At 45.3% G+C, this 115,343-nt stretch carries 100 protein-coding genes, 1 tRNA gene and 1 other RNA gene (1 of these 102 running past the window's edge); 56 read left to right on the top strand and 46 right to left on the bottom strand.

The window, feature by feature from the left end; all coding sequences use genetic code 11:
- On the bottom strand, nt 1-661 hold the 5' portion of the coding sequence (ispB, locus tag DPF91_RS17795) for an octaprenyl diphosphate synthase (protein WP_117235793.1). It extends 311 nt beyond the left edge of the window; the window shows 661 of its 972 coding nt (coding positions 1-661); it begins with the start codon at nt 659-661; its stop codon lies beyond the left edge, outside the window.
- 271 nt (nt 662-932) lie between these two features.
- Between ispB and rplU the strand changes: the two genes are divergently transcribed.
- From rplU to folA, 6 genes are all read left to right on the top strand, one after another.
- A complete protein-coding gene (gene rplU, locus DPF91_RS17790; protein WP_117235792.1) occupies nt 933-1,244 on the top strand; it encodes a 50S ribosomal protein L21 in 312 nt (103 codons plus the stop codon).
- A gap of 19 nt (nt 1,245-1,263) precedes the next feature.
- A complete protein-coding gene (gene rpmA, locus DPF91_RS17785; RefSeq protein ID WP_004409945.1) occupies nt 1,264-1,521 on the top strand; it encodes a 50S ribosomal protein L27 in 258 nt (85 codons plus the stop codon).
- 224 nt (nt 1,522-1,745) lie between these two features.
- Entirely contained in the window at nt 1,746-2,912 is a 1,167-nt protein-coding gene (cgtA, locus tag DPF91_RS17780; RefSeq protein ID WP_117235791.1) for an Obg family GTPase CgtA, read from the top strand.
- A gap of 129 nt (nt 2,913-3,041) precedes the next feature.
- Complete coding sequence (locus tag DPF91_RS17775) at nt 3,042-3,809, top strand: threonine/serine exporter family protein (RefSeq protein WP_117235790.1); 768 nt, start codon at nt 3,042-3,044, stop codon at nt 3,807-3,809.
- The gene (locus tag DPF91_RS17770) at nt 3,809-4,282 is read left to right on the top strand and encodes a threonine/serine exporter family protein (RefSeq protein WP_164684230.1); all 474 of its coding nucleotides are present in this window, start codon (nt 3,809-3,811) and stop codon (nt 4,280-4,282) included. The genes DPF91_RS17775 and DPF91_RS17770 overlap by 1 nt, the downstream gene beginning before the upstream one ends.
- 31 nt (nt 4,283-4,313) lie before the next feature.
- Nucleotides 4,314-4,799: a type 3 dihydrofolate reductase gene (gene folA, locus DPF91_RS17765; RefSeq protein ID WP_117235788.1), complete on the top strand. Its 486-nt coding sequence runs from the start codon at nt 4,314-4,316 to the stop codon at nt 4,797-4,799.
- A gap of 35 nt (nt 4,800-4,834) precedes the next feature.
- Here folA and apaH read toward each other — a convergent pair whose 3' ends face one another.
- The 6 genes from apaH to lptD form a co-directional block, all read right to left on the bottom strand.
- Nucleotides 4,835-5,644, bottom strand: a complete 810-nt coding sequence (apaH, locus tag DPF91_RS17760) for a bis(5'-nucleosyl)-tetraphosphatase (symmetrical) ApaH (RefSeq protein WP_117235787.1) — start codon at nt 5,642-5,644, stop codon at nt 4,835-4,837.
- An 11-nt stretch (nt 5,645-5,655) separates the two neighbouring features.
- Entirely contained in the window at nt 5,656-6,033 is a 378-nt protein-coding gene (gene apaG, locus DPF91_RS17755) for a Co2+/Mg2+ efflux protein ApaG (protein WP_117235786.1), read from the bottom strand.
- A gap of 87 nt (nt 6,034-6,120) precedes the next feature.
- Nucleotides 6,121-6,927, bottom strand: a complete 807-nt coding sequence (gene rsmA / locus DPF91_RS17750) for a 16S rRNA (adenine(1518)-N(6)/adenine(1519)-N(6))-dimethyltransferase RsmA (protein WP_117235785.1) — start codon at nt 6,925-6,927, stop codon at nt 6,121-6,123.
- A 9-nt stretch (nt 6,928-6,936) separates the two neighbouring features.
- The gene (gene pdxA, locus DPF91_RS17745; protein ID WP_117235784.1) at nt 6,937-7,929 is read right to left on the bottom strand and encodes a 4-hydroxythreonine-4-phosphate dehydrogenase PdxA; all 993 of its coding nucleotides are present in this window, start codon (nt 7,927-7,929) and stop codon (nt 6,937-6,939) included.
- Complete coding sequence (gene surA / locus DPF91_RS17740; RefSeq protein ID WP_117235783.1) at nt 7,919-9,214, bottom strand: peptidylprolyl isomerase SurA; 1,296 nt, start codon at nt 9,212-9,214, stop codon at nt 7,919-7,921. Before surA ends, pdxA begins: the two co-directional genes overlap by 11 nt.
- A 58-nt stretch (nt 9,215-9,272) precedes the next feature.
- Nucleotides 9,273-11,633 (bottom strand): LPS assembly protein LptD, encoded by a 2,361-nt coding sequence (lptD, locus tag DPF91_RS17735; protein ID WP_117235782.1) that lies wholly within the window; start codon nt 11,631-11,633, stop codon nt 9,273-9,275.
- 156 nt (nt 11,634-11,789) lie between these two features.
- Here lptD and djlA point away from each other — a divergent pair, with 156 nt between their 5' ends.
- A complete protein-coding gene (gene djlA, locus DPF91_RS17730) occupies nt 11,790-12,650 on the top strand; it encodes a co-chaperone DjlA (RefSeq protein WP_117235826.1) in 861 nt (286 codons plus the stop codon).
- Nucleotides 12,651-12,743: 93 nt separating this feature from the next.
- Here djlA and DPF91_RS17725 read toward each other — a convergent pair whose 3' ends face one another.
- The 5 genes from DPF91_RS17725 to leuA all read right to left on the bottom strand — a co-directional run bounded on the left by DPF91_RS17725 (nt 12,744) and on the right by leuA (nt 18,649).
- The gene (locus DPF91_RS17725) at nt 12,744-13,523 is read right to left on the bottom strand and encodes a DUF547 domain-containing protein (protein ID WP_117235781.1); all 780 of its coding nucleotides are present in this window, start codon (nt 13,521-13,523) and stop codon (nt 12,744-12,746) included.
- A 161-nt stretch (nt 13,524-13,684) separates the two neighbouring features.
- A complete protein-coding gene (gene leuD, locus DPF91_RS17720) occupies nt 13,685-14,287 on the bottom strand; it encodes a 3-isopropylmalate dehydratase small subunit (RefSeq protein ID WP_117235780.1) in 603 nt (200 codons plus the stop codon).
- A gap of 11 nt (nt 14,288-14,298) precedes the next feature.
- The gene (gene leuC / locus DPF91_RS17715; protein WP_117235779.1) at nt 14,299-15,696 is read right to left on the bottom strand and encodes a 3-isopropylmalate dehydratase large subunit; all 1,398 of its coding nucleotides are present in this window, start codon (nt 15,694-15,696) and stop codon (nt 14,299-14,301) included.
- A gap of 200 nt (nt 15,697-15,896) precedes the next feature.
- Nucleotides 15,897-16,988, bottom strand: coding sequence for a 3-isopropylmalate dehydrogenase (gene leuB, locus DPF91_RS17710; RefSeq protein ID WP_117235778.1), 1,092 nt, complete (start codon nt 16,986-16,988; stop codon nt 15,897-15,899).
- Nucleotides 16,989-17,101: 113 nt separating this feature from the next.
- The gene (gene leuA / locus DPF91_RS17705; RefSeq protein WP_117235777.1) at nt 17,102-18,649 is read right to left on the bottom strand and encodes a 2-isopropylmalate synthase; all 1,548 of its coding nucleotides are present in this window, start codon (nt 18,647-18,649) and stop codon (nt 17,102-17,104) included.
- Nucleotides 18,650-19,092: 443 nt separating this feature from the next.
- Between leuA and DPF91_RS17700 the strand changes: the two genes are divergently transcribed.
- The 10 genes from DPF91_RS17700 to DPF91_RS17655 all read left to right on the top strand — a co-directional run bounded on the left by DPF91_RS17700 (nt 19,093) and on the right by DPF91_RS17655 (nt 33,783).
- Complete coding sequence (locus tag DPF91_RS17700; protein WP_117235776.1) at nt 19,093-19,749, top strand: TetR/AcrR family transcriptional regulator; 657 nt, start codon at nt 19,093-19,095, stop codon at nt 19,747-19,749.
- Nucleotides 19,739-21,058, top strand: a complete 1,320-nt coding sequence (locus DPF91_RS17695) for an efflux RND transporter periplasmic adaptor subunit (RefSeq protein WP_117235775.1) — start codon at nt 19,739-19,741, stop codon at nt 21,056-21,058. The genes DPF91_RS17700 and DPF91_RS17695 overlap by 11 nt, the downstream gene beginning before the upstream one ends.
- Nucleotides 21,055-24,159 carry an efflux RND transporter permease subunit gene (locus tag DPF91_RS17690; RefSeq protein ID WP_117235774.1) on the top strand — a complete coding sequence of 1,035 codons (3,105 nt, stop codon included), beginning with the start codon at nt 21,055-21,057 and terminating at the stop codon, nt 24,157-24,159. Before DPF91_RS17695 ends, DPF91_RS17690 begins: the two co-directional genes overlap by 4 nt.
- A 188-nt stretch (nt 24,160-24,347) precedes the next feature.
- The gene (locus DPF91_RS17685) at nt 24,348-24,881 is read left to right on the top strand and encodes a phosphatase PAP2 family protein (protein ID WP_117235773.1); all 534 of its coding nucleotides are present in this window, start codon (nt 24,348-24,350) and stop codon (nt 24,879-24,881) included.
- Nucleotides 24,878-25,936 (top strand): MJ1255/VC2487 family glycosyltransferase, encoded by a 1,059-nt coding sequence (locus DPF91_RS17680; protein WP_117235772.1) that lies wholly within the window; start codon nt 24,878-24,880, stop codon nt 25,934-25,936. Before DPF91_RS17685 ends, DPF91_RS17680 begins: the two co-directional genes overlap by 4 nt.
- Nucleotides 25,937-26,303: 367 nt before the next feature.
- A complete protein-coding gene (leuO, locus tag DPF91_RS17675) occupies nt 26,304-27,257 on the top strand; it encodes a transcriptional regulator LeuO (protein WP_117235771.1) in 954 nt (317 codons plus the stop codon).
- A 196-nt stretch (nt 27,258-27,453) separates the two neighbouring features.
- On the top strand, nt 27,454-29,262 hold the full coding sequence (locus DPF91_RS17670) for an AMP-dependent synthetase/ligase (protein ID WP_117235770.1): 1,809 nt from the start codon (nt 27,454-27,456) through the stop codon (nt 29,260-29,262).
- 303 nt (nt 29,263-29,565) lie between these two features.
- Entirely contained in the window at nt 29,566-31,287 is a 1,722-nt protein-coding gene (locus DPF91_RS17665; protein WP_117235769.1) for an acetolactate synthase 3 large subunit, read from the top strand.
- Nucleotide 31,288: 1 nt separating this feature from the next.
- Entirely contained in the window at nt 31,289-31,783 is a 495-nt protein-coding gene (gene ilvN, locus DPF91_RS17660) for an acetolactate synthase small subunit (protein WP_117235768.1), read from the top strand.
- Between the two features lie 119 nt (nt 31,784-31,902).
- The gene (locus tag DPF91_RS17655) at nt 31,903-33,783 is read left to right on the top strand and encodes a sensor domain-containing diguanylate cyclase (RefSeq protein WP_117235767.1); all 1,881 of its coding nucleotides are present in this window, start codon (nt 31,903-31,905) and stop codon (nt 33,781-33,783) included.
- A 403-nt stretch (nt 33,784-34,186) separates the two neighbouring features.
- Here DPF91_RS17655 and DPF91_RS17645 read toward each other — a convergent pair whose 3' ends face one another.
- Nucleotides 34,187-34,849 carry a GntR family transcriptional regulator gene (locus tag DPF91_RS17645; protein ID WP_117235765.1) on the bottom strand — a complete coding sequence of 221 codons (663 nt, stop codon included), beginning with the start codon at nt 34,847-34,849 and terminating at the stop codon, nt 34,187-34,189.
- 161 nt (nt 34,850-35,010) lie between these two features.
- A complete protein-coding gene (gene pykF, locus DPF91_RS17640; protein WP_117235764.1) occupies nt 35,011-36,423 on the bottom strand; it encodes a pyruvate kinase PykF in 1,413 nt (470 codons plus the stop codon).
- 704 nt (nt 36,424-37,127) lie between these two features.
- Between pykF and DPF91_RS17635 the strand changes: the two genes are divergently transcribed.
- Complete coding sequence (locus DPF91_RS17635) at nt 37,128-38,363, top strand: site-specific integrase (protein ID WP_117235763.1); 1,236 nt, start codon at nt 37,128-37,130, stop codon at nt 38,361-38,363.
- Between the two features lie 188 nt (nt 38,364-38,551).
- On the opposite strand, the gene DPF91_RS17630 is transcribed toward DPF91_RS17635, so the two are convergent.
- The 14 genes from DPF91_RS17630 to rpsU form a co-directional block, all read right to left on the bottom strand.
- A complete protein-coding gene (locus DPF91_RS17630) occupies nt 38,552-39,004 on the bottom strand; it encodes a hypothetical protein (protein ID WP_117235762.1) in 453 nt (150 codons plus the stop codon).
- A gap of 193 nt (nt 39,005-39,197) precedes the next feature.
- On the bottom strand, nt 39,198-40,226 hold the full coding sequence (locus DPF91_RS17625) for a hypothetical protein (RefSeq protein WP_117235761.1): 1,029 nt from the start codon (nt 40,224-40,226) through the stop codon (nt 39,198-39,200).
- Nucleotides 40,227-41,122: 896 nt separating this feature from the next.
- On the bottom strand, nt 41,123-41,776 hold the full coding sequence (locus DPF91_RS17620) for a hypothetical protein (protein WP_117235760.1): 654 nt from the start codon (nt 41,774-41,776) through the stop codon (nt 41,123-41,125).
- A 179-nt stretch (nt 41,777-41,955) separates the two neighbouring features.
- A complete protein-coding gene (locus DPF91_RS22420) occupies nt 41,956-42,051 on the bottom strand; it encodes a topoisomerase DNA-binding C4 zinc finger domain-containing protein (RefSeq protein ID WP_206355583.1) in 96 nt (31 codons plus the stop codon).
- A 37-nt stretch (nt 42,052-42,088) separates the two neighbouring features.
- Nucleotides 42,089-42,628 (bottom strand): nuclease-related domain-containing protein, encoded by a 540-nt coding sequence (locus DPF91_RS17610; RefSeq protein ID WP_117235759.1) that lies wholly within the window; start codon nt 42,626-42,628, stop codon nt 42,089-42,091.
- 136 nt (nt 42,629-42,764) lie between these two features.
- Nucleotides 42,765-44,327 (bottom strand): replication endonuclease, encoded by a 1,563-nt coding sequence (locus DPF91_RS17605; RefSeq protein WP_117235758.1) that lies wholly within the window; start codon nt 44,325-44,327, stop codon nt 42,765-42,767.
- The gene (locus DPF91_RS17600) at nt 44,324-44,575 is read right to left on the bottom strand and encodes a hypothetical protein (RefSeq protein ID WP_117235757.1); all 252 of its coding nucleotides are present in this window, start codon (nt 44,573-44,575) and stop codon (nt 44,324-44,326) included. The genes DPF91_RS17605 and DPF91_RS17600 overlap by 4 nt, the downstream gene beginning before the upstream one ends.
- Nucleotides 44,568-44,810 carry a helix-turn-helix transcriptional regulator gene (locus tag DPF91_RS17595; protein WP_117235756.1) on the bottom strand — a complete coding sequence of 81 codons (243 nt, stop codon included), beginning with the start codon at nt 44,808-44,810 and terminating at the stop codon, nt 44,568-44,570. The genes DPF91_RS17600 and DPF91_RS17595 overlap by 8 nt, the downstream gene beginning before the upstream one ends.
- 84 nt (nt 44,811-44,894) lie before the next feature.
- On the bottom strand, nt 44,895-45,482 hold the full coding sequence (locus DPF91_RS17590; RefSeq protein WP_123766770.1) for a hypothetical protein: 588 nt from the start codon (nt 45,480-45,482) through the stop codon (nt 44,895-44,897).
- A 666-nt stretch (nt 45,483-46,148) separates the two neighbouring features.
- Nucleotides 46,149-46,225 (bottom strand) — tRNA-Ile (locus DPF91_RS17580).
- 142 nt (nt 46,226-46,367) lie between these two features.
- On the bottom strand, nt 46,368-48,221 hold the full coding sequence (gene rpoD, locus DPF91_RS17575; protein WP_117235753.1) for an RNA polymerase sigma factor RpoD: 1,854 nt from the start codon (nt 48,219-48,221) through the stop codon (nt 46,368-46,370).
- Between the two features lie 99 nt (nt 48,222-48,320).
- Nucleotides 48,321-50,075: a DNA primase gene (dnaG, locus tag DPF91_RS17570; RefSeq protein ID WP_117235752.1), complete on the bottom strand. Its 1,755-nt coding sequence runs from the start codon at nt 50,073-50,075 to the stop codon at nt 48,321-48,323.
- 89 nt (nt 50,076-50,164) lie between these two features.
- Nucleotides 50,165-50,608 (bottom strand): GatB/YqeY domain-containing protein, encoded by a 444-nt coding sequence (locus DPF91_RS17565; RefSeq protein WP_117235751.1) that lies wholly within the window; start codon nt 50,606-50,608, stop codon nt 50,165-50,167.
- 27 nt (nt 50,609-50,635) lie between these two features.
- Nucleotides 50,636-50,851, bottom strand: a complete 216-nt coding sequence (gene rpsU, locus DPF91_RS17560; RefSeq protein WP_001145625.1) for a 30S ribosomal protein S21 — start codon at nt 50,849-50,851, stop codon at nt 50,636-50,638.
- Nucleotides 50,852-51,072: 221 nt separating this feature from the next.
- Here rpsU and tsaD point away from each other — a divergent pair, with 221 nt between their 5' ends.
- The gene (gene tsaD, locus DPF91_RS17555) at nt 51,073-52,089 is read left to right on the top strand and encodes a tRNA (adenosine(37)-N6)-threonylcarbamoyltransferase complex transferase subunit TsaD (RefSeq protein WP_117235750.1); all 1,017 of its coding nucleotides are present in this window, start codon (nt 51,073-51,075) and stop codon (nt 52,087-52,089) included.
- A gap of 47 nt (nt 52,090-52,136) precedes the next feature.
- On the opposite strand, the gene plsY is transcribed toward tsaD, so the two are convergent.
- Nucleotides 52,137-52,733, bottom strand: coding sequence for a glycerol-3-phosphate 1-O-acyltransferase PlsY (gene plsY / locus DPF91_RS17550; RefSeq protein WP_117235749.1), 597 nt, complete (start codon nt 52,731-52,733; stop codon nt 52,137-52,139).
- A 138-nt stretch (nt 52,734-52,871) separates the two neighbouring features.
- On the opposite strand from plsY, the gene folB reads away from it, so the two are divergent.
- The 3 genes from folB to DPF91_RS17535 are packed head-to-tail and all read left to right on the top strand — an operon-like array spanning nt 52,872 to nt 54,537.
- Entirely contained in the window at nt 52,872-53,231 is a 360-nt protein-coding gene (gene folB / locus DPF91_RS17545) for a bifunctional dihydroneopterin aldolase/7,8-dihydroneopterin epimerase (protein ID WP_117235748.1), read from the top strand.
- Complete coding sequence (gene folK / locus DPF91_RS17540; RefSeq protein ID WP_117235747.1) at nt 53,228-53,719, top strand: 2-amino-4-hydroxy-6-hydroxymethyldihydropteridine diphosphokinase; 492 nt, start codon at nt 53,228-53,230, stop codon at nt 53,717-53,719. Before folB ends, folK begins: the two co-directional genes overlap by 4 nt.
- Before the next feature lie 14 nt (nt 53,720-53,733).
- Nucleotides 53,734-54,537, top strand: coding sequence for an undecaprenyl-diphosphate phosphatase (locus DPF91_RS17535; RefSeq protein ID WP_117235746.1), 804 nt, complete (start codon nt 53,734-53,736; stop codon nt 54,535-54,537).
- A gap of 42 nt (nt 54,538-54,579) precedes the next feature.
- On the opposite strand, the gene DPF91_RS17530 is transcribed toward DPF91_RS17535, so the two are convergent.
- Entirely contained in the window at nt 54,580-55,821 is a 1,242-nt protein-coding gene (locus DPF91_RS17530) for a multifunctional CCA addition/repair protein (protein ID WP_117235745.1), read from the bottom strand.
- Nucleotides 55,822-55,917: 96 nt separating this feature from the next.
- Here DPF91_RS17530 and DPF91_RS17525 point away from each other — a divergent pair, with 96 nt between their 5' ends.
- Nucleotides 55,918-57,546, top strand: a complete 1,629-nt coding sequence (locus DPF91_RS17525) for an ExeA family protein (protein WP_117235744.1) — start codon at nt 55,918-55,920, stop codon at nt 57,544-57,546.
- Nucleotides 57,546-58,313, top strand: coding sequence for a general secretion pathway protein GspB (locus tag DPF91_RS17520; RefSeq protein WP_117235743.1), 768 nt, complete (start codon nt 57,546-57,548; stop codon nt 58,311-58,313). The genes DPF91_RS17525 and DPF91_RS17520 overlap by 1 nt, the downstream gene beginning before the upstream one ends.
- A gap of 115 nt (nt 58,314-58,428) precedes the next feature.
- Here DPF91_RS17520 and DPF91_RS17515 read toward each other — a convergent pair whose 3' ends face one another.
- From DPF91_RS17515 to DPF91_RS17505, 3 genes are all read right to left on the bottom strand, one after another.
- The gene (locus tag DPF91_RS17515; protein ID WP_117235742.1) at nt 58,429-59,040 is read right to left on the bottom strand and encodes a TIGR04211 family SH3 domain-containing protein; all 612 of its coding nucleotides are present in this window, start codon (nt 59,038-59,040) and stop codon (nt 58,429-58,431) included.
- A 194-nt stretch (nt 59,041-59,234) separates the two neighbouring features.
- Entirely contained in the window at nt 59,235-60,494 is a 1,260-nt protein-coding gene (locus DPF91_RS17510; protein WP_117235741.1) for an inorganic phosphate transporter, read from the bottom strand.
- Nucleotides 60,495-60,619: 125 nt separating this feature from the next.
- Nucleotides 60,620-61,300: a TIGR00153 family protein gene (locus tag DPF91_RS17505; RefSeq protein ID WP_117235740.1), complete on the bottom strand. Its 681-nt coding sequence runs from the start codon at nt 61,298-61,300 to the stop codon at nt 60,620-60,622.
- A 207-nt stretch (nt 61,301-61,507) separates the two neighbouring features.
- Between DPF91_RS17505 and DPF91_RS17500 the strand changes: the two genes are divergently transcribed.
- Complete coding sequence (locus DPF91_RS17500) at nt 61,508-63,022, top strand: CYTH and CHAD domain-containing protein (protein WP_117235739.1); 1,515 nt, start codon at nt 61,508-61,510, stop codon at nt 63,020-63,022.
- Nucleotides 63,023-63,055: 33 nt separating this feature from the next.
- Here the strand turns inward: DPF91_RS17500 and DPF91_RS17495 are convergent, their stop codons facing one another.
- Nucleotides 63,056-63,808, bottom strand: coding sequence for a potassium channel family protein (locus tag DPF91_RS17495; protein ID WP_117235738.1), 753 nt, complete (start codon nt 63,806-63,808; stop codon nt 63,056-63,058).
- A 125-nt stretch (nt 63,809-63,933) separates the two neighbouring features.
- Here DPF91_RS17495 and DPF91_RS17490 point away from each other — a divergent pair, with 125 nt between their 5' ends.
- The 3 genes from DPF91_RS17490 (at nt 63,934) to hldE (ending at nt 69,691) form a co-directional block, all read left to right on the top strand.
- Nucleotides 63,934-65,190 (top strand): methyl-accepting chemotaxis protein, encoded by a 1,257-nt coding sequence (locus tag DPF91_RS17490; RefSeq protein ID WP_117235737.1) that lies wholly within the window; start codon nt 63,934-63,936, stop codon nt 65,188-65,190.
- Nucleotides 65,191-65,310: 120 nt separating this feature from the next.
- Complete coding sequence (gene glnE / locus DPF91_RS17485) at nt 65,311-68,157, top strand: bifunctional [glutamate--ammonia ligase]-adenylyl-L-tyrosine phosphorylase/[glutamate--ammonia-ligase] adenylyltransferase (protein ID WP_117235736.1); 2,847 nt, start codon at nt 65,311-65,313, stop codon at nt 68,155-68,157.
- 103 nt (nt 68,158-68,260) lie between these two features.
- Nucleotides 68,261-69,691, top strand: a complete 1,431-nt coding sequence (gene hldE, locus DPF91_RS17480) for a bifunctional D-glycero-beta-D-manno-heptose-7-phosphate kinase/D-glycero-beta-D-manno-heptose 1-phosphate adenylyltransferase HldE (RefSeq protein WP_117235735.1) — start codon at nt 68,261-68,263, stop codon at nt 69,689-69,691.
- A gap of 104 nt (nt 69,692-69,795) precedes the next feature.
- Here the strand turns inward: hldE and tolC are convergent, their stop codons facing one another.
- A complete protein-coding gene (gene tolC, locus DPF91_RS17475; protein ID WP_117235734.1) occupies nt 69,796-71,121 on the bottom strand; it encodes an outer membrane channel protein TolC in 1,326 nt (441 codons plus the stop codon).
- A gap of 272 nt (nt 71,122-71,393) precedes the next feature.
- On the opposite strand from tolC, the gene nudF reads away from it, so the two are divergent.
- The 6 genes from nudF (at nt 71,394) to parC (ending at nt 78,286) form a co-directional block, all read left to right on the top strand.
- The gene (nudF, locus tag DPF91_RS17470) at nt 71,394-72,023 is read left to right on the top strand and encodes an ADP-ribose diphosphatase (protein WP_117235733.1); all 630 of its coding nucleotides are present in this window, start codon (nt 71,394-71,396) and stop codon (nt 72,021-72,023) included.
- Nucleotides 72,024-72,030: 7 nt separating this feature from the next.
- Nucleotides 72,031-72,474 (top strand): DUF1249 family protein, encoded by a 444-nt coding sequence (locus tag DPF91_RS17465; RefSeq protein WP_117235732.1) that lies wholly within the window; start codon nt 72,031-72,033, stop codon nt 72,472-72,474.
- A 32-nt stretch (nt 72,475-72,506) separates the two neighbouring features.
- The gene (cpdA, locus tag DPF91_RS17460; RefSeq protein ID WP_117235731.1) at nt 72,507-73,331 is read left to right on the top strand and encodes a 3',5'-cyclic-AMP phosphodiesterase; all 825 of its coding nucleotides are present in this window, start codon (nt 72,507-72,509) and stop codon (nt 73,329-73,331) included.
- Between the two features lie 15 nt (nt 73,332-73,346).
- Complete coding sequence (yqiA, locus tag DPF91_RS17455; protein WP_117235730.1) at nt 73,347-73,931, top strand: esterase YqiA; 585 nt, start codon at nt 73,347-73,349, stop codon at nt 73,929-73,931.
- 203 nt (nt 73,932-74,134) lie between these two features.
- Nucleotides 74,135-76,015, top strand: a complete 1,881-nt coding sequence (gene parE, locus DPF91_RS17450; protein WP_117235729.1) for a DNA topoisomerase IV subunit B — start codon at nt 74,135-74,137, stop codon at nt 76,013-76,015.
- Nucleotides 76,016-76,021: 6 nt separating this feature from the next.
- Complete coding sequence (parC, locus tag DPF91_RS17445) at nt 76,022-78,286, top strand: DNA topoisomerase IV subunit A (RefSeq protein ID WP_117235728.1); 2,265 nt, start codon at nt 76,022-76,024, stop codon at nt 78,284-78,286.
- A 112-nt stretch (nt 78,287-78,398) separates the two neighbouring features.
- Here the strand turns inward: parC and mutS are convergent, their stop codons facing one another.
- Nucleotides 78,399-80,960 (bottom strand): DNA mismatch repair protein MutS, encoded by a 2,562-nt coding sequence (gene mutS, locus DPF91_RS17440; protein ID WP_117235727.1) that lies wholly within the window; start codon nt 80,958-80,960, stop codon nt 78,399-78,401.
- Between the two features lie 73 nt (nt 80,961-81,033).
- Here mutS and DPF91_RS17435 point away from each other — a divergent pair, with 73 nt between their 5' ends.
- Nucleotides 81,034-81,525: a CinA family protein gene (locus DPF91_RS17435; RefSeq protein WP_117235726.1), complete on the top strand. Its 492-nt coding sequence runs from the start codon at nt 81,034-81,036 to the stop codon at nt 81,523-81,525.
- A gap of 203 nt (nt 81,526-81,728) precedes the next feature.
- Nucleotides 81,729-82,769: a recombinase RecA gene (gene recA / locus DPF91_RS17430; protein ID WP_117235725.1), complete on the top strand. Its 1,041-nt coding sequence runs from the start codon at nt 81,729-81,731 to the stop codon at nt 82,767-82,769.
- 150 nt (nt 82,770-82,919) lie between these two features.
- Here recA and serA read toward each other — a convergent pair whose 3' ends face one another.
- The 5 genes from serA to DPF91_RS17405 all read right to left on the bottom strand — a co-directional run bounded on the left by serA (nt 82,920) and on the right by DPF91_RS17405 (nt 86,269).
- On the bottom strand, nt 82,920-84,149 hold the full coding sequence (gene serA, locus DPF91_RS17425; RefSeq protein WP_117235724.1) for a phosphoglycerate dehydrogenase: 1,230 nt from the start codon (nt 84,147-84,149) through the stop codon (nt 82,920-82,922).
- 274 nt (nt 84,150-84,423) lie between these two features.
- On the bottom strand, nt 84,424-85,080 hold the full coding sequence (gene rpiA, locus DPF91_RS17420; RefSeq protein ID WP_117235723.1) for a ribose-5-phosphate isomerase RpiA: 657 nt from the start codon (nt 85,078-85,080) through the stop codon (nt 84,424-84,426).
- A gap of 67 nt (nt 85,081-85,147) precedes the next feature.
- On the bottom strand, nt 85,148-85,747 hold the full coding sequence (locus tag DPF91_RS17415; RefSeq protein WP_117235825.1) for a 5-formyltetrahydrofolate cyclo-ligase: 600 nt from the start codon (nt 85,745-85,747) through the stop codon (nt 85,148-85,150).
- 5 nt (nt 85,748-85,752) lie between these two features.
- A non-coding RNA gene (gene ssrS, locus DPF91_RS17410) (6S RNA) lies at nt 85,753-85,937 on the bottom strand.
- A 29-nt stretch (nt 85,938-85,966) separates the two neighbouring features.
- Entirely contained in the window at nt 85,967-86,269 is a 303-nt protein-coding gene (locus tag DPF91_RS17405) for a cell division protein ZapA (protein WP_117235722.1), read from the bottom strand.
- A gap of 286 nt (nt 86,270-86,555) precedes the next feature.
- Here DPF91_RS17405 and DPF91_RS17400 point away from each other — a divergent pair, with 286 nt between their 5' ends.
- The 3 genes from DPF91_RS17400 to DPF91_RS17390 are packed head-to-tail and all read left to right on the top strand — an operon-like array spanning nt 86,556 to nt 89,603.
- On the top strand, nt 86,556-87,125 hold the full coding sequence (locus DPF91_RS17400) for a YecA/YgfB family protein (protein ID WP_117235721.1): 570 nt from the start codon (nt 86,556-86,558) through the stop codon (nt 87,123-87,125).
- Between the two features lie 14 nt (nt 87,126-87,139).
- Nucleotides 87,140-88,333, top strand: a complete 1,194-nt coding sequence (gene ubiH / locus DPF91_RS17395) for a 2-octaprenyl-6-methoxyphenyl hydroxylase (protein WP_117235720.1) — start codon at nt 87,140-87,142, stop codon at nt 88,331-88,333.
- A 52-nt stretch (nt 88,334-88,385) separates the two neighbouring features.
- Nucleotides 88,386-89,603, top strand: coding sequence for an FAD-dependent 2-octaprenylphenol hydroxylase (locus DPF91_RS17390; protein ID WP_117235719.1), 1,218 nt, complete (start codon nt 88,386-88,388; stop codon nt 89,601-89,603).
- Between the two features lie 67 nt (nt 89,604-89,670).
- Here DPF91_RS17390 and DPF91_RS17385 read toward each other — a convergent pair whose 3' ends face one another.
- From DPF91_RS17385 to ygfZ, 3 genes are all read right to left on the bottom strand, one after another.
- Nucleotides 89,671-89,877, bottom strand: a complete 207-nt coding sequence (locus DPF91_RS17385) for a DUF1107 domain-containing protein (protein ID WP_117235718.1) — start codon at nt 89,875-89,877, stop codon at nt 89,671-89,673.
- A 582-nt stretch (nt 89,878-90,459) separates the two neighbouring features.
- Nucleotides 90,460-90,933 carry an aminoacyl-tRNA deacylase gene (locus DPF91_RS17380; protein WP_117235717.1) on the bottom strand — a complete coding sequence of 158 codons (474 nt, stop codon included), beginning with the start codon at nt 90,931-90,933 and terminating at the stop codon, nt 90,460-90,462.
- An 11-nt stretch (nt 90,934-90,944) separates the two neighbouring features.
- Nucleotides 90,945-91,922, bottom strand: a complete 978-nt coding sequence (ygfZ, locus tag DPF91_RS17375) for a tRNA-modifying protein YgfZ (protein WP_117235716.1) — start codon at nt 91,920-91,922, stop codon at nt 90,945-90,947.
- A 249-nt stretch (nt 91,923-92,171) separates the two neighbouring features.
- Here ygfZ and DPF91_RS17370 point away from each other — a divergent pair, with 249 nt between their 5' ends.
- Entirely contained in the window at nt 92,172-92,432 is a 261-nt protein-coding gene (locus tag DPF91_RS17370) for an FAD assembly factor SdhE (protein WP_117235715.1), read from the top strand.
- Between the two features lie 446 nt (nt 92,433-92,878).
- Here DPF91_RS17370 and nadB read toward each other — a convergent pair whose 3' ends face one another.
- Nucleotides 92,879-94,492: an L-aspartate oxidase gene (gene nadB / locus DPF91_RS17365; RefSeq protein WP_117235714.1), complete on the bottom strand. Its 1,614-nt coding sequence runs from the start codon at nt 94,490-94,492 to the stop codon at nt 92,879-92,881.
- Nucleotides 94,493-94,858: 366 nt separating this feature from the next.
- On the opposite strand from nadB, the gene rpoE reads away from it, so the two are divergent.
- The 11 genes from rpoE to acpS all read left to right on the top strand — a co-directional run bounded on the left by rpoE (nt 94,859) and on the right by acpS (nt 104,154).
- Nucleotides 94,859-95,431, top strand: coding sequence for an RNA polymerase sigma factor RpoE (gene rpoE / locus DPF91_RS17360; RefSeq protein WP_117235713.1), 573 nt, complete (start codon nt 94,859-94,861; stop codon nt 95,429-95,431).
- Nucleotides 95,432-95,559: 128 nt separating this feature from the next.
- The gene (locus DPF91_RS17355; protein ID WP_117235712.1) at nt 95,560-96,177 is read left to right on the top strand and encodes an RseA family anti-sigma factor; all 618 of its coding nucleotides are present in this window, start codon (nt 95,560-95,562) and stop codon (nt 96,175-96,177) included.
- On the top strand, nt 96,174-97,175 hold the full coding sequence (gene rseB, locus DPF91_RS17350; protein WP_117235711.1) for a sigma-E factor regulatory protein RseB: 1,002 nt from the start codon (nt 96,174-96,176) through the stop codon (nt 97,173-97,175). The genes DPF91_RS17355 and rseB overlap by 4 nt, the downstream gene beginning before the upstream one ends.
- A complete protein-coding gene (locus DPF91_RS17345) occupies nt 97,172-97,660 on the top strand; it encodes a SoxR reducing system RseC family protein (protein WP_117235710.1) in 489 nt (162 codons plus the stop codon). Before rseB ends, DPF91_RS17345 begins: the two co-directional genes overlap by 4 nt.
- A 114-nt stretch (nt 97,661-97,774) precedes the next feature.
- A complete protein-coding gene (lepA, locus tag DPF91_RS17340; protein ID WP_117235709.1) occupies nt 97,775-99,568 on the top strand; it encodes a translation elongation factor 4 in 1,794 nt (597 codons plus the stop codon).
- A gap of 89 nt (nt 99,569-99,657) precedes the next feature.
- Nucleotides 99,658-100,557, top strand: a complete 900-nt coding sequence (lepB, locus tag DPF91_RS17335) for a signal peptidase I (protein WP_117235708.1) — start codon at nt 99,658-99,660, stop codon at nt 100,555-100,557.
- A gap of 10 nt (nt 100,558-100,567) precedes the next feature.
- Nucleotides 100,568-101,245 (top strand): ribonuclease III, encoded by a 678-nt coding sequence (gene rnc, locus DPF91_RS17330; RefSeq protein ID WP_117235707.1) that lies wholly within the window; start codon nt 100,568-100,570, stop codon nt 101,243-101,245.
- On the top strand, nt 101,238-102,236 hold the full coding sequence (gene era / locus DPF91_RS17325) for a GTPase Era (protein WP_117235706.1): 999 nt from the start codon (nt 101,238-101,240) through the stop codon (nt 102,234-102,236). The genes rnc and era overlap by 8 nt, the downstream gene beginning before the upstream one ends.
- Before the next feature lie 70 nt (nt 102,237-102,306).
- Nucleotides 102,307-103,038 carry a DNA repair protein RecO gene (recO, locus tag DPF91_RS17320; protein ID WP_117235705.1) on the top strand — a complete coding sequence of 244 codons (732 nt, stop codon included), beginning with the start codon at nt 102,307-102,309 and terminating at the stop codon, nt 103,036-103,038.
- Nucleotides 103,035-103,766: a pyridoxine 5'-phosphate synthase gene (gene pdxJ / locus DPF91_RS17315; RefSeq protein ID WP_117235704.1), complete on the top strand. Its 732-nt coding sequence runs from the start codon at nt 103,035-103,037 to the stop codon at nt 103,764-103,766. Before recO ends, pdxJ begins: the two co-directional genes overlap by 4 nt.
- 4 nt (nt 103,767-103,770) lie before the next feature.
- Complete coding sequence (acpS, locus tag DPF91_RS17310) at nt 103,771-104,154, top strand: holo-ACP synthase (protein ID WP_117235703.1); 384 nt, start codon at nt 103,771-103,773, stop codon at nt 104,152-104,154.
- A gap of 66 nt (nt 104,155-104,220) precedes the next feature.
- On the opposite strand, the gene barA is transcribed toward acpS, so the two are convergent.
- Entirely contained in the window at nt 104,221-107,007 is a 2,787-nt protein-coding gene (gene barA / locus DPF91_RS17305) for a two-component sensor histidine kinase BarA (protein WP_117235702.1), read from the bottom strand.
- A 181-nt stretch (nt 107,008-107,188) separates the two neighbouring features.
- On the opposite strand from barA, the gene rlmD reads away from it, so the two are divergent.
- From rlmD to eno, 5 genes are all read left to right on the top strand, one after another.
- Nucleotides 107,189-108,523: a 23S rRNA (uracil(1939)-C(5))-methyltransferase RlmD gene (gene rlmD, locus DPF91_RS17300; RefSeq protein ID WP_117235701.1), complete on the top strand. Its 1,335-nt coding sequence runs from the start codon at nt 107,189-107,191 to the stop codon at nt 108,521-108,523.
- Nucleotides 108,524-108,666: 143 nt separating this feature from the next.
- The gene (gene relA / locus DPF91_RS17295; protein ID WP_117235700.1) at nt 108,667-110,886 is read left to right on the top strand and encodes a GTP diphosphokinase; all 2,220 of its coding nucleotides are present in this window, start codon (nt 108,667-108,669) and stop codon (nt 110,884-110,886) included.
- Between the two features lie 146 nt (nt 110,887-111,032).
- Nucleotides 111,033-111,839, top strand: coding sequence for a nucleoside triphosphate pyrophosphohydrolase (gene mazG / locus DPF91_RS17290; RefSeq protein WP_117235699.1), 807 nt, complete (start codon nt 111,033-111,035; stop codon nt 111,837-111,839).
- Nucleotides 111,840-111,998: 159 nt separating this feature from the next.
- The gene (locus DPF91_RS17285; RefSeq protein WP_117235698.1) at nt 111,999-113,639 is read left to right on the top strand and encodes a CTP synthase; all 1,641 of its coding nucleotides are present in this window, start codon (nt 111,999-112,001) and stop codon (nt 113,637-113,639) included.
- 78 nt (nt 113,640-113,717) lie between these two features.
- On the top strand, nt 113,718-115,019 hold the full coding sequence (gene eno, locus DPF91_RS17280; RefSeq protein ID WP_117235697.1) for a phosphopyruvate hydratase: 1,302 nt from the start codon (nt 113,718-113,720) through the stop codon (nt 115,017-115,019).
- The last annotated feature ends 324 nt before the right edge of the window (nt 115,020-115,343 follow it).

Below are 115,343 nucleotides of genomic sequence, written 5' to 3'. Positions count from 1 at the left end.
TACCATCGGCAGTGTAGTCCATCACATCATCGATAAGCTGGAAAGCTGTGCCTAGGTACTTACCGTAGTTCTGTAGAGCGGTTTCTACCTCTTGTGGGGCGTCATTGAGGATAGCACCAATTTGTGTGGCTGCTTCAAATAGGCGAGCTGTCTTTGAGTAGATCACCTGCATATAGCTTTCTTCAGTGGTATTCGGATCATTACAGTTCATTAACTGTAAAACCTCACCCTCTGCGATCACGTTCACCGCTTCACTCATTAGCTCAAGGATCTTTAATGATCCTAGCTGAGTCATCATTTGGAATGAGCGAGTGTAAATAAAGTCACCGACTAATACTGAAGCCGCATTGCCAAATGCTGCATTTGCTGTCGCCTTACCACGACGCATGTCTGACTCATCAACCACATCATCGTGCAGTAGAGTGGCTGTATGAATGAATTCAATGAAAGCAGCAGCGGTTGTATGAGCTTGCCCTTGGTAACCAAGAGCGCGTGCAGATAAGAGAGCTAAAAGAGGGCGTAGACGCTTGCCACCACCGCTGACGATATAAAAACCCAGTTGGTTAATTAAACTCACATCGGAATTGAGTTGAGCTTGAATTGTTTCGTTAACTTTTGCCATGTCATCGGCAGTAAGCGCTTGGATAGCTTTAAAATCCATTCTAAATCCGGCTGAAGTAAGGCCCAGTAAGGGTTATTGATATTATTTGTTGTGGGGATAATACACTAAAAAACATTGATTAATACATCACTTAAGGGCATGATTGGCGCACTTTTCTTTGGCGATTAGCTTTTCGCCAATTTTTTAAAAATATGGCTTGTCATAGGCGAATCTCTTCTGTAGAATCTGCGCCCTATTGATGATTAGTTTAGCGCACACCCACTTCGTTCAAATAAAGAACAATGGCTGTGCGGAAAAAGCGGAGTAAAATATGTACGCTGTTTTCCAATCTGGTGGTAAACAACACCGTGTAAGCGAAGGTCAAACTCTTCGTTTAGAGAAATTAGACGTTGAAACTGGTGCAACAGTTGAATTTGATAAAGTTCTTCTAGTTGCTAACGGTGAAGAAATCACTGTTGGTGCACCTCTTGTTGAAGGTGGTAAGGTTACTGCGGAAGTAGTACAACACGGTCGTGGCGATAAAGTTAAAATCGTTAAGTTCCGTCGTCGTAAGCACTCTCGTAAGCAACAAGGCCACCGTCAGTGGTTCACTGAAGTGAAAATCACTGGCATTAACGCTTAAGTTTTAGGAGAGTTTAACAATGGCACACAAAAAAGCTGGCGGTTCTACTCGTAACGGCCGCGATTCAGAAAGTAAACGTCTTGGTGTTAAGCGTTTCGGTGGTGAATCTGTACTAGCAGGTAACATCATCGTTCGTCAACGTGGTACTAAGTTCCACGCAGGCACTAACGTTGGTATCGGTAAAGACCACACTCTATTCGCTCTTACTGAAGGTAAAGTGAAGTTCGAAGTTAAAGGTCCTAAAAACCGTAAATTCGTTAGCATCGAAGCTGAGTAATTTCTCGCTGAGATAACGAATTAGCTTTCAAGCTGAATTCAAAAGCCCTGCCTATTTGGCAGGGTTTTTTATTTATGAAAAGACCTTGGATCTTAGGCCTTAGACCATAGGTTCCTGACGACAGGGATTTACGTTCTAATGTCTACTAGACTTAATTTGTGCTGACTCCAAGCTGAGAAGCTTCGAGCTCAGTAGGGTTCCCACGAGACAGAGTGGAGTAAAAGATGAAATTCGTTGATGAAGCAACGGTAAAAGTAGAAGCGGGCGACGGCGGTAATGGTGTTGTGAGCTTCTGGCGTGAAAAGTTCGTTGCTAAAGGTGGCCCAGATGGTGGCGACGGCGGTGACGGCGGTGACGTCTATATCCAGGCAGATGAAAACCTAAATACCCTGATCGATTACCGATTCCAGCGTTTCTACAATGCCGATCGTGGTGAGAACGGTCGTGGTGGTAACTGTACTGGTAAACGTGGTCAAGACAAGGTACTAAAAGTACCTGTTGGTACACGTGCAGTTGATATCCACACCAACGAGATCGTTGCCGAAGTTGCTGAACACGGCAAGAAGGTAATGGTGGCAAAAGGTGGTTGGCATGGTCTAGGTAACACGCGCTTTAAGTCTTCTGTAAATCGCGCTCCTCGTCAAAAGACCATGGGTACAAAGGGTGAGGTTCGTGAGCTGCGTTTAGAGCTTCTTCTACTTGCTGATGTAGGTATGCTTGGTCTGCCAAATGCAGGTAAATCAACCTTTATCCGTTCTGTATCTGCGGCAAAACCTCGTGTTGCAGACTACCCATTTACGACACTTATCCCTAGTCTAGGTGTGGTGAACGTGGTTCCTGAGAAGAGCTTCGTTGTTGCCGACATCCCAGGCTTGATCGAAGGTGCTGCAGATGGTGCAGGTCTAGGTATTCGCTTCCTAAAACACCTTGAGCGTTGTCGCGTACTTCTGCACATGATCGATATTATGCCGATCGATCAAAGCGATCCGGTAGAAAATGCACTCACGATTATTGATGAACTTGAGCAATATAGCGAAAAAGTTGCGCAGAAACCGCGCTGGTTGATTTTCAACAAAGTTGATTTGATGCCAGAAGAAGAAGCGGAAGAAGTCATCCAACGCGTGCTTGATGCATTAGGTTGGGAAGATGAGTACTTCAAGATCTCTGCGGTAAATAAGAAAGGCACCAAAGACCTTTGCTTTAAGCTGTATGAGTTTATGGAAAACCTACCTCGTGAAGAAGAAGAGACTTCTGAAGAAGAGAAAGTCGATTTCATGTGGGATGATTACCATAAAGACGCAATGAGTGGCAACGAAGTTGTGACCGATGATGATTGGGACGATTGGGATGACGAAGAAGATGACGGCCACGTTATCTACGTTCGTGACTAATTTCTCTCAAGCAGAGAAGAATTCTAAACCGCAACTCTATAGAGTTGCGGTTTTTTTATACCTAGATCATATTGGTTCGTTGAGAAACTAGGCAAAATACGACTTAGTTAGTTTTATAGGGAAATAAACATGTCTTCTCGACAAAGGAGTGTCTCGCGCTTAATTGCGCAGGCAGGGCAGATGCTGTTAGCTCACGGAGCTGAGAGTACATTGGTTGGCGATATTATGCGTCGTATTGGTCTTGCGGCAGGCATGAACGAAGTCGAGGTATCACTCTCGGCGAGCTCTTTGGTCGTAACCACTATCGATAAAGATCATTGTATGACTACGGCAAGGCGTTGTGCGGATCGTGGGATCAACATGCGAGTTGTCACTCAGGTCCAAAGGATCTGTATTATGATGGAGCGGGGGATCCTTGATTATCGCTTTGCTCAGATCAAGCTCGATCAAATTAGTCCTGAGCGTTATAACCGCTGGTTAGTGGTATTGATGATAGGCCTTTCGTGCGCTGCATTTGCTCGTCTTGCTGGCGGCGATTGGTCAGTATTCATGGTGACCTTCATCGCATCAGCAACGGGGATGGTGGTTCGCCAAGAGATTGGCCATCGTCACTTTAATCCTTTACTTAACTTCGGTTGCACTGCTTTTATTACAACACTTGTGTCGGCACAGGGCTTCATTCATCAAATCGGCAATGCTCCTGAGTTAGCAATGGCGTCATCAGTTCTCATGTTGGTTCCTGGTTTTCCATTGATCAACTCGGTCGCAGATATGCTCAAAGGCTACATCAATATGGGGATTGCTCGTTTTGTGATGGCGAGTTTACTTACGCTCTCGACCTGCCTTGGTATTGTCGCAGCGATGAGTGTTACCGGTGTTTGGGGGTGGGGAAGCTAATGGATATCTACGCTTTAATTCTCGGACTAATCAATGATATGTTCTTTGCAGCTATTCCGGCTGTGGGCTTTGCCCTAGTTTTTAACGTTCCTCAAAAAGCATTGGTTTATTGTGCGATTGGAGGGGCTTTAGGACATGGCTCTCGCTACTTGATGATGCAGTTTGGTATCCCTATCGAATGGGCGACATTCTTTGCAGCGACTTTGGTCGGTATGATTGGTGTGCATTGGTCGCATCGTTTCTTTGCCCACCCCAAAGTGTTCACTGTCGCAGCCTTGATTCCTATGGTTCCTGGTGTTTTCGCCTTTAAAGCGATGATCGCGATGGTTGAAATCAACCAACTTGGCTATCAACCTGAATTGATTGCCACGTTAATGGAAAACTTCCTCAAGGCGATGTTCATTATCGCTGGCTTAGCGGTTGGCCTAGCGGTTCCAGGACTGCTATTCTATCGCCGCAAACCAATCGTATAGAACGTTGTAAACACAACCTTAGGGAATAGAGATGATCATCAGCATGATTGCCGCGATGGCAAATAACCGCATTATTGGTAAAGACAACCAGATGCCTTGGCACTTACCGGCGGACTTTGCTTGGTTTAAGCGTTGTACTATGGGTAAGCCAGTCGTGATGGGACGCAAGACTTATGAATCGATCGGTCGTCCACTCCCAGGTCGTACAAACATTGTTATTAGCCGTGACGCGAGCCTAAAAATCGAAGGCGTAGTGACGGTGACCTCTATCGAAGAGGCGCTAAAAGCCGCCGGTAACGTGGAAGAAGTAATGATCATCGGCGGTGGTTCGATTTACGAAAGTTGCTTACCACTGGCAGATAAGCTGTATCTCACTTTCATTCAAGCAGAGGTCGATGGTGATACTCAGTTCCCATCATGGGGTGAAGCCTATCAAGAGAGTTACTCTGAGGCTTTCACTGCCAATGAAAAGAATCAATATGATATGAGATTTGTGGTGTTGGAAAAGAGTTCCTAGTTGCAAGTGCCTAGTTCCGAGAAATACTCTAGGTACTAGGTGCTCAAACTCTTTTGTTCAAAATATTGCTTATCTTCCCAACGTAGCATCGTCAGGTGACCACCCCAAACGCATCCAGTGTCTAATCCGATCACATTGTGGGATTCCGTGCCCATTAAAGCTGCCCAGTGGCCAAATAGTACGATTTTTTCCAATGATGTTCGGTTAGGTAGCGAAAACCAGGGCAGTAGTTCATCGCTGGCTACTTCTTCTGGTGGTAGCTTGCATTTAAAGTCTAGACGCCCATCTTCAAATACAAATCGCATTCGAGTGTAGGCATTGATGATATAACGATAGCGTTCGATACCCGTTAGTGACTCATCCCAGTAATCAGGGCCATTGCCATACATCTCTTTGATTAACCATTGCCACTCGCTGGAACGAAGCAAGGCTTCTATTTCTTGAGCACATGCTTTAGCTGTATTTAGACCCCATTGTGGTGAGATACCTGCATGACACATCACGAAGTCATCATGTTCGGCAAGCAATGGTTGCTGGCGAAGCCAGGTCAGTAGTTCATCTCTATCCGGTGCAGAGAAGATCGCGGCAGTTTTATCTTTGTCTTTCACTCGATGGATGCCTTCTGATACTGCTAACAGGTGTAGGTCATGATTGCCTAGAACTGGGCGAGCGCTCGCTCCTAATGATTTTACAAATCTCAGTGTTTCTAGTGATTTAGGTCCTCGAGCGACAAGGTCTCCGGCAATCCACAGCGTATCTTTTTGTGGTTGGAAGTTAGCTTGTTGCAGTAACAGTTGCAGTTCATCGAAACAGCCTTGGATATCTCCAACGATGTAGTTTGCCATTGATAGGGTCTCTAGTTCAGGATATTGGGTATAGCGAGACGGAAAGGGTCAATCTCGGTAGTAAAGGACTCACCATTCTCATCATGCAGAATGTATTGACCCTGCATGACACCCAGTGGCGTTTCGATAATCGTGCCACTGGTATAGGTATACTCATCAAAGCTCTTGATTACCGGCTGTTTACCGACTACACCGTCGCCCTCAACCGTCAATTGTTTACCGTTCGCATCGGTGATCAACCAGCGTCGGCTCATCAGCTGAACTTGCTGTTGGCTGAGGTTCTTAATGGTAATTAAATAGGCAAAGGTATAGCGGTCTTCATCTGGGCTTGATTGCTCAGGAATATACTTGGTTTGAACCTGTATTTTTATGCAAGGGGAACTATCCATGTTGTCTCCTTTTTGCTTCGCTTTAGATAATAATAAGCCAAACTCAAAAGAGTTTGGCTTATTTAAGGAATCTAGTTTAAGCGAGGCTTACTTATGATTAGCATCTAACCAGTTAGCCATACCAACGAATTGCTCAAGAGTTAGGTTCTCAGGACGCATCGAAGGATTGATACCGAGTGACTCCAATGTCTCTGCATCCATCAGTGACTTGTAACAGTTACGAACGGTTTTACGGCGTTGGTTAAAGCCGTCGCGACATACTCGGTCAAGCCATTTAAGGCTCGTTGTTGGATGAGGGATCGTTTCGTAAGGCGATAGGCGCACTACTGCAGAATCTACTTTCGGTGGCGGAACAAACGCTGTTGGTGGCACTTCTAGTACCGGCACCACTTTACAGTAGTATTGTGCCATTACCGTCAGGCGACCATATGCTTTACTGCCAGGGCCAGCAGCTAGACGATTAACCACTTCTTTTTGCAGCATGAAATGCATGTCTTGAATGTCTTTGTGAAATTCAAACAAGTGGAACATCAGCGGCGTTGAGATGTTGTATGGCAGATTACCAAAGATGCGTAGTTTGTTGTTTGGCTTCACCAGTTGTGTGAAGTCAAAACGCATTGCATCACCTTCATGGATAGTAAGCTTGTCTGCAAGGTCTGGGTGGTTGCGTAGACGCTCAGCTAGGTCTCTATCCAGTTCGATTACGGTGAACTTGTCGACTTCTTTACCAACAGGTTCAGTAATCGCACCCAAACCAGGACCGATCTCAACTAGGTTCTGACCTGGTTTTGGGTTGATGGATGATACGATCCCATCAATGATGTAAGGATCGTTTAGGAAGTTTTGACCAAAGCGCTTACGGGCTTTGTGTCCTAAGTGGACATCATTTCTCATAGTATTCTCTTAGCTAGGTTTCTTATTTACCAATTCAACGGCATGGGCGAGTGCTGTTCTAAAGCTCCCCGTGTCCGCTTGGCCAGTCCCTGCCAGTTCTAGTGCAGTGCCGTGGTCCACTGAGGTTCGAATGAATGGTAAACCTAAAGTGATGTTCACGGAGCGACCAAAGCCTTTGTACTTAAGTACAGGCAGCACTTGGTCGTGGTACATGCCGAGTACCGTGTCTGCTTGTTGTAAATATTTTTCATTGAAGATGGTATCTGCCGGTAATGGACCGATTAGGTTTATACCATCTTTCTCACGAATTTTGTTCAGTGTCGGGGTAATAGTTTCAATCTCTTCCTTACCCAATACACCGTCTTCACCCGCATGCGGATTTAAACCACACACATAGATATTCGGATTCTTAATCGCGAACTTCTCGACTAAATCTTTATTTAGTATCTCAATGATCTTTTCAAGACGTTCAGCCGTTACCGCTTTAGACACATACGCTAATGGGAGGTGCGTGGTAACCAAGGCGACTCTTAGTCCCTCAGTGGCTAGCATCATTACCACTAGTGGCGTGTTCGACTTTTCTGCGAAGAACTCTGTATGGCCACTGAAGGCAACACCTGCGCGATTAATCACCCCCTTGTGAACGGGGCCGGTGACAATAGCATCAAATTCATCATTCATACAGCCCAAAGCGGCTCTTTCTAATGTTTTTAATACGTAGTGACCGTTTACCTCATTAAGCTCGCCTGCCACCGCAGGTTCTGCCAGTGGAATATGGTCGACAACCAATGAGCCAGCTTGTTGTGCTTGGGGAGCTTGGTTTGCATCATAATCGACAAGAGTGATGTCTAAACCAAGCAACTCCGCACGTTCAGCCAACATATTTTTATCGGCAATCACGACAAGTTGATGCGGCCAATCTTCACTCGCTAGAGCAAGACTAAGGTCCGGCCCTATGCCTGCTGGCTCACCTGCCGTTACCGCAATACGTTTAATTGGCATCGTCTTGCTCTCCGATAACTTCAACGAAGGCACTAGCGCGCATCTCTTGCATCCAAGCTGACGCCTCTTCATTGAACTTACGGTTGAAGAGAATGCGGTAGGCTTTGTTCTTCAGTGCTGAGTCGGTCTTATCAACCTCGCGGCGATCCAGTACCTCAACAATGTGCCAGCCGTGAACGGTTTTAAATGGTTCGCTGATTTGGCCTACTGGCATTGTTTCAACTTGGTGTTTGAACTCAGGAACGTAGAGATCTGGCGTTTGGTAACCGAGTTCACCTTCTTGAGCTGCAGACCCCGGGTCAGCACTGAATTGTTCAGCAAGCTCAGCAAACGTCGCGTCACCAGATTGGATCTGGTTAATGTAGCCTTCGAGTTGGCGCTTAGCACCGTCATCACTCAAGATTACCGATGGCTTGATAAGAATGTGGCGAGCGTTTACTTCCGTTACTGCGACCGTTTCTAGGCCTTTTACATCATCGATTTTCAAAATGTGGAAGCCAACACCACTACGGAATGGGCCAATAATAGAGCCTTTATTTTGGAAGTTGATCTGATCAGCAAAGATGGTTGGCATCTCTTCTTTACGCATCCAACCCCAATCACCACCGCTTAGTGCTTTTGGACCTTTAGAGTAAGTAAGTGCCATCTCACTGAAATTAGCGCCGGCTTGAAGTCGCTTTACAAGCTCGTTAGCCTGCTCTTCAAGCTTAGCTTTCTCCGCATCATCTTCAACGCGTAGCTGGATGTGACGAATCTTGTATTGCACCGATTGATTGGTTTCTTGCGCTAGGATAGTTGCAAGATTATCGACTTCCGCAGGAAGAATGTTGATACGGCGACGAACAAGTGCATTACGCGCTTCACTTGCCGCAATCTCTTTACGGATTTGCTCTCGGAATTCTGCATAGGTCAACCCTTGAGTTGCTAACGATGCTTGCAACTGTTCAACTGATTGGTTGTTCTCTTTTGCAATATCACCGATTGCTTGTGCTACTCGTGAGTCATCAATACGAACACCAATACGCTCAGCTTCTTGAGCTAAGATGGTATCGATGATCAGTTTCTCTAGTACCTGCTCTTGCAGGATATCTTGGCTTGGCAGAGATTGCCCTGTCTTTGCCGCATTTGCCTTGAGGGTTTTTAGTGAGGTATTGATATCGCTTTGCAGCACGACACCGTCATTCACAATGACAGCAACCTTATCGAGTGCGACAGGCTCTGCCGACACTAAGGTAGAGGCACTGATGGCCATACAGCCTACAAAAAGGCGGTTCCAAATGTTCATTAATATGTTTCCATTTTACTAAGGCGGTGAATCACTCACCGCCTCTTAAATTTATGCTTTAGTTGTTCAAGAAGAATGGGCGACCATATCCTAGAGAGTTTCCTCCGTCATCATAACCGCCTGCTGTACCATCGCTTCCGATAGAGGTACCAAATCCGACAATACCAAAGTTAATACTGATGTTTTTGTCATACTCAGGGGAGTCAACTTGCATTAGGCCGTTTTCACCACTTTCTAAGCGGTTTGTATACGTCAATCCAATATACCAGCAGTCATCTTGATATCTGACTGCTGCAAGCCATTCTAAGTTCACACTCTCGGTCAAATCGTAGTAATACTGAGCATTAGCACGCCATTTAGGTGAAAATTGGTATGAGCCAAGTAAGCCTAACTGAGAGATACCGTCATTTGTGATATCACTTGTATCGAAACCTACTGTATCTTCAATATACTCGGTTGTGACATAGCGGTAGTTGGTCTGAATAAAACCCTCAGTAAATCGATATTCTAGCGTGCTGTTGGCTAACTGCATTGAGCTAGTATCAATATCGTACTGGACACCACCATGGTAAAACAGGTAATCATTAAAATTGAAATCAGCTTCAATCGCCCATGATGAGTAACTAGATTTTTCATTATCATCAATACTAGAACTGGTGTTCTTCGTATCCCTATCAATATAGAAAATTTGACCGAATGAAATGTTTAAACGTTCTTTATAGTTATCATCAAAGAAGCGAGAGCTAGCACCATAGCTTAGTTGGTTTGCTGGTGCGATGAAATCAACCCCACTGTACTTACGACTACGGAATAGGCCGTAGTAGTCTGTTTGTAGTAACGTTGTATCATAGAATGCGATATTGGTTTGGTCTTCTTCGGGAACATAGAGATATTGCACTTTTGGTTCTAGGGTCTGCGTGTATCCACCAAAAACAGTGGTATCTCGTTCTAGAACTAAGCCGGCCAAACTTCGGAACTCAGGGATAACTCGAGATACATTTTCTTCCAAACCATTATATGGGTTTGTGTTTCCGTCACTATCCTTATCACTTGTTATATCTACCCCATCTAGGTCTTGTTGATAATAGGTACCTAACACTCGAGCTTCTGTGGTCCATTGTCCCCAAGTTGTGGAAAGAGGAACAGTAAGACCTGGCTCGACATGAACACGTGTTGCTGATGGTTTACCTTCTGCATCGGTTTCAAATTGTGTTACATGACTAACCACGTCAAAGTCAAGATTACTCATCACGCGTGGCGCGTAATAGTTCATCGCGAGCTGGGGCATGATGCGATAAGGCAAATTAGAGGTACTTAAAACTTGGAAGTCACGAACCGATAATGTTGCGTCCCAAGAATTAGTACGATAGCTGACAGAACCTTCTTGTATTAGTTGGTTGTCTTCGCGGTTACCAACGTTTGAGTCAAGGTCTGAAAAGTACTCTGTGTCACTGACTTTTGAGTAGTCAATGTCGAATTTCCAGGCTTGTTTATAGATACCTGAATGCTCGTATTGATAGCCCCAACGCGAGCCTTTGTCTTCAAATTTTGCATCGTCGTGTAGATATTCAACATTCAGGTTACCACTACCAAAATCAGTAAGATAACGAAACTCGTTGTTTAGCTGGGTACCACGCTCTTGCATGTAATGAATCGTGGTTGTGAGGTCATAATTCGGTGCTAGGTTGAAGTAGATTGGCACTTCAGCCTCAAAGCCATCGCTTGAACCATAAGAAACACTTGGGTATAGGAAACCTGTTTTTCGCGTATCGCCAATAGGCACCGTGAGGTACGGAAGATAGAAAACAGGAACGCTTTGAATCTCAAAGCGTGGGTTATAAAAGGTGGCTTCTTCCTCATTTTGGTCGACATCGATGCTTGATGCGCGTAGGCGCCAAGAGTTATCACCTTCTGGGCATGAGGTGATCGAACCGTCTTCAATCTCATACATCGCCTTGCCGGTTTTAGAGACATAAACTGCGTCACCACGGCCAGGTTCACACAAGAATTGGTACTGGGTGTTTTCCAGTTCCATTTCGTCAGTGTTGAGATTGTTGGTCGCTTTGCTTGAAACTGCGGTGATTTCACCGTCGCTGAAGTTTACATTGCCTTCAGCCACGACGATGTTTTCTTGCTGGTGGAGAACAACACTATCCGCGATGATGGTTTTTTTACCCTGGGTTACAAGCACATCACCGGTATAGGTTGCTTTGTCTTCATTGATAGCTTCTAAGCTATCTGCAGTGACATAAATGGGATCATTATTGGGATCGTCACTTTCTGGTTCGTCGATCAAGCATTGATCTAAGGCAGGCATTTCCTGCACACTGTCATCCTGAGTATCATCGGCGTATGTCTGAGGCACAAAAAGAGCAGCGCCGATAGATGCCGCTAACAGAGAGCGGTTAAAACGTAACATTGAGTTGAACTGTCCTGTATAACTAAGATTCATTTGGCTGCAAAAAAGAAGACTGACCAAACCTTTATTGAAACCTTCCTATCATAAAGGAAAATGATACAGTCAGCACTATATGACCATGCAACACAACAAAAATTCACAGTTGAGAGCACAATAATGCAGATTTTTGGCAAGATCCTCGGGGGATTTTTCGGCTTCCTATTTGGAGGCCCATTCGGAGCAATATTTGGCCTGTTTTTAGGGCATCAATTTGATAAGGCTCGCCGACTTAATCAAAGAGGCTTCCAGTCAGGAGGTTTTGGTGGTGGGCCAAGCCAAGCGGAACGTCAGGCGGAGTTCTTTAAAGCGGCATTCTCTGTTATGGGACACGTAGCAAAAGCGAAAGGGCAGGTGACTCAGCAAGAGATTCAGGTTGTAACGACCATCATGGATAAAATGGGGATTCATGGTGAGGCTCGCACCGCAGCGCAAAATGCATTCCGTGAAGGTAAGAGTAGCGATTTTCCACTAGAAGAGGTTTTAGAAGGAGTGCGTTACTCAACCGGTGGGAGATTTGATCTGATTCAATTCTTTATTGAACTGCAAATATCTTCAGCCTTTGCCGATGGTGACTTACACCCAAGTGAGCGTGAGATTCTGTATCGTGTTGCTCAAGGCCTTGGTTTTTCTAAAGCTCAGTTGGACCGTCGTTTACATGCTCAAGAAGCCGCATTTCGCTTTCACCAGAGCGGAGGCTTCCAAGGGGGCTTTGGCGGGCAAGGTCAACAATCTTCTGGAGGATGGCAACAGGCTTCACAGGCTAATCAATTAGCCGATGCCTACCAAGTTTTGGGGGTGAGTGAGTCGGCTGATAGTCGCGAGTTGAAGCGTGCTTATCGTAAGCTAATGAATGAGCACCACCCTGACAAGCTGATGGCAAAAGGTCTACCTAAAGAGATGATGAATGTTGCGAAGGAAAAATCGCAAGAGATTCAGAATGCTTATGACCTAATTAAAAAGGTTAAAGGATTTAAGTAAGAGAGCAGGAGTCAGGGCGCTTCGCTTTCAGTTGTCAGTTTTCAGAAGAGCGGGGAAGCATTTTGCTTCCCCGCTCTTCTTTGTTTTTAGTGGTTATTTTTTGTTTAGGGACCAGTCGTATTCGTAGCTTACCTTGCTTAGAGAGCTTACTGGTTGGTCGCGGTATTGGTTTATATGATCTAGCAGTTGTTGCTCTGTTCCGAAATCTGCGATGAACCAATCGTAGATGGAAGAGAGTTGGACTTGGTTTGATTTAACTAGTACACCTTTGTGGCTGTTTACGAAGTCTTTTGCCGCTTGCTCTAGTAGTGCTTCAGTATTGTCTGCGGTGAATGCTTGCTCTTGCAGATTTGGGCAGCCTAAGCTTGCACAGTTTACTGCGTAGTGGGAGCGAGGGTCTTGCCAGATCGGGCGTAGGATGCGGTGCTCAATGTCGTTCAACGTTAAGGTTTGCCCTTGAATATCAATAACATCTTTACCCCAAGGGCCAAAGCTAAAGAAGCCGCCAAGCTTAGTGATGGATTCCACAGGGTAGGCATCCAAAATCAAATCCACAGTAATCGCGTTATATAAGTTCACCCAGTAAGCATACTGCTCAGCTTGGTTATAAGCTCTAGGATCCAATTGCGCTAAGACATTGATGTAGTTTTTGAGTGCCTGTTTATCTTGCTTACTAACTGAGCCGTATTTTACCAGCGTGTAATCGCCATCTTGCACTAGGTAACGATCAAGAAAACTCTGCCAAGCTTGGTGAGAAATGGTGTCAGTACTACTTTGGTTGGATTGATTCCAAAACGGCCATAGTTCCGATTTAGGAGCCGCAAAGGCTTGGAAAGACAGTAGCGTGATAAACAGGGTGAGTAAGCGCGCCATAAAATATTCCCTTAAATTCAAACTCTTTATCTATAGACCAAGCAAAAGATAGGATTCTTTCATTGCTTAGAAAATAAAAAGCAATGAAAACAAAAAAGATTGGCCGAAGCCAATCTTTCTATTTTAGGTCGAAACCCGTCCTGTAACCTTGAAACTATTTTCTATTTCAAAAAGCTCGGAATTTTATCTTCATAGGCTGAAATCTTGTCTTCATGTTGCAGCGTCAAACCAATGTTATCCAAACCGTTTAGGAGACAGTGACGACGGAATTCATCAATCTCAAATGAATATTCTTTGCCGTTTGCACGAACCACGTTTGCTTCTAGGTCTACCTCAACTTGTGAACCTTCGTTAGCTTCAACGAACTGGAAAATCTCATCCACTTCTTGCTCAGTTAGGCGAACAGGAACCATTTGGTTATTGATTGAGTTTCCGTAGAAGATATCTGCAAAGCTAGGCGCGATCATCGCCTTGATACCGTAATCCGCGAGTGCCCATGGTGCGTGTTCACGAGATGAACCACAACCAAAGTTTTCACGTGCTAGTAGGATAGACGCACCTTGGTAGCGTGGGGCATTCATAATGAACTCTGGGTTTGGCTGTTCGCCTGCGTCATCTAGGAAGCGCCAATCGTGGAAAAGGTGCTTACCAAAACCTAGGCGAGAAACCTTTTGCAGGAACTGCTTCGGGATAATGGCATCGGTATCGACGTTCGCTGCATCTAGAGGAACAACCAAGCCTGTGTGCTGTTTAAAACCTGACATGATTACTCTCCTTATACTTCACGAATATCAACAAAGTGACCAGCAATTGCTGCTGCCGCTGCCATTGCAGGGCTCACTAGGTGGGTGCGACCGTCACGACCTTGGCGACCCTCAAAGTTACGGTTTGAGGTTGATGCACAGCGTTGTTGTGGACCAAGGCGATCGTTGTTCATTGCTAGACACATAGAACAGCCTGGTAGACGCCATTCAAAACCAGCTTCTTTGAAGATAACGTCTAAACCTTCTGCTTCCGCTTGCGCTTTCACTTGCTCTGAACCAGGAACGATAAGCGCCTGAACATGAGAGGCAACTTTTTTACCCTTCGCCACTGCTGCTGCTGCGCGCATATCTTCGATACGTGAGTTAGTACAAGAGCCCACGAAAACTTTGTCTACGGGGTAGTCTGATAGTTTAGTGCCAGCTCGCAAGCCCATGTAGCCCAGTGCTTTTTCAGCAGATGCTTTCTCTACAGGGTCAGCAAAGCTCTCTGGAGCAGGGATAGGTGTGTCGACTGAAATTACCTGGCCAGGATTCGTACCCCAAGTCACCTGAGGTTTGATGTCTGCTGCGTTTAGCGTAACCACTGCATCAAACTCGGCATCATCGTCGGTTTTCAGAGATGACCAGTATTCAATTGCCGCTTCTAGGTCTTCACCTTGTGGTGCAAACTTACGGCCCTTGATGTATTCAAACGTGGTTTCATCAGGACCAATAAGACCAGCTTTAGCACCTAGTTCGATAGCCATGTTACATACCGTCATACGACCTTCCATTGTAAGGTCAGTAATCGCTTCACCACAGAATTCAACAACGTAGCCAGTACCGCCCGCCGCTGTGGTTTCACCGATGATGGCCAGCACGATATCTTTTGCCGTGATGCCTGGTGCGACTTTGCCTTTCACTTCGATCTTCATCGTTTTAGCACGTGCTTGTTTTAGCGTTTGAGTGGCTAGAACGTGCTCAACCTCAGACGTACCGATACCAAATGCTAATGAGCCAAATGCGCCGTGCGTTGCAGTGTGTGAGTCACCACAAACAATCGTCATGCCTGGTAGAGTAATACCTAGCTCAGGGCCCATCACGTGCACAATACCTTGGTATTTGTGGTTGATGTCGTAAAGCGTCACACCAAACTCTTCACAGTTCTTCGATAGCGTTTCCATTTGGATACGTGCCATCTCACCTGATGCATTGATGTCTTTAGTTTGCGTAGAAACGTTGTGGTCCATGGTTGCAAATGTCTTGCTTACCTGACGAACCTTGCGACCTTTCTCTCGTAGACCATCAAACGCCTGTGGGGAGGTTACTTCGTGAACCAAGTGACGGTCGATGTATAAAATTGGGTTTTCACCCTCAGCGGCTACGGCAACGTGTGCATCGTAAACCTTCTCGTATAATGTTTTGCCCATTGCTCTTCCTCGTCGTCCTTGTCACTACAACTGCGTTGGCTTCATTCATTTTACCCAAATCATTTAGGAAAACTAAGCTCATAGGGCTAAATGCGCTCGCTGTCTTGCTGTAGTACCAATGACTTAGAGGAAGCTCCTCTGTCATTGGTTTGGTATTGTTTATGACGACTTATAATCTGTTGTGTTTGTGTGTTCGGTAATTATGAGTTCAAGATGTACTCAGCGATCTTATCGCCCATCTCTGAAGTCGATAATGCTGGCTTGTCTCCTGAAAGGTCACCCGTTAGCTCGCCAGCTGATAGCGCTTTAGAAACTGCGGCTTCAATATCTTGAGCTGCTGCCTCTTCGCCTAGGCTGTAACGCAGCATTAGCGCCGCAGATAGGATTTGTGCTACTGGGTTAGCAATGTTTTTGCCTGCGATGTCTGGTGCGCTGCCGCCAGCGGGCTCGTATAGACCGAATTTGCTTTCGTTAAGTGAAGCAGAAGGAAGCATGCCCATTGAGCCAGTGATCATTGCACACTCATCAGAGATGATGTCACCGAAGATGTTTGAACAAAGCATTACGTCGAACTGTGAAGGATCTTTGATCAGCTGCATCGTTGCGTTGTCGATGTACATGTGTGACAGCTCAACATCTGGGTAGTCTTTTGCGATCTCTTCAACCACTTCGCGCCATAGGATAGAGCTCTGAAGTACGTTTGCTTTATCGATTGAACAAACTTTCTTGTCGCGTAGACGTGCTGACTCAAACGCAATCTTAGCGATACGCTCAATCTCAAAGCGGTGGTAAACCTCAGTGTCGAACGCTTTTTCGTTTGGACCTTCGCCTTCACGACCTTTTGGCTGACCGAAGTAGATACCGCCGGTTAGCTCACGTACAACAACGATGTCAAAGCCATTGCCTGAGATATCTGCACGCAGTGGTGAGAACGCTTCTAGACCTTTGTGAATTTGTGCAGGGCGAAGGTTACAGAACAACTGGAAGTGTTTACGCAGTGGAAGTAGCGCGCCACGCTCTGGTTGGTCATTGGGTGGAAGGTGTTCCCACTTAGGACCGCCAACAGAGCCGAATAGTACCGCATCTGATTCTTCGCACGCTTTTACTGTGCTCTCTGGAAGTGGGCAGCCATGGTTATCAATCGCAATGCCGCCAACATCGTGCTCTTCGCGCTCAAATACTACGCCATGCTTAGTTTCGATAGCGTTTAGTACTTTTTCTGCTTGAGCCATTACTTCTGGGCCAATGCCGTCGCCTGGTAATACGGCGATCTTGTACGTCTTGTCTGTCATGTTAATCCTTTAATTTTTCTTTGAGCTTTATTAGAGCAATACGCCCTAATCTACCTTAAATTTATCATCCCTGAGCCCCGACCAGCTCAGGGGTACTAGAACCGAAAATGAGCTTAAACGGCTGCGATTTTTTGCTGTTTGATTTCAGCAATCTTGTCTGCACGGTGAATGCTATTAATTACGTGCAATAGCGCTTGACCAGAAGCTTCGACGATATCTGTGGAAACGCCTGTACCGTGGTACTTACGACCTTTGTAATTGGCGATGATGTCAGCTTGTCCTAAGCCATCTTCACCTTCACCTTTTGCGGTTAGGTCAAACTTATCCAAAACAATATCATACCCAGTGATGCGATAGATACATTGGTAAAGCGCATCAACAGGTCCATTACCAACCGCTGCTTCAGACGTCTCTTCATCGCCACATTGCATTTTCACGCTGGTGGTCGCCATGATGCTACCCGATTGCACACTTAGGTAGTTCAACTTGTAGAAATCGTCTTCTTCACGAAGGTTCGAGAAGTGCATCAATGCTTCTAGGTCGTAATCGAATACTTGACCTTTACGGTCAGCCAGCTTTAAGAAGTCGGCATACAAAGCATCTAGGTTGTACTCTTCTTCTTTGTATCCCATTGAATCCATGTGGCTCTTAACGGCAGCACGACCAGAGCGGCTAGTTAGGTTAAGTGCTTGGTTCTTAAGGCCTATCGACTCAGGCGTCATGATCTCGTAAGTATTCTTATTCTTTAGCATGCCATCTTGGTGAATACCTGAAGAATGAACGAACGCATTCGCTCCAACCACTGCCTTGTTATCTTGGATAGGCATGTTACATAGCTGGCTTACTAGCTTACTCGTGCGGCTGATCTCTTGATGATTTAGATTTGTTCCTGCACCAATTACAGACTCACGAAGCTTCAAGATCATTGCCACTTCTTCAAGTGAACAGTTACCCGCACGCTCACCAATACCGTTGATGGTACCTTCGATCTGACGAGCACCGGCTTGTACTGCCGCGATTGAGTTGGCAACTGACATGCCTAGGTCATCGTGACAGTGAACAGAAATGATGGCTTTATCGATATTTGGAACACGGTTGAAAAGGGTTTGAATGATGCCGCCGAACTCACTTGGTACTGTGTAGCCAACGGTATCTGGGATATTGATGGTGCGTGCACCAGCATCGATAGCGGCTTCAACCATACGACATAGGTTGTCAATTGGAGTACGACCCGCATCTTCACATGAGAATTCGACGTCGTCAGTGTAGTTACGTGCATGCTTAACCGCTTTCACGCCCATCTCAACCACGTCATCGTAGCTACGACGTAATTTGTCTTGTACGTGCACCGTAGACGTTGAAATGAAAGTGTGGATACGGAACTGGTCAGCCACTTTTAGCGCTTCTGCTGCTGCATCAATATCTTTTGGTACAGCGCGAGAAAGTGCACAGATTCGACTGTTTTTGATGTTGCGAGCGATAGTCTGAACCGACTCAAAATCACCAGGAGACGAAATTGGGAAGCCAGCTTCAATCACATCAACACCCAGTCGCTCTAGCGCGTAGGCAATTTGCAGTTTTTCTTTAACCGTCAAGCTTGCTGACAACGCTTGTTCGCCATCACGTAACGTGGTGTCGAAGATAATGACTTGATCGCTCATGTTTGCTTCCTTACTGATTTGAGTGCACTTTGTGCAGGTTAATCGTTTTCGTACTGTCCAAAAGATATAAAAAAACCCGCAGTTGAGTGCGGGTCTTAAAAATTCGATGTGGTGTTTTTAGTCCACTGCTTACCCGCGCGATATTTTCACGATTAGGAGGAGTTTCAGCAGGAGAGAAAAACGAGAAGTCATAATAGAACAACATTCCACAAAATTAAGTTACTAAATTAGTACCGCAGTAACCTACTTAGGTCAACCTTTAAAACCGAATTAGCTACAATTTTTACACATATCCAACTTGTGATGCTTTTTTGACGATTTATTTGTTCAAAATCACTAATTCATCACTTGATGAAATACGGCGAATTAAACTGGTATAGAGTTAATCTTCATCAATCTATAATTAATCAATTGGTGAATTTCTTAATAAAGTAGACATTGCGATGGAAGAAAGCCGTAAGGTGGGGCGACCAACCAACAAAACCGATGCGCGAGTTAGGTTGATCACTCACGCTCGGGATCTATTTATGGTCATGGCTTACGACAAGGTGTCGATCCGGCTTATTGCACAAAAAGCAGGCGTGAACAGCTCGTTGATCCGATATTACTTCGGCAACAAGGAAGGATTGTTTGAAACCATGTTGCGCGAAACCTTAGCCCCAATGTTCGAGCGTATGAGTGTATTACTTGAGTCGAGCAGCACCGAGAGCTTTTTGGACTTGATGAGAACCTATTATCGAGAGATGAATAAGCTGCCTCAGTTCCCTCGTCTGATTGCTCAAGTGATGTATATGCCGCCTTCACAAACACAGCGTCGGCTGATGGAGAAGGTTTTTAAAGACGTAAAAACACCGATGCAGGGGGCACTGGCTCAGAAGTTGACTGACAGCGGGATATTACGCCCTGATATGGACCCAAAATTGTGTCGCTTGTCTTATATATCACTGATGGTCTTTCCATTTATCGCACCACCTGCCATGTTGTACATGCATGATATTGAATTAAATGAAGAATTTCTCTCCGAGCTTCTTGAGCACAACATAAAATTGATGAGCCATGGGTTTTTGGCTGTAGAACAAGGATATATCAATGAAAATTAGCCGTAAGTTACTCTTTTTCCCGGCCTTAGCGGTTGGCGTCATTGCCTTGGTTCTCGCCATCAATCTGCGACCGGATATTCCTACAAAGCCCGCAGGAGAACGTGCTCGATTGGTTGATGTACAAGTCTTGGAGCTCAAAGCGATTGCCCCTAGGGTGATTGGCTTTGGGAAGGTAGTCCCTAAGTTTGAGTGGCAGGCGATAGCAGAAGTCACTGGTAAGGTGGTTTATCGTAACCCAAGCTTAGAAAAAGGACGTGTACTGCCTGCTAACACGGTAATCCTTAAAATTGACCCGCTAGATTATGAGTTGAAACTGACTCAAGCTGAGTCAGACCTCAATGCAAGCCGCACTCAGTTGGCCAAGCTTGAGCAAGAAGAGAAGAACCTTAAGCAAACCCGCATTATTGAGAATAACCGTCTAGACCTCGCCAATAAAGAGTTAGCTCGTCAGCAGAACTTGCTCAAAAAAGGTTTAACTTCTCAGTCGGGTGTCGACCAGCAGTATCAAACTACCTTAGCGCAGCGCAAAGTAGTGCAAGATATTGATAATCAGCTTCTGCTGTATCCAGATGAAAAGCGAGTATCGCAAGCACAGGTAAAGGTGAATCAAGCCAAAGTTGAAGAGGCGCAACGCTCTTTGGATAAAACCACAATTACTTTACCGCGAGATCTACGTATCGCCCAGGTTGATATAGAAGAAAACCAAGTCGTCAACCTGCAACAAACGATGGTGACAGCGCAAGGTATGGACATCATGGAGGTTGAAGCACAACTATCAATTCATGATATGCAAACCCTATCTTCGAGTCTTGGTCAATTCTCACTGGATGATTCAGGTATTCCACAGCCAGATATGTCTGACTTCACGGCATCAATTTTACTGCGCAGCGGCAACTTGGAAGCTTCTTGGCCAGCGAAGGTCACCCGCATCAGCGAAACCGTCGACCCGAATCAAGCGACCGTTGGTGTTATCCTCGAAATGGAGCAAGACTATACACAGTTGACGCCTGAAACCGTGCCGCCTCTAGCAAATGGTATGTTTGTCCGAGCGGCGATCGAAGGTCAAGCCAACCCGAGTTGGGTGATCCCTGAGCGGGCCTTACATGGTGATAAAGTTTACTTACTTAATAACGAGAGTAAGCTAACTATCCAATCAGTTGAGGTGCTCTTCCGCCGTGATAATCAAGTCGTGATTGATGGTGAGTTGCAATACGGCGATAAGCTGATCCTGAACGATCTACTGCCAGCAATTGATGGTATGGCTCTTAGAGAGAGTGCTTTGAGTGAAGAGCAGGAGCAAGAGCTATGATTCAGTTCTTTTCTCGTCACCCAACTGCGGCCAACCTGTTGATGGCAGCGTTACTGATATTGGGGGTGAGTTCACTTTCCAATATCAAGCGTGAGACCTTTCCTGAATTTTCACCTCCCTACATTATGGCAGGCGTAGTTTACCCAGGTGCATCGCCACAAGAGGTGGAAGAGAGTATCTGTGTCCGCTTGGAAGATTCCGTTGATGGGTTAGCCAACATTGAAGAAACACAATGTGAAGCGATTGAAGGCTCAGCTCGATTGATCCTAAAACTCAATGAGCAAGCCGATATTGGTCGTATGCTGGTGGATGTTCAGACGCAAATCAACTCGATCAATGACTTCCCAGCAGAGATTGAATCGCCAATAGTGCAAGAGCTGGATTGGAACGAACCCGTTGTTGATGTCGCCATTACCGCAGATACTACGTGGCCACAACTGAAGGCTTATGCAGAGCAACTTAAGCGCATCATGAAGCTAGACTACGATGTGTCATTGGTAGAAGTGAGTGGCTTTTCTGATCACCAATATCGCGTGGAGCTTAACGGGGATGCGATACGTCAATTGGGATTGAGTGTTGGGGATATTGCTGAGCAGATTGGTCGTCAGAACATTAAACTGCCAAGCGGTAATGTTGAAACTCCCGACAAGCACTTTTTGATCCGTTTTGATGAGCGCCGAACCACAGCCTCGGAGCTTGAAAATATCGTCATCGGTTCAGGTGCAAATGGCTCATTGATCCGCCTTCGAGATGTTGCAACCGTGACAGATCGTTTTGAGCTAGACGAACAAAAAGTCTTGTTTGATGGTAAACCTTCAGCCGTGCTGAAAGTGAGCAAAAACAAAGAAGATGATGCGCTACGAATCAAAGAACGAGTGAGTCAGTTCGTCGACGCCCAACGATTGGTGGCGCCTGATGGTGTGACGATCGAAATGACTAATGATCTCTCATCGCTACTCTGGGATCGTCTTACCATGATGGTTCGCAATGGTTGGCAAGGTATCGTCTTGGTGTTCGCCACCATGTGGTTGTTTTTTAGCTTACGTTATTCATTCTGGGTAGCAGCGGGCTTGCCAGTTGCCTTCCTAGGCGGCTTGTTCTTGATGGCTAATTTGGGCTTATCGATCAATATCATGTCGTTGGTTGGTCTGCTGATGGCGATCGGTATCATGATGGATGATGCCATCGTGATTGCAGAGTCTATCGCCGCACACCTAGAGCGGGGACAGAGCATTGATGATGCCGTGGTGAATGGTGTTAAGAAAGTCTTCCCAGGGGTGTTGTCCTCATTCTTAACTACGGTATGCATATTCGGTAGTTTACTGTTCCTCGATGGCGAAATGGGGGCAGTGTTAAAAGCGGTGCCTCAAGTATTGATTCTGGTGCTCAGCTTGAGCTTGGTTGAGGCGTTTCTCATCTTGCCAAATCATTTATCTCACTCGCTGCACAAGCAAAAAACGGAAAGAAAGCCACTTAAGTTCAAGCGAGTGTTGCTTGAGAGGTTTGAGAACTTCCGAAATACCACCTTGGTAAAGGCAGTGGATCGAGTTGTGGCATTTCGCTATGCCTTCTTGGGCGGTGTGATGGCCTTGTTACTTGTTGCTATTTCTCTTATTGCTGGTGGCGTGGTTAAGTTCGTGCCGTTTCCAGAGCTCGATGGTGATATCGCAGAGGCGCGCATCATTCTTCCTCCGGGCTCTTCACTGAGCCAGACAGAACAAGTAGTCGATCGCATTGTTCGATCAGCGCAAAGACTTAATCAAGAGTGGAGTGAGGAGCGAGAAGGTGGCTTAACCCTAGTTGAGCATATTACTAGCCAATTTAACGTAAACGCGGATGCCAATGAGTCGGGTGCTCACCTTGCAACCGTTCGTTTAGATCTGTTGAGTGCAGAAACTCGCAATACCTTAATCGATGATTTCATCGATGCGTGGCGTGAGGAAGTCGGTGAAATTGCTGATCCCATCTCATTGGTGTTCAAGCAACCAACCATGGGACCGGGTGGCCGCGCGATTGAAATTCGAGCCAAGCACGATGACCTTCAACAGCTTAAAGCTGCCTCGATAGAAATACAGCAATACCTCAATGAGTTTGATGGAGTGACTGGTGTACTTGATGACATGCGCATGGGTAAAGAAGAGGTGTTGGTTAAATTATTACCTGGTGCTGAAACATTTGGTGTTAATGGTCAGCTGATTGCGAATCAACTACGAGCAGCCTTCTTTGGTCAAACGGCAGACGAGATTCAGGTTGGCGTTGAGAACATCAAGATTGAGGTGCGCCTAGATAAGGTAGAAGCGGGTGATCTACAACGATTAGCCAACTTCCCAATAATTTTAGCAGATGGTAGTCAGATTCCACTGGCGACGATTGCTAGCCTCGACTTTCAACGTAACTATGTGCGCATTCAGCGTGTGGATGGTTTGAGAACCATCAGTGTGTATGGAGACATCGACAACAGCAAAGCGAGCTCGTCGGAGATTATTCGCGAGTTCCAAAACAAAGAAGCGGCGATTCTGATTGAGAAATACCCGGGGTTACGTTTTGACTTTGAAGGGGAAGCCAAGGATGCGGCAGAAACGGGTGCGTCGATGGGTAAGGGCTTCTTGCTTGGGTTGTTTGGTGTGTTCTGTATCTTGAGTTATCAGTTCCGCAGTTATCTTGAACCGTTTGTTGTAATGTTGGCAATTCCACTTGCCTTTATCGGTGTGGTGTTTGGCCATTGGTTATTAGGCTATTCCTTGAGCATGCCGAGTATGATGGGCTTTGTTTCATTAGCCGGTATTGTCGTCAATGACTCGATATTGTTGGTACAGTATATTCGTCATCATGTTGATGAAGGTGATAGCGTACATGATTCAGTAGTGAAGGCCAGTCGCGAGCGCTTCAGAGCGGTATTCCTCACCTCAATGACGACAGCAGCAGGCTTACTTCCATTATTAACGGAAACAAGTTTGCAGGCTCAGGTTATTCAGCCGCTGGTGGTGTCGATAGTATTTGGTATTTTCGCTTCGACCTTGTTAGTGCTATTCATGATTCCCGCTGCTTACGCAATATTGGCCGATTTTGGATTAGTACATAAACACGAAGAAATTCACTAACCACTCAACTTAAGCAGAGCCCTCTTGCTTACAAAGTGAGAGGGCTTTTTTTACTTATTAACCTCAGATGAGGTTTATTACTCTTATCAAAACCGACTGTCATCAAAACGCCATTCTATTTTCACCTGTTTGTCACTGACCGGGATTAGTTTGCTTTGTATAGCAATACTAATTGCAAGGAGTGAGTTATGCGTGTCATGGAACCTATTACTAGAATGGATTTGGCTTTTCTGCAGCTGTGTCTGGGTCATCGCTTTAACAATCAAGTCGCGAGAGTGAGCAAAGCGATTTCGCACACTGGCGATGGTCACCTTTATCTCTTTATTGGTCTTGCTGCTTGGGCACTAGATCATCAACTAGGATTACTGTTTCTCTGTGCAGGGCTGTTAGCGTTTGCTCTAGAGTTGCCTATCTATTGGGTGACAAAGAACAGTTTTCGCCGTCAGCGGCCCTATGTGCTTTCAAAACTCATCCCGTCATTTATCACACCCTCTGATCAATACAGCTTACCGTCCGGCCACACTGCTGCAGCCTTTTTGATGGCGACATTGACTAGTCACTTTTACCCAGAGTTAGGAGTAGTGGCATTCGTGTGGGCGAGCCTGATAGGTAGTGCGCGAATCCTACTCGGTGTGCACTTTTTTACTGATGTTTTGATTGGTGCCTTACTCGGTAGTGGTTGTGCGCAGCTGAGTGTGTCTATTGTGGAGGCAATGCGTTGAAGATTTTATATGGTGTACAAGGCACGGGAAATGGCCACATAGCGAGAGCTCGAGCTATGGCGGATGCATTTAGAAAACGCAATATTGAGGTCGATTTCCTGTTTTCTGGAAGACCAACAGATAAGTACTTTTCAATGGATAGTTTCGGAGATTACCGAGCTCTTCGTGGGCTCACCTTTTCTTCTCAACAAGGGAGGGTGAGTTACCTAAAAACTGCGCTCAACAATAGCTTAGGACAAGTTTTACGAGAGGTGCGTGAGTTAGATGTTTCTGGTTATGATGTGGTCCTGAATGACTTTGAACCCATCTCTGCATGGGCAGCCAAACGTGAAAAAGTGCCCTGTATTGGTATCAGTCATCAAAATGCTTTCCGTTTTTCTGTACCACAGAAAGGCGCAAGTTGGATTGATCAACTTGTTATGACTCGATTTGCTCCTGCTGATGTGCTCATTGGTCTGCATTGGTATCACTACCAGCAACCGATATTACCACCTATCGTCCACACTAGACCCAACTCGAATGGTTCTGAAACTGACTTCGAATGCCCTTTTTACCTGGTTTACTTACCGTTTGAGGAGCTTGATGATGTGATTCAGTTATTGGGTCGATTTACGAGTCATCGTTTTCAATGTTTCCATCCGGCGGTAACGAATACACGGCAGTGGGGGAATATTACCGCTAGGCCGTTGTCATTTGAGAAATTCCAGCAAGCACTGCATCAGTGTGAAGGTGTCATTGCCAATGGCGGTTTTGAGCTGCCATCGGAGGCGTTATCACTCGGTAAAAAGTTGCTACTTAAACCATTAGAGGGACAGTTTGAGCAGCAAAGCAATGTCGCAACGTTAGAGCAGCTAGGGTTGGCAAATGCAATGGAGTTATTAGACCCTACAGCGGTAAGGTATTGGTTAGATGAGAAAGAACCTGAGGTCGTCAACTACCCAAATGTGGCTGAAGCTCTAGTCGATTGGATTATTGCAGGTAAATGGGAATGTACCGATAACCTAAGAAAAGACCTGTGGAATAAGGTCGACTTTCCTAGCTATATTACGATCTAAGTCGGCGAGATTTCGGTTGAATTCATGCATTATTTCTATCGTGTTGCGTTAACCATATTCGATCTCCGAATATCATCCTGAGCTATGAAAAGGTTCTTCTGATGCGCATTTTTCACTCAAAATTACTCAAGAAAGATAAAATATATTTTTTTATATGTGGGTTAAGCTTTTGAATATTAATGCTTAGTTATCATGGTGGCTAAAATTAAATCATTATTTGTCAAACTTATTGGTGTCGTTTGGTTTGTTGATGGATAGTTGGTGCATCGAATAAATCATACAAACAACATATTGGCTTTGGCCCGCTGCTTATGAGTCGTGCTGAGCTATTAGAACCATTCCGAGGCACACAATGTTAGAAAAGAACATGTCAAATAATGAGATGAGCAACACGATTTCAAGCTACCGTATGGAGAGTACTCTTCGTGGCGTTGACCTTAACCTACTGACAGTATTTGATGCAGTGATGCAAGAGCAAAATATTACTCGCGCAGCGACTAACTTAGGTATGTCTCAACCGGCAGTAAGTAATGCCGTTGCTCGATTAAAAGTTATGTTCAACGATGAAATGTTCATTCGTCATGGTCGTGGTATTCAGCCAACTCAACGCGCTCGCCAACTATTTGGCCCAGTTCGTCAAGCATTGCAATTGATCCGCAATGAGCTGCCAAGTTCAGTGTTTATGCCAGATAGCTCAACGCGTATGTTCAAAATAGCGATTTGCAGCCCGTGTGATATCCGATTTGCACCAAAAATCATGAACGATGTTTTAGAGCAAGCGCCTTACATTCAGCTTCACCTTGATGCGGAGTTTGATCGTCGTTTGGCTGAGCGTATGCGTTATCAAGAAGTGGACTTTGTGATTGATTACACCCGCTTTGATGATCAAGGTTTCTCAAGCACAGAGATATTCCAAGATGAACTTGTTGTTGTCGCTGCGAAAAACCACCCTCGCATCAAAGACTCAATCACTACTCAAGAGCTGACGACTGAGCGTCATGCCGTGCTTTCAAATACACACGGTCAACGCAGCTTTTCAGAGCAAGCGTACAAACATTTTGATTGTGTAAACTCTTATGAGGGTACAAGCCTTAGCAACGTATTGTATGTTGTGGCTCAATCTGAGCTAATCACAGTGGCACCACGTTGGTTGGTTGAGAATGCGGCGAACACTCATCAACTAACAATGCTTCCTTTCCCTTATGCAGAGCGTCAGATCAACGGCTACCTGAGCTGGCATGAGTCAAGTGAGAAAGATAAAGGTCACATCTGGCTGCGTGATCAACTCATGGCAATCTGCGGTGATGTAGCGGCAAAATAACAGCTTCTACAAATCGAATACCATTAAAGCCCGAGTTTCAGGATGAAGCCTGTAAACTCGGGCTTTTTCGTTTCTTAGAGTGGTACGTAAGCAACTATAATTAACAACATTGACATTAGTCAGTTGTCTTCAGGCTCTTCAGCGTTACACTTGTGCGCTCAAATTAGCTTACACATGTAAGCCAAAGGTGAAAGAGATGGCCAATTTAGATTTTCATATCGTAAAACGAATCCGTGAACAGGTTACTCAAGGTGGAGAACGCATTGCTCTCAAACACAAAGTTGGAGACCAATGGTGCGACATTAGCTGGGCGCAGTTTGGACAAGATATAGATACACTATCATTAGCGCTTTTGGCTCAAGGATTGAGAGTTCAAGACAAGATCGGCATTTTTTCTAATAATATGCCGCAATGGACAGTTGCTGACTTTGGTGCGTTGCAAGCGCGAATCGCCACGGTTCCGATTTACCCAACCAATACTGCCGCACAATCTTCTTACATTATTCAAAATGCCGATGTTCGCGTTCTATTTGTTGGAGAGCAGCCACAGTATGATGCGGCTATTTCTATTTTTGATGATTGTGAGCAGCTCGAGCTCATCGTCGCTATGTCAGAAGATGTCGATCTCAAGGACCACCCAGCGGGTATCGCTTGGCATACATTTATGTCGCGTGGTAGTGAAGTGCAGCAGGCTGAGTTGAATCAACGTTTGGAAGAGGCGAATTTACAAGATCTACTGACTCTGATTTACACCTCTGGCACAACTGGTCAGCCCAAAGGTGTTATGTTGGATTATGCTAACATAGCCGCACAACTAGTAGGTCACGATGAACGTCTGAGCCTGAGTGAGAAAGATGTTTCACTTTGTTTCTTGCCGCTGTCACACGTGTTCGAGCGTGCGTGGACATTCTACGTACTCTATAAAGGCGGCACCAACTGCTATCTGCAAGATACCATGCAAGTGCGGGATGCATTAAGTGATGTGAAGCCAACAGTTATGTGTGCTGTACCTCGCTTCTATGAAAAGATCTTCTCTGCTATCCACGAGAAAGTCGCGCGAGCGCCTATCCATCGCAAAATTATGTTCACCTGGGCGGTAAACATGGGGGCAAAAGTTGCAGCGTGTCATCAGCAAGGGAGAGAACCTTCTCTGTTGCTCAAAAAGTCACATGCCTTTGCAGACAAGATTGTGATGTCAAAACTGCGAGCATTGTTGGGCGGCAACATTAACTTTATGCCTTGTGGTGGTGCCAAACTCGATGAAACCATTGGTCGTTTCTTCCATGCCATCGGTATTAACGTCAAGCTGGGTTATGGCATGACAGAAACTACTGCAACAGTGTCGTGCTGGGATGACCGCTATTTCGACCCAGATTCGATTGGTATGTCTATGCCAGGCGCTGAGGTCAAAATTGGCGAGAACAATGAGATTTTAGTTCGAGGTCCAATGGTGATGCGTGGCTATTATAAGATGCCAGAAGAGACAGCTAAAACCTTCGATGAGAATGGCTTCCTCAAGACTGGGGATGCGGGGCATATTGATGAAAACGGCAACCTATTCATCACCGATCGCATTAAAGAGCTGATGAAAACCTCGGGCGGTAAATACATTGCACCTCAGGTTGTTGAGGGGGCGATAGGGAAAGACCACTTTATTGAGCAAATTGCAGTAATTGCAGACACCCGTAAATTTGTGTCGGCATTGGTTGTACCTTGCTTTGATACTTTGGAAGAGTATGCCAAAGAGCTCAATATTAAATACCACGATCGAATGGAGTTGATTAAGCACCATCAAGTGGTTGAGATGTTTGAAAAACGTATTAGTACTCTACAAGGTGAGTTGGCAAAATTTGAGCAAGTGAAGAAATTTAAGCTTCTTCATAAACCATTTTCGATGGATTCAGGTGAGCTTACTCCGACGCAGAAACTGCGCCGTAAGGTGATTAACGACCGTTATCATGATGAAATTGAAGAAATGTACCAAGATAAGCCAAAGGATAAGTGAATTTCTCTGACTTAATTTGAAAAGTGCATAAAAAACACCCACGCTTGTTGCAAAATAGCGTGGGTGTTTTTGTTTGTGCAAAATGTAATCAAAGTACAGGATCACATTCGATGAAATAAGGGTAGATATGACCGTGAGAAAGCGTTACATTTGTTAATGAACCTTTACTAATGTTACCTGTTACGTAAAGACATAGCCGAAAAAGTGGAAGTATTTCGAATTAGGCTACGAATAAGTCCTAGACTATGTAAAACCAAATGAATTGGCCGACCAGGTTAGTTCAGTTTGGCTAAGGAGAATAAAATGGAAATGTTATCTGGCGCAGAAATGATCGTCCAGTCGTTGATCGAAGAAGAAGTTGAGCAGATTTTTGGTTACCCGGGTGGCTCGGTTCTTGATATCTACGATGCCCTTCACGCAAAAACCGACCAAATTAAACACGTCCTTGTTCGCCATGAACAAGCGGCCACACACATGGCTGATGGCTACGCACGTTCTACCGGTAAAACCGGCGTTGTACTTGTGTGTTCTGGTCCTGGTGCGACGAATACCGTAACGGGTATTGCGACAGCATATATGGACTCTATCCCAATGATTGTTATCTCTGGTAACGTACCAAATAGCTTGATTGGTAACGACGCTTTCCAAGAGTGTGACATTGTGGGTGTATCCCGCCCAATAGTAAAACACAGCTTCTTAGTTAAACGTGCAGAAGATATTGCTGAAACGGTTAAGAAAGCCTTCTATATTGCAAACACAGGTCGTCCTGGCCCTGTTGTAATTGACGTGCCAAAAGACGTCATGAACCCTCAAATTAAGCTCCCTTATGAGTATCCGCAATCTATTAAGATGCGTTCATACAACCCGACGACAACAGGTCACAAAGGTCAAATCAAGAAAGCATTAAAAGCTCTTCTAGAGGCGAAGAAACCCGTGCTTTATGTGGGTGGTGGTGCGGTAATCTCAGAGGCTGATAAGCATCTGTTGAAACTCGCGGATAAACTGAACCTACCTGTAGTTAGTACGCTGATGGGGCTAGGTGCCTTCCCAGGAACGCACAAAAATTCGCTTGGTATGCTTGGCATGCATGGTACTTATGAAGCCAATATGGCCATGCATAATGCCGACCTAATATTCGGTGTGGGTGTGCGTTTTGATGATCGTACAACCAACAACCTAGAAAAATACTGTCCGAATGCCAAAGTCGTTCATATCGATATTGACCCATCGTCCATTTCTAAAAATGTACGTGTGGATCTGCCTATCGTAGGTTCAGCAGATAAAGTACTCGAATCTATGTTGGCGATCTTAGAGGATCAAAGCGGTACTAATGACCAAGATATGATTGAAACTTGGTGGAGTGAGATCCAATCTTGGCGCAATCGCAACTGTTTGGCTTATGAAACATCACCAGATCGCATTAAGCCACAGCAAGTGATTGAAACACTGCATAAGCTAACCGACGGCGATGCTTTTGTTGCGTCAGATGTAGGCCAGCACCAGATGTTTGCAGCGCTGTACTACCCATTCAAACAGTCTCGCCGTTGGATTAACTCTGGTGGCCTTGGCACTATGGGCTTCGGTCTACCAGCGGGTATGGGCGTTAAGTTTGCTCACCCTGATGAAGAAGTTATCGTGGTAACCGGTGATGGTAGTATCCAGATGAATATCCAGGAGCTATCAACGGCTCTTCAGTACGGTATTCCAGTGAAGATCATCAACCTAAACAACCGTTTCCTTGGCATGGTGAAGCAGTGGCAAGACATCATCTATCAAGGGCGTCACTCAAACTCATACATGAGTTCCGTTCCCGACTTTGCCGCGATTGCAGAAGCGTATGGTCACGTAGGCATGCGTATTTCCTCTCCAGATGAGTTGGAGTCTGGTCTACAAAAAGCGCTGGATATGAAAGATCGATTGGTATTTGTCGATATCAGCGTGGATGAGACAGAGCACGTTTACCCTATGCAAATTAAGGGTGAAGGAATGGATAAGATGTGGCTAAGCAAGACGGAGAGAACCTAATATGAGACATATCATTTCGCTACTAATGGAAAACCAACCAGGCTCTCTTTCTCGCGTTGTTGGTCTGTTTTCTCAACGTGGATACAACATTGAATCACTAACCGTATCGCCGACGGAAGATGAAACCTTATCTCGCCTGAACATTACGACTGAGTCTGACGAGCTACAGTTAGAGCAGATTCAAAAGCAGCTGCATAAGCTTATTGATGTGCTTAAGGTACAAGAGGTATCAGAGCTTGAGCATATTGAGCGTGAGTTATTGATGGTGAAGGTTAAAGCGAGCGGCTTTGCTCGTGCAGAAGTTAAACGTACTGCGGATATCTTCCGAGGACAAATTGTCGATGTGACAGCTTCTCAGTACACGGTACAAATGGCAGGCACCAGTGAAAAGCTCGATGCCTTTATCCAAGCTCTGAGTGAGGTGACAGAGGTCATTGAAGTCGCCCGAAGTGGGGTCGTGGGCATTGCTCGTGGTGACAGAGCCCTAAAGGTGTAACCCTTTCCTGACAGAAAGCAGTAATTGTTATCAATTGCTGCTTTATTTTTTTATGATACGAGGCTTGCTATAATTATAGGCTTGTTTCTATTGGTTAAGTTTTTGATTAGGTGGCATTTATGAGGCTGAAAACGGCAGCAAGTGTTTTGCTCATCACCTGTATCAGCTTTACCTGTCTCGTCTCTCTTTACTACTTCCAACAGTATAAAGCTCTGATGAATGACATCACAGAGCAAACCTCAAAAGATGCCCTCTACCAGCTATCATATACTGAGCGTGAATACGCTAGTATGAAAGAGCAATTGGTCTCGATAGTTTCTCTACTGAGTAATAACCAATCTCTGTTCGATTTCATTGTTACAGACAATCGTGCAAACCGAGAACTAGTAGAGGAGGGCTGGAAAACGGTCGCAGTAAACCAAAAATGGTATGCACGAATCCGTTATGTGGACATTGCTGGTGATGAAATGATTGGTGTGAATTATTCTCGTCAAAACAACTTGGCATACACCACTGAGAAACGCAGCGATATTTTTAATACACCGCTCTACGAGTATGCATCTGGTCTACAGTTAAGAGAAATTGGTGCTTGGGGGCTAGGGTCACAACCGCTTCCTGATAGCCCATCATTGACGAACCTTGTGCTAAATATTATCTCCCCAGTTGATATGCTTGGTACTAGGGTGGGGTATCTCATCCTAGATCTCGACATTCCTTATCTAGCTTCTCGCTTGAACTATGCTCCAGATCAGGACTTTAGGCCATCCGTGGTGAATCAGCATGGTTACTACGTTGTGGATGAGCAAATGAAGTCAATTTATGGCAGAACACCTGGCCAAGACTCGCCAATCAGGCTCAATGAACAGTATCGAGATCAGTGGTCAATTGCTAAGAACTTGCAAAGCTACTCAGCACAAACACCCGATCAGGGACTCCTTGTCTTCAATAAGGTAGAGCTGGCAAAGGGGCAGCCTCTTTATTTGATGATTCATCTCTCTCATGAGCGACTGTTAGTGCGCGCTGAGCGAGATATTAACGATCTCTATCAACAAGCTTTCTTTGTTTTAGCTTTGATGTTGTTGTTTGCGATACCAACGACCTCAATGATGCTCTATTACCGTCGAAGAACCATTGAGAGTAAGCTCGCTCGCGCCGCTCTGAGTGGCATGACATCGGTGATGATCACTGACCACAAACACAATATCATTTTGGTTAATGATGAGTTTGAATCGATCACCGGCTATCAAAACAAAGATATAGAGGGTAAGAACTCTCTTTACCTGCTGCTTCAAGAGCAAGGGATTGACTCGATTAAGAATGTACTCAACGCACTGGAAGAAGCCGAAACCTGGGAAGGCGAAATAGAATGTGTTGTTGCTGATGGCAGTCGACTGACTGCGATTACCCGCGTTCAATCGATTAAAGATCTGAACAACAAGTCGAGCTACTACATAGTGTCATTAGTGGATATCAGTGAACGAAAAGAGCTTGAGAATAAATTACGTATTTTGAGTGAGAGAGATGCATTGACTCATATCTGGAACCGCCGCAAATTTGAGGCGGAGCTGGTTAAGCAATCTAACCTTACGGAGCGCTACCCGGATAGCCATAATGTGGCGCTAGCGCTCGTCGATATAGACCACTTTAAGCGCGTGAACGATCTAGAAGGTCATGATGAAGGCGACAAGGTAATTAAGTCCGTTGCAGAATTATTGGTACAGCAACTGCGTACCACCGACTTTGTAGCGCGTATTGGTGGTGAAGAGTTTGCCCTCATAATGCCGCATACCAGAATAGATGAGGCACAATTGGTCCTAGAGAGAATTCGCCACAACGTAGAGGTGCACTCTCATATTCCTGTCACGATCAGTATTGGCGTTACTGACCTAACAGAGGACAGCACACGCTCATATAAGTGGGCTGACATCGCTCTTTATGAGTCGAAAACCGCAGGGCGCAACAAAGTGTCAAAGTGTTTAAGCTCTGATGAGATAGCCTAAGTATTTCACTCTAACCCAAATTGCGCTGCATTAGACTAAAGTCTAACGCTGATTAATAATTGAACTAAACTTATAGATATGTAAAATAGTCGCCTCTGTTCAAGTAGGAACCAAGAACACGATTATTTTGCCCTTCTAGGAAGACATTAAGCATAAGGATATAGCATACGGACATCAAACCTCTGGGCACACGAGGCTTAGTATGTTGAATCATTTTCTAGTGAGGCTAACGATAGGTAGTCTAGCGATCTTGGGTATTAAACTCAGCGCATTGTACTTTTTACCTATGGTTCTGCTGTTAAATACTCACCACAAAGAGTTTTTTGGGTGGTAGAGATCCAGATAGTTGGATAATAAAAAACCGAGCGCATGCTCGGTTTTTTGTTTCTATTCGCTTATAGCCTTAAGCAACTTCAATTGCTTTCTCAATGGCCTTCATTGAACCAACAAGGTGCTCATCAAGTAACGCTGTAGCTTGTTCTGCATCTTTAGCTAACACCAGCTTCATGATCATCTCATGCTCTTCAATATTAAAAAGGTTTTGTGCCGCATTATCGCAGTTATTGATTGCAGTATAGCGGTAGCGCTTAACTTGATTGATAAGGTCGCTGAAGAACTCAAACATGTTCTTTGAGGTTGCACCTTCAAGCAGAGATACATGGAACAGATGATGGCGCTCTTCCCACTCACCCCAACCAAAATTGTCTTCCGTATGTTGAATGCGAGAGAGCTTATGGTAAGAAGTCAGTACATCGAGCTCCCATGCTTCATCTCCGCTCTCAATCGCTTTCTTGAGTAGAACGCTAGAGATAACACGCAAACTTTCGTAGAGATCATTTAGCTCCTCTTTCGAAACTGGAGATACCCAACATCCTTTTTGTGGTGCTAGCTGAACGTATTTGCTCCATGAAAGCTGGACCAACGCCTCACGAATTGGTGATGCACCTACGTTGTACTTCTCTTTTAGCTCTGCAACAACCAGCTTCTGTCCTGGTAGTAGGTTGCCATCTAGAATGTCTTGGCGAATAAGTTTCGCAACTTTATCAGTCAGAGTCGGGCTAGACACGGTCAATCCTCATTTGGTATTTCTGTATTTAACAGTATGCAATTCTATCTTTGCGTGATAATACAGCGTACCGAATAGTGAGGCAATAGAAGGAAGGCATTAGATATAAAAAAAGAGAGCCGAAGCTCTCTTTTTATGTAATCGAATGGATTTTCGAGTAATTACAGTACGTGTACTGACGCAGTGTTAGTTGTACCTGAAGCTACTAGAGCACCAGAAACCATTACTACGATGTCGCCTTTCTTACCGAAGTTAGCGTCTAGAGCGTACTCTTTACCCATCTTGTAGAATGAGTCAGTGCTGTCGATTGAATCAACAAGAACTGGACGAACACCCTTAGTAAGAACTAGTTGAGCTGCAGTCTTCTGGTTAGTTGTAAGAGCGATGATGCTTGCAGTTGGGAAGTACTTACGTACAGAACGTGCAGATTTACCGCCTTCAGTAGCAACGATGATTAGTGGAGCAGCTAGCTTCTCAGCTGTGTCTACTGCACCTTTACATACTGCTTCAGTGATGCGTAGGCGTGGGCTGTCTAGGCGAGAACCTAGTTCAGCTTTAAGCGCGCCGTCAGTACGGTTAGCGATTTGAGCCATGATAGTCACAGCTTCAACTGGGTATTTACCTTTTGCAGTTTCACCAGAAAGCATTACAGCATCAGTGCCGTCCATGATTGCGTTCGCAACGTCACCCGCTTCTGCACGAGTTGGACGTGGGTTGTTGATCATAGAATCAAGCATTTGAGTTGCAGTGATTACAGTCTTACGTGCACGGTTACACTTCTCGATCATCATCTTCTGAGCGAAGATTACTTCTTCAGCTGGGATTTCAACACCTAGGTCACCACGAGCAACCATGATACCGTCAGAAAGCTCTAGGATTTCGTCGAAGTTATCAACACCTTCTTGGTTCTCAATCTTAGAGATGATGTGGATGTTAGAACCGCCGTTCGCGTCTAGGATCTCACGGATTTCTTTAACGTCAGATGCTTTACGGATGAAAGATGCAGCAACGAAGTCAACGCCTTGCTCACAACCGAACTTAAGGTCGTTCTTATCTTTTTCAGATAGAGCTGGAAGTTGAACAGAAACGCCAGGAAGGTTAACACCTTTGTTTTCACCTAGTGCACCGTTGTTAAGAACTTTACACTTAACTTCAGTTTCAGTAGTAGAGATAACTTCCATTTCGATTAGGCCGTCATCAACTAGGATCGTGTTACCAGCAGATAGGTCTTTTGCGAAACCAGCATAAGTTACAGCAACAGTTTCTTTGTTACCTACAACAGCAGTGTCAGTTGTGAAAGTGAATTCTTGACCAGCTACTAGGTCTACGTCGTTGCCGTCTTCTAGCTTGATAGTACGGATCTCAGGACCTTTAGTATCAAGAAGGATTGCTAGTTGCTTACCTACTTTATCCATTACTTCACGGAAGTTCGCGATACGAGTGCCGTGCTCTTCGTAGTCACCGTGAGAGAAGTTCAGGCGCATTACGTTCATGCCTGCGTTTACTAGTTCAGTTAGCTTCTCTACAGATTCAGTTTTAGGGCCAATCGTACAAACGATTTTGGTCTTTTTCATGGAAGATACTCTCCGGTAAGTAGTGTTTACTATTTTTAAATTTGGATATTTCGCTGAAAGAAATGCCTATTTAATGTAGTAACGAAACTGCTTCGTCACCAGTTTTGAGGCAAAAATTCTATCAGTGTGAAAGTCTTTCAATATTTTTAGTCATTTAGTGACCAAAAAATATGGCTAAATTCAATGCTATCAACTTATCAGCTGAAGTTATCAGGAGTAAGTGACAAACAAATTAATGCTGGTTTTGTAATTTTTTTTCTTTTCGGGCGGGGATTCTACCACTGAATTTGTACAATTTCACGGCTAAAGACTTGTCTTAGGACAAGGTTTTAACGGTATTTATTTATTTTTTATGTCGAAATAATTCAAATGACCAAAAACAACAAAATGGTAGGCAAAAAGTAATAAAGTTTCAGAAAGGAAACTAATGCTGGTTGATATGTGTACAGACACTTAAACAAAAAAAGCCTGAGGAGTTATCCTCAGGCTTTCTGAATATGGTGGCCCCTCACGGACTTGAACCGTGGACCTAACGATTATGAGTGGCAATTTTGGGTGTTTTCCAATAAACGCCAATGAACAATAAAGAACATTAAAATCATTAAAACTCAATCACTTAATTGACATATTTTGTTTTTGGTTGTTTACTGTTGTACATAGAAATACGCGTCATCTGCTACATATTTGCTACACAGGAATGAGCCATGCCACTACGAAAGAAGATCAGTGCATCATCCATCAAAGCACTTCGTATTGAAGACAAGCGCTTAAACGATACTGAAATTGCAGGCTTCCACGCCCGCATTTCTTCCAAGGGAGCAATCAAGTACTACCTTTACTATCGTATTAATGGAAAGCAGACAAACTACTTCTTAGGTTCAGCAAGTGACATTACCCCTGCGCAAGCTCGAGACCTTGCCAAAGAGAAAGTGGGGGAAGTAGTGCAGGGCAAAGACGTACACACAGAACGCAGGCAGATTAAACAAACCTTAGAAGCCGAAAAGCATCAAATCTTTGGCGTATTCTTGGAAGAGAAGTATCTTCCCTTTTTAATGGCACGGAATCCCAAAACCGCAAATCGAACTTATACACATCTAAAGAATATATTTCATTTCTTAGTTGATATGCCAATGTCGGAAATTTCCGCTTGGGAAGTACAGAAGTGGATCAGCGAGCGCCGTAAGCAGGGCACTAAACCTGCGACCATCAATTACAGCGTTAACACCCTTAAAGGCGCGTTTTCTCGCGCAGTAGAGTGGGGAGTAATTGAACAAAGCGACCTTAAATCGATAAAGACCATTAAAGAAGATAACACCCGCATACGCTACTTGTCTGAGGTGGAAGAAATTGAGCTTCTAAACGCTATGCGTCAGCGAGATACTGAGCTTCGTGAAAAACGAGATTCTGGTAATGCGTTTCGCGAGCAGCGCGGTTATGAGCTTTTACCGTCGTTTGAGAAGCTTTCTTACGTTGATCACATTGAGCCACTAGTTTTGCTAGCCATGAATACGGGGCTGCGGCGGGGTGAATTGATGGGGCTAGAGTGGCCCGATATCAACTTAACTCAAAAATACCTAACAGTGCGCGCGACTATCGCAAAGAGCAAGAAACACAGAATCGTGCCCCTAAATAGCACGGCACTAGGCGTGCTTAAAAAATGGAAAGCGCAGGGTGAGCGTAACAGCTATGTGTTTTTTGGTGAAGACGACAATCCCATTAAAGACTTTAAAAAAGGTTGGAATGCTTTACTTAGCCGAACCAACATTTTTGATTTTCGTTTTCATGATTTGCGGCATCATTTTGCAAGTAAGCTAGTGATGAATGGGGTTGATCTAAATACTGTGCGTGAGCTATTGGGGCATGCTGATTTGCAGATGACCTTGCGGTATGCCCACCTAGCACCTGAGCACAAAGCATCTGCGGTCAATTCAATCGGCTAGTTTGCTCGGTAGATTGGTCTATCTCACTCTTGGCCAGTTCCGAAATTGGAATCTTTAGATTTCGCAATCTTTCGGATAAGCTCAGGTAGGGTAACGCCTTGCCAATAGGTAAATAATTGTAGGCTAAAATAAGCGACGAAAGAGCAAAAGCCAACTGTTTTTTGTCATACTGAATTGACTTGTTAGCTTTACATGCCACCTGAACGGATTTCTCTTAGTGCCTTTATTTTCTCGGAGACCAACTCATCTTTTAAGATGTAATCATCATTAACTTTTGATATGAAGTTACTTTCCCAATCGACGATCTTGGCATTTAAGTCTTCGCTATGAGCAGAAAGTTGAATAAGGAGGTATTTTAAATCTCTTGGTATTTGTATTGTTGCATCGTCTCGCGAGGAGTACTCAACTTCATTGCTGTCGTGATAATTGACGCTTTCCCCTACACCACCAGTTTTACACCAAACATCATAAATGCTTAACTTCTCTAAAGCCTTGCCCAACAACTCAAGTTCGCGGTGATTTAAAACACTATTTTTGTGAAAATTCTTAACAGTTTCAGCAATATCATTTGCTTTAAACACAGCAAATGCAGAAGCTAGAGCAGCAATAGCACTAACTAAAGGGGAAATGGAGTCTAACATAGATAATATCTCACAAATAATTTTCAAACTATCTCTCTAAAAATGAGGGTGAATAAAATAGTAAAGCTGCCGCCCGCTTAAGTGGTGAGCAAACCTGCTACAGAACTTAACTATTACGCCATAAATACAAATGCTAAATCAAACCAAAACTGCCGGGCGTTGCGAATCACTCTTAAATGCTTTGTTAGGTGAATTATGCGTAATCCACTATATGGCGATACCTAGCTAGAATATCTGGATACTTACGTAACCTATCTTCTATATCGAAAGCGTTCCACCAAATGATCGTATTCTGCTCTTTTCTATCCCTTTGCCGCTCTAACATTTCTGTCAAATCACGCGTAGTTTGCGTGTTTACTACCAACATGTAACCATCTGGTCGGTAGTCAAAAATTGTACTTGGCATATCTACATCCGACTTACCAATGGAAGATTTATTAGAATGTTTTAAGTTTGTTTTACACTGAACAATCATTTTACCTATTTGGACAGATTCAGTTCCTTTGGAAACTCGACTTTCATTGTGGAGCATATTGTATTCACAAATCAAATCTCGACCGTTATCAGCTTGATTGGTAGGTGCGACTTTCTTAACAGAAAAGACCCAAGGTTCACGATTTAGTAGTTCTAGGACTAAATCCTCAAATTCTCCACTGGCCTGTCTGTCAATAATGTTCCACTCAAAATTTTTGTCACCAAACAGCAATGAAATTTCTTTTTGCTGGCGAAGTCTAATTAACTCTCTTTCTTCAGAAACGGACTCCAGACCACAGTTACTATACTTAATTACAACATGATGGTCGCTAATAAAGACAAGCTGATTTTCTTGCGATATTACCTCCATGTTTGATGTATCTCCCAACGCAGCGACAAGATCTTTAGCGAACTCCTCATCATTAAATGGGATGGTCGTTCGTATATCTTTAGTAACTTCTACATTTGACGCGACTCCCTTGATCATCTGTGCGCTATCATTTTTGATAGCAAGCTTCTTAAGTAATCCGGATATATGCGTACTTTTAAATATTGAGAACTCAGATGAAAAGCTACGAAAAAACAACCAGTAAGGATTCATGCGTACGTTAGCGACATATGACTCATTCTCACCAATATAGCCCCTGATTTTATTTTTCCACACATTAAGTTCAGGAGAGTCAAAGGAGAAATCTTCCGGACAATAACCGACCGCACCTAGTATATTCCCTTGATACATATGGAACATATATAGTTCCATTAAAATGCTATAGAAACACTCAAAGTCTTGTTTACTGTTTTTTCTAATTCGTTCATTAAGCGGCTGGGCTGGGAACCAGTACATCCCATATAATTCGTCTTCAATCCCACTGAAATCATTATGCTCGCCTAGAAAACGAAATGAGCTTTTCCCTCTAGATTTTGTAATAGCGGTTAGGACCGTTGGTACAATTGCATGTAGGTCAGTGACTTCCTCGATGCGTAGCTGTCGATAGTAGAAAACTGGAAACAGCTTATCATCATCAATATCCTCTAGAAATATTCTCCATTGAGGACAGCAATCTAACCCTATGAAAACCTGATTTTCATTGCGTTTTGTAACGCTGAAGCCAACTTCTTAAATTCGCTCTAAAAATTCTTCTATCATCATTATCCAACATAGACGGAGTTATAAAATTCAATTAACATTTTTATTTGTAGTCCAGTTCGCCTTTCTGGACTAGTTATCGGCTCAAAAACCTTATAACTATCTGTATAATCAAACAAAGATAACAATACGGCCACGACTCGCTGGCGGAAAAGTGAGCCGGTTCGATTTTTCGATACACCGTGCCAGCATAAACGACCTATTATCAGTTAAAAGTGATTGATCGATAACCTTTTGGCATAGCATCACCTAGTAATCGATCCTTTGAGCAAACTTTGAGTTTGCGGATTGTCGAGTTAATTATCATAGGGGAAACGAGAGAGGTTTTTGAATAGTGAAAGTATGACGTAACTCAGATCGGGGCACTTTCGAGTTACGAGGTGCCTCACTAAATTCAGACAATTCCTCAGATTTCATCCCAAATGTTGAAGATATCGATGGAAGTCTAACTCCAAGTTAATCAACGAATCCAACTGCGTCTATGCTCTAGCGCTTTGTTAGCCTTCACAAAATAGATCTTTTTTGCATGCTGCGATTTTATCCAGCAATTTATTCCTCGAACAGATGAACTCTTTACGTTTCTTTTTAATCTCTGTTAATTGTTGGTCGTTTAAATTTGAAGGATAGTCTTGTCCGGACTTCCACTTGGCGATATCCACAACCTGTTTTCTAAGTTTTATAGTTGCCTTACGATAGGCTACTACTTCCTGTGCCAATTTTTCTTTATCGAGAGATCGTAGTAAAAACTCTGACTTATGAATGTACTCGAACTTACTATAGACAGCCTCAGCAGCATTAACCGCTTTGCTATCTATACTCTCGGGTACTCCTTTATTTTCACTCAAGTACTCGAATTTAACTGTTGTCATAGAAAAAAATAAGTCTAATGCATCAGCGTATACAAAAAACGAGTCCGCAGCTTCATACAACCTTGCGACATCTTTTTCTGCTATTCTATTCTTTGCATTTTGAACATGTTGTTTTTTGAAATAATAAAAGCTTAAAAAAACGGCGAGAAGAGGTGCGGCGCTAGCTATCCATATTGGAACAAAATCTAACCAAGACTTTGATTGTCCCTTACTGATTTGAACACTTAGTGCCAATACTGCTTCTTTTAATGCGTTGATTAACTCAGGCTCTATTGCTGACATTACAAACTCCATCAATTAGTTAATAATACTTGCAAGCTAACGTTTAATAGATTGCAAACGGTAACAAACTAGCTAGTTTGTTACATTGTTAGAGTTCATAGCGTAAGAAAAGTTATTCAGAGTTGCCATGATTACAAGCAGGTTAAACGTGCCCTAACTCACATTAGGGGAAATGTGAGTTAGATACGAGTAAATTTACATTTAGGAAAACCACTACATCCGAGAAACCTGTTTCCTGCATTTGGACCTTGTCTAGCAGTTCGTTCAACGAGCACCGAACCACATCACGGGCAGGATGTATTAGAGTTGTGCCTAGCACGAAGGTTCTGCACATGTTGTCTGTTGGTCGTGGTATTGTTTTTTGTGGTTTTCGACTTCTCTTACCAAACTTATCACCTCGCTATCGCTAAGCACTCTATATTTAAATCTCTTAATGTATCGACCTAGCCCGCGAACTAGAACGTTGCGTGGTAAATCTGTTCGAAGCTCGCAATCTCCCGTCAAAACCACGACTGTTTCAATGATTTCTTCGTCCAAGGCAAAGTGCTTTGCAAGAGCTTTTTTCTGTCGATAGGTTTGTCTTAGAGGATTTTGAAACCGGTACTTACTGCCAAATAGGTTTTGTGTCCATTGTGACGCTCTCTCATTACCAAAAATCCAGCCTTTGAGGTTTTTGGTTTCTACTATAAAGATACCGTGACGAGATATTAACAGGTGATCAATTTGTGCAGTTCCGTTAAACGTTGGAACGTAAATATCGTGGAATCGGTGGTAAACATTAGAGTCTAGCGATGCCCAAAGGCTTAAAGCTGTCTTCTTTTCGCCAAACCAGCCTTTTATTACATTGAACATTATGATTCTCCGAGTTCTTTGTTTCCTTTAGTCAACGCTGCATTTATATTCGTTTGTGCTTAATATTTGACCTTAACATCGTTGAGATGGACATTTGTATGCTTAGTATCAAAATGTAGTAGTTTGGAAAATACAGTTATTCACAGAACTCCAAGTTAAGACCTTTAACATCGACTAAATCAATGCACCATTGATGAACACGAGAAATGATGTCTTGTCCATATGCGGTAATACCTTTGAGCGTTCGTACAAGCTCTCTGGCGCAGTACAAACTCGTTTTAATAGCACCAGTGTCCCTATCAAAAGAAAATGCGTAGAGAGGCTTAAAAACCTGTTCTTTGCGTGTACTGAATACGCCGCCCATCATTTGAGTAAAGTCTTTCCAGTTACCAATGTCGGCAGCGGCTATAATGTCCTTGGCCAGTTTAGGAAGGTTTTGAACCTCTTTTAGTCGGCGGAGTTCTCGCCAAACTGTTACGGAGCAACCACCAAGTTGTTGAAACTGACGTATACCCCAGCATGCTGCCCATGCGTCTACTCGTGCAGCTGCGTCTTTTGGGTCTTCTCCATAAACACCGGAGTCTAAATCGCTGCCATCAATGTTCTTTGAGATGTATTTGGCAATGTAACCAGTAGCAGAGCCTCTTGAGGGATCGATTTTCACCTCAGTAAAACGGTGCTCGAGTGCGCCGTTCTCTTGACCATCTTCGAGCAAATTGTATTTGCGCATAGTGTCTACCATTACTTGATAATGAGCTGGCTCTACGAACAAAAGTAAGTGCCAATGTGGTGTGCCGTCATGCTGGGGTTCTGCAACTCGAAAGCCGTAGAAGCGTATTCCTAGACGACTTAGGGTTGCCCGTATCAACTGCCAGATATTATTCAGGTATTCTTGAGCGTCAAGGGGAGTAGCTCCATCCCACTTAGGGTTTGGATGACCAGACTTTGCAAAGCTACGGTGATATTTAGAAGGGCAAGTCAACGTAAGAAACGCCGCCTCGTGCCCCATCTCTTGTGCTAGTTCTTCAAAACCGCGTGCGCGAAGCATTAACTCACCTTTGCGAATCGTAGGGTCTGAAACTCCTTTTTGAGACAATTCAAGTAAACTGAAACTCTGCCCTAGTTCGTTGATGGCTATGGTGTTCTCTAGGTATTGTTTCTGCGCATATTTTTGTTGAATGCGAGCGCGAAGAGTGATGTCTGAAGCATAAATACCTCGCTTCTTGTTAACTTGATTTAGATGATGAAGAACCGTTTCGATATTACGGCGTAGAGCTTTACGTAGTCGTCTTAGCCACCACTTAGGGTCACAGTAACGACTCATCTCACCCTCTAAAGAGTGTTCTTTTGAGTATGGCTCTATACCTTGTTGCAACAGTAAGGCATGGACGCCACTTTTGGCTTCTAGGTCATCAAGGTAGAAGCGACGAAGACTAAGCACGGCAGAAGCCATTTCCTTGGCCTTAACGCGCAGTCCATCTTCATCAATATTGAGATCAATGTTTTTCAAAGGAATAGATAACTTATGGGCAATGGAGTGGGTGGTTTGCCGCAAGTAGGTATTTCGTTCGAATTTACTAGGGTGGCGTAAATACTCGCTAAATAGGATGCGCTGTGCCTCTACAGGGAACGGTGTTAGCAAGCTTTGGACAAATATACGGTCGTCACTATCGACAAGAGAGAGGTCAATCGTTCTCATACTGCTTGCCTCCCTTTTTGGGTAATTACGAATTCATCCCAGCGAACTCCAAAGTGATGGATGGGTTGATAAGAGATTAATCCGTTTTGATAGAGCTTTTGGATCGTTTTTTTAAAGATACGAACCGGAGCTTTTGGGCTGGTTGTGATGGTCCATTGATTGGGGCAGTAGTCAGAACAGACTTGAAGGCGGAGTCCATGATTCATGCTCTCTAGTAGTGTTTTCTGGTCTTTGGTCAGGTTAGGCATGGTAAATACCTCCCTGCGGCAACTGCGTCATCTTAGCGTGGCTTTCTAGCCACTGATCTAAGTCTTCCTTTAGGTAACGAACGGCACGGCCGACTTTAATAAAAGGTGGCGCAACTGTGCGATTTTTGCGGTTTCCTTCCATGCGCGCTTGGCGTAGGAATGAGCGACTCATACCGATGTAGTCTGATGTTTCCTGTTCTGTGTAGGCTCGTTTTTCAATGTTCTGTATGCTCATAGTGTTGTCTCCTTGTGTTCTTGGAGACATCAAAATATGAGTCAATGGCGTCAATTGACGCTATGGTTGACCTTTACATTGACGTTAATTTGTCCTGTTCTTCATTTTATTCTTAACACGAGGGACGAGGCCTTTTCTAAACGAATCATAGCTCATAGAGCTTTCATCATTAGCCCCCGCACCAAACCATTCAAGGTGCTGGGCGTTCATTTCTGAAATGACATTATCTGAATCCAAAGTGCGTAGTTCACTATTGGCGTCTCTCTGAAGCAAGCGCCAGATTTTATCGGCTCTCAAACTCGGCTTTTCTTTAAGTATTCGAAAAACAATTTGCTCAATAGGGTGGGTGATTGAGTCGATGTTTGGCTCAACAGTCTCAACATTTACTGTTGTGATGGAGTCATTTTCAGAGTCTAAAAAAGTACTGAGTTCTTGAAGATCGATTCTGAGTGCAGGCATAGATATATATATGGAATCAGTATCTAGCTGTTTGAGTAATTTGGGTGGGGCAACTGTCTCGCCTTGCGCTATGGCTGCCAGTTGCTCTAGTACACCTTTAGCGCTTGTCTGTGTTGGTACTCGATGAACCAATCTAGAAAATGCTTGAAAAGGGGGTATCGAATATTGGTATCTCTCGGATAATGGTAACCATAGATTGCTCAATCTTTCCAAAATGGAATTCTGGCTCTCCCCAGTGTTCTATTTTTTTTGGTTCCAATATTTGAACGCGACGAACTTGTTGAGGGTTATTTGAACGTAATAGTGCTCTAGAGTCTTCACCTGATAGTCTAACCACACCTTCATATGAGAAAACTGACCAAAGTATTGTTCGCTTTTTTGCTCTGTAGATTTTTCCTGCTCCCATGTGTCTTTCACACACTGAAGCACAAAATGACAAGTCCCCGTTCTCAATGAGCTCGAAGATGTCGCCTTTGGTGTATGGGGTCTTATCTGAAATTTCGTCTAAATGAAGAAATCGTCGCTTTATCATTCCTACCAACCTACATGAACTAATTAACTGCAAAAACAATGGATTGAGTTCGTTATGTTATGTAACGAAAGCTGAGAGCTCTTTGTAGCGCATTAGGTTTGGTTTGAGAATTCGTTATGTAAAGTAACAGTAGAAGGCTCACAAATATTAACTTTTGGACTAGTGCCGCAATCACGGCAAAGTTCTTACGTAACGTTAGGTATTGTCATTTAGGTTGGGCTGACGGCAGCTGTTTGCAAATAGATGAGAATTTAATGAAAAGTGCGTTTCTATTGCTACATATTTGCTACACAGAAACCAGAAAAAGAAAAAGCGTAGCGGTTACTAACCTGCTACGCCTTTAAATTTGGTGGCCCCTCACGGACTTGAACCGTGGACCTAACGATTATGAGTCGTGCGCTCTAACCAACTGAGCTAAGGGGCCGATAGGGGAATGATTATAGGGGAAGGGGATTCAGGTGTCTAGACGCTTGCAGGGGCATTTGCGTTCATAAATCATCCACTTAGATCATTCAGATACAAAAAAGGTGAGCTAGCGCTCACCTTTTCATCATTTAAGACCGTAATTACTCGTCTAGGAAGCTGCGCAGAGTCTCTGAGCGGCTTGGGTGACGGAGCTTACGTAAAGCTTTTGCTTCGATCTGACGGATACGCTCACGCGTAACGTCGAACTGCTTACCCACTTCTTCGAGCGTGTGGTCAGTGTTCATGTCGATACCAAAGCGCATACGAAGGACTTTTGCTTCACGTGGTGTTAGACCTGCAAGAACATCTTTGGTTGCCACTTTCAGGCTGCCAGATGTTGCTGAGTCTAGTGGTAGCTCAAGCGTTGTATCTTCGATGAAATCACCTAGATGCGAATCTTCGTCGTCACCGATTGGTGTCTCCATTGAGATCGGCTCTTTAGCAATTTTAAGCACTTTACGGATCTTATCTTCAGGCATTTGCATGCGCTCTGCTAGCTCTTCTGGCAGAGGCTCACGACCCATCTCTTGTAGCATTTGACGAGAGATACGGTTTAGCTTGTTGATAGTCTCGATCATGTGTACTGGAATACGGATAGTACGCGCTTGGTCAGCGATAGAACGAGTGATTGCCTGACGGATCCACCACGTTGCGTAAGTCGAGAACTTGTAACCACGGCGGTATTCAAACTTATCTACCGCTTTCATTAGGCCAATGTTACCTTCCTGGATAAGGTCTAGGAACTGTAGGCCACGGTTGGTGTACTTCTTAGCAATCGAGATTACTAGACGTAGGTTTGCCTCAACCATCTCTTTCTTCGCACGGCGCGCTTTCGCTTCACCGATAGACATGCGACGGCTGATGTCTTTGATGCTTTGAACCGTTAGGTTAGTTTCTTTCTCGATGATTGCTAGTTTTTGGATTGAGCGACGAATATCATCTTCGTTGCGCTTAACCTTTTCTGCGTATGGCTTATCGCTAGCAAGTACTTCATCTAACCAAGCTTCGCTCGATTCGTTACCTGTGAATAGTGCAATGAACGATTTCTTCGGCATCTTGCCGTACTCTACTGTTTGGCGCATGATCAAGCGCTCTTGAGTACGTACACGATCCATAGAGGTGCGTAGTTCGTTTACTAGGTGGTCGAACTGCTTCGGCGTTAGGCGGAACTCACGGAATACGTCTTGAACTAGCTCAGTTGCTTTTGCAGACTTATCACTTTCACGGCCATGCTCGTTGATTGCTAGCTGAAGGTTCTGGTAGCTGTTGCGTAGATCTGTGAACTTCTCAAGAGCAAGCTCAGGATCGATACCTGTATCTTCCTCTTCTTCATCTTCATCATCTTCAGAGTCGTCTGCATCTTCAGCATCTTCGTCTTCTAGATCTTTTTCTGCAAGCTCAGAGCCGATGTGCGTAGCCGTTGGGGCCGTCGTACCGTCGTCATCTGGGTCAACGAAGCCGTTGATTAGGTCAGTTAGACGAAGTTCTTCTGCTTGAACTTTGTCAAATTGCTCTAGGATATAAGGGATGGTTCCAGGGTATTCTGCAACAGAGCTTTGTACTTGGTTGATACCATCTTCGATACGCTTCGCGATATCGATCTCACCTTCACGAGTCAGTAGCTCTACTGTACCCATTTCACGCATGTACATGCGCACTGGGTCTGTAGTACGGCCAATCTCGTTTTCTACGCTTGAAAGCGCAGCGGCTGCCGCTTCAGCAGCATCTTCATCGGTGATAGTGTCATCGTCATTCAGTGCTAGATCATCAGCATCCGGAGCGGTTTCTACCACTTTGATGCCCATGTCGTTGATCATCTGAATGATATCTTCTACCTGCTCTGAATCTACGATCTCTTCAGGTAGGTGGTCGTTAACTTCTGCGTAGGTCAGATAGCCTTGCTCTTTACCTTTGATGACAAGTAGCTTTAGCTGTGACTGCGGATTTTGATCCATAGACGGTATCCAACTTCATAATCTGGTGAAGGAATTAGTATGCGAAATGCAAACCACTAAAAATAACAAACTTACTGATTGTTGACCAATTCAACTGGGTTACGCTTTTAAATCAAGCATCAAGGCTTGTAGCTCCCGTTTCTCTTCGATTGATAAACCGATACTTCTTGCTTTGGCCTGCAAGTTTTCAATTTGTTTTTCTACGCACTGCGACACAATGTTGTCCAGTGAGTCTAAAAATATATCTTCTTGATTGTCTTCTTCTTTCAGCGGGATTTCCCAGCTGGCTAGGCGAGACAATAGCGCCTCATTTTGCGTATCACGCCAGTGCTCTAATAACTGGCCTGTGCTGATATGGGGATTCATTCGACACTTATCAAGGACTTCAACCAATAAGTTTAGTCCAGGCAGTGACAAATCTTTCACACTTGTAAGATCGGGTACCATTTCAGCATAGCTCGGATTCTGAATAAGCAAAGTAATAACTTCACGCATTGGCGTGCGTTTGAGCTCTTTGTGTGGCTGAGGTCGTGTTTCGTTTTTATGGCGCTTTGGTGCTCTACGCAAATTATCAAAGCCAGTGCGCTCATCAAGCAATTTTTCCAGTAGCTCTTGGAAATAACTATCTGGAATCTTGTCAATCAATGCGGTGGCATGAGCTCTAAGTGCAGACTTACCCTCAGTGGTACCCAGATTTAGCTGATGAATCTCAATCAGATTATCAAATAGGTAGCTAGAAAGCGGTGTTGCTTGCTCGACCAATTTTTCGAACGCTGCTTTACCATGTTGGCGAATATAGCTATCCGGGTCCTCACCGTCAGGCAAGAATAAAAACTTCAGTGTGTTACCTGACTTTAAGTAGGTCAGGGCATTTTCTAACGCGCGCCAAGCCGCTTCTTTACCAGCACGGTCACCATCGTAACAACATACGACGGTATTGGTTTGGCGGAATAAGACTTGCAGGTGATCCCCGGTTGTCGATGTACCCAAAGAGGCAACTGCATAGTCAACGCCAAACTGCCCCAATGCCACCACATCCATGTAGCCTTCAACGACAAGAATCTGTTTAGGATCTCTGTGAGCCTGCATGACTTCATAAAGTCCATACAGCTCTTTACCCTTGTGGAAGATAGGCGTCTCAGGTGAGTTGAGGTATTTCGGTGTGCCATCACCTAACACGCGCCCGCCAAAACCAATCACACGGCCTCGACGATCTCGAATAGGGAACATAACTCGACCACGGAATCGGTCGTAACGGTGGCCTTGATCGTTTTCAATCAGCATACCCCCGGTCACAAGCATATCTTGCGCTTGTTTCTGTTGACCGAAGTTCTTACGCACGAGATCCCATTCATCGGCCACGTAACCAATACCAAACTTCTGAACAATCTCACCAGAAAGACCACGGTCTTTAAGATATTCAATTGCAGGCTTACTTGCTGAAAGCTTGAGTTGATTGCGGTAGAAGTTGGCGATGCCGTCCATTAGGTCATAGAGGTTACGCTTTTGTTCGGTGTTTGCTCTCGGCGCAGTGCTGATTTGTCCGCTGCGTTGTTCACGTGGAACATCAAGGCCAAGATAAGAGGCAAGCTCCTCTATCGCTTCAACGAACTCAAGGCGTTCGTACTCCATCATAAAATCGATGGCATTACCGTGCACACCACAACCAAAACAGTGGTAGAACTGCTTTTCTTGGCTAACACTAAATGACGGGGTTTTTTCGTTGTGGAATGGGCAGCAAGCGCCGTAGTTTTTACCTTTTTTCTTAAGTTTCACGCGAGTGTCAATGATATCAACGATATCAAGGCGAGCGAGGAGGTCATCAATAAAGCTACGAGGGATTATTCCAGCCATAAAACCTTAGAAAAAAGTAAGAAGGTGTAGATACAAACAAGCCGTGCATACCAAAGGATAGCACGGCTTGTTGTAATAATTTTTGAGTACTAAGCCAGTTTAGCGCGAACTAAACCACTTACTTTACCCATGTCTGCACGCCCTTGAATTTGAGGCTTAAGCACACCCATTACTTTACCCATGTCTTGCATGCCCGCTGCGCCAGATTCCGTGATTGCACTTTCAATAAGTGTGGTCACTTCATCGTCTGTCAGTGGTTGAGGCATGAAATCCTCAAGTACAGTAATTTCAGCTTGCTCTGCATCTGCTAGGTCTTGACGACCTGCTGATTCGTATTGAGCGACAGAATCGCGACGTTGTTTAACCATTTTAGTCAGCACAGCTAGAATGTCGTCATCGCCCAGAGTGATCTGTTCGTCAACTTCACGTTGCTTGATTGCCGCAAGAGCTAAACGGATAGTGCCAAGGCGCAATTTGTCCTTGGCTTTCATCGCTAACTTTTGCTCTTCTTTGAGAGTATCAATAAGAGCCATAACTAATTCCTTACTAGGACTCAGTTATTAGTACAGGCGAACGCGACGTGCGTTTTCGCGAGCTAGCTTCTTAGCGTGACGCTTTTGAGCTGCAGCTTTAGCGCGTTTGCGAACTGTAGTTGGTTTTTCGTAGTGCTCACGACGACGTACTTCAGATAGGATACCTGCTTTTTCGCAAGAGCGCTTGAAACGACGTAGAGCAACGTCGAACGGTTCGTTTTCACGTACTTTAACTACTGGCATATGCCTTTCACCTCAGGGGTTAATTCGTTAACGCTGGTAAACATGTGACTCGAAACGTTGATGTTCGGTCTTTAACCAGCTTGATCAAAAATGGTGCGGAATTTTAATCCGATCAGATACCCTTTGTAAAGTATTATCAGGAGAAGAACTGGTTAATTTTTTTCCTAAGCGGTAAACTTGCGCCAATTTAGAATGAAACGCAGCAGCATGCAGAGAGAGTTATGCGCATATTAGGTATTGAAACTTCGTGTGATGAAACAGGTATTGCTATCTATGATGATGAGAAAGGACTGCTTTCACATCAACTATATAGCCAAGTTAAGCTGCATGCAGACTACGGCGGTGTCGTGCCGGAGTTGGCTTCTCGCGACCACGTAAAGAAGACGATTCCTCTTATTAAAGAGGCATTAAAAGATAGCGGCTTATCACCAAAAGATATAGACGGTGTGGCATACACGGCAGGCCCAGGTTTAGTCGGAGCACTATTGGTTGGTGCGACGATTGGTCGCAGTATCGCTTATGCATGGAATGTCCCTGCAGTGCCCGTTCATCATATGGAAGGCCACCTTCTAGCTCCAATGCTTGAAGATAATCCACCTCCGTTTCCATTCATCGCGCTGCTGGTTTCTGGTGGTCATACGATGATTGTTGAAGTGAAGGGGATTGGTGAGTATCAGATCCTTGGCGAATCTATTGATGATGCTGCGGGTGAAGCGTTTGATAAAACGGCTAAGTTGATGGGGCTTGATTACCCAGGCGGCCCGCTATTATCCCGCTTGGCTGAGAAGGGCACGCCAGGGCGCTTTAAGTTCCCCCGCCCAATGACGGACCGCCCAGGTTTAGACATGAGTTTCTCAGGTTTGAAGACGTTTGCAGCAAATACAATCGCAGCCAATGAAGATGACGAGCAAACACGCGCTGATATTGCTTATGCTTTTCAAGAAGCAGTATGTGACACGTTAGTGATTAAGTGCCGCCGTGCGCTTGAGCAAACGGGTATGAAGCGTATTGTCATTGCTGGTGGTGTGAGTGCAAATAAACAGCTTCGTGCATCATTAGAAGCACTAGCGGAAAAACGCGGCGGAGAGGTGTACTACCCACGTACTGAGTTTTGTACCGACAATGGTGCGATGATCGCGTATGCGGGAATGCAACGCCTGAAGAACGAAGAAGTTGCTGACTTATCGGTTGAGGCTCGCCCTCGCTGGCCTATTGACCAGTTGGAGCCCTTGAGCTAATTCGTTTAGCTTCAGTTGCTATCAATATAGATACAAAAAAATCGGCATTAAGCCGATTTTTTTTCGCCAAATTTTGGCTCGGTGCCATCGAACAGGCGTCGAATGTTTTGGTGATGACGCAAGATGATCAAGCAGCACAGCATGGCCACTGGTAGGGTATATTGAGGTTTGATCATCCAAGTATAAAGCGGAGCTAATAAAGAGGTGACCAGCGCCGCTAATGAAGAGTACCGAAACACTAGCGCCACAACGAGCCAAGTTCCCATTAATAGACCAGTGAGCTCAAAGCCAATGGGTGCAAACGCCCCCAAAGCCGTCGCAACGCCTTTACCACCTTTAAAATGAAAGAAGATTGGATAGATGTGGCCAAGGCATGCCGCGATACCAATAAAGCCTAATAGAATAGGATCGATACCAAGTGCATAACCACTCCATACAGGAATGGTACCCTTGAGCATATCGCACAGTAATACGAGAATCGCCGCTTTCTTTCCGCCTGCGCGCAATACGTTGGTTGCTCCGGGGTTGTTTGAGCCGACCGTGCGAGGGTCTGGGAGTCTCATCACTCGACAAATTAGAACTGCACTAGAGATTGAGCCTAATAGATAGGCCGCAATAATCATTAATAGTGCTAGCGGGGTCATAGGTTGTCCTAACTTTAAAGAAAACTATTCGGAACAGTTGCTATGATACTCCGAATTAAAAATAATACGTTGTTTTTATGATTTTGGGTATCCGACCTGTAACGATATCGCCTCTAGCGCAACATGCAAGGATCGAACATGGCTTTAGATAAAGTTTTTATTGAACAACTTGAAGTAATTACCACTATCGGTGTTTATGACTGGGAACAAGAAATTAAGCAAAAATTGGTGCTTGATATTGAGATGGCGCACGACAATCGCCCTGCGGGCAAAAGCGATGATGTGGTTGATGCGCTTGATTATTCTCAAGTCAGCACCGCGGTTTTGAATCATATCGAGAATGGTCGCTTTTTGTTGGTTGAACGCGTTGCTGAAGAGATTGCAGAATTGATTATGACGCAGTTTTCAGTACCGTGGATTCGTATTCGTCTTACTAAGCCAGGTGCAGTACCTCAAGCAAAAGGCGTTGGAGTGATTATTGAACGAGGCGAGGCATGATCACTGCTTATATTGGTGTTGGTACCAATATTGACAGAGAGCGACATGCTCAAGCGGCTATTCACGAGTTAGAAAAATTAGGTTGTGAGCTGAGAGTCTCGACAATTTATGAGTGTGAAGCGGTTGGTTTTGAAGGGCAGCCATTCTACAACTTTGTAATTGAGCTAAAAACCGTACTCGAATTAACGGAATTTTCACAGCAACTGCGTAAAATTGAGCTATCTTGGGGCCGCGCAGTAGAGGCTAAGAAATATCAGGATCGCACTCTAGATCTGGATATTCTGCTTTTTGGAGATGCCATTTCTGAACAATCTCCGCAGCTTCCGCGCAAGGATATTTATCAATATCCGTTTGTAACGCAGCCCCTTTATGAACTCTGCCCCTCTTTGGTTGTACCTGATAGCAGTCAGACGATTGCTCAAATCTGGCAACAAATGGATGGCTTTGACTCTTTGAAAGCGATCGAGCTTGATCTTTCAATGAGCTAATTTATGGAATAATAATGTCGTACTTTGAATCTTTTGTTTTGGCTCTTATACAGGGCCTTACCGAGTTTTTACCTATCTCTTCCTCTGCTCACCTAATCTTGCCCTCGGCCGTTTTAGGTTGGGAAGACCAAGGGTTAGCCTTTGATGTCGCTGTGCATGTTGGCACACTTGCCGCTGTGGTTATCTATTTCCGCAAGGAAGTAGTTACGCTATTAAGTGCTTGGTTGGGATCGATTGTTAAGAAAGAGCATAACAAAGAATCGAAGCTTGCTTGGCTGATTATCTTGGCAACTATTCCTGCGTGTGTATTTGGTTTGTTGATGAAAGATTTCATCGAGATGTATCTGCGCAGCGCATGGGTCATTGCGACAACCACTATCGTGTTTGGTTTACTGCTTTGGTGGGTAGATAAGACCGCTAAGTTTGAGCAAGACGAGTACCAAGCAACATGGAAGCAAACCCTATTTGTCGGTTTTGCTCAAGCAGCGGCGTTGATTCCGGGAACATCGCGCTCAGGGGCGACTATTACTGCAGCGCTGTATTTAGGCTTTACTCGTGAAGCGGCTGCACGTTTTTCTTTCTTGATGTCGATTCCAATCATTGCGTTAGCCGGTAGTTACCTTGGAATGAAGCTAGCAACGAGCAGTGAATCGATCCATATGGGCTTTTTGAGTGTCGGTGTGATTACGTCGTTTATCTCAGCTTACTTTTGTATTCATTTCTTCTTGAAACTGATCTCTAAGATGGGAATGACACCATTTGTTATTTATCGCTTGATGTTAGGTGTTGGTCTTTTCGCATTCTTGATGACACGATAGCTTAAACGAAAATGGGCAGCGTATTTGCTGCCCATTTTGCTCTCAATGATTTGCTGTATTCGCTTGTTGCCCCCTCACTTCAGCGACGGCTTCTACTCTTCTCTTTTCTAGCTCATCGCGGATCTGTGGGCCTTTAAAGCCATCTTTGATGATGTGTTGAACATTCACCGCCACAGCAGCGTTGTAAGCCTTTATAAAGTACTTACTCTGAGGGTATTCATTATCTTCATGCCCTAGGCGGCCTGCATGGTCTGCTTGACAACAAAGTAAGATATCTTCGAGTCGTTCGGGTTTACGCCATACGTCAAAGCTATTTAGAACCTTTATGATTGTTGCTGGTTTAAGTTCGAAGGCGCGATGTATATTGGAGTGCTGCTCACACACCATGAGAGACAAATCGCGATAATCATTAGGAATGCGAACTCGATTAGCCAGAGCCTTGATGATTTTCTTTCCGGTGTGGCAATGCATCTTATGGCTTGGCCATTCATTCTTTGGCGTAACCCCCTTACCTAAATCATGCAACTGAGCTGCTAATCGTACTTGTGTTGAAGTGGATAGGTTTGCCGCTTGTTCAGCGACCATCAATGTGTGCATGCCGGTATCGATTTCAGGGTGCCACTTTTCAGGCTGAGGTACGCCAAAAAGTGCGTCTATCTCTGGTAGAACAACCGCAAGTGCACCACATTCTCTCAATGTTTTTAGGAACACCTGTGGGTGCGCTGTGGTTAATGACTTGTGCCACTCTTGCCATACACGCTCTGCTGTTAAATGCTCTAGCTCTCCCGATTTAACCATCTTCTGCATTAGCAACATAGTCTCGGGTGCGACTGAAAAGCCAAGGTGGGCAAGCTTGGCCGCGAAACGAGCTACTCGTAGCACCCTCAGTGGGTCTTCGCTGAACGCATCAGAAACATGACGAAGGACTTTGTTTTGTAGGTCTTGGTAACCATGATAGGGATCGATCAACTCACCATTTTGATCTTCTGCGATCGCATTGATGGTGAGATCTCGGCGAATCAAGTCATCTTCAAGGGAAACATCGGGAGCAAAGTAGCACTCGAATCCGGTATAACCATTACCTGATTTTCTTTCCGTGCGGGCCAGTGCGTATTCTTCTTTGGTTTTAGGATGTAAGAATACAGGGAAGTCTTTTCCTACTGCTTGATAGCCTTGGTCGAGCATCGATTGCGGGTCACTCCCAACCACCACCCAGTCTCTATCATAGACTGGAATGTTGAGGAGTTTGTCACGAACGGCTCCGCCGACTAAGTATGTACGCACTTTGCTTCCTTAAAACTTCACAAAATTTGGATAATTACAGTGGCAATGGTACTTTGCTTTATTAACTATTGATAGAAGACGAGAGCAACAAAGGCAATGTATCAAGACTTTTTTGGATTCTGTGAATTACCGTTTTCAATCGTCCCTAATTCTCGTTTTCTTTATCTTAGTCAGCGACATAAAGAAGCCATCACCCATATCCAGGCGGGTTTCGGTGAAGGTGGAGGTTTTGCTTTGTTGACCGGTGAGGTTGGCACTGGAAAAACCACTGTGGCCAAGGCGATTCTGAGTGTTGTTGGCGATGAAACTCAAGCCGGTTTGATTCTGAATCCAACCTTTTCGTCTCAAGAGTTACTCGAGGCTATTTGTGATGAGTTGTCGATTGAGTACCCAGAGAACGCAACCCTAAAGTCATTAAATAACGCGATTTATCAGCACTTGTTGTCGAACCATGCGAATGGTCAACAGACGTTGCTCGTTATTGATGAAGCGCAGCACCTAAGCGCAGATGTGCTCGAGCAGTTGAGGTTACTCACTAACTTAGAGACGGACAGCCGCAAGCTCATCAAGGTACTACTGATAGGGCAGCCAGAGCTACAACACAAGCTTAAAATGCCACAGCTTCGTCAGCTTGCGCAGCGTATTACTGGCCGTTATCACTTGCTCCCGCTAAACAAGGCTCAGGTAAAAGAGTATGTTCAGTTTCGCCTAGAGAGAGCTGGGGGTAATCAAGAGCTATTCTCCAACAAATGCTTGAACTTAATTGCAGAGAATACTCAAGGTATCCCTCGACTGATTAATCTAGTTTGTGATGCGAGCCTAAAGCAGTCCCATCAAATTGGCGAGATGAAGCCTACCGCGAAAACTGTCGCACAAGCTTGTGAGTTGATCTTGTCACTCCAAGGCTATTCTACCGTCGCGCAAGTCTCAGTTGCGACTAAGAGCGGATCTAAGAGAAGGTACTCGGTGCTCGCTCCAATTACAGCACTCGCATTAAGCGTTGGGTTAGGGTGGTTGAGTTTCCAATACACACCAATAATTGTTTCTGAGATGGTTGATAAGCAGGTTCAACAACAGCTTCCGCCATTAATTGAGCAACAAGTGGAGCAGCAAGTGGTGCCTGATGAACTGCTTAACGCGCTGGCTACTTTGCAGAGTCGAGAGCAAGGGATAAAACAGTTATACCAAGTATGGGGCTATCGAGCCTCAGTGATGGACCAACTATGCAGTCAAGAAAGCGAAGGCATGTTTCGTTGTAAGCCGTTTATCAGTGACTTGGAAGCTCTAGAAAGAATCAATCTGCCGGTGCTACTTAACCTTGATGTGGAAGGGAACGCAGCATACGCCATATTGGTTGGTGTTGAAGAAGAGACTGTCACGCTACAAACCGATGCACAACAGATTACGCTGGCAAAACAAGACTTTCTTCAGTATTGGCAAGGGGAAGGCTATCTGATTTGGCAAGCCTATTGGCAGCAGAGCTTAAAGCTTGGTGCTAAAGGGAGTTCAGTGTTGAAGCTGGATGAACATCTGTCGGCACTGCTCGATGAGGAGCCGACACAAAGTGATGAGTTTGATATGCGATTGAAGCGCAAGGTAGAACTATTTCAGCGCTGGCAAGGTCTAGATGTTGACGGTATTGCCGGACAGAAAACATTGCAACGCCTAGAGCGACTGTCTCAATTTGATGCGCCAAGCATCGTTAAGAATGAGGAAGGTGCGTAATGTCGAATCTTATTCAAGCTTTGGAGCAGTCAGAGCTGCAACATCAGCAGTCTCGTTATGATGAGCTCCATTCTCATACTCCAAAAACTGAGCACGCCACTCATAATCGTTCAATATCTGGATTGCTTGTCGCCATGGTGCTGGGCGTACCTATTATTACTGGCTCAGTAGCTACTTACCTGGATTACCAATCAAAGTTGTCGTTAGCGTTGTCTCAACCGAGTGTAGAGGAGGTGGTGGTTGAAACCCCAATTGATTACACCATTGAGCGTAACGTTTTGCCAGCGGAACTTAAATCCACGCGTATTGCTGTGAACGTTGAAGAGAGCAAGCCGGTTATTGAGCCGCGAGCTTCGCAGCAAGCGAAACCACGACCGATGGAAGTAACAGGCACTTCGAATGAGTCCCTCGATCTCTCTCAATTAGATCTAAGCGGTCTATCATCAGAGCTAGCGCTGCAAGTTGAGAGTGCGCTTAATAATTCTAATCAGTCACAACAAACGCAACCTAGTACTTCTTCAGATATATCACACCTTGAGCGTGAAGCATCCAAATGGATCGGCAAGCTACCTGCACTCGATTTTCAGACCCATAACTACACCAGTAACGAAACGAAGCGCTGGGTAAAAGTAAATGGTGTGGAGTTTGTTCAGGGAGATTCGATTAACGAGGAGATCTTACTGCTAGAAATTGCACCGAGATACAGTGTTATTCGTTTTAGAGGTGAGTTGATTCAGATACCTGCCCTTTATGATTGGCAGGGTTAATGTCGGCGAGTTTAGAAGCGGATAAAGAAACGGGTTACCACTAGGTAACCCGTTTTTTGATATCTATCGTTCTTACTTCAAAAGCTTTGATTTCAAGCCATCAGAAATCTAATACTTATGCCCAGCCAGAAGGAGACTTCTTACGACGTGGGATAATGTGTGGCAGGATCAAACCAAATAGCAGACCAATACCTGCAACACCACCGCCGTACATGAAGTATTTAAGCAGTAGGTCTTCTTTTTGTGTGTCGAGTTTCGCGCGTAACTGACGGATTTCAGTTTGAGCTGAAGTTAGTTGGTCGCTGATGTCGCTGTAGTTCATTTCTAGCTCAGCAATTTGTGTGTTACGAGCATCAAGGGAAGAAACTAAGCCCGCCTTCTCTGTATCAGAACTTGCGCGCGCGTTTGCTAGTTGCGCTTTTAGGTCAGCCAATTCTTTTTCTACTTTTGGTAGGCGCGTTGCAATGCTCTCTGAGCGGCTGATGAATTTGCTTTGTACCCAACCTTTACGACCACGGCTATCAACAATCTCACTGTAGCCTGTTTGCGCGTTAGCTTGAACTAGCTGAACTTTTGCACCGGCATCTACGCTACCAATAATACGGTAGGTGTTGTTTGGGCCAGAGTGCAGGTAAGTGAAGAGTTTATCAGCGATGTAACGGTCTTGTGCAAATGCAGCTGGGGCTGCTAGCAAAGTAAACAAAACCATGTAGATCAGTTTTTTCACGGGAAGTCCTTTAAATGAATCTATCTGTTGTGCGACTAGTGAATCTATCGAGTCATATAGAAGACAAATAGTATGCAGTTTCCGTTTTCGGTGCAACAAAGAAGGGAGGCAAAGCCTCCCTTTCTGTGCGTTTCAGTCAATAATGACAGAGTCCTAACAAAACTGAACCCTGCCTGACGAATCGTTCTTCGAAATTATACGAAGATAGCCTGCATTGCGTAGTAGAACACAACGGCAAGTAGAGCACCGGCTGGCAGCGTTACAACCCAAGAGGCGATGATGTTACGTACAACGCCTAGGTTTAGTGCACCGATACCGCGAGCAAAACCAACACCCAGAACCGCACCAACTAGTGTTTGTGTGGTTGAGATTGGTAGACCCGTACCAGAAGCGAGTACTACTGTGCACGCTGTTGCTAGCTGAGCTGCAAAGCCACGGCTTGGTGTTAGTTCAGTGATGCCAGTACCAACGGTCGCCATTACTTTATGACCCATTGTCGCTAGACCAACAACGATACCAATACCACCTAGAGGAAGAATCCACCATGCGATAGTACTTTTCGTCGTGATTTCGCCCATGTGCTCAACGGTTGATACAACCGCAGATAGTGGACCGATCGCGTTTGCTACGTCGTTTGAACCGTGAGCAAATGCCATTGCACATGCTGTGATAACCATAAGCACGCTGAAGATACCTTCTACGCCAGCAAAGCTGTGGTCATCTTCACGATTAGCAAATTTCTTGTTGATGTAGATGTAACCACCGATCATCACCAGCGCAGAAACGCCTGCAGCCCAAGCCCATGCTTCACCATTTGAAAGGTGTAGACCTACGTGCTTAAGACCTTTCTTAATCGTTACTAGAGCGATAACGATAGTCGTGATGAACATGTACACTGGTACGAAACGCTTTGCGTTGATTAGCGGACGTTCTGTATCGAAAATGAGTCGCTGTGCGCTGACAAATATGACGTAAGCAAAGAAGCCTGAGATAACCGGGGTAATAATCCAGCTACCTACGATACCTTGAACACTGCCCCAATCGACCGCTTCAGTACCCACTGCCACACATGCGAAACCAATGATCGCACCAATGATGGAGTGAGTTGTTGATACCGGCCAACCCATGTAAGAAGCAAGAAGTAGCCAAGTCCCCGCAGCTAGAAGCGCGGAAAGCATACCGAAGACCAGTACGTCTGGTTGGTCGGCAAATAGAGAGGTTTCGATAACACCTTTACGGATCGTATCTGTAACTTCACCACCCGCAAGATAAGCACCTGCGAATTCGAAGATCATAGCGATAATGATCGCTTGTTTAACGGTTAGGGCCTTAGAGCCAACAGAGGTGCCCATCGCGTTCGCAACGTCATTCGCACCAATACCAATAGCCATAAGGAAGCCGAATGCCGCAGCAATCAGGATCAGAGTCGTACCGTAATTAGCAATGATATCCATCGTAATACCTAGTAGTTTGTAACAAAGTTCAAAACCTTAGACGCAGGCGCGTCTCTTCAGCGCCATTAAATATCTGAAAATCTTGTATCTAAGGTTAACTTTTTGTTTTGTGGTTAACTTTTGACCTATGAACGAGACAGCATGACTTCAAGACGAGCACCTACGCGCTGCGCTTGATCGGCAATGCCACCAATCCATTCAAAGATCTTGTATAAGAACATCACATCGATAGGGTTCAATTCAGACTCAAGCGCCATTAATTGTTGGCGAAGCTCGACCTGCATTGCATCGGTGTCATCTTCAATCACATCCAGTTGATGGATCATTTCAGCAACGAGTGTGACTTCGCGGCCTTTGAATCCAGTTTCCAATAACTCATCCAGTTCGTTGATTACTTTCTGTGCTTGGTCAGCAGCATCAAGACAACGACGAACGTATGCGATGAAGTTTTCTTGTAGTGGTTGAGGGATCACAAGACGGCGACCGTATACACGACCTGCTACATCTTTTGCGAGGTTTGCTAGCTTGTCTTGTTGCGTCAACAGTTCCAGCATGTCTGTACGGTCAACGGGCATAAACAAGCCACGAGGAAGTTTTAAACGAATCTCACGTTTAAGGACGTCCGCTTCTTTCTCTAGGTGAGAAATCTGTGCACGAATTTCTGCCGCTTTCTCCCAGTCTTCTTGAGCACATACTTCAAAGAAGTTCACTAGGTGAGAACAACATTCGTTCACGCATACTACGTGACGTTGCAAAGGCTTAATTGGGGACTTTGCAAATAACCCCATAATTGTATTTACTGGCATGGTTTATCAACCTAATAAATATAACCCAATAAAAAACATACACCATTTCTGTGGTGAAATGTTGAGCGACGGCTATAAAGTCGCGCATGTTAACCCAATAATCTCACCATTAAAACTGTTTTAGATCATCATATATCCAATATTTCTTTCTTGCTGATAACTGGATAAGGCAATATCCTTTGAGTGACTCCTCACTAAGGTACAGATATGGAAACCGAAATAGAGCTGAAGTTTTTTGTTTCTCCTGAATTTTCAGACGTTTTAAAAGAAAAAATTGCTTCAACCAAGGTCTTACAACATAGCTGTCGCGAGCTAGGTAACACCTACTTCGATACGCCAGACAATTGGCTACGTCAGCATGATACTGGTATGCGAATTCGTCGTTTTGACGATGTGTTTGTACAAACGGTCAAGACTGCTGGTCGTGTTGTCGCTGGTTTGCATCAACGCCCAGAGTTCAATGCTGAACATACATCAAACGAGCCTCTACTTTCTTTGCACCCAAGTGACATCTGGCCTGCAGGGCGTGATATTGAGACGCTGCAATCTGAGCTTCTGCCTCTATTCTCTACCGACTTCACACGCGAGCAGTGGTTGATTGGTATGCCTGATGGCAGTCAAGTTGAGGTGGCGTTTGACCAAGGCACTGTCAGTGCTCAAGGCAAAGAAGACCTGATTTGTGAGGTCGAGCTTGAGTTGAAGTCAGGTCAAACCGATGCCTTGTTTACCCTTGCTCGTCTATTTAGTGAAGATGGCGGTATGCGTTTGGGTAACCTTAGCAAAGCCGCTCGTGGTTACCGCCTTGCACAAGATTATGAAGGCGATAAAGAGCACCCATTAGGTCTCGTTGAATGTGAGAGTGATGATACTGTAGAGCTGAGTTTTGTTCGCTCACTGGAGTTTGCACTTTCTCATTGGCACCACCACGAACAAATTTATGCAGAGCGAGACTCGGTTGCAGCGCTGCATGAAATCAGCCATTCCATCAGCTTCATTCGTCAGACCTTAACTATCTTTGGTGGCATCGTGCCTCGCCGCGCAAGTGCTATTGTTCGCCAAGAACTTAAATGGTTAGAAGAAGAGTTGAGCTGGCTGAAAACTCACGATTACCTAGAAGACTTGCTGGAAGATAAAGGCCATGTGCTGCGCAAGCTGGATGCGAGAAAGTGGCTGGTGGCTGAGCTGTCGGTGAAGAAAGATGAACTTCCTGATAGAGAAAGCCTACTTGAGTTAATCAGCTCTGCTCGTTACACGGGTCTATTGCTGGACTTGAGCCGCTGGATCCTGACTCGTGGCTGGCAGCCTTTCCTCGATGAGAAAGCGCGCGAAAAAATGTCACGAAGTGTGAAGCAATTCTCCGCTAAACAACTTGATCGCACTTGGGCTGAGTTGATGGAAGCTTTTCCACCAGAGAGAGCGTTGAATCGGCAAGAGTACATCGACCAGCAATACCGATTGATGCGTAATCTATATACAGGTGTTGGTTTTGCGTCTCTTTATGATGAAGAAGAGCGTATCAGTTTCCGCCTACCATGGGCTGATTTGCTGCAAGGTATCGATGATCTGTTAATGCTAAACCCGCTTGCAGAGCTACTCGACAAATTAGAGGGTGATGAGCAAGAGCAGCTGAAGCGTTGGTTATCTCGCCAAGAGAACTCGATTCTTCATGCTATGGAGCAAACTCGTCTCATCGGTGTAGAAGCTGTACCATACTGGCGCTAGGCTGTATCATAGAGAGCAAACATCAAGCGATGCTTAATCAGCGTCGCTTTCTTTAAGCGCAATCTCTATAGCCTCTAGACGTTGCAGGATCTCTTGTTGCTGTTTGATGATGGTTTTCATCATCATGTCATCGTTGAGCTGCTCTTCTGCAGAGTGAGTAATGATTGAGGTAATCAAACCCGAAATCATACCGAACAAACCAACACCACAAATGATGACAATCGAGGCAACCAGTTTGCCCACATCCGTTACCGGATAGTGATCACCGTATCCGACGGTCGAAATTGTCACAAATGCCCACCAAATCGCATCAATCCATGAATGAATATTCCCATCCGGCGCTCGACTCTCGACACTCAAAATGGTCATTGAACCGACGGTTAACAGAACGACAAGTAACAAAAGGATACTCGCTAGGGTGGTCTCTTTACGGTTACGGGAAAGCTGCTTTAGCACCACTCGCCCTGAGCGAATTAGCAGTATGACTCGGAAGATGTGGAATAAACGTGCGTACCTTAGAGGCTCGATCATTGGCAGGCTTGCAGCAAAATCGACCCAATGAGTTTTGAGGTATTGCCTTTTATTTGTGGCACGGATCAAATCCATGGTGAGTTGGATAAGAAAAACACTACAGATAATAAAATCCAAGCCGATAAGCAAATGACGGGTCTCTTCATCAATTGTTACGAACAACAGTGTTGAGATCACAAATAATGCCATGAATGACAAGATTAGCGATAACAGGCTCATCGGCTTTAACTCATTTTTGGTATCATTTCTATTCATACGCGGCGCAAAATAATTGTTTTCTCATTTGTGAAACTTGGTGTTTGAGAGCACTATTTATATATGAGAACAAATAGTTGGCAACAATAGATTCAAAATATAATAGACATCGTGGAGAAGTGACAATGGCTGGAGTGGTTTTCAAACCTTGGGAAAAAGTGATAACGGATATTCGCTTGGTCCCTAAAATGGTCATGTTAATGGTCTTTAGTACCATCTTACTAATTGCAAAACAGCTTTGGGATGCGAATAGCTTCCACGATGCGTTAATGAGTGCAACCAACAATGCAGCGGTTGCTCAACAACATTATGACGCATATCTAGTACAAGTATTCTGGCAAACAGCGGTGATGATTGTTGTATTTGTCGCACTGCTGCTGTTTGCTGCCAATATTATGCTGCGTCAAACTAAGTACTTGAGTGAAAGCATTAAGCGCATGGCTGAAAAAGATCTATCCGAACCTATCTTTATGGACTGTAAAGATGAGTACGGTGATGTGGCGCGTGAACTTGAGAAAACTCGCGTTCAACTGCATGACATCATCAAGACGCAAATGGCTTCTTCAGAAGAGCTTTCAACGCTGACAGAAGTGATGACGATGAGCATGTCTGAAACCAAAGAGTCTGCGCAAGAAGAGTTTAACGAAATCGACCAGCTTGCTACGGCAATGAGTGAGATGAGCTCAACGGTTCAGACGGTTGCTGAGCACGCACAAAGCGCGTCAGCGGTAACAGAGCAAGCATCTGTTCAAGCGGTAACGGGTCAAGAGTTCGTTCAAGGCACGGTCGTTAAGATGAACGAACTATCTACCGATATTGCAGCTTCTGCTCAAGCTGTGAATCAAGTAGAAGAACGCGTTGAATCAATCGGTAGCGTGGTCGGAACAATCCAAGGGATTTCTGAACAAACCAACCTACTGGCACTGAATGCAGCAATCGAAGCGGCACGTGCTGGTGAAGCGGGTCGTGGCTTTGCTGTGGTTGCCGACGAGGTTCGTAACTTGGCGCAACGTACTCAAGAAGCGACGGTTGAAATCCAAGATATGATTGGTCAGCTACAGACTAGCGCAAATTCTGCGGTAGAGCTGATGGAAAAGAGTGTAGTAGAGGCTGCTGAAGGTGTTGAGCTGGTAACCAGCGCAGGCACCGAGCTGGATGGCATCGTGAGCCAAGTGACACAAATTAACGATATGAACTTCCATATTGCAACGGCGGCGGGCCAACAAAGTAGTGTAGCGGAAGAGATGAATTCCAACCTAACCAATGTTCGTGAGCTGGTTGAAGCTTCCGTTGTTGTTGTTGGTGAACTGCTTGAAACATCAGAGATGATGCAAAACAACGCTGAAGAACTAGACGGTAAGATTCGCTCGTTTAAGGTCTAATTCATAGAATCTAAACAAGTAGTTACTCCTAATGCCCGCAATTTTTATTGCGGGCATTTTTTTATCGACTGAGTTTGATATCTTAGACATAGTTTATGGAATGACATCAAAGGATCACACATGACTTTGCCTACTCAGCTTCACGCAGATGCTCAAGCTCAACTTGCTCGGTTGGAGGAACAACACAGCGCCATCTTAGAAAATTGGCCAATTGAGCTAAAACAGTCGCTAGAAAGAGTATTGGGACTAAGTCAGTTTGTTGCTGAGAATCTACATCGCGATGAGGTTTTATGTCGCGACTTGCCTGAAATGTTAACCATTGAAGATCGTAGTGAAGGTTATAGAGCGGATCTTGCGGCAAAGCTAGATCAATGCAGTGATGAGATGAGTGGTCATCGCGTGCTACGACAGTTCCGTAATCGAGAGATGAGCTATATTGCTTGGCGAGACTTCAATGCGACCTGGTCATTAGAGCAAAGCCTGAAACATCTTTCGATGCTTGCTGAGGCGATGATCTTTGAAACCTACCAATGGCAGTACAAAGTTTGTTGCGCTGAGTGGGGCACGCCAACCAACACACAAGGTGAAGCTCAGCCGATGCTGATCATTGGTATGGGTAAGCTCGGCGGTGGAGAGCTCAACTTTTCGTCTGATATCGACCTTATTTTTACCTATCCAGAGAATGGTGAGACACAAGGTGCTCGTCGCAGCATTGCAAATGCTCAGTTCTTTACCCGCCTTGGTCAGCGCATTATCAAAGCTCTCGACCAGCAAACCTTTGATGGCTTTTGCTATCGTACCGATATGCGTCTTCGCCCATTTGGCGAGAGCGGCCCATTGGTTATGAGCTTTGCTGCGTTAGAGGATTACTACCAAGAACAAGGTCGTGATTGGGAGCGCTATGCCATGATTAAGGCTCGGGTCATGGGGCGTGAGATGTATCCGCAGTATCAAGAGCTGCGTCAAATGCTACGCCCGTTTGTATTCCGCCGCTATATTGATTTCAGTGCGATTCAATCGTTGCGTCGAATGAAGTCGATGATCAGTACCGAAGTACGTCGTCGAGGCTTGAGTAACAATATTAAGCTGGGCGCTGGGGGCATTCGTGAGGTCGAGTTTATTGCTCAGGTCTTCCAGTTGATTCGTGGTGGTCGTGAACCTAGCCTACGCGGCCGTGGGTTATTGGAGACTCTTGATGCCATTGACTCACTTCACCAGCTTGAATCTCATGAGGTTGTTCACCTTCGTGAGGCTTACCTGTTCTTGCGTAGACTTGAAAACTTGCTGCAAGCGATGGCAGATAAGCAGACTCAAACCCTCCCTGATGATGAACTTGAGCAGTACAAACTCGCGATTGCGATGGGCTACCAATCGTGGACAGAGCTTCGTGATGATGTGAGCAGCTATATGGGTAATGTCCATAAGGTGTTTGAGCACCTGATTGGTGATGAAGAAGAAGAGAGCGAAACCATTGCTAAACACTTTACTGAGCTATGGGATATGGCGCACGATCATGATGTGCTGCTCAACATCTTGACCTCGGACATTGAGGTGGAGGACCCCGATAAAGTGGTCACAACGATTGAGCACTTTAAGAAAGATCTTGCCAAGAAAACCCTTGGCCCACGTGGCCGTGAAGTATTAAACCGTTTAATGCCAAAGGTTTTTCAGGCCTTATTTACCAATAAAGACGCTCAGTTTGGTTTGCCTCGAGTATTGCACTTATTGCATCGAATCGTTACCCGAACGACCTACCTTGAGCTATTGGATGAACACAATGCGGCATTAGTGCAGCTTGTACGCTTATGTACTGCGAGCCCAATGATCTCCGAACAACTTGGGCGCTACCCAATCCTTCTCGATGAACTGATTGACCCGCAGCAGCTGTATAATCCGATCCCGCTTGAGTCGTATAAAGTAGAGTTACGCGACTATCTTGCCCGTATCCCAGAAGACGATATGGAACAGCAGATGGAAGCGCTGCGTCAGTTCAAGCAGATCTGTATTCTTCGTATTGCGGCTGCCGACATTGCGGGTGTGCTGCCGGTAATGAAGGTGAGTGATCATCTGACCTATCTCTCTGAGGCCATTGTTGAAGCAGGGGTGAACCAAGCTTGGCTACAAGTGTCAGAGAAATACGGTGTCCCAACTCACCTAAAAGATCGCGATGGTAAAGGCTTTGCGGTGGTTGGTTACGGAAAAGTCGGGGGCTGGGAGCTAGGTTACAACTCAGATCTAGATATTGTCTTTATGCACGATTGTCCAGTTCACGTGTACACCGGTGGTAAGAAAGAGATCGACGGACGACAGTTCTATCTGCGCCTAGCTCAACGAATCATCCATATCTTCTCGACTCGCACCGCTTCCGGCATTTTGTATGAAGTTGATACTCGCTTGCGTCCATCTGGCGCATCCGGTTTGTTGGTGAGCCCAACGGAAGCCTTTGAGGAATACCAAAGAAATGATGCGTGGACCTGGGAGCATCAAGCGCTCACTCGTGCGCGTATGATTTATGGAGATTCGGCGTTACAGCAAGAGTTTGCTCGCATCCGTCACGACATTCTGTGTATTGAGCGTGATAGTGATAAGCTTAAGCAAGATGTGGTTGATATGCGCATTAAGATGCGTGACCACTTGGGTGGCAAAAAAAGTGGCCGTTTTATGCTAAAACAAGATGCGGGTGGCATTACCGACATTGAATTCTTAGCACAATATTTGGTACTTAACTTCAGTCATAAGCACCCTAAACTTACTCGTTGGTCTGACAATGTACGCGTGTTTGAGAGTATGTTGGCACAAGGGATACTTGAAGAAGACGAGGGTTTGCTGCTTACACATGCTTACACCAGCATGCGCGATGAAATACATCGTCGAAACCTAATTAATCTAGACGCGGATGTTGCAGATGATCGCTTTACTAAAGAGCGAGAACATGTGCAGCGTATCTGGCAGCAGTGGCTAGGATGATCGCTGCGAACATTGATTTATCAAAGGGATATTAGTCTCAATAGTTTAGCCGCTGTATGGGGTGTGCTAAACTTCACTCAGTTTTAACCGTTTGGAACTTTATATGAAACCTATCTTGCCTGAATACAGCCAATCGAATGTAATGATCATCGGCGACGTAATGCTGGATCGCTACTGGTATGGCCCAACAGGTCGCATCTCTCCAGAAGCACCAGTCCCTGTGGTGAAAGTAGAAAACAATGAAGAACGCCCAGGCGGTGCAGCCAACGTTGCAATGAATATTGCTTCTCTTGGTGGACATGCTCATATCGTTGGTCTAACTGGCGATGATGAGCCAGCACAAGTTCTGACGAACACGCTGCAAAGTCTAAAAGTACATTGTGATTTTGTCGCGCTACCTGATTACCCGACCATCACTAAATTACGTGTGATGAGCCGTGGTCAGCAACTCATCCGCTTAGATTTTGAAGATAAGTTTGAAAACACCGATGCAGAGTTGGTGCTTTCTCGAATGGATGCAGCGCTACCTACGATGAAAGCAGTCATCTTGTCTGATTACGCAAAAGGTGCTCTAGAGCACGTACAGCAATACATCCAGAAAGCACGTGCAGCAGGTGTACCTGTCTTTATCGACCCTAAGGGCGCAGATTTTGAACGCTACCGTGGCGCTACTCTACTAACGCCAAACATGGCTGAGTTCGAACTAGTTGCGGGTAAGGTGAAGTCTGAGCAAGAGCTCGTAGAGAAAGGCATCGCGCTGATCGAAGAGTTTGATTTTGAAGCACTATTAGTAACACGCAGCGAAAATGGTATGACACTGCTACGTAAAGGTCAGGAACCGTTTCACCTTCCTACACAAGCGAAAGAAGTGTATGACGTAACCGGTGCTGGCGATACGGTAATCTCTGTTCTTGCGGCTTCTGTTGCTGCGGGTAAACCTCTGGACGAGGCGTGTGCACTAGCAAATGCTGCAGCAGGCGTTGTTGTTGGTAAGCTTGGTACTTCGACTCTGTCTGAAATTGAACTGGCAGAAGCGGTACACGGTAGCCAGGATACGGACTTTGGTGTGATCAGCGAAGCTGCTTTGGTTGAAGCTGTGAAGAAAGCACGTGCGAAAGGTGAGAAGGTTGTGATGACCAACGGTTGTTTCGATATCCTTCATGCAGGTCACGTATCTTATCTTAACCATGCTGCTGAACTTGGCGATCGCCTGATCGTAGCTGTGAATACCGATGAATCTGTACGTGGTCTAAAAGGTCCTGGTCGCCCAGTAAACCCAACCGATCGTCGTATGGCGGTACTGGCTGGTCTTGGTGCTGTTGATTGGGTGGTACCATTCAGTGAAGAAACACCACAACGTCTTATCTCTGAGGTTCTGCCATCACTACTCGTGAAAGGCGGTGACTATAAACCAGAAGAGATCGCGGGTGGTACAGAAGTGATTGCGGCTGGTGGTGAAGTGAAGGTATTGAACTTCGAAGAAGGCTGCTCAACGACAGAAATCATCGAAGCAATTAAAGGTGGGAAGGATTAATCTTACCATTTGCCAGAATAGCTCAAACAGGCAGTAAAATAGCAAACAACAAAAAGCCCGCTCATTAAACTGAGCGGGCTTTCTTATATCTACGAGTAGCTAGTTTACGCTTGAGGTGCTTCTTTCAGACCAGCATCGATATCTAGGATATCTTGCTCGCTTAGAGTACCTGTTGCTTGGCGTAGCTGAAGAACGCTGATGATGTAATCGTATCGAGCGTTTGATAGGTTCTTGTTCGCATCGTACAGACGACGAGTTGAATCTAGTACATCAACGATAGTACGCGTACCTACGTCGAATCCCGCTTCAGTCGCTTCCAGTGCAGATTGCGCTGATATTACCGTTTGCTCATACGCACGCAGTGCACCGATAGATGCGCTGATGTTGTTGTTGAATGCACGAACGTTCTTAACCACCTCACGGTAAGTCGCTTCTAGCTCTTGGCTTGCTGCTACATAGTTGTACTCAGCCTGCTTAGTTAGCGAGGTAGTAGAACCACCAGTGTAAAGTGGAACCGATAGATTTAAACCAATATTGAAGTTATCTGAATCATAGTCTGATGTGCTATTGGATTGATCTGCATAGTTATAACCGCCGTCTAAAGTTAGCGATGGTAAGTGCCCTGAGCTTTGTAATGAGATGTTATCTTTAGCAATATCTTGGGATATGCGAGCTGCCAGTAGGCTTAAGTTCTTTTCTTCCGCTTCACTTACAAGTGCGTCTGCTGAAGTCGCTGTTTTGCTTGCCGAGAAACGATCTGTATCCAGAACATTCAGGTTTGAGTGCTCTTGACCGGTGATCTCACGCAGACCTTCGTAGCTATTGGTTAGGCTGTTTTCCGCTAACACTTCGTCTGCCAATACTGCATCGTATTGCGCTTGTGCATCGTGTACGTCGGTAATGGCAGAAAGCCCTACCTCAAAACGCTGCTTAGTTTGCTCAAGCTGACGGCCAACGGCTGCTTTCTCTGCTTGGACAAACACTAGGTTATCTTGTGCGCGCAGAACATCAAAGTACGCTGTTGCAACACGCAGGATCAGCGCTTGCTGCTGTGCTGCATAAGCTGAATCTAGCTGGCGAGCTGATTTTTCAGCAGTGTCCAAAGTGATCCACGATGAACGTTGATATAGCTCTTGTGAGAAATTGATACCTGCTGTGAAGGTATTTTTGTCATTGTCTTGCGTACCACTAGAGTTATTAATCTCACCGCTATTAATATCGTAACCAGCTGATAATACAATTTGAGGTAAAAGCGTTGCACGGCTTGATGTTACGGCTTCAAATGCGGCATCACGCGTTGCTGCTGATTGTAGTAGGGTTGGATCGTTTTCTTTTGCTTGATCGTAAATCTGAGCTAGCGAGTCCGCTATAGCTGATGAGCTTGCGCTACCTAGGGCTGCACTAATTAATAGTGGAAGCAGTTTTTTCATTGTCCTATTCCTGCTGGATTCAATAAAGGTGACTGTTGGAGAGTGTAACCTAACTTGTTGGTTATTCATCCGCAACTTTACCGTTTTTTACTCTAAATTGTTCATTTTGTGCAATATCAACAAAGATGATTCAAAAAATTTTGTAAGAGTCACATAAATAGTTGAATATCATGCTTGGTAGTATCCATCTACAATGAGTAGAATGTGAGATTACTCATTTATTAATAGTTGTACATTATATCAGCATGCAATCTTTTGCTTAAGAGGACGATATGCCACAGACAGACAACCAAACCTCGCAGTTTACTGCAAAGGATGTAGAAATAATCTCAAAAGAGACTGTCTTTCAAGGCTTCTTTCAAATGGTGAAGTACCGTTTTAAGCATAGACTATTTGCTGGTGGCTGGAGTGAGCCGGTTGAACGAGAGCTGTTTGAGCGTGGACACGCAGTAGCGATGCTACCATATGATCCAATCCGCGATGAAGTGGTGCTGATTGAACAGGTTCGAGTCGGTGCACTAGAGCATGATAATCCGTGGCAGTTGGAAATTGTGGCCGGCATTATTGATACCGACGAGAGCGCTGAGCAAGTGGCTCGTCGTGAGGCAGTAGAAGAAGCGGGTTTAGAAGTGGGCGACTTAGCTAAGATTACCTCTTTCTATCCATCTTCTGGTGGCTGCTCTGAAAAGCTCGATGTATTTGTAGGCCAAGTCGATAGCAGCAACGCCGGTGGAATCTACGGCCTTGAATATGAAAACGAGGATATTCAGGTACACGTAGTCTCACGTCAACAAGCTTATCAATGGGTAGAAGACGGCAAGTTTGAGAATGGCGCCTCAATTATTGCACTCCAATGGTTAGAGCTTAACTATCAAAAGTTACAATCCGAATGGCAAGGCTAGCAGAACGATGACACAACTAGCAGCGAAAAAACCGTATCATGTTGATTTAGCAGGTCTAATGAGAATTTACGAGACCAATTACGCTAAGTTAAACGCACTATTACCTGCTCATGCGGAAGTAGGGGATGTTCGCTGTTATCAGGTTGTGAATGTAACATATCAATTATGTGTGGAAGAAGTCACAAAATACACAACTCTTGTCGATATATGTCAGAGTGATGAGCTTCCAGTGTTTCCACTACCGCGAATGTCTGTCAGGCTATATCACGATGCTCGAGTCGCAGAGGTGCGCTCAAGTAATCAATTATCGCAAGTGAAAGCGAGATACGACTATCCAAATACTCGTATGATGCAAAAAGATGAAAAATTTCAGACCAACCAGTTCCTAAGCGATTGGTTAACTTTTTGCTTAAAGAATGGAATCAGCCGAGCGCCAATTATGTTTGAGTAAATTGGGTTAAACGTAGAATTTAGGTTTTTGAATTGAAAGTAGAAACAGCATTAAGTAATGCTCAGGGGAGCATTCGATTACTTCAAATCACAGACACCCATCTGTTTGCGCGGACAGATGGTGCTTTGCTGAGCGTGAAGACCCAACATAGCTTTGAAGCCGTGGTCGCAGAGATCTTGGCACAGCAGCTAGAGTTTGATGCCATTTTGGCAACGGGTGACATTTCTCAAGACCACACCAGCATTTCCTACCAAAAGTTTGCCAAGGGCATTCAACCCCTTGATAAGCAATGCTTCTGGTTACCAGGCAACCATGACTTTAAGATGAACATGGATGCCGTTTTTCCATCTGAACAGATCAGTGCTCAACCACATGTATTACTTGGTGAGCATTGGCAGATGATTCTTTTAGATAGCCAAGTCGAAGGCGTGCCTCATGGTCGTTTATCAGAAGAACAGCTCGAATTGTTAGACAACACATTGGCTCAGAACCCAGATAAACACAGTTTAGTTGTTCTGCACCATCACTCAGTGCTGGTGGGCAGTAAGTGGCTCGATCAGCATACTTTGCACGATGCGCATGAATTTTGGGATGTAGTGAATAAGCACGACAATGTTAAAGCGGTTGTGTGTGGTCATGTACATCAAGATCTCAATACTATGCATCAGGGTGTTCAAGTGATTGCAACACCATCGACCTGTGTTCAGTTCAAACCAAACTCCGATGATTTTGCTCTTGATGAACAGTCACCAGGCTGGCGTGAGCTCGAGTTGTATGCCGATGGTCGATTGGAAACGAAAGTAGGTCGCTTACCGGGTAATCAGTTTATGCCTGACTTTGAATCGGATGGCTACTAAGGAAGCTAGAGCATAATGTCTAAACCGTCTTTATTGCTTTATATCCATGGCTTTAACAGCTCATCACTGTCGCATAAGGCGAATGTGATGAGAGCATACTGTGAAAGTGAGCGTCGTGATATTAAGGTCTTAACGCCACAGCTACCTTGTTATCCCGGCGAGGCGAAAGCCCTGCTTTTGGAGCTAGTAGAGAAATACCAAGATGACTACACTATCGGTCTGGTTGGAAGTTCATTGGGTGGCTACCTATCGATTTGGTTAAACTCATTGTTTGGCTTTAAAGCTGCGGTGGTTAACCCTGCGATTAAACCTTACGAGCTGCTTCAAGACTACCTTGGTGAACAAGTGAATCCTTACACCAATGAACGCTATGTTCTAGAAGAAAAGCACATGGGTGAGCTATTAGATTTGGATGTTGCTGAGATCGCAACTCCACAAGACTTCTGGTTGCTACAGCAAACCGAAGATGAGGTTTTGGATTACCGTCAGGCTGTTAATAAACTCAAAGGGGCGAAACAGACCGTAGAAGAGGGCGGCGATCACAGCTTTGTTGACTTTGAGCGCTACCCCAAACAGATTATCGAGTTTTTAGCGCTTTAGCGGCTATAATCTCAAATCAAGAATCTCGAAGAGCACCAATTAACGGGAGTTAGTTGGTGCTTTTCTAGAAAGGCGCAGCAGGGACTTGCTCAATTCGTCATCACACAATTGAAGCTAATTCCCATTATTGGCTTGCTGACTATCATTCCTGCGCGATTTGCTGCAAAGTAAGCTCAAATTAGAAATAGAAATAACTCCGTATTATGACTGAACAATATAATGCCGGAGCCATTGAGGTCCTCAATGGCCTAGAGCCGGTACGTCGTAGACCTGGGATGTATACGGATACAGCGCGCCCAAACCACTTGGGCCAAGAAGTTATCGATAACAGTGTCGATGAAGCGCTAGCCGGACATGCCTCTAAGGTTCAAGTAATTCTTCATGCTGACCAATCGTTGGAAGTTATCGATGATGGTCGAGGCATGCCTGTTGATATTCACCCAGAAGAAAAAATCTCAGGTGTGGAGCTGATCTTCTGTAAGCTGCACGCCGGTGGTAAGTTCTCGAACAAGAACTACCAGTTCTCAGGTGGTCTACACGGTGTAGGTATCTCGGTCGTTAACGCCCTATCTAAGCGTGTTGAGGTCACTGTGCGCCGTGAAGGCCAAGTGTATGAAATGGCTTTTGAGAACGGTAATAAGGTAGAAGAACTGACTGTGACTGGTACTTGTGGTCGCCGTAACAAAGGTACGAGCGTTCACTTCTGGCCAGATACCAGCTACTTCGATTCGGGGAACTTCTCGGTTACACGTCTAGTGAATAACCTAAGAGCAAAAGCAGTACTGTGCCCAGGCCTTGAGATCACTTTTACCGATAAAGTGAACAACAATGATCACCGTTGGTACTACGAAGATGGCCTGAAAGATTACCTTGCTGAAGGTGTAAAGGGCTACCCAGTATTGCCTGAGAGCCCATTCACGGGTGAGTTTTCTGCTGAAACAGAAGCGGCGACTTGGGCTGTGATTTGGCAGCCGGAAGGCGGCGAGATGATCACTGAAAGCTACGTAAACCTTATCCCGACCGCTCAAGGTGGTACGCACGTTAATGGTCTGCGCCAAGGTCTGCTTGATGCAATTCGTGAGTTCTGTGAATTCCGCAATATGCTACCACGTGGTGTGAAGCTAACCGGTGATGATGTATTTGATCGCTGCTCATACGTGCTATCAGTGAAGATGCAAGACCCGCAGTTTGCTGGCCAAACCAAAGAACGTCTCTCATCGCGTCAAACCGCAGCGTTCGTTTCTGGCGTGGTTAAAGATGCCTTCAGCCTATGGCTGAATGAGAAACCACAGCTTGCAGAACTGCTCGCAGAAGCGTGTATCGCCAATGCGCACCGTCGTATGCGTGCGAGCAAGAAAGTGGTGCGTAAGAAGGTCGCTTCTGGCCCGGCACTACCGGGTAAGCTGACAGACTGTTCTCAACAAGATCTGAGCCGCACTGAAATTTTCTTCGTGGAGGGTGACTCGGCGGGCGGTTCTGCTAAGCAAGCTCGCGATCGTGAGTTCCAAGCAGTGATGCCACTGCGTGGTAAGATCCTAAATACATGGGAAGTCGCTGCAGACCAAGTACTTGCATCGCAAGAGGTTCACGACATCTCGGTTGCTCTGGGTATTGACCCTGACAGCGATAATCTAGAAACCCTGCGTTACGGTAAGATCTGTATCCTTGCCGATGCGGACTCGGATGGTCTTCACATCGCAACGCTACTCTGTGCGCTATTCACACGTCACTTCCGTGCTCTCGTTGAAGCGGGTCATATCTATGTTGCTATGCCGCCACTGTATCGTATCGACTGCGGCAAAGAGGTGTTCTACGCACTGGATGAAGACGAAAAAGAAGGCGTACTAGAGCGTCTATCTAAGAAGAAAGCCAAGATCAACGTACAGCGATTCAAAGGTCTGGGTGAGATGAACCCACTGCAATTGCGTGAAACGACCATGGATCCTAATACCCGTCGCTTGGTACAGCTGACTATCGATGATGATGAAGCGACCAACGAAATGATGGACATGCTACTAGGCAAGAAACGTGCGGATGACCGCCGTACTTGGCTACAAAGCAATGGCGACATGGCAGAGGTATAAGAATTAATGTCTAACGAAATCACTTATGATGGCATTGAACAGCTGCCAATGCGCAAGTTCACCGAAGACGCTTATCTAAACTACTCGATGTACGTAATTATGGACCGTGCTCTGCCATACATTGGCGATGGTCTTAAGCCGGTACAGCGTCGTATTATTTATGCGATGTCTGAGCTAGGCCTCTCTGCATCGGCAAAATACAAAAAATCTGCACGTACCGTGGGTGACGTGTTGGGTAAATACCATCCTCACGGTGATTCAGCGTGTTACGAAGCGATGGTATTGATGGCGCAGCCGTTTTCTTACCGCTACCCGTTGGTAGATGGTCAGGGTAACTGGGGTGCACCGGACGATCCGAAATCATTCGCAGCCATGCGTTATACCGAATCTAAACTGTCTAAGTTCGCAGAAGTACTACTTGGCGAGCTAGGGCAGGGCACGGTTGAATGGCAGCCTAACTTTGATGGCACGATGAAAGAGCCTCAAATGCTGCCTGCGCGTCTACCACACATCCTTTTGAACGGTGTTACAGGTATCGCCGTTGGTATGGCAACAGACATTCCGCCACATAACGTGAAAGAAGTGGCGGATGCGGCTGTTCACCTGATTGATCATCCAAAATCTGAACTGCCTGATCTCATGCAATATGTTCAGGGCCCGGATTACCCAACAGAAGCGGAAATCATCTCACCACGTGCCGATCTTGAGAAGATCTACCGTACTGGTCGCGGCAGTGTGAAGATGCGGGCTGTATGGCACAAAGAAGGTTCAGACGTCGTGATAACCGCGCTTCCGCATCAAGTGTCGGGTGCTAAGCTGCTTGAACAGATTGCCAATCAGATGCGTGCTAAGAAGCTTCCTATGGTTGACGATCTTCGTGATGAGTCGGATCATGAGAACCCAACTCGTATCGTGATTGTACCTCGCTCAAATCGTATCGATTGTGATCAACTAATGAACCACCTGTTCGCTTCGACGGATCTTGAGAAAAACTTCCGTGTAAACCTAAACATGATTGGTTTAGACAATCGCCCACAGGTGAAAGGCCTAGTACAAATCCTTGCTGAGTGGATTGAGTTTCGCCGTGCTACGGTGCGCCGTCGTTTGCAGACTCGTCTAGATAAGGTTCTAGCTCGCTTACACATCTTAGAAGGTTTGTTGGTTGCTTACCTCAACCTTGATGAAGTGATTGAGATTATCCGAACTGAAGATGAACCAAAAGCTGTCCTAATGGAACGCTTTGGTATCACAGATATTCAAGCGGACGCGATCCTAGATACCAAGCTTCGTCACCTTGCAAAACTGGAAGAGATGAAGATCCGCGGTGAGCAAGACGAACTAGAAAAAGAGCGCGAGAAACTTGAAAAGATCTTGGGCTCAGAACGTCGTCTAAACACACTGATCAAGAAAGAAATCCAAGCCGATGCAGAGAAATACGGTGATGAGCGTCGCTCTCCACTGGTGGAACGTGCAGAAGCAAAAGCGCTCACTGAACGTGACCTAGTACCAAGCGAACCTATTACCGTTGTGCTTTCTGAGAAAGGTTGGATTCGTCATGCGAAGGGCCATGACGTTGACGCCGAAGGCTTGAACTACAAGTCTGGTGATAAGTACCTTGCTCATGCTCGCGGTAAGAGTAATCAGCCTGCTGTTTTCCTGGGCAGTGATGGACGAAGCTATTCGCTTGAATCGCACACCTTACCATCCGCACGTAGTCAGGGTGAGCCGATTACTGGCCGCTTAAACATCAATGCGGGCACTTCGGTGAAGCAAGTGATCATGGGTGAAGAACAACAACTTTGGTTAGTAGGTTCTGACGCTGGTTATGGCTTTGTATGTAAGGGGGCAGACCTACTATCGAAGAACCGTAACGGTAAGGCGTTGGTGAACCTGCCAGAAGCCTCAGAGATCATGCAACCACAAGTGATTGGTGACCTCGACTCGGATGAGATCCTAGCGATAACCAACCAGGGTCGTATGCTGATGTTCCCAATCAAAGACTTGCCTCAATTAGGCAAAGGTAAGGGTAACAAGATCATCAACATTCCTGCTGCGAAGTCGAAAGCACGTGAAGAGTTTGTTTCTCACTTGATGTCGATACCGCAAGGCGTGTCTCTAACGCTATATGCAGGCAAGCGTAAACTAGGTCTTAAGCCTTCAGATCTTGAAAACTTCCGCGGTGAACGTGGTCGTCGTGGTGGCTTGCTACCAAGAGGTCTACAGCGTGTGACCCGCATTGAGATTGATGGCGACGAGAAAACCGAAGAGTAACTTCTCGGTATTAGCCTCTCAAAAATTACAAAGCCAGCTCACATGAGCTGGCTTTGTTTTATATAAAGAACGGACTTCGTCCTAAAGGTAACAGATTATAGGTGATAGAGGCTTAAAGCATCTGTTTTAGGCGATACAAGGCTTCCAGTGCCTGACGTGGCGTTAGGTCGTCTGGGTCTATCTCCGCGAGCGCTTGCTCAACTTCTGTTGGCTCTGGAATTAGGCTTAGTTGATTGGCAATATCGACCTTGCTTGGTTGAGGCGTATCATTACTGCTACCCAATGCTTCCAATTGATTTAGCTTAGTACGCGCGTTCTTGATGACCGCCTTTGGTACGCCAGCTAACCCGGCGACAGCAAGGCCATAAGACTTACTGGCTGCACCTTCTTGAACAGCGTGCATGAAGGCAATACTGTCACCGTGTTCAACCGCATCAAGGTGAACATTGGCTAGGTGCTTAATCTGGTTTGGTAGTTCCGTCAGTTCGAAGTAGTGAGTCGCAAACAGCGTCATTGCACCAATGCTATTCGCTAGCCATTCAGCACTTGCCCAAGCGAGTGATAGACCGTCGTAGGTGCTCGTACCACGACCAATCTCATCCATCAGTACTAAGCTATTTGGTGTTGCGTTGTGTAGAATATTCGCGGTTTCAGTCATCTCTACCATGAAGGTTGAGCGACCTGATGCAAGGTCGTCCGAAGCACCAATACGCGTGAATATTCGGTCAGTCGAGCCTATAACTGCAGACTCAGCAGGGACGTAACAACCAATATGTGCCATAAGCGTGATAAGCGCTGTTTGACGCATATAAGTCGATTTACCACCCATGTTTGGACCGGTAATGATCAGCATCTTACGGTCAGTATTGAGCTCAATTGGGTTGGCAATGAAAGGTTCATCCATCACTTGTTCAACCACAGGGTGGCGACCATTTTGGATATGGATGCCAGCTTCAGTAGAAAGCGTTGGGCGACTGTAGTCTAGGGTTTCGGCACGCTCAGCGAAGTTTTGTAGAACGTCTAGCTGAGAAACGGCAGACGCCACGTTTTGTAGGGCCTCGAGGTGAGGAAGCAGCAGGTCGAACAGCTCTTCCCATAGCTTCTTCTCTATCGCCAACGCCTTTGATTTGGAGTTGAGCACCTTGTCTTCATGCTCTTTAAGCTCTGGAATAATGTAGCGTTCCGCGTTCTTCAATGTTTGACGGCGTACATAGTGAGGTGGCACAAGGTGGCTCTGCCCACGGCTTACCTGGATAAAGAAGCCATGAACGGCGTTGTAGCCAACCTTGAGCGTATCAATACCATGGCGTTCGCGCTCGTCAGCTTCCATTTTTTCAAGAAACTCGGTTGCACCATCAGCGAGGTCTCGCCACTCATCGAGTTCTGCGCTGTAGCCTTTGGCAATAACGCCACCGTCACGAATGACAACCGGTGGGTTCTCTTTAATCGCATGTTCTAGTAGTTCACACACCTCATCGATTGGCAGTGCGTACTTTGCAAGCTTTTGAAGGTAGGGTTGCTCAGCAGATTCCATGATGACCTTAAGATCAGGCAGTTGCTGCATCGCGTGGCGAAGCTTGGCCAGATCACGAGGTCTAGCAGAGCGCAATGCAAGGCGAGCAAGGATACGTTCAATGTCACCAATCTGCTTTAATACTGGCTGAAGATCGACATAGCCACCTTCCTCTTTGAGCTCAGTGATCGAATCTAGGCGATGATTCAGCGTGTTGTGGTCGCGCATAGGTTGGTGCAGCCAGCGCTTAAGCATACGGCTGCCCATTGGTGTTGCCGTATGATCGAGTACCTCGGCAAGGGTGTTCTCATAGCCGCCAGCTAGGTTTTGTGTGATCTCAAGATTGCGGCGAGTAGCGGCATCAAGGATGACCGAATGATCTTGGCGATCAAACGTCAAAGAGCGAATGTGGGGCAGTGCTGTTTTCTGTGTGTCTTTTACGTACTGAATCAAACAGCCTGCTGCGCACAATCCTAGTTTTGCGTGCTCAACGCCAAAACCAACTAAGTCTCGCGTACCAAATTGCTGGTTTAACTGTTGCTTGGCCGTCTCTAGCTCAAATTCCCATTCAGGGCGGCGACGATTGCCATTGCGTGACGCCATCAATTGCACCGCAGCAAAGTCTTCCGGGAACAAAAGCTCTCGTGGGGAAGTACGCTGCAACTCGGCAGCCATCGCTTCTTCAGTCTCTGGCTCGCAAAGTTGAAAGCGGCCAGAGGTGATGTCTAGAGTCGCATAACCAAACTTATCACCGTGCTGGTAGATGGCAGCTATTAAGTTATCGACTCGCTCAGAAAGCAAAGCTTCATCGGTCACGGTACCTGGAGTCACAATACGGACAACCTTGCGCTCAACAGGCCCCTTGCTAGTGGCAGGGTCTCCAACCTGCTCACATATCGCGACAGACTCACCTAACTGAACCAACTTAGCAAGGTAGCCTTCAACGGCGTGGAACGGAACACCTGCCATAGGGATAGGCTCCCCTGCCGATGCACCACGTTTAGTCAGTGAGATATCGAGTAATTGTGAAGCACGTTTAGCATCATCGTAGAACAACTCATAGAAGTCTCCCATGCGATAAAAAAGCAGAATCTCTGGGTTTTCTGCCTTGAGCTTGAGGTACTGTTGCATCATCGGAGTGTGTTTTTGTGCGGCTTTCACAATAGAGGTCTTTTGTTTGTTTCAATTGCGGCTTAGGATACGTGAAACCCCCTAAAGCGGAAAGGTGCAATAGATGGAAACTGGGCAAAATTTGTCGCTTTTGCTAGGCGAGCAATTGAACAAGCAGCAACTTGTGATGGCGACTGCAGAGTCATGTACCGGAGGTGGTGTATCAACCGCGATTACAGATATTGCCGGTAGTTCAGCTTGGTTTGATAGAGCCTTCGTGACTTATAGCAATGAAGCGAAAATGGAAATGTTAGGGGTAAATGAATCTACCTTGATTGAACATGGCGCTGTGAGTGAGCCAACAGTGATTGAGATGGTACATGGCGCGATTAGGTGCTCTAACGCCAACGTGGCAGTTTCTATCAGTGGTATCGCAGGCCCTTCTGGAGGCACAAAAGATAAACCGATAGGAACGGTTTGTTTTGCGTGGGCAATCGATAATAAATGGGAGAAAGTCGAGACTTTTCAGCTTGATGGTGACCGCGCACAAGTACGAAAACAAGCGATCGAGATCGCACAAAAAGTACTGTATGAATACCTGTGTAAACAGAATTGATCTTCGTGTTTGCAATTAAAAATATATAATATTCATTAGGTTAGAAATAAGTTGTCAAAAAAGCTCAGACAACTGTGGACACTGTATGAATCAACAGTATAATGATTTGCATAGTTTGAGCAGAGCGTTAAGTTAATCGCTCTGCAATAGAAGAATAGAATTCAGAAGATCATCAAAGATTGATGACAATTTCGGAGAAAGTAATGGACGAGAACAAACAGAAAGCGCTCGCCGCTGCGCTAGGTCAGATTGAAAAGCAATTCGGTAAAGGCTCTATCATGCGTCTAGGCGACAACCGCACAATGGACGTAGAGACTATTTCGACAGGTTCTCTTTCTCTGGACATTGCACTTGGTGCTGGTGGTCTACCAATGGGTCGTATCGTTGAGATCTACGGTCCTGAGTCTTCAGGTAAAACAACGCTAACGCTAGAGCTTATCGCAGCTGCTCAGAAGGTCGGTAAGACCTGTGCATTCGTTGATGCCGAGCATGCACTAGACCCAATCTACGCTCAAAAGCTTGGTGTTGATATCGATGCGCTTCTAGTTTCTCAGCCTGATACCGGTGAGCAAGCGCTAGAGATCTGTGACGCATTAGCACGTTCAGGTGCAATTGATGTTCTTGTAGTTGACTCAGTTGCAGCACTAACACCGAAAGCTGAAATCGAAGGTGAGATGGGTGACAGTCACATGGGTCTGCAAGCGCGTATGCTTTCTCAAGCGATGCGTAAGCTAACAGGTAACCTGAAGCAGTCTAACTGTATGTGTATCTTCATCAACCAAATCCGTATGAAGATTGGTGTGATGTTTGGTAACCCAGAAACAACCACTGGTGGTAACGCACTTAAGTTCTACGCATCTGTTCGTCTAGATATCCGTCGTACAGGTTCTATCAAAGAAGGTGATGAGGTAGTAGGTAACGAAACTCGCATCAAGGTTGTGAAGAACAAGATTGCAGCACCATTTAAGCAAGCTGAAACACAAATCCTATACGGCCAAGGCTTCAACCGTGAAGGTGAGCTAATCGATCTAGGTGTTAAGCATAAGCTGATTGAGAAGGCAGGTGCATGGTACAGCTACAATGGCGACAAGATTGGCCAAGGTAAGGCAAACGCTGGTAAGTACCTTAAAGAGAACAAAGAAGCGGCACAAACTATCGATGCTAAACTACGTGAAATGCTACTGACTCCAGCTCAACCTGAAGAACCAGAAACTGGCGAGATGCCAAAAGAAGAAGAGTTCTAATCAACTCTGAACTTAAAAATTAGAATGACTAAGCCGCGAACCTAACCGTTCGCGGCTTTTTTGTTCTAAAGGCTAAGTAGTTATAACTCAACATTACTAATAAAAATGGCAGCCTATAAGCTGCCATTTGTTTAAAAGTACTATTTGAAATTAGTGAAGGATGCGAGCACGTATTGTGCCTTCAATCTCTTTTAATTTTGCTAGCGCAAACTCTGAACGTTCTGACTCTACATCGATAACGACATAACCCATATCTGAGCTCGTTTGTAGGTATTGACCTGCGATGTTAATGCCTTCTTCTGCGAAGATGGTGTTGATTTGAGTTAGGATGCCCGGGCGGTTCTCGTGAATGTGCAGTAGACGAGAGGCATCAGTATGCAATGGAAGTGAAACCTCTGGGAAGTTTACGCTTGATAGCGTTGAACCGTTGTCAGAGTACTTCGCAAGCTTACCTGCAACCTCAACACCGATGTTCTCTTGTGCTTCCTGCGTAGAGCCTCCCACGTGAGGAGTCAGGATCACATTGTCGAATTGTATCAGTGGCGATTCAAATAGATCTGCATTGGTTTTAGGTTCTACAGGGAAAACATCGACTGCGGCGCCTGAAAGATGACCGCTTTCTAGTGAATCGCAAAGAGCAGGGATGTCTACCACCGTACCGCGAGCAGCGTTGATAAAGATAGAGCCTGGTTTCATCAGCTCGAACTGCTCTTTACCCATCATGTTCTTCGTTCCTGGTGTCTCAGGTACATGCAAAGAAATCACATCACACTTGTTTAGAAGCTCTGCCATAGTGTGTACTTGAGTTGCGTTACCCAGTGAAAGCTTGTTCTCAATATCGTAGAAGTAAACACGCATCCCTAGGTTCTCAGCAATGATACCCAATTGCGTACCGATATGCCCGTAACCAATAATACCGAGGCGCTTACCACGAGCTTCATACGAGTTATCAGCGCTCTTCTTCCAGATACCGCGGTGTGCGAGGGCGTTCTTTTCTGGAATGCCACGAAGTAGCAATAGAACTTGTCCAAGAACGAGCTCTGCTACGCTACGAGTATTTGAAAATGGCGCATTGAACACTGGGATACCGCGCTTAGCCGCTGCATTTAGGTCTACCTGGTTAGTGCCGATACAGAAACAACCCACTGCCACTAGCTTCTCTGCGGCATTGATCACTTCTTCAGATAGGTTTGTACGAGAACGAATACCAATGAAGTGAACGTCCTTAACAGCTTCAAGTAGTTCTTCTTCAGGCAGGGAGCCTTTGTGGTATTCGATATTGGTGTATCCTGCGGCTTGCAGAACCTCTACTGAAGATGGGTGAAGACCTTCTAAGAGTAGAATCTTAATCTTGTCTTTTTCCAGTGATACTTTGGCCATTATTCTCGTCCTTAGAAATAAAAAAGGGGCTAATTTAAATCTGATCACAGGGGATGGAGTATATCTACTCACTTTTAATTGACGCAAACGTTTCCCTGTGTGCGGTTTCATCAAATGTGCTGATTTGCTTTGCTCAATAAATTAACAAAAAAAATGTGAGATGGGTAAGAAAATTACGGAATAAGGCATAATTTTATGAGAGAGAGATAAAAAAACAGCACCCTCGGGTGCTGTTTGTAATGAAATGACAAAAAGTACCTGTTGTCTTTCTGTATTACTCTTCAATAACTGCGCCGTTTGGTGTTCCTGTGATGATCACATCAGCACCACGGTGAGCAAATAACCCCACAGTTACAACGCCCGCCAGACCGTTGATTGTGTTTTCAAGAGCCTTAGGGTCAGTGATTGCTAGACCGTGAACATCAAGGATAACGTTGCCGTTATCTGTGATTACACCTTCGCGGTAAACTGGATCACCGCCAAGCTTAACAAGCTCGCGAGCTACGTAAGAGCGAGCCATAGGAATAACTTCTACAGGAAGTGGGAACTTGCCAAGCACGTCTACTGCTTTCGTACCGTCTACGATACAAATAAATTTTTCTGAGATAGCCGCAACGATCTTTTCACGAGTAAGTGCTGCACCGCCACCTTTAATCATGTCGCGAGTAGGGTTGATTTCATCTGCGCCATCAACGTAAACGTCTAACTTAGCGACTTCGTTACACTCGAATACTTTAATACCTAAAGCTTCAAGCTTTTCTGTTGAAGCGATTGAGCTTGATACCGCGCCCTTGATCTCTTCTTTGATTGAACCCAGTGCGTCAATGAAATGGTTAACCGTTGAACCAGTGCCCACACCTACAATACTGCCTTTTTCTACGTACTTTAGTGCTGCCCAGCCAGCTTCTTTTTTCATTTCGTCTTGAGTCATGACCATCTCCTGATTAGAACGAGTTTAACGTTTGCGGCGCGATTATAACGGGTAATGCATTATTTCGCTAACACTCGTTAGACCAGCTCCAAGTTTTGCTTGGAGTAAGGATTATTGGTAGAGGTATGTCCCACTCTTCACATGGCAAAGCCTCGACCTTTTGGCAATCATGAGCCAAACCCACAGGTTGAGCGCCTTCACCACTGGTAAACCATTTCTCTAGGGTGCGATCATAGTAACCTCCCCCCATGCCGAGGCGCTGCCCTGATTCATCAAATGCAACCAATGGTGTGCAAATCAAATCGAGTTGGTAGACAGGGATGATCTGTGTCTGATCCAGCTTAGGTTCAACAATATTGTACTTATTGAAAGTGAGTGGAGAGTCTTCGGCATAACGCAGGAACAGCAGGTGCCCTTTAGAAAATGGATGGAGCACAGGCACATAAACTTGTTTGCCTTGCTTCCATAAGGCTTCAATCAAGGGTTGGGTGTCAATTTCGCCATCAGCTGAGACATAGAGTGCGATGTGTTGTGATTGGCGGAATATTTCAGCGCTTAGGCAACGCTCACGCAGATCGACTGCAGCTTGATAGTGTTTTTCACTGGTTAATGAGTTGCGACGTAAACGTATTTGTTGGCGAATTTCATTACGGGTGCTAGTTTGCATAGAAGGAATACCCCAAAGTGCCGTTGAGAACAGATGGCCCTTGAACCAGCGAGTTCAAGGCGGATCAGCAATGATTACCGTAGGCTTCTCGGTACAAGCCGAGCATGCTCAATAGTAACCAAGTACTAACCCTTAGGGATTGCTTATCGGCTCGGGGACGTGAGTCCTCTGACAAACACTCCAGGGTAAATTTGGTTGGCTAGTAGCGAGTTTACAAACTTAAGCTTGTCTAGCTTTTGTCACTGCTTCTTCAAGAGCGGCAGTTAAGCGTTCCATACGCTCATTGATAGAGTTTAGTTCACCATTCGTCGCTTCTTTAGCTGCGAGTAACTCATAGCTAATGTTGAGTGCGGCGAAGGTTAACAGCTTTTCAGCATTGTTTACCTTAGTTCGTTCAGCCATTTCTTGTAAGCGAGCGTCAAGGTCGTTAGCAGCTTGGATTAGTGACTCTTCTTGCCCTGCTGGACAAGCAACTCGGGTCAACTTTCCTAAAATTTCTACTTCTACCGCTTGATTACTCATCTTAGCTGAACTCTATCCATATATGGTTTCATGGTGTCTCTTTCACCATTGAGGGGGAAACTATAGAAAAAGCCCTATCAAGATTCAAGCTTTTCCATACCATGATGTGGCTTGAGTAGCTCAATCACACACTTATTAAACAGGTTGTCGAAAAAGTAATGCGTTAGAGTTGCAAAGTTACAAGATAGTCATCACAGCAGGTCATCTAACCCTTGTAATCTATAGCTCACAAAAAGGCGAGGTGGTAGGATGTTGGTTTAAAAGAAAAGTAATCAGAGATATCACTATGAGCGAAATTAACCTACCTGAATACGTTGCCTCAGCTTCTGTTTTTCAATCAGCAAGTCTAGCCATTAGCCCGGCAGAACTTCATGGTCTATTAACGGGCATGCTAAGCGGTGGTTTAAGCCTAAGTGATGATAGCTGGCAACCGTTGCTGTTTGATTACACCAATGATGGAATGGGTTGGCCAGACCGCTCTCTGCAAATCGCTCAATCGGTACTGAATATCACCAAGAAAGAGGTGACAGGTACAGAACTTGAACTAAACATCTGGTTGCCAGAAGATGGTGACATCTTCGAGCAAGCGGATGCGATAGCCGAATGGATTAACCATTTCATCTCAGGCATTGGCCTAGTGGGCACTTCGCTATCTAAAGCGAGCGAAGAGGCTAAAGAGGCCCTTGCAGATCTTGAAGAGATGGCGAAGTTAGGAATAGATGAAGAGGATGATCTTGGTGAGCAAGCTGAGCTACTGGAGCAGGTTGTCGAACATGTAAAAGCATGTGCCCTGATTATCCACGCAGAGTTTGGCACAAAACCGGTAAACCAAGAAGAAAACCCAACTATTCATTAATCAGGAACGGCATGATGGATGTAGCCCAATCTGAACAATTTGATGTCATCATTGCTGGTGGAGCTATGGTTGGAGCTACGCTCGCTTTGGCCTTGTCCCAACGCTCAAGAGGTCAACTGTCGATCGCTGTAGTTGAACTCTTTCAAAGTGACCATCAAGCTCACCCCGGTTTCGATAGCCGCTCGATCGCCCTCTCGTATGGCACGGTAAAAATTTTAGAGTCGTATCAGTTATGGGGCGGACTAAAACACTTTGCTGAGCCAATAGAACATATCCATGTTTCTGATCGTGGTCATGCGGGGATGACGGATATTACACCGCAGCAAGCGGGCGTGGATACGTTAGGCTATGTGGTTGAATTGGAAAGAGTGGGGTTGGCTTATAAAAAGCTTTTGGAAGATAGAGTAAACATTCATCTAATCTGCCCTAATAGTGTTAACACCATTGAGCGAGATGCTGACAAAGCCCATGTTACCCTGAACGATGGTCGAGTGCTGCAAAGTAAAATTGTTGTCGCTGCTGATGGTGCGCTTTCTACTTGTTGCCAGCAGATCGGTCTAGAGTTGTCTGAGCATGATTTTGGTCAGACTGCTGTGATCGCGAACATCACGAGCAATCAATCTCATCAAGGAAAAGCATACGAGCGATTTACCGAAACAGGCCCTGTTGCTCTGTTACCAATGACGGAAAACCGCTTGTCCCTAGTATGGTGCCTCCCACCAGAAGAAGCACAGCAGACGCTGTCGCTGTCTGATGATGAGTTCCTCTCCAAGTTGCAATCCGCTTTTGGTTGGCGAGTAGGTCGTCTGGATAAAGTAGGTAGTCGAGCAAGTTATCCCCTACTATTGAGGCACCGTCCTCAAACTACCTCACATCGTTTTGTCGCCTTAGGCAATGCCGCTCAAACGCTTCACCCTATTGCAGGTCAAGGCTTCAACCTTGGTATTCGTGATGTCGCTTCCTTAGTCGATGAGATGTTGAATTCATTAGACGATGTTGGTGCTTACTCCGTGATTGCGGCTTATAAGGCAAGGCGAGAGCAAGATAGAAGCCGCACTATGATGATGACAAAGGGACTGGTACATACCTTCTCGAATGAGTGGTTATCATTGAGGGTTGGCCGAAATCTAAGCCTAATGGCAATGGATAATATTGGTTTACTTAAAGCGCCATTGCTCAAGCAAACCCTTGGGTTAGTCGCAAGATAGATATCGTAGCGAGCAACGTGCTCCGCATGGAACAGATAAAAAGAATAGAATTATGATGCAAAGTGTTGATATCGCCATTATTGGCGGTGGTATGGTTGGTCTTTCTCTGGCTGCGGCATTCAAGGATAGTGAATTGCGAATCGCAGTGATTGAAGCGTACGAGCCAGATGAAGTACTTCATGAGTTGCCCGATACTCGCGTATCAGCATTAAGCCGAGCAAGTGAAAACATCTTGCGTAACCTGGGTGCTTGGCAGGGAATTGAACAACGACGTGCTGCCCCTTACCAGGCAATGGAAGTGTGGGAGCAAGACAGCTTTGCTCGTATTGAGTTCAATGCTAACCACCTTCTACAACAAGATTTAGGTCATATTGTCGAAAACCGTGTTATTCAGTTGGCGCTACTCGAACAGGTGAAACAGCAAAGCAATGTAGCTCTATACATGAGTGATCAATGCCAGAACATGGTGATGGGAGAGAGTGAGGCATGGCTAACGCTGCAAAGTGGTAAATCACTAACCGCTAAACTTGTAGTGGGTGCCGATGGTGCTAATTCATGGTTGCGTCAACAGCAAGATATTCCACTGACTCACTGGGATTATGGTCACAGTGCACTGGTTGCCAATATCAAAACCACCGAGCCTCATAATGGCGTTGCTCGTCAGATATTTACCCCCCAAGGTCCGCTGGCATTCTTACCACTCAATGACCCGCATATGAGCTCAATTGTTTGGTCTACTGACCCAAATCGCGCAGATGCGTTAGTCAAAATGTCTGCTGAAGCCTTTGCTAAGAATCTAACTGTTGAATTCGACAATAAGCTCGGCCTCTGTGAGTTGGTGGGAGAGCGCGCTGCTTTCCCACTTAAGATGCGTTATGCACGAGATTTTGTGACTGAGCGTGTCGCGTTGGTAGGTGATGCGGCACATACCATCCATCCACTTGCGGGGCAGGGTGTTAACCTCGGGTTGCTGGATGCGGCATCATTAGCCGAAGAGGTGTTGATGCTGTGGCACGATGGAGAGGATATTGGCCTAAAACGCAACCTGCGTGGGTATGAACGTTGGCGTAAAGCAGAAGCTGCAAAGATGATTGCTGCTATGCAAGGGTTTAAAGACTTGTTTGCAGGCAACAATCCTGCGAAAAAACTAATACGTGGTATTGGTATGAAGCTCGCAGGTCAGCTACCTGGCGCTAAAGATGAAATTATGAAGCGAGCCTTGGGTTTAAAAGGGAACCTACCAGAGTTGGCAAGAGCCGTCACAAAGTGAGTAAATACTCAAATATAAAAAAGGGTTGCGATGCGCAACCCTTTTTTATTTGTAATTCGTGGCCCGTCTAAGCGTAAGCGCAGCGTAGCTTCATGACTTCTTGGTTAATCTCTTTGACTGTATCGAAATGACGTTTTTCAGCTCGCTCTGGGAGAATCAGCTTCCCATTGTCAAACTCAAATTTGCCGATGCCGTAGATGTAAATTCTTCCCTTAAAAAGTCGGCTTATATGTTTAGCAATCATTCCTGGTGTATAGCGCTTGAACAATCTCATACCTAGTCCTTAATACTTCTTTTCGACCCATATTCTACGAAATATGACCTCGTAAAAATGTGATAGTTCGAATGTATTGTCGTTTTTATGTTGTCAGTTTAGATATTTGTGCTGCGATAGACAGAATTCATCAGATATATAAACTTTGTTGTGATTTAGTGCTCAAATCCGTTTTGAACCTAATATCACCAAAGATGCCGATAAGATGGCAAAGCTTTATGACATAAATAAGGATAGTGGAAAATGAAATGAAAGGATCACTACAAGGTAATAAAATTGTAAAAAAAAAGCCCGCATCAACGGCGGGCGAATTTGTCACAGATGCATAACACAAAAGTGGATTGGCTTGTTCTTGGAGTAACGAAGCCAGTGGACTCACTTTCTCAACCCAGGGAGATGGAATGAAAAGCCATATTGGGCTGACAGATTTAGCCTATCTGAATTGCACGTTGGTGACTATGTATTTAGATAAGATGAATAGTTATATGTTATCTTTTATTGAAATACTGAGTGCCCGATCGAAGAAAAATGTATAACTATGTAATGTGTTGTAGCTAAATGGGGTGTTGTAGTCTGCCACGTCTAGTCTCGGCAAATTGATGCCCAACGCGCGTTGCATAGTTCGACAAGATCTTGAAGATCAAGTGCTACCCCTGCCATATTGTTACCACTGCTGATGGTGACAAACGGAGCCGTTTTGAGGACAGGGTCGATAAAGATCTCCATGGTTGAACCGAGTAACAATGGTGTAACGGTACCAATGGAGTAACCAGTAACTTGTTCAACCTCTTCCTTTGAGAGGCAGGTCATACGTCGGCAGCTAAGAATGGCTCTTACTTTCTTTGGGTCGGCACTTCTATCCCCTGGCACACAAGCCAGCGCTAACAGTCCCCCCATATCTTTAAAAGCGATACATTTCACCATTTGAGAGGACTGAATCCCACGCTGCTTTGCCGCATCTTCGACAGTGGTTGCTGGGGTATCGTGGTGAAGCACTCGATAAGCAACGCCTCGCTTATCGAGGTGTTGAGTTATAGGTGTAGAGAAAGGTTCCATTGCTCAACCGGTTACTCTTCTTCTAAAGAGTAAGGCAGAGCCTCTATCGTCCAAAGTTGCTCTGAGTCACCCGCTGTACGGAACTGAGTGTCGGCATCTAGATTGTTTGGAAGAACAATTAGGCCGATCACTGTTCCATCATCAAACTGGAAGTGATTCATCAATGAGCCCACGTTGCGCCAGTTTTCACCGACACTGCGCTCCAAGTCGAATGTTGCAGCTTCAGCTTGAGTCTCGATCCCAGCACAGGAACGGATACGATAAGTTGCGCGCTTATTCATGCCTCGGTACTTAGCTCGAGCGACCGTCTCCTGACCTGTGTAACACCCTTTGTTGAAGCTAATCGCATCCAGTGCTTGTAGGTTGAATGCCTGAGGGATTTGCTCAGCTTGGTTTTCAGTGGTGATTGCAGGTAGTGCAGCTTCTATATCAAATCGCTGCCAAATGGACTCTTTGACCCGCACAGCGCCATCTAGGCTAACAAGTAGCTCATCGACTTTGTCTGCTTTCACTAACAGCAACCAGCGCTGTGCTTCGAGTTCAACAGCGCTACCTAGGTCATTGTGTCGTACACTACCTTCACCAGCAAAATGTTGGTTTATCCAAGCTTCCGCCTCATGGCCTAGTATACCAAAGGCGATATCTTGGCTAAGTTCAATATTAACTTTAGAGAACACAGCATATTTTTTAAGCTCTGTCAGCGCGGTATCAATGGCTGAAAGAGGTTGGAAAAGTGCATAGCCTTCTGCATGATGAAATAGGCGGAAGATACTCCATACCTTACCCTTTGCATCACAGTGTGCGCCCAGAGTCGCTTCATTTTGTCCAAGAGACACCACATTACAAGTCACTTGTCCGTGTAGATAGCTTTTCTTGTCATCGCCAACCAGAGTAATTGCGCCCCAAGATGCAAGGTGGGTAAGCATCAAAGCGGGTAGTGATTCCTGTCCAGCGTGAGCGGTAGAATTAAACGTGTTTTGCCAGTCCATAGTTGCGACCTAATGTGTTGTTCTTAATTGAGTTGTATCATAGCTCAAAGAAAATCGGTTGGCAGCATTAGATGTTCCATCTGTTCGTTGATGGTTTGTTTACAGTAGTCCTGATTACAAGAGCCCGTTTCCAATGCTTGGCGTTAATTTGTGACAGAGGTAAATACATAACGTGATTTAGGTGCTAGATGACAAGGTTGTTGCTTGGTACACTCGAAGTTAAACAGAAGTTATCGGTGAGGAATACCAATGTACAGTGCTGAAGAAAAAGCGCGCATTAAATGGGCATGTCGTAGAGGGATGTTAGAGCTTGATGTTGTCATTATGCCGTTCTTTGAAGAGTGCTTTGAAGGGCTTAACGAACAAGAGCAAACAGAGTTTGTTTCATTACTCGAGTGTGATGATCCAGATCTGTTCACCTGGGTAATGGGACATGGCCGCAGTGAAAACCTTGGTCATGCAAGCATGGTTGATAAGATTGTGGCTCACAACCTAAGTAAAGTGCGTTGATCGCACCCATACACTTAAGTCTTTCCCCAAGTCGAGTTACCCATATTATTTCTTGTTGCCTCTGGTGCGCGCTAATATGGGTAGCTACATTTTCTCCCGCGCCACTGCCGATCTCTCTTTTCTTAATCGCTTTATTTGTTAACTATCAACGATCTGGCGTAGCGATTGCACAACATGCTACTCATTCGATCTCGATTTATGAAGGAAACAGAGCCACCATCGATGAACGTCAGTGTTTTCTTGTCGGCGTCGATACATTGTTCTCATTTCTCTATTTAACTTTAGTGTTCAACGATAAATCGTCAGTACGGGTTTGGCGAGACTCTGTGGAACAGGCGCAGTATAAGAAGTTGCTACTTTTGGCTAGGCTGGATAATCACAACCCAAATGACTGGCTTGATCAAAAATAGGAGCCGTAGCTCCTATTTTTCGTTCGGGTTGAGTTCCTAGTCCTTTTTATTCGGATCTAGGATGGTTGGTCCACTGTTTTCCTGCATATCAGGGTAATCTAGTGTGTAGTGCAGACCTCGGCTCTCCCTACGCTGCATCGCACAGCGAACCATCAGCTCAGCGACTTGTAGTAGGTTACGCAGTTCAAGCAGGTTGTTAGATACCTTAAAGTTGCTGTAATAATCGTGCGTTTCTTGCTGTAGAAGCTGAATACGGCGCAGGGCGCGCTCTAAACGCTTAGTGGTACGTACAATACCGACGTAATCCCACATAAATAGGCGCAGCTCGTGCCAGTTGTGTTGAATGACAACTTCTTCATCAGAGTTAGAAACTTGGCTCTCATCCCATGCAGGCAGAGATGTTGGCATCTCAACGCTATCAATATGAGTTACGATGTCCTTCGCAGCAGACCAAGCATAGACGACACACTCCAGTAATGAGTTCGATGCCATACGGTTGGCACCATGGAGGCCTGTGTAGCTGACTTCACCAACCGCATAAAGGTTTTCAAGGTCCGTACGACCACTCTGATCAACCATGACACCACCACAAGTGTAGTGTGCTGCTGGGACGATAGGAATCGGTTCCTTAGTCATATCAATGCCAAGATCTTGCAATCGCATATTGATCGTCGGGAAGTGCTTTTCAATAAACTCAGCTGGCTTATGGCTGATATCAAGGTACATGCAATCTGCACCAAGACGCTTCATCTCAAAGTCGATAGCACGAGCGACGATATCACGAGGAGCAAGCTCTTCACGCTTGTCAAAGTCGGGCATAAAGCGTGAGCCATCTGGTCGACGCAGGTATGCCCCCTCACCACGGAGTGCTTCTGTGAGTAGGAAGTTACGAGCATCAGGGTGGAACAAACAAGTTGGGTGGAATTGGTTGAATTCTAGGTTTGCGACACGGCAACCTGCACGCCAAGCCATAGCTATACCATCACCAGAAGAGACATCCGGGTTAGAGGTATATTGGTAGACTTTTGAAGCGCCACCCGTTGCTAGGACCACGTATTTGGCGCGTACGGTCTCGACGCGTTCTTCATTTCGATCCCAAATGTAAGCGCCAATGATTTTATCTTTCTTGCCGCCAATTTTGTCTTCAGTGATCAAGTCTAACGCGTTGTGACGCTCAAAGATTTCAATATTTGGGTGAGCATTCACGTTGTCTTGCAGAGACGTTTGCATCGCCATGCCTGTAGCGTCAGCCGCGTGCAAGATACGACGATGGCTATGGCCACCTTCGCGAGTAAGGTGGTATTTTGGCTCTTCGTCGCTGTCATTATCCATGCGATCAAACGGCACACCGCCGTCGATTAGCCACTGAACACACTCTTTACTGTTTTCTGCAATGAATTGAACGGTGTCTTTTTCACACAAACCTGCGCCGGCAATCAGAGTGTCATCGACGTGAGACTCAATGCTGTCAGACTCATCAAACACCGCTGCGATTCCGCCTTGGGCGTAGAAGGTTGCCCCTTCACTGCGAGGCCCTTTACTTAAAACGATAACCTTACCGTACTCCGCCACGCGAAGTGCCAACGATAAACCTGCAGCGCCACTACCTACCACCAATACATCACATTGGTGTTCTTGGTTTGTATTCATAAAACTATTCTATTCCTGACTAATATGAGAGCGTTGTTGAAAGTGCTCACATTTATGACGTGCGAACTTTGGATATTGTCCTGAAAAGTCGCATGATTTCGTCATATCGACGCTTCTCTATGCATTAAAAACGTCTGGCTATTGCAATTCTGATGCGTGACCCTCATTCTTCTGAGAGTTCTTATATTTAGATTACATCACATTACAGAATACGATTGATAAAAAAATTAGAAACTTTTTGAACTTTCTAATTTTCGTTTAGTCACAATAGTGCTCAAGTAAACAGTGGTGTCAATACTACAATTTGCATAATTAGTGCTCATATCTGAAAGGTACGAGTAAATAACAATAGGAGTGTACGCTCGAATGAACGAGCAGTTGACCGATCAAGTATTGATTGAGCGAGTTCAGAGCGGAGATAAACAAGCATTCAATTTGTTGGTTTTGAGATACCAAAATAAAGTCTGCAACCTTATTTCTCGCTATGTGAGTAATTCTGGAGATGTGGCGGATGTCGCCCAAGAGGCATTCATCAAGGCCTATCGCGCTATACCTAACTTTAGAGGGGAGAGTGCGTTTTATACCTGGCTTTACCGGATTGCTGTGAATACTGCAAAAAATCACCTTGTTGCCCAAGGTCGTCGACCACCAGCAACAGATGTTGATGCTGAAGAAGCTGAATTTTACGAAACGAGTAGTGCGTTAAAAGAAATATCGAACCCTGAGAACCTGACGTTGTCCAACGAATTGAAGCACGTTGTGTTCGAAGCGATTAATGCGCTTCCGGAAGATTTAAAAACTGCAATGACCTTGCGAGAACTCGAAGGCTTGAGTTACGAAGACATTGCTGAAGTGATGGAATGTCCTGTCGGGACGGTTCGCTCACGTATATTTAGAGCGCGTGAAGCGGTAGAGAAGAAAATTCGTCCCTTACTATAAATCGTATTGGATAAACTGCTGACTACCAAACGTGTGTAACTTAAATGGATTAGCTTTTGACAGTGGCGGTAATCCCACTGTTAATCACAATTAACAGGTCTGAAATGACCTCACATATGGTGAAAATAATGGCTGACAAAGAAAAGCTTTCAGCACTCATGGATGGAGAACTGATCGACAAGGCACTGATTTCAGAACTTGAAAACAGTCAAGACGATCAACAAACCTGGAAGAACTATCACTTGATTGGTGATGTGATGCGCGGTGAAGCGCCAGCAAAACCAGAGTGGAATATCGCTGAGAGTGTTGCCGCGGCAATTGAGCTAGAGCCAACTTATGGCTCAGAGACAACTCAACAGGCTGAGGTTGTTCCCGCGGTTGAGGCTCAACCAACGCCAAACGAAGCGAAGAAAGGTTTACCAGCTTGGTTTACTCAATTCGGTCAAGTGGCGATGGCTGCGTGTGTATCAATGGCAGTGATTATTGGTGTTCAGCAGTACGGTGGTGAAGACTCTGTATCACCAAATAACGACATTCCAGTACTACAAACCGTTCCATTTGCTGGTAGCGTTGAGCCTGTAAGCTTGACTCGTGAGTCAGTAAACCCAGCTCAACCTCAGCACAATGAAGCAAACCTGCAAGAACAACGTCGTCGCATTAACGCCATGCTGCAAGACTATGAATTGCAACTTCGTCTTAACGAAGAAGTAAACGATATAGACGTTGTAAAGTCGGAAATTGAATGAAGAAAATCCTGATCAGTGCACTGACACTGTTCAGCTTGATGACAGCTCAAGCCTCAGCAGAAGAATTATCGACTCAAGAGAGTTCTGCCGAGGCTTTGTTGCATCAAATGAACGAAGCCAGTCAAAACCTTAATTACGAGCTTTCTTATATTCTCATCAAGAAAAATAGCATAGAGCCTCTTGTTTATCGCCATGCTCGTAATGAACAACAACATCTAGCACAGCTTGTCTATCTTAGTGGCCCTGTAAGAGAGGTGATTCGTCGTGGTGACGAGATCAGCTACATCGAACCGGGTGTTGAACCTTTCTCTATTGCCTCTGGACATATGGTTGCGCCTTTAATCCCAATGATACATTCGGATATTGAGGAGTTAGTGCCTTACTATGACTTTGTTCGTTTAGGTCGAGCAAGAGAAGCGGGTGCTGCGACTCAAGTTGTGCGCGTCGTACCAAAAGATGGCTTGCGTTATTCCTACGTTCTTTGGGTTGATGAGAAAACCCATCTGCCATTGCGTGCGGATCTGGTTGATCGCGATGGTGAAATTTTAGAGCAGTATCGCACCATATCTTACGTGGTGAATGATCAAATTAAAGATGCGTTAGCGGGTCTTAACCAAGTACAACTTCCTCAAGTGCTTAGCTTGCCTAAGAACGAGACTAATGAGATGGATTGGAGCGTAAGTTGGGTACCGGATGGTTTTGAAGCCAGCGATCCAAATCGCTATCGCATGGTCACAACCGAGCGTATGGTTGAAACCCAAATGTTTAACGATGGTTTGTTCAATTTCTCGGTGTATATCTCTGATAAAGATAGCCATTCGTTGAAAGGGCAGCTTGTTCGTCAAGGTCGCCGCACTCTGCACAGCTTTGTTTCGGGTGAGAAAGAAATCTCAGTTGTCGGTGACATTCCACCTGCAACAGCCAAACGCATTGCTCAATCTATTCAGTTCTCATTACCTCAAACTAATAACAATGAGGCTAAGGTAACCACACCATGATGACCGCAATGGCCACGGTGACGGCTGTTGAATCTGCTGGCAAGAAATTTAGGGTCTCTCTGAGTTGCCAGCAGGAGACCAGTTGTTCAAGCTGCTCTTCTCAAAAAAGCTGTGGTACGGGAATTGTATCGAAAGCGGTCGGCAACAAGTCATTGATCTGGCACCTGACGACAGCTCAATCGGTGAAAGCCGGTGATCAAGTCGAAATTGGCTTTCCGGAAAAGAGCCTCCTTAGCTCGGCTGCGTTGGTTTACCTTGTTCCTCTATTTATGTTGATACTCGGTGCATCTATCGGCCAGCTTGCCCTAATTCCATGGCTGAACCAATTGACTGGATTAGATCTGGGTGAAGGCTTGGTAATACTGACCTCGGTATTATTCTCGTTAGGTGGTTTCTTCTTTGCTCGAGCCAAAGCCCGAAGACTGGAGCAAGATTCCAAAGAGCAGGTAGTCTTGATTCGCGTATTCGGTGAGAAGCTGCTTTAATTTATAATGCGTTGTACCTAGAAATTGGGTAGAATCTGCCAACTTGATTGAAATGCCATCGATGTATGGCATTTTTACTATCCCTTTTTGCAAGAGTTTAGTCACACCAAAACTATGAAGCACATTCGTAACTTTTCAATTATTGCCCATATCGACCACGGCAAATCAACCCTATCTGACCGTCTAATCCAAGTTTGTGGTGGATTAAGCGATCGCGAAATGGCAGCGCAGGTTCTTGACTCAATGGACCTTGAGCGTGAACGTGGTATCACGATTAAATCTCAGAGTGTGACACTCAACTACACAGCAAAAGATGGTGAAACATACCAGCTTAACTTCATTGATACCCCAGGACACGTTGACTTCGCATACGAAGTATCACGTTCTCTAGCGGCGTGTGAAGGTGCTCTTCTAGTAGTTGATGCAGGCCAAGGTGTTGAAGCTCAAACCCTTGCAAACTGTTACACCGCGATCGAAATGGATCTTGAGGTAGTACCAATCCTAAATAAGATCGACCTGCCAGCGGCAGATCCAGAGCGTGTTGCTGAAGAAATCGAAGAGATCGTAGGTATTGATGCGATGGAAGCAACGCGTTGTTCTGCGAAGACCGGTCTAGGTGTTGAAGATGTTCTTGAGAACATCGTAACCGCTATTCCAGCGCCAGAAGGTGATCCAGAAGCACCACTGCAAGCGCTAATCATCGACTCATGGTTTGATAACTACTTAGGCGTTGTTTCTCTTGTACGTATCAAAAATGGCGTGCTGAAGAAAAATGACAAGATCAAAGTAATGAGCACAGGCCAAGTTTGGGGTGTAGACCGTCTAGGTATCTTCACGCCTAAACAGGTTGATACTGATGTACTCCAAACTGGCGAAGTAGGCTGGGTTGTTTGTGGTATTAAAGACATCTTAGGTGCACCTGTGGGTGATACCCTAACGTTAGCAAAAGGCGGTAGCGATACTGCACTTCCTGGTTTCCAAAAAGTAAAACCTCAGGTATACGCGGGTCTATTTCCTGTATCTTCTGACGATTACGAAGCATTCCGTGATGCGCTAGGTAAACTAAGTCTGAACGATGCATCGCTATTTTACGAGCCAGAAAACTCAGCGGCACTCGGTTTTGGTTTCCGTTGTGGCTTCTTGGGTATGCTCCACATGGAGATCATCCAAGAGCGTCTTGAGCGAGAGTACGATCTAGACCTAATCACAACTGCACCAACGGTAGTGTACGAAGTTGAGAAAACTGACGGCGATATCCTGTACGTTGATAGTCCAGCAAAACTACCAGCAGTCAATGACATCGAAGAAATTCGTGAGCCAATTGCTCGTTGTAACATCCTAGTACCATCTGAGTACCTAGGTAACGTAATCACACTATGTGTTGAGAAGCGTGGTATTCAGGTTGATATGGTTTATCACGGTAACCAAGTAGCGGTTATCTACGATATCCCGATGGCAGAAGTGGTACTGGACTTCTTCGACCGTTTGAAGTCAACATCTCGCGGTTACGCATCACTGGATTACAACTTCCAACGCTTTGAACCATCAAACATGGTTCGTGTAGATGTATTACTTAACGGCGACACTGTTGATGCATTAGCAATGATCACTCACCGCGATCAGTCGCAAACTCGTGGTCGTCAGCTAGTTGAGAAGATGAAAGAGTTCATCCCTCGTCAGATGTTCGACATCGCGATTCAAGCTGCAATCGGTAACCACATCATTGCACGCTCTACGGTTAAACAGCTGCGTAAAAACGTAATCGCGAAATGTTACGGCGGTGACGTGAGTCGTAAGAAGAAGCTGCTTAAGAAGCAGAAAGAAGGTAAGAAACGTATGAAGCAGATCGGTAACGTTGAACTGCCTCAAGAAGCGTTCCTAGCTATTTTGCACGTCGGTAAAGACTAATTTGTTGGGAAGTAACCCAACAATATAACTAAATTAAGTGAAAGGGTTCCGGCTCTTTCACTTTCGTATTTTTGAGATAAGGGAAGTCAATGGCGAACACATTTTCACTCATCTTAGTGATTGTAACTCTGGTCACGGGTGTGGTTTGGGCTCTTGAGAAGTTGGTATGGGCGAAAAAACGTAATGCTCAAATTGACGAAGTGGAAGCACAAACTAATGGTTTAGAGCGCAGCGAGATTGAAAAAGCCGTTGCCCCTCAGCCTTGGTGGGTTGAAAACAGTGTCTCTATTTTCCCTGTTATCGCTTTTGTTTTGGTTTTGCGCTCATTCATTTATGAACCGTTTCAAATTCCATCAGGCTCAATGATGCCAACCTTGCTCGTGGGTGATTTCATCCTAGTAGAGAAATACGCTTACGGCATTAAAGACCCTGTGTGGCGAACACAACTGGTTGAAACGGGTAAACCAGAGCGTGGTGATTCAGTTGTATTCAAATACCCACCGCAACCAAGCATTGATTACATTAAACGAGTGGTTGGTCTTCCTGGCGATACTGTGCGTTACTCTGGAGATAAAGAGTTGTGCATTCAGCCTAAAGGTTCATCGACTTGCCAAGCGGTAAAACTGAGCAATGTAGAGAAGAGTCCGTTTATCCAAGACGGTATTCCTCTTGTAGAAATGACTGAGCATCTAACGGAAGAGTCTCATCAAGTTCTTGTTAACCCACTGCGTCGTGATCGCGTTAGCGCGTATCAACCGCGCCCGGGTGTGAACGAATGGGTAGTACCTCAAGGTCAGTACTTTGTTATGGGTGATAACCGTGACAACAGTGCAGACAGTCGCTACTGGGGCTTTGTTCCAGAAGCAAATCTAGTCGGCAAAGCGGTCGCAATTTGGATCAGCTTTGAATTCGAACGAAGTGCAGATAGCTTCTTGCCTTCGTGGATCCCAACTGGTGTGCGTTTCGACCGCATCGGTGGCATACATTAATCGAGAGAGTATGAATTCTCCTATCAGTAAATTAGAAAAGAAGATCGGCTACGAGTTTAACAACGCCGATCATATCCACTTGGCGCTGACTCACCGCAGTGCCAATGGTAAACACAATGAACGTCTTGAGTTTCTGGGCGATTCAATTTTAAGTTTTGTCATTGCAGATGATCTTTACCATCGTTTCCCGAATGTAAACGAAGGTGATATGAGTCGTATGCGTGCAACTCTTGTACGTGGTCACACGCTAGCAGAGCTTGGCCGTGAGTTTGAGTTGGGAGATTACTTAAAATTAGGTCCAGGTGAGTTGAAGAGTGGTGGTTTCCGCCGTGACTCTATCCTAGCGGATGCAGTTGAAGCGATCATCGGTGCTATCTATCTTGATAGTGATATCGAAGTGGTACGCGGAATCGTATTAAGCTGGTACCAGACTCGTCTAGATGCGATTCAACCAGGCGTGTCTCAAAAAGACCCGAAAACTCGCCTGCAAGAGTTCTTGCAAGGTCGTAAAAAGCCACTGCCTGCGTATACAGTGACTAATATTAAGGGTGAAGCACATAACCAACAGTTTACTGTTTCGTGTGTAATCGCTGGCGTGGAACAGCCAGTAATTGGTAAAGGCACCAGTCGTCGTAAAGCGGAGCAAGCGGCAGCTGAATTGGCACTGGAGAAACTGACCAATGTCTGATGATAACCAAGAATTCGATCTCGACGCGTACTTTGCAAACCAGCAACAAGCTGATGTGCCTGAAGTAGCCGAGATTGCTGAAGAAGATCAACACTGTGGCTTTGTTGCGATTGTTGGTCGCCCAAACGTAGGTAAATCGACCCTTCTAAACCAACTATTGGGTCAGAAGATTTCGATTACCTCGCGTAAACCACAGACAACTCGTCACCGTATTATGGGTGTAGAAACGGAGGGGGCTTACCAAGCAATCTATGTTGATACTCCAGGACTTCATATCGAAGAAAAGCGCGCGATTAACCGCTTGATGAACCGTGCTGCGAACTCATCTCTGAGTGATGTAAACCTAGTTCTGTTTCTTGTCGATGGTACACACTGGACGGCAGATGATGAGATGGTTTTCAACAAACTGGCTAAGTCGAACTTCCCAGTAGTTCTGTGTGTCAACAAAGTGGACGTGGTGAAGGATCGCAACGACGTGATGTTACACATGCAAGAGCTTTCTCAGAAAATGGACTTTGTTGATGTTGTGCCAATTTCTGCGAAACACGATAAGAATATTGATGTATTGCGTAATCATGTACGCGAGCATTTGCCACAGGCTGTTCATCACTTTCCTGAAGAGTATGTAACAGACCGCTCTCAGCGCTTTATGGCATCTGAGATCATTCGTGAAAAGTTAATGCGCTTTACTGGTGAAGAGCTTCCTTACTCGGTAACCGTTGAGATTGAGCGCTTCGATTACAACCCGGATACTGATGGATTCCATATCAACGCCTTGATCCTAGTTGAACGCCTAGGTCAGAAGAAAATGGTGATTGGTAAAGGTGGCGAGAAGATCAAGACGATTGGTCGTGAGGCTCGCCTTGATATGGAAGACCTATTTGAGCGTAAGGTGTTCCTAGAAACTTGGGTTAAAGTGAAATCAGGTTGGGCAGATGACGAACGAGCACTGCGTAGCCTAGGTTACATTGATGACTTAGAGAACAAATAACTCTAACAAGTTAGAATAATAAGGAGCTTCGGCTCCTTATTTTGTATGTAATAAATGGTAGGTATATTGATTGGCTACGTCTTCTGAAGGCTTACAGCGTTGTTTCGTTTTACATCGTCGACCATACAGTGAGTCGAGTTTAATCCTTGATGTTTTTAGCGAAGAGTACGGGCGTATTACCTTGATGTCTAAGGGCGCGCGCAGTAAACGCTCTAACCTGAAAGGGGCACTGCAACCGTTCACGCCTTTATTGCTCAAGTGGTCTGGTAATGGCTCTATGAAGACCTTACGACAAGCAGAGCCCATTAGTTTAGGTCTGCCACTGAGCGGCATTAGTTTGTATTCGGCCATGTATGTCAATGAGCTGATAAGCAGAGTGCTGGTGGCTGAAGTTCCGTTTCCTGCGCTATTTCATGATTACCTGAATGCTTTGACGGAACTTGCGCAAAACGCCAACCCAGAACCAGCCTTACGTCGCTTTGAATTAGCGATATTGTCGGCAATGGGCTACGGAGTAGATTTCCTACATTGTGCAGGTACGGGCGAGCCCGTTGACCCTAAGATGACCTATCGCTATCGCGAGCAGAAAGGCTTTATTGCCAGTGTGAGAAAAGACAATCTGACCTTTTTAGGTGGAGAGCTCATCGCGATAAGCGAAAGGCGCTTTACAACCCCTGAACAACTAAAAGCGGCAAAACGCTTTACACGTATAGCCTTAAAGCCGTATCTTGGCGGCAAACCTTTAAAAAGTCGGGAATTATTTATAAGTATGATTCCCCGAGCACGGAGTATTGAAAAATGAGCTCAATCCTACTAGGTGTAAATATTGACCACGTAGCAACCTTACGTAATGCACGTGGTACCAAGTACCCAGATCCTGTACATGCTGCTGAGATTGCTGAGCGTGCTGGTGCTGACGGTATCACTATCCACCTACGTGAAGACCGCCGCCACATTAAAGATCGTGATGTACGTATTCTTGCTGAAACCATTCAAACTCGCATGAACCTAGAGATGGCTGTGACGGATGAAATGGTACAGATCGCGCTAGACACTAAGCCAGAGTTTGTGTGCCTCGTACCGGAAAAGCGTGAGGAGCTAACGACTGAAGGTGGTTTAGACGTTAAAGGTCAATTTGAGAAAGTAAAAGCGGCAACTGAAAAGTTATCCGCTGCGGGTATTAAGGTATCGCTGTTCATTGATGCTGACCGTGAGCAAATTGATGCGGCGAAAGCATGTGGTGCACCTTTCATTGAGCTTCACACTGGCCACTATGCCGATGCTGAAACGGAAGAAGATCAGCAAGACGAGCTGAAGAAGATCGCTGCAGGCGCGAGCTATGCAGATGATCTTGGTATCACGGTTAATGCCGGACACGGTCTGACTTACCACAACGTTGGTCCAATTGCGGCTCTACCTGAAATCTACGAGCTGAACATTGGCCACTCAATCATTGGGCGCGCTGTATTTGATGGTTTAGACAAAGCCGTTGCGGATATGAAAACGGCGATGCAAGTAGCTCGTCGTTAGGCAAATGGCTATCGTTGGACTCGGCACCGACATCGCTGAGATTGAGCGCATTGAAAACGCGCTCAATCGCACCGGCGCGGCTTTCGCGAAGCGAATTCTAACTCAGAATGAATTAACAGCGTTTGAGCAGCTTAAGCAGCAGGGACGATTCCTCGCTAAACGCTTTGCTGCTAAAGAAGCGGCGTCTAAAGCTTTAGGCACAGGCATCGCCGCGGGTGTTACCTTTCACGACTTTGAAGTCAGCAACGATGAGCGCGGTAAACCATGCCTAAACCTAACGGGTAAGGCGAAAGAGTTCGCGGTCAGCATGGGGGTGACATCCACGCATATTACGATTTCAGATGAACGCCACTATGCTGTGGCGACGGTGATCTTCGAGAGCAATTAGCCCCTAGATCTTTAGTACCTAGTTTTGGGTTTTTCAGGAACTAGGTACTATTTTTATCTCTGAACTCTACTCATTCTCTTGCAGATACAACTTCGCAGTAACCAATACCTTATCCATCTCATCTTGGATCTCAAACAACTCTGGCTCGATATCTTCAACTGAAGATCCTGAGCGCAATAGCTGTTCGATGGTCGCACATACCTTCTTCAATCTTGGAACGCCACAGTATGAGCAGCTACCATGCAGCTTATGAACAAAGTGGATCAACTCTTCTGCTGAGTACTTGTCTGTATCAAGGGCATCTTCTGTTGCCTGGTAGACCTCAGGGATAAACTCTACCAGCATCTGGAGCATCTCTTTCGCAAGGTCTTCTTTATTCGCTGATTGTTTTAGGGCAGCCTGCCAATCGATGATCACATCGGTTGTCGATTGTTGCTCCGCAACGGACTGTGGTTGAGTTGTTTGAGTGCTGAGCTCTAACTTATCGACTTGATCAGAACGGGTATGCGGACTCCAGTGCACCAATACTTGCTGCAGAATATGTTCTTCGATTGGCTTAGTGAGATAATCGTCCATTCCTAAACCAAGCAGCCTTTCTCGCTCACCTTCCATTGCGTGAGCTGTTACAGCAATAACTGGTGTATCGTTGTTGAGTTCCAGCTTCTTGATCTCTTGGCATGCACTAACCCCATCCATTTGTGGCATCTGAATATCCATTAGAATGATATCAAACTTAGTCTCTTTGGCTTTTTCGACTGCCTGTAAGCCGCTTGTACAGGTAACAACGGTATCGACACGCTCGGTAAGGAGTGCGCTAATCAACTTGAGGTTAGCTGGGTTATCGTCAACTGCCATGACCTTAATTGGTATCACCTCGGTATTGGGTTGCTCAATGACAACAGGCTCCAGCACTTCTTGCTCATTGATTAGCAGACTTTGCAGTAATTTCTTACGCGAAAGAGGCTTAGTAATACACTGAAGCTGATGATTCTTATTGAGGTACTCACCAAATGCCAGCTCTGTACTTGGGATGGCGACAATGACTTCTGGGGCGATCTGATTTGCCACCTCTAACCATTTATCTATGATCTCTGGATCGCATTTTTGGCTTGGCGACAAGCTGACTAATACATAGTCGTGGGACTGGGCATCTTCTGGCATTGTTGAGCGGTAGGTAACGAAGATCCCCTCATTCACCAGTTGCTGCTGAATCACAGACGCCGCTTGCATGTTTGGCTCAACCAGCAGTAGCGATTTATTCGCAAGACGGTGGGTATCCAGCTCTTGAATTGGCATGTTGGTCGCGTGGATACGAATCGTGAACCAGAATGTAGAGCCTTGGTGGAGGCGGCTGGTTAGACTGATCTCGCCACCCATTTGGCTCACCAACTTCTGGGTGATTACTAGGCCTAAACCAGTACCACCGTAACGACGTGAGATACTTGCATCGGCTTGGCTAAACGCTTGGAAAAGCTGCGCTTGTTGGCGCTCAGAAATACCAATACCAGTATCTCGAACCATGAATTGCAGCTCAAGTGCATCTTCCTGTTGAGAACGTAGTTCAACGCTGATATCGATGTTGCCGCGCTCAGTAAATTTGATGGAGTTACCAACCAGGTTGGTAAGAACCTGTTGAATGCGTAGTGGATCGCCAATGACACCGGTTGGGATCTTAGGGTCAACCTTAATAGTTAGTTCCAAGCCTTTTTCGTGTGCGCTGGTGGCCTGAAGGTTTACTACCTCTTCGATGGTTTCTTGGATCTCGAATGGAATGTTTTCGATCAGCAGCTTACCTGCTTCGAGCTTAGAGAAATCAAGAATATCATTGATGATGCTTAGTAGATTATTGGCCGAGCGCTCAATGGTTTGTAGGTAATCGACCTGACTGGCATTGAGGTTGGTTTTTAGCATTTGACGAGTAAAGCCAATCACCCCGTTAAGTGGCGTTCTTAGCTCGTGAGACATGTTTGCCAAGAACTCAGATTTCACTCGAGCAGCTTCTTGCGCGCGCTTTTTTGCAATATCAAGTTCAACGTTCTGAATCTCTAGCTGCTCTAGTGTTTCTCGTAAGTCAGACGTTGCTTGGTCGATACTGTGCTGCATCTCAACATGGTATTCAGAGAGCGAGATCGCCATGGCGTTGATACCACTTTTAAGAGAGTCTAGCTCACCATGCATTTTCCCCTCAATTCGCACATCTAGGTGACCACGGCGGATGCGGTCTACCATGTTTTTCATATGTGTAATCGGGCGCGTCACATCTTGCATTAACTGATAGGCGAAGATACTGGAGAGACCAATACCTAAAACTAGCACCATAAAGGCAGAGAAGATCTCTTGGTATTGTTGCAGGCGTAGCGAAGAAAGATCGAGCTCAATGGCAATATAGCCCAAAACTTGATTATTGCTTGCATCGATCGCACTGGAGACTATCTGGGTCTCTGTCAGGATTGGGGTGCGGAGGATTAGGGTATTATCCACTAGCTGAGAATCACTAAGAAGAGGGATTTCTTGGCTAGGGTCGTAGGTTAGGGTTTCAAAGTTAGGGTGAAAGTTTGAGGTAACAAACAAGTCGTGATTGGAATCAAATACCGCGATACTGCGGACAAAGCGAGAGTTCTTGCGGTGGGCAAAGCTGATCAGTCGCCTAACCGATTCACGATTGTTTGCAGAAAGTCCCTGACCACTGGCAATGGCTAGCGGTTCTATAATACTGGTGCCGGCTGTGACCACCTGCTTCTCGAGATCGTTATAGCGATTCACCGAGAAGAAGGCGCTAAGTATCAGTCCGATAATAAGAGTCGGGGCGAGGGTAAGCGTAATTACGCGAGCTCGTAAGCCATATCTTGTCATGTCTGTTTATTGTGTTCTGGATATGGGAAAATAGGACCAATCGAGATTAGTTCGCTATCTATATAATGGTGATAGCTTAATCAAGTCAGCTCTGTTCGACAATCTTTGTGGCGAATAATCACGGGCTGACCATAAACTTAGTCATATTCCTCAATCAATTTCCCTTTAAAGGCTCATTTGCATGGCTCGCAATTCCACCCCTAACTTTTATCAACCTAAGAAAAACAAGAATGTTCAAACTAAGCATCAAACCTTAGTGATTGAGCGTTTGGACAACCTAGGTGCCGGTATCGCCTTTCAAAATAAGAAGCCAGTGTTCATTGATGGTGCATTACCCGGAGAAAAAGTGGTGGCACAGATGACTGAATCAAAGAGCAAGTTTGCACGTGCTAATTTGATTAAGGTGCTTGAGAAAAGTAATGATCGTGTTGAGCCATTTTGCCCACACTACAATGAGTGCGGTGGTTGTAACATGCAGCACCTGAACCATGACAAGCAGATAGAGTCAAAGTCACAAACTCTCAGTCAACTGTTCGTGAAATTTGCTCATGAGAGCATACCATTAGAGTCACCTATTCTATCTCCGGAGCTCAAATACCGTCGTCGAGCACGCGTTGCTTTGTTTGTGGACAAGAAGAATCGTCAATTTCAGTTTGGTTTCCGCAAAAAGCAGAGTAAGCAGATCGTCAATGTAGAGAACTGCCCTGTATTGGATGAGCGTTTAAATGAGATGTTACCTGAGCTAAGAGCCTGCTTGAGCCAGTTTAAGAACCCTACGGACTTGGGGCATCTAGAGCTTATTTTTGATGGTCAACAGCGTATTGTCATGCTCAGACATCTCAAACCTCTGGTAAACAAAGATAAACAAGCGCTGCTTGCTGTGTGTGAAAAGTACCAAAGTGCGCTGTTTTTAATGCCAACCAACGATACGTTAGAGCAAGTGTCTGGGCAGGTGTGCTCTTACTCTGAAACTTGCTTTCCTATCGAGTTTCAACCGAATCACTTTATCCAAGTTAATCAAGAAGTGAACCAGAAAATGGTGGCTCAAGCATTAGATTGGTTGGATCTTAAAGCGACAGACCGTGTGCTAGACCTATTCTGCGGAGTAGGAAACTTTACAGTTCCAATGGCGAGTAAAGTTGAGTCTGTTGTTGGCGTTGAGGGTATTGATGCTATGGTTGAGCAGGCGAGCCAGAACGCTGAGGCAAACCAGTGTGACAATGCTAAGTTTTATCAAGCCAACCTAGAGCTTCCATTGGTGAATCAAGAGTGGGCGAAAGATAAGTTCAATAAGATTTTACTCGATCCTGCACGAGCGGGAGCAAGCGGTATTGTGGATCAGTTGTCAGAATTAGGTGCTGATCAAGTCGTGTATGTGTCATGCAACCCTGCAACCTTAGCACGTGATAGTCAAAGCATCCTTGAACAAGGATTTGAGCTCAAAAAACTGGGCATGATGGACATGTTTCCACACACCAGCCATTTAGAATCAATGGCTCTATTTGTTAAGAAATAGGCTTTATGTAAATTTGATGCAGATTTTATACGGTAAGCCTGTCACCGCAGGCTTCATCACGGTATGATTCTCTCACTGAGTTCTCTTGGTAACATACGTTTATCGAGACATTACGGATAATAAGAATAACTAGGATAAGTTAGATGGTTGCGGTACGAAGTGCTCACTTAAATCAGAGCGAAGAGTTTACGTTAGAGCATTGGATTGCTGAGCTTAAACAAGACACGAAAACATCCAATAAGCTGACGAAGGTGTACCAAGAGTGTGCGTCCTTGGTCGCAGACAAAGAAGACGGTGAGCTTCTTCTCTGGCGTGGTCGAGAAATGAATGAAATTCTCGTTACCCTGTCTATGGATCGTACCACCTTAATTGCCGCACAACTTTTCCCTGTCGTTTCTGCGGGCTATTACGATAAAGAACTGCTTATCGAGAATCATGGTAAAGAGATTGCCAAGATGATCGAGGGTGTCGATGAGATGGCTGCATTGGGTCAACTTAATGTGACACTTGAGGGCAGCGCTGCTTCTTCCCAAGTTGATAATGTACGTCGCATGCTACTAGCCATGGTGGATGATTTCCGTTGCGTGGTTATCAAACTGGCAGAGCGCATCGCGAACTTGGTTGAGGTGAAGAAAGCACCAGAAGAGGTACGCCAAGCTGCAGCGAAAGAATGCGCTAACATCTATGCACCACTCGCTAATCGTCTCGGTATTGGTCAGCTTAAATGGGAAATGGAAGATTATGCCTTCCGTTATCAACAACCCGATACCTATAAACAGATCGCTAAGCAGCTTTCTGAGCGACGCATCGTTCGTGAGCAATATATAAAAGACTTTGTTGATGACCTTACCTCTGAAATGAAGGTATCGAATATCAATGCTGAGGTCAGCGGCCGTCCCAAACATATCTATTCTATCTGGCGTAAGATGCAGAAAAAGAGCTTGGCTTTCGACGAGCTTTTCGATGTGCGTGCTGTACGTATTATCGCAGACAAGCTGCAAGACTGTTACGCTGCTTTAGGCGTGGTTCATACTAAGTATAAGCATCTGCCTAGTGAGTTTGACGACTACGTTGCTAACCCAAAGCCGAATGGCTATCAATCTATCCACACGGTCATTCTTGGTCCTGAAGGTAAGACGATCGAAATCCAGATCCGTACCAAGCAGATGCATGAAGAGTCTGAACTGGGTGTTGCGGCTCACTGGAAATACAAAGAAGGTGGCTCAGGCAGTCGCAGTGGCTACGATGAGAAAATCACTTGGCTGCGTAAGCTGCTCGACTGGCAGGAAGAGATGTCAGACTCTGGTGAGATGTTGGACGAACTGCGTAGCCAAGTATTCGATGATCGAGTGTATGCCTTTACGCCACGTGGTGATGTGGTCGACTTACCGATGGGAGCGACACCACTCGATTTTGCGTATCACATTCACTCGATGGTCGGTCACCGCTGTATCGGCGCTAAAGTTGCGGGTCGTATCGTTCCGTTTACCCATAAGTTAACAATGGGTGATCAGGTAGAGATCATCACACAGAAAGAACCTAATCCATCACGAGATTGGCTAAACCCTTCATTGGGATTTGTTCACTCTGGCCGTGCTCGTGCCAAGATCAATGCCTGGTTCCGTAAGCAAGGTCGTGAGGGCAATATCGAGGCTGGTCGAGAAATCTTAGAGACTGAACTCGCTAAGATCGGCGCAACAATCAAAGACGCTGAACAATACTCTCTCAAACGCTTTAACGTTAACTCTACTGATGAACTATACGCCGGTGTGGGTAGCGGTGACTTGCGTATTAACCAAGTGATTAACCACATCAATGCGTTGGTTAACAAACCAACAGCAGAAGAGGAAGATCAACTTGCGCTTGAGAAGCTGCAAGAGTCGAGTAATAAAGCGACTCAAAATCGACCAAAGAAAGATGCGATTGTGGTTGAGGGCGTTGATAACTTGATGACGCACCTTGCACGCTGTTGTCAGCCAATTCCTGGTGATGAGATTGCCGGCTACATCACTCAAGGTCGCGGTATTTCTGTGCACCGTGCTGATTGTGAACAGCTAGAAGAGCTGCGTCACCATGCGGCAGAGCGCATCATTGATACGGTTTGGGGAAGTGGCTTTATTGGCTCGTATGTTCTGAAGTTGCGTGTTGAAGCGCTGGAGCGCAGTGGGCTACTGAAAGACATTACCTCGCTATTGGCGAATGAGAAGGTTTATGTGACGGCGATTAAGAGTCGTGTTGATTATAAGCGTCAGGTCTCGATCATGGACTTCGACTTAGAGTTGACAAATACCGAGGTTCTGGCGCGAATCATTACTCGAACAGAGCAGATCAAAGATGTGCTATCAGTGAAGAGACTGGGTTAGTTTTTTACTCGGTGAAAGTATTGGAAATAAATGAATAGATTAGAGGTGAGTAGTTTTCTGCTCACCTCTATTTTTATTAATGGGTTAGGAGAGTATTGCTTGTAGAAGTAGTACTCCCCATCTACGACAGAGCTGGAAGTTAACTTATGAGCCACCCAATCGAGCAACTTGAACAAATTATGGCAACCCTACGCGACCCTCAGGCTGGTTGCCCTTGGGATATCAAGCAGACCTTCGACACTATTGTGCCGCACACTATTGAAGAGACTTACGAGGTGGTGGATGCGATCCAAAATCGCGATTGGTCGAATCTTCAAGAAGAATTAGGCGATTTGTTATTCCAAGTGATTTTTTATAGCCAGATGGCGAAAGAGCAGGGGCTGTTTGATTTTTCTGATGTGGTAGAGACAGTCAATGAAAAGCTGACTCGTCGTCACCCACATGTATTCTCAAATATTGAGTTTGAGGATGAAGCCGCCATCAATGTCAACTGGGAAGCGGAGAAACAAAAAGAGAAAGCCGAATTAGGCAAAAAAGAAGAAAGTATTCTAGACTCAATACCAAATTCTCTACCCGCTCTTTCTCGTGCCACAAAGATCCAGAAGAAGTGTGCCAAGTTTGGTTTTGATTGGGACACGCTAGGACCCGTGGTCGAAAAAGTGCAAGAAGAGATAGAAGAGGTAATGGAAGAGGCCTTACAAGTTACGCCTGACCAAGAGAAAATAGAACTTGAGTTAGGGGATTTGCTATTTGCAGTGGTGAATTTTGCACGCCATCTCGATACAAATCCGGATGTGGCTTTGTCAAAAGCAAACCTTAAATTTATCCGTCGATTCAAGGGGGTAGAGGGGAAAGTGTTTGCTCAAGGAAAACAACTTCAAGATTTTACTTTGGACGAGTTGGACGTAATGTGGGATGAGGTTAAAAGGGAAGAAAGAACCGAGACGAGTTAAAAACTGGTGCTTAGTTAGGCAGCCGACTTTGATTTGAAGCAAAAAATAAAAAATTGCAGTGTGATAGATTTCACGTTGTGGCGTTAAGGGTCTTCTGGTATATTTTCGTCCCGTCCAGAAGAATTCCATTTCCCTCATTCAACCAATTTCAGGTTAAACATGACGACAAATTACATTTTTGTTACTGGCGGGGTTGTATCCTCTCTAGGTAAAGGTATTGCAGCAGCATCTCTTGCGGCTATTTTAGAAGCTCGTGGTCTTAAAGTGACTATGATGAAGCTTGACCCTTACATCAACGTTGACCCAGGCACAATGAGCCCAACTCAACATGGTGAAGTGTTCGTCACGGAAGATGGCGCTGAAACTGACCTTGACCTTGGTCACTACGAGCGATTCATTCGCACCAAGATGACTAAGCGTAACAACTTCACTGCAGGTCGTGTTTATTCAGACGTTCTAGCGAAGGAGCGTCGCGGTGATTACCTAGGTGCAACGATTCAGGTAATTCCTCATATTACTAACTCGATCAAAGACCGCGTAATCGCTGGCTCTGAAGGTCACGATGTAGCAATCGTAGAAGTTGGTGGTACTGTTGGTGATATCGAATCACTACCATTCATGGAAGCGATTCGTCAGCTTGCTGTAGAACTAGGTCGCGAGCGTGCGATGTTCATGCACCTAACGTTAGTTCCTTACCTAGCAGCTGCGGGTGAAGTGAAAACGAAACCGACTCAGCACTCTGTTAAAGAGCTACTGTCTATCGGTATCCAGCCAGATATTCTAGTTTGTCGTTCAGATCGTATGATCCCAGCGAACGAACGTAAGAAGATTGCCCTATTCTGTAACGTTTCAGAAAAAGCAGTTATCTCAATGAAGGACGTAGATTCAATCTACAAGATCCCTCAACTAATCAAGTCTCAAGGCCTAGATGACCTTGTTTGTACTCGCTTTGGTATCAATGCTCCAGAAGCTGATCTATCTGAGTGGGAACAAGTAATCTACGAAGAAGCTAACCCAACGGGTGAAGTGACTATCGGTATGGTTGGTAAGTACATCGAACTTCCAGATGCTTACAAATCAGTAAACGAAGCACTTAAGCACGCAGGCTTGAAAAACCGTCTAAACGTAAACATTAAATACGTAGACTCTCAAGACGTAGAAGCGAAAGGCGAAGAAGCCCTAGCGGGTCTTGATGCTATCCTAGTTCCTGGTGGCTTCGGTGACCGTGGTGTTGAAGGTAAGATCGCAGCAGCGAAATTCGCGCGAGAGAACAAAGTTCCTTATCTTGGCATCTGTCTAGGTATGCAAGTTGCACTGATCGAATACGCACGTAACGTTGCGGGTATGGAAGGTGCGCATTCAACAGAATTTAACAAAGAGACCAAGTACCCTGTGGTAGGCTTGATCACAGAGTGGGTTGATGGCGAAGGTAAAGTTGAAGAACGTACCGCAACCTCTGACCTTGGTGGTACTATGCGTCTTGGTTCACAGCTATGTCACCTAGAAAAAGGTACTAAGGCGCGTGAACTGTACGGTAGCGCGACGATTCACGAACGTCACCGTCACCGTTACGAAGTAAACAACGTACTTCGTCCGCAAATCGAAAAAGCGGGCCTAAAAGTTTCTGGCCTGTCTGCGGATAAGAAGCTAGTGGAAATGATTGAAAATACAGACCACCCATGGTTTGTTGCAGCTCAATTCCACCCAGAATTCACATCAACGCCTCGTGATGGTCACCCATTGTTTGCAGGTTTCGTGAAAGCTGCGGGTCAAAATTCACGCGGCGAATTTGAAAAGTAAAAAGGATACGGGCGGCTGCGAAGGTTTGCTGCTGCCCATTTAATTTCGACATTTATATTTGAACGAGAGGAAACATCAATGTCTAAGATCGTTAAAGTTCTAGGTCGTGAAATCATCGATTCACGTGGTAACCCAACTGTAGAAGCTGAAGTACACCTAGAAGGCGGTTTCGTAGGTATGGCTGCTGCTCCATCTGGCGCATCTACTGGTTCTCGCGAAGCTCTTGAGCTACGTGACGGTGACAAAGCACGTTTCCTAGGTAAAGGTGTTCTTAAAGCTGTTGAAGCTGTAAACGGCGAAATCGCTACAGCTCTAACTGGTAAAGACGCTAAAGACCAAGCTGCAATCGACGCAGTAATGATCGAGCTAGACGGTACTGAGAACAAATCTAAGTTCGGTGCTAACGCAATCCTAGCTGTTTCTCTAGCAAACGCAAAAGCTGCTGCAGCTGCTAAAGGCATGCCTCTATACGAGCACATCGCTGAGCTAAACGGTACTGCTGGTCAGTTCTCTATGCCTCTTCCAATGATGAACATCATCAACGGTGGTGAGCACGCAGACAACAACGTTGACATCCAAGAGTTCATGATCCAACCAGTTGGTGCTAAGACTCTTAAAGAAGCTCTACGTACAGGTGCTGAAGTATTCCACAACCTAGCTAAAGTTCTTAAGTCTAAAGGCTACAGCACTGCAGTTGGTGACGAAGGTGGTTTCGCTCCTAACCTTAAGTCTAACGCTGAAGCTCTAGAAGTTATCGCAGAAGCTGTTGCAGCTGCTGGTTACGAACTAGGTAAAGACGTTACTCTAGCTATGGACTGTGCTGCATCTGAGTTCTTCGACAAAGAAGCTGGCATCTACAACATGAAAGGCGAAGGTAAGACTTTCTCTTCTGAAGAGTTCAACCACTACCTAGCTGAGCTAGCAAGCAAGTTCCCAATCGTTTCTATCGAAGACGGTCTAGACGAGTCAGATTGGGATGGCTTCAAGCACCAAACTGAACTACTAGGTGACAAACTTCAACTAGTAGGTGACGATCTATTCGTTACAAACACTAAGATCCTTGCTGAAGGTATCGAGAAAGGCGTAGCTAACTCTATCCTTATCAAGTTCAACCAAATCGGTTCTCTAACTGAGACTCTAGCTGCAATCAAGATGGCTAAAGACGCAGGTTACACAGCAGTAATCTCTCACCGTTCTGGCGAAACTGAAGATGCAACTATCGCTGATCTAGCGGTAGGTACTGCTGCAGGTCAAATCAAGACTGGTTCTATGAGCCGTTCTGACCGTGTTGCTAAGTACAACCAACTTATCCGTATCGAAGAAGCTCTAGGTTCTAAAGCTCCTTACAACGGTCTTAAAGAAGTTAAAGGTCAAGCTTAATTCTTAGCTGAATAAGTTTAACTTACGCTTTAAATGCCTCGCTTCTGCGGGGCATTTTTTTCTTTATAGATAACTAGAACGCTGCGCTTGTAGAAGACTAGATATCTAGACCGTGGGCTCCAAGGTCGAAAAAGGGTTGACACCAAAGGTCAAACCGCCAAAATTCTAGCTCTCTAGCTCTCTAGCTCTCTAGCTCTCTAGCTCTCTAGCTCTCTAGCTCTCTAGCTCTCTAGCTCTCTAGCTCTCTAGCTCTCTAGCTCTCTAGCTCTCTAGCTCTCTAGCTCTCTAGCTCTCTAGCTCTCTAGCTCTCTAGCTCTCTAGCTC

Source organism: Vibrio maerlii, from assembly GCF_003415655.1.
GTDB classification, from domain to species: Bacteria; Pseudomonadota; Gammaproteobacteria; order Enterobacterales; family Vibrionaceae; genus Vibrio; species Vibrio maerlii.
The sequence above is the reverse complement of the archived record's forward strand: the minus strand, read 5'-3'. Positions and strand labels throughout refer to the sequence as shown.

Bases quoted from the DNA above. Each gene is read 5' to 3' on its own strand.
- DPF91_RS17725 (WP_117235781.1), bottom strand. From the start codon at position 13,523: ATGGCGCGCTTACTCACCCTGTTTATCACGCTACTGTCTTTCCAAGCC.
- DPF91_RS17465 (WP_117235732.1), top strand. From the start codon at position 72,031: ATGACACAACTAGCAGCGAAAAAACCGTATCATGTTGATTTAGCAGGT.
- DPF91_RS17595 (WP_117235756.1), bottom strand. From the start codon at position 44,810: ATGAGCATACAGAACATTGAAAAACGAGCCTACACAGAACAGGAAACA.
- cgtA (WP_117235791.1), top strand. From the start codon at position 1,746: ATGAAATTCGTTGATGAAGCAACGGTAAAAGTAGAAGCGGGCGACGGC.
- DPF91_RS17345 (WP_117235710.1), top strand. From the start codon at position 97,172: ATGATGACCGCAATGGCCACGGTGACGGCTGTTGAATCTGCTGGCAAG.
- nudF (WP_117235733.1), top strand. From the start codon at position 71,394: ATGCCACAGACAGACAACCAAACCTCGCAGTTTACTGCAAAGGATGTA.
- plsY (WP_117235749.1), bottom strand. From the start codon at position 52,733: ATGACCCCGCTAGCACTATTAATGATTATTGCGGCCTATCTATTAGGC.
- rpsU (WP_001145625.1), bottom strand. From the start codon at position 50,851: ATGCCAGTAGTTAAAGTACGTGAAAACGAACCGTTCGACGTTGCTCTA.
- relA (WP_117235700.1), top strand. From the start codon at position 108,667: ATGGTTGCGGTACGAAGTGCTCACTTAAATCAGAGCGAAGAGTTTACG.
- leuB (WP_117235778.1), bottom strand. From the start codon at position 16,988: ATGACAGACAAGACGTACAAGATCGCCGTATTACCAGGCGACGGCATT.
- DPF91_RS17400 (WP_117235721.1), top strand. From the start codon at position 86,556: ATGAGCGAAATTAACCTACCTGAATACGTTGCCTCAGCTTCTGTTTTT.
- folK (WP_117235747.1), top strand. From the start codon at position 53,228: ATGATCACTGCTTATATTGGTGTTGGTACCAATATTGACAGAGAGCGA.
- DPF91_RS17435 (WP_117235726.1), top strand. From the start codon at position 81,034: ATGGAAACTGGGCAAAATTTGTCGCTTTTGCTAGGCGAGCAATTGAAC.
- lepA (WP_117235709.1), top strand. From the start codon at position 97,775: ATGAAGCACATTCGTAACTTTTCAATTATTGCCCATATCGACCACGGC.
- pykF (WP_117235764.1), bottom strand. From the start codon at position 36,423: ATGAAAAAGACCAAAATCGTTTGTACGATTGGCCCTAAAACTGAATCT.
- barA (WP_117235702.1), bottom strand. From the start codon at position 107,007: ATGACAAGATATGGCTTACGAGCTCGCGTAATTACGCTTACCCTCGCC.
- surA (WP_117235783.1), bottom strand. From the start codon at position 9,214: ATGAACATTTGGAACCGCCTTTTTGTAGGCTGTATGGCCATCAGTGCC.
- DPF91_RS17600 (WP_117235757.1), bottom strand. From the start codon at position 44,575: ATGCCTAACCTGACCAAAGACCAGAAAACACTACTAGAGAGCATGAAT.
- glnE (WP_117235736.1), top strand. From the start codon at position 65,311: ATGACTTTGCCTACTCAGCTTCACGCAGATGCTCAAGCTCAACTTGCT.
- rpoE (WP_117235713.1), top strand. From the start codon at position 94,859: ATGAACGAGCAGTTGACCGATCAAGTATTGATTGAGCGAGTTCAGAGC.
- ilvN (WP_117235768.1), top strand. From the start codon at position 31,289: ATGAGACATATCATTTCGCTACTAATGGAAAACCAACCAGGCTCTCTT.
- rlmD (WP_117235701.1), top strand. From the start codon at position 107,189: ATGGCTCGCAATTCCACCCCTAACTTTTATCAACCTAAGAAAAACAAG.
- leuA (WP_117235777.1), bottom strand. From the start codon at position 18,649: ATGAGCGATCAAGTCATTATCTTCGACACCACGTTACGTGATGGCGAA.
- dnaG (WP_117235752.1), bottom strand. From the start codon at position 50,075: ATGGCTGGAATAATCCCTCGTAGCTTTATTGATGACCTCCTCGCTCGC.
- leuO (WP_117235771.1), top strand. From the start codon at position 26,304: ATGTCAAATAATGAGATGAGCAACACGATTTCAAGCTACCGTATGGAG.
- DPF91_RS17565 (WP_117235751.1), bottom strand. From the start codon at position 50,608: ATGGCTCTTATTGATACTCTCAAAGAAGAGCAAAAGTTAGCGATGAAA.
- rseB (WP_117235711.1), top strand. From the start codon at position 96,174: ATGAAGAAAATCCTGATCAGTGCACTGACACTGTTCAGCTTGATGACA.
- lepB (WP_117235708.1), top strand. From the start codon at position 99,658: ATGGCGAACACATTTTCACTCATCTTAGTGATTGTAACTCTGGTCACG.
- hldE (WP_117235735.1), top strand. From the start codon at position 68,261: ATGAAACCTATCTTGCCTGAATACAGCCAATCGAATGTAATGATCATC.
- DPF91_RS17535 (WP_117235746.1), top strand. From the start codon at position 53,734: ATGTCGTACTTTGAATCTTTTGTTTTGGCTCTTATACAGGGCCTTACC.
- DPF91_RS17525 (WP_117235744.1), top strand. From the start codon at position 55,918: ATGTATCAAGACTTTTTTGGATTCTGTGAATTACCGTTTTCAATCGTC.
- DPF91_RS17610 (WP_117235759.1), bottom strand. From the start codon at position 42,628: ATGTTCAATGTAATAAAAGGCTGGTTTGGCGAAAAGAAGACAGCTTTA.
- DPF91_RS17630 (WP_117235762.1), bottom strand. From the start codon at position 39,004: ATGTTAGACTCCATTTCCCCTTTAGTTAGTGCTATTGCTGCTCTAGCT.
- nadB (WP_117235714.1), bottom strand. From the start codon at position 94,492: ATGAATACAAACCAAGAACACCAATGTGATGTATTGGTGGTAGGTAGT.
- rpoD (WP_117235753.1), bottom strand. From the start codon at position 48,221: ATGGATCAAAATCCGCAGTCACAGCTAAAGCTACTTGTCATCAAAGGT.
- DPF91_RS17490 (WP_117235737.1), top strand. From the start codon at position 63,934: ATGGCTGGAGTGGTTTTCAAACCTTGGGAAAAAGTGATAACGGATATT.
- djlA (WP_117235826.1), top strand. From the start codon at position 11,790: ATGCAGATTTTTGGCAAGATCCTCGGGGGATTTTTCGGCTTCCTATTT.
- ygfZ (WP_117235716.1), bottom strand. From the start codon at position 91,922: ATGGACTGGCAAAACACGTTTAATTCTACCGCTCACGCTGGACAGGAA.
- DPF91_RS17770 (WP_164684230.1), top strand. From the start codon at position 3,809: ATGGATATCTACGCTTTAATTCTCGGACTAATCAATGATATGTTCTTT.
- parC (WP_117235728.1), top strand. From the start codon at position 76,022: ATGTCTAACGAAATCACTTATGATGGCATTGAACAGCTGCCAATGCGC.
- DPF91_RS17695 (WP_117235775.1), top strand. From the start codon at position 19,739: ATGAAAATTAGCCGTAAGTTACTCTTTTTCCCGGCCTTAGCGGTTGGC.
- DPF91_RS17510 (WP_117235741.1), bottom strand. From the start codon at position 60,494: ATGGATATCATTGCTAATTACGGTACGACTCTGATCCTGATTGCTGCG.
- DPF91_RS17405 (WP_117235722.1), bottom strand. From the start codon at position 86,269: ATGAGTAATCAAGCGGTAGAAGTAGAAATTTTAGGAAAGTTGACCCGA.
- apaG (WP_117235786.1), bottom strand. From the start codon at position 6,033: ATGGATAGTTCCCCTTGCATAAAAATACAGGTTCAAACCAAGTATATT.
- apaH (WP_117235787.1), bottom strand. From the start codon at position 5,644: ATGGCAAACTACATCGTTGGAGATATCCAAGGCTGTTTCGATGAACTG.
- DPF91_RS17670 (WP_117235770.1), top strand. From the start codon at position 27,454: ATGGCCAATTTAGATTTTCATATCGTAAAACGAATCCGTGAACAGGTT.
- DPF91_RS17505 (WP_117235740.1), bottom strand. From the start codon at position 61,300: ATGCCAGTAAATACAATTATGGGGTTATTTGCAAAGTCCCCAATTAAG.
- DPF91_RS17605 (WP_117235758.1), bottom strand. From the start codon at position 44,327: ATGAGAACGATTGACCTCTCTCTTGTCGATAGTGACGACCGTATATTT.
- era (WP_117235706.1), top strand. From the start codon at position 101,238: ATGTCTGATGATAACCAAGAATTCGATCTCGACGCGTACTTTGCAAAC.
- DPF91_RS17620 (WP_117235760.1), bottom strand. From the start codon at position 41,776: ATGTCAGCAATAGAGCCTGAGTTAATCAACGCATTAAAAGAAGCAGTA.
- DPF91_RS17690 (WP_117235774.1), top strand. From the start codon at position 21,055: ATGATTCAGTTCTTTTCTCGTCACCCAACTGCGGCCAACCTGTTGATG.
- DPF91_RS17285 (WP_117235698.1), top strand. From the start codon at position 111,999: ATGACGACAAATTACATTTTTGTTACTGGCGGGGTTGTATCCTCTCTA.
- DPF91_RS17700 (WP_117235776.1), top strand. From the start codon at position 19,093: ATGGAAGAAAGCCGTAAGGTGGGGCGACCAACCAACAAAACCGATGCG.
- DPF91_RS17380 (WP_117235717.1), bottom strand. From the start codon at position 90,933: ATGGAACCTTTCTCTACACCTATAACTCAACACCTCGATAAGCGAGGC.
- DPF91_RS17500 (WP_117235739.1), top strand. From the start codon at position 61,508: ATGGAAACCGAAATAGAGCTGAAGTTTTTTGTTTCTCCTGAATTTTCA.
- tolC (WP_117235734.1), bottom strand. From the start codon at position 71,121: ATGAAAAAACTGCTTCCACTATTAATTAGTGCAGCCCTAGGTAGCGCA.
- DPF91_RS17495 (WP_117235738.1), bottom strand. From the start codon at position 63,808: ATGAATAGAAATGATACCAAAAATGAGTTAAAGCCGATGAGCCTGTTA.
- DPF91_RS17370 (WP_117235715.1), top strand. From the start codon at position 92,172: ATGTACAGTGCTGAAGAAAAAGCGCGCATTAAATGGGCATGTCGTAGA.
- pdxJ (WP_117235704.1), top strand. From the start codon at position 103,035: ATGAGCTCAATCCTACTAGGTGTAAATATTGACCACGTAGCAACCTTA.
- mazG (WP_117235699.1), top strand. From the start codon at position 111,033: ATGAGCCACCCAATCGAGCAACTTGAACAAATTATGGCAACCCTACGC.
- DPF91_RS17520 (WP_117235743.1), top strand. From the start codon at position 57,546: ATGTCGAATCTTATTCAAGCTTTGGAGCAGTCAGAGCTGCAACATCAG.
- DPF91_RS17385 (WP_117235718.1), bottom strand. From the start codon at position 89,877: ATGAGATTGTTCAAGCGCTATACACCAGGAATGATTGCTAAACATATA.
- rnc (WP_117235707.1), top strand. From the start codon at position 100,568: ATGAATTCTCCTATCAGTAAATTAGAAAAGAAGATCGGCTACGAGTTT.
- ubiH (WP_117235720.1), top strand. From the start codon at position 87,140: ATGGATGTAGCCCAATCTGAACAATTTGATGTCATCATTGCTGGTGGA.
- rpiA (WP_117235723.1), bottom strand. From the start codon at position 85,080: ATGACTCAAGACGAAATGAAAAAAGAAGCTGGCTGGGCAGCACTAAAG.
- recA (WP_117235725.1), top strand. From the start codon at position 81,729: ATGGACGAGAACAAACAGAAAGCGCTCGCCGCTGCGCTAGGTCAGATT.
- DPF91_RS17635 (WP_117235763.1), top strand. From the start codon at position 37,128: ATGCCACTACGAAAGAAGATCAGTGCATCATCCATCAAAGCACTTCGT.
- folB (WP_117235748.1), top strand. From the start codon at position 52,872: ATGGCTTTAGATAAAGTTTTTATTGAACAACTTGAAGTAATTACCACT.
- yqiA (WP_117235730.1), top strand. From the start codon at position 73,347: ATGTCTAAACCGTCTTTATTGCTTTATATCCATGGCTTTAACAGCTCA.
- pdxA (WP_117235784.1), bottom strand. From the start codon at position 7,929: ATGCCAATTAAACGTATTGCGGTAACGGCAGGTGAGCCAGCAGGCATA.
- leuD (WP_117235780.1), bottom strand. From the start codon at position 14,287: ATGTCAGGTTTTAAACAGCACACAGGCTTGGTTGTTCCTCTAGATGCA.
- rsmA (WP_117235785.1), bottom strand. From the start codon at position 6,927: ATGAGAAATGATGTCCACTTAGGACACAAAGCCCGTAAGCGCTTTGGT.
- acpS (WP_117235703.1), top strand. From the start codon at position 103,771: ATGGCTATCGTTGGACTCGGCACCGACATCGCTGAGATTGAGCGCATT.
- DPF91_RS17625 (WP_117235761.1), bottom strand. From the start codon at position 40,226: ATGTTCCATATGTATCAAGGGAATATACTAGGTGCGGTCGGTTATTGT.
- DPF91_RS17655 (WP_117235767.1), top strand. From the start codon at position 31,903: ATGAGGCTGAAAACGGCAGCAAGTGTTTTGCTCATCACCTGTATCAGC.
- tsaD (WP_117235750.1), top strand. From the start codon at position 51,073: ATGCGCATATTAGGTATTGAAACTTCGTGTGATGAAACAGGTATTGCT.
- leuC (WP_117235779.1), bottom strand. From the start codon at position 15,696: ATGGGCAAAACATTATACGAGAAGGTTTACGATGCACACGTTGCCGTA.
- parE (WP_117235729.1), top strand. From the start codon at position 74,135: ATGACTGAACAATATAATGCCGGAGCCATTGAGGTCCTCAATGGCCTA.
- serA (WP_117235724.1), bottom strand. From the start codon at position 84,149: ATGGCCAAAGTATCACTGGAAAAAGACAAGATTAAGATTCTACTCTTA.
- lptD (WP_117235782.1), bottom strand. From the start codon at position 11,633: ATGTTACGTTTTAACCGCTCTCTGTTAGCGGCATCTATCGGCGCTGCT.
- DPF91_RS17355 (WP_117235712.1), top strand. From the start codon at position 95,560: ATGGCTGACAAAGAAAAGCTTTCAGCACTCATGGATGGAGAACTGATC.
- folA (WP_117235788.1), top strand. From the start codon at position 4,314: ATGATCATCAGCATGATTGCCGCGATGGCAAATAACCGCATTATTGGT.
- DPF91_RS17685 (WP_117235773.1), top strand. From the start codon at position 24,348: ATGCGTGTCATGGAACCTATTACTAGAATGGATTTGGCTTTTCTGCAG.
- DPF91_RS17665 (WP_117235769.1), top strand. From the start codon at position 29,566: ATGGAAATGTTATCTGGCGCAGAAATGATCGTCCAGTCGTTGATCGAA.
- DPF91_RS17390 (WP_117235719.1), top strand. From the start codon at position 88,386: ATGATGCAAAGTGTTGATATCGCCATTATTGGCGGTGGTATGGTTGGT.
- DPF91_RS17415 (WP_117235825.1), bottom strand. From the start codon at position 85,747: ATGCAAACTAGCACCCGTAATGAAATTCGCCAACAAATACGTTTACGT.
- rplU (WP_117235792.1), top strand. From the start codon at position 933: ATGTACGCTGTTTTCCAATCTGGTGGTAAACAACACCGTGTAAGCGAA.
- DPF91_RS17775 (WP_117235790.1), top strand. From the start codon at position 3,042: ATGTCTTCTCGACAAAGGAGTGTCTCGCGCTTAATTGCGCAGGCAGGG.
- eno (WP_117235697.1), top strand. From the start codon at position 113,718: ATGTCTAAGATCGTTAAAGTTCTAGGTCGTGAAATCATCGATTCACGT.
- rpmA (WP_004409945.1), top strand. From the start codon at position 1,264: ATGGCACACAAAAAAGCTGGCGGTTCTACTCGTAACGGCCGCGATTCA.